103 protein-coding genes, 9 tRNA genes and 1 riboswitch (2 of these 113 running past the window's edge) are annotated in these 115343 nt (G+C 52.3%); of the genes, 75 read left to right on the forward strand and 37 right to left on the reverse strand.

The genetic code is table 11. The annotated features are described in order from the left end of the window. Together ACY2RQ_RS04495 and ACY2RQ_RS04500 are read left to right on the forward strand one after the other, a co-directional pair. A protein-coding gene (locus tag ACY2RQ_RS04495) for an MBL fold metallo-hydrolase (protein WP_490111759.1) crosses the window boundary here: on the forward strand, positions 1-320 show its end. Its footprint begins 331 nt before the window's first position; the window shows 320 of its 651 coding nt (coding positions 332-651); its start codon lies beyond the left edge, outside the window; it ends in the stop codon at positions 318-320. 25 nt (positions 321-345) lie between these two features. Beyond that, positions 346-996, forward strand: a complete 651-nt coding sequence (locus ACY2RQ_RS04500) for a YiaD family glycine zipper/OmpA-like lipoprotein (RefSeq protein WP_490111760.1) — start codon at positions 346-348, stop codon at positions 994-996. A gap of 84 nt (positions 997-1080) precedes the next feature. Here ACY2RQ_RS04500 and yihG read toward each other — a convergent pair whose 3' ends face one another. The 3 genes from yihG to ACY2RQ_RS04515 all read right to left on the reverse strand — a co-directional run bounded on the left by yihG (position 1081) and on the right by ACY2RQ_RS04515 (position 5328). Continuing rightward, on the reverse strand, positions 1081-2016 hold the full coding sequence (gene yihG, locus ACY2RQ_RS04505; RefSeq protein WP_490111761.1) for a 1-acylglycerol-3-phosphate O-acyltransferase, YihG family: 936 nt from the start codon (positions 2014-2016) through the stop codon (positions 1081-1083). Positions 2017-2119: 103 nt separating this feature from the next. After that, positions 2120-4222 (reverse strand): phosphate acetyltransferase, encoded by a 2103-nt coding sequence (gene pta / locus ACY2RQ_RS04510; protein ID WP_490111762.1) that lies wholly within the window; start codon positions 4220-4222, stop codon positions 2120-2122. 38 nt (positions 4223-4260) lie between these two features. Further along, positions 4261-5328, reverse strand: coding sequence for an ion channel (locus ACY2RQ_RS04515; RefSeq protein ID WP_490111763.1), 1068 nt, complete (start codon positions 5326-5328; stop codon positions 4261-4263). Positions 5329-5611: 283 nt separating this feature from the next. On the opposite strand from ACY2RQ_RS04515, the gene ACY2RQ_RS04520 reads away from it, so the two are divergent. Both ACY2RQ_RS04520 and trhO read left to right on the forward strand, forming a co-directional pair. Next, positions 5612-6580 (forward strand): hypothetical protein, encoded by a 969-nt coding sequence (locus ACY2RQ_RS04520; protein WP_490111764.1) that lies wholly within the window; start codon positions 5612-5614, stop codon positions 6578-6580. 128 nt (positions 6581-6708) lie between these two features. After that, the gene (gene trhO / locus ACY2RQ_RS04525; RefSeq protein WP_490111765.1) at positions 6709-7725 is read left to right on the forward strand and encodes an oxygen-dependent tRNA uridine(34) hydroxylase TrhO; all 1017 of its coding nucleotides are present in this window, start codon (positions 6709-6711) and stop codon (positions 7723-7725) included. Positions 7726-7838: 113 nt separating this feature from the next. On the opposite strand, the gene ACY2RQ_RS04530 is transcribed toward trhO, so the two are convergent. Then, complete coding sequence (locus ACY2RQ_RS04530) at positions 7839-8390, reverse strand: cysteine dioxygenase family protein (RefSeq protein WP_490111766.1); 552 nt, start codon at positions 8388-8390, stop codon at positions 7839-7841. A gap of 204 nt (positions 8391-8594) precedes the next feature. On the opposite strand from ACY2RQ_RS04530, the gene ACY2RQ_RS04535 reads away from it, so the two are divergent. The 3 genes from ACY2RQ_RS04535 to thiC all read left to right on the forward strand — a co-directional run bounded on the left by ACY2RQ_RS04535 (position 8595) and on the right by thiC (position 12361). Next, positions 8595-9497, forward strand: a complete 903-nt coding sequence (locus ACY2RQ_RS04535; protein WP_490111767.1) for a hypothetical protein — start codon at positions 8595-8597, stop codon at positions 9495-9497. Between the two features lie 124 nt (positions 9498-9621). After that, complete coding sequence (locus ACY2RQ_RS04540) at positions 9622-10347, forward strand: class II aldolase/adducin family protein (protein WP_490111768.1); 726 nt, start codon at positions 9622-9624, stop codon at positions 10345-10347. Positions 10348-10454: 107 nt separating this feature from the next. Beyond that, positions 10455-10572, forward strand: a riboswitch (TPP riboswitch). A gap of 73 nt (positions 10573-10645) precedes the next feature. Continuing rightward, positions 10646-12361 (forward strand): phosphomethylpyrimidine synthase ThiC, encoded by a 1716-nt coding sequence (gene thiC / locus ACY2RQ_RS04545; RefSeq protein ID WP_490111769.1) that lies wholly within the window; start codon positions 10646-10648, stop codon positions 12359-12361. A gap of 139 nt (positions 12362-12500) precedes the next feature. On the opposite strand, the gene fdhD is transcribed toward thiC, so the two are convergent. The 6 genes from fdhD to ACY2RQ_RS04575 form a co-directional block, all read right to left on the reverse strand. Beyond that, positions 12501-13340 (reverse strand): formate dehydrogenase accessory sulfurtransferase FdhD, encoded by an 840-nt coding sequence (fdhD, locus tag ACY2RQ_RS04550; protein ID WP_490111770.1) that lies wholly within the window; start codon positions 13338-13340, stop codon positions 12501-12503. Between the two features lie 240 nt (positions 13341-13580). Continuing rightward, positions 13581-16430, reverse strand: coding sequence for an FAD-binding and (Fe-S)-binding domain-containing protein (locus ACY2RQ_RS04555; protein WP_490111771.1), 2850 nt, complete (start codon positions 16428-16430; stop codon positions 13581-13583). A 16-nt stretch (positions 16431-16446) separates the two neighbouring features. Continuing rightward, a complete protein-coding gene (locus tag ACY2RQ_RS04560) occupies positions 16447-17127 on the reverse strand; it encodes a LutC/YkgG family protein (RefSeq protein ID WP_490111772.1) in 681 nt (226 codons plus the stop codon). Further along, entirely contained in the window at positions 17127-18599 is a 1473-nt protein-coding gene (locus ACY2RQ_RS04565) for a LutB/LldF family L-lactate oxidation iron-sulfur protein (protein ID WP_490111773.1), read from the reverse strand. Before ACY2RQ_RS04565 ends, ACY2RQ_RS04560 begins: the two co-directional genes overlap by 1 nt. Beyond that, entirely contained in the window at positions 18592-19452 is an 861-nt protein-coding gene (locus ACY2RQ_RS04570) for a (Fe-S)-binding protein (protein WP_490111774.1), read from the reverse strand. Before ACY2RQ_RS04570 ends, ACY2RQ_RS04565 begins: the two co-directional genes overlap by 8 nt. A 53-nt stretch (positions 19453-19505) precedes the next feature. After that, entirely contained in the window at positions 19506-21200 is a 1695-nt protein-coding gene (locus ACY2RQ_RS04575) for an L-lactate permease (RefSeq protein WP_490111775.1), read from the reverse strand. Between the two features lie 205 nt (positions 21201-21405). Here ACY2RQ_RS04575 and ACY2RQ_RS04580 point away from each other — a divergent pair, with 205 nt between their 5' ends. Both ACY2RQ_RS04580 and recJ read left to right on the forward strand, forming a co-directional pair. Beyond that, on the forward strand, positions 21406-22152 hold the full coding sequence (locus tag ACY2RQ_RS04580) for an FCD domain-containing protein (protein ID WP_490111776.1): 747 nt from the start codon (positions 21406-21408) through the stop codon (positions 22150-22152). A gap of 54 nt (positions 22153-22206) precedes the next feature. Then, a complete protein-coding gene (gene recJ, locus ACY2RQ_RS04585) occupies positions 22207-23955 on the forward strand; it encodes a single-stranded-DNA-specific exonuclease RecJ (protein ID WP_490111777.1) in 1749 nt (582 codons plus the stop codon). A gap of 95 nt (positions 23956-24050) precedes the next feature. On the opposite strand, the gene hmpA is transcribed toward recJ, so the two are convergent. After that, the gene (gene hmpA / locus ACY2RQ_RS04590; RefSeq protein ID WP_490111778.1) at positions 24051-25253 is read right to left on the reverse strand and encodes an NO-inducible flavohemoprotein; all 1203 of its coding nucleotides are present in this window, start codon (positions 25251-25253) and stop codon (positions 24051-24053) included. A gap of 249 nt (positions 25254-25502) precedes the next feature. Here hmpA and ACY2RQ_RS04595 point away from each other — a divergent pair, with 249 nt between their 5' ends. From ACY2RQ_RS04595 to ung, 7 genes are all read left to right on the forward strand, one after another. Next, the gene (locus ACY2RQ_RS04595) at positions 25503-26675 is read left to right on the forward strand and encodes a tetratricopeptide repeat protein (RefSeq protein ID WP_490111779.1); all 1173 of its coding nucleotides are present in this window, start codon (positions 25503-25505) and stop codon (positions 26673-26675) included. Positions 26676-26818: 143 nt separating this feature from the next. Beyond that, positions 26819-28033 carry a hypothetical protein gene (locus ACY2RQ_RS04600; protein WP_490111780.1) on the forward strand — a complete coding sequence of 405 codons (1215 nt, stop codon included), beginning with the start codon at positions 26819-26821 and terminating at the stop codon, positions 28031-28033. 219 nt (positions 28034-28252) lie between these two features. Further along, positions 28253-29348 (forward strand): peptide chain release factor 2 gene (prfB, locus tag ACY2RQ_RS04605; protein ID WP_490111781.1). Its coding sequence is split into 2 segments (ribosomal slippage): positions 28253-28324 and positions 28326-29348, totalling 1095 coding nucleotides; the frame shifts between segments, so codons are not numbered across the junction. 133 nt (positions 29349-29481) lie between these two features. Further along, a complete protein-coding gene (gene lysS / locus ACY2RQ_RS04610; protein WP_490111782.1) occupies positions 29482-31032 on the forward strand; it encodes a lysine--tRNA ligase in 1551 nt (516 codons plus the stop codon). A gap of 113 nt (positions 31033-31145) precedes the next feature. Next, entirely contained in the window at positions 31146-31880 is a 735-nt protein-coding gene (locus ACY2RQ_RS04615) for a TetR/AcrR family transcriptional regulator (RefSeq protein WP_490111783.1), read from the forward strand. 95 nt (positions 31881-31975) lie between these two features. After that, positions 31976-32293, forward strand: a complete 318-nt coding sequence (locus ACY2RQ_RS04620) for a PA3694 family proteiin (RefSeq protein WP_490111784.1) — start codon at positions 31976-31978, stop codon at positions 32291-32293. A gap of 52 nt (positions 32294-32345) precedes the next feature. Continuing rightward, positions 32346-33062 carry a uracil-DNA glycosylase gene (ung, locus tag ACY2RQ_RS04625; RefSeq protein ID WP_490111785.1) on the forward strand — a complete coding sequence of 239 codons (717 nt, stop codon included), beginning with the start codon at positions 32346-32348 and terminating at the stop codon, positions 33060-33062. A gap of 34 nt (positions 33063-33096) precedes the next feature. On the opposite strand, the gene ACY2RQ_RS04630 is transcribed toward ung, so the two are convergent. Genes ACY2RQ_RS04630 through ACY2RQ_RS04640 form a run of 3 tightly spaced genes read right to left on the reverse strand, consistent with a single transcriptional unit; the run spans position 33097 to position 34922 of the window. Next, positions 33097-33441: a hypothetical protein gene (locus ACY2RQ_RS04630; protein WP_490111786.1), complete on the reverse strand. Its 345-nt coding sequence runs from the start codon at positions 33439-33441 to the stop codon at positions 33097-33099. Next, the gene (locus tag ACY2RQ_RS04635) at positions 33441-34508 is read right to left on the reverse strand and encodes a DUF1521 domain-containing protein (protein ID WP_490111787.1); all 1068 of its coding nucleotides are present in this window, start codon (positions 34506-34508) and stop codon (positions 33441-33443) included. The genes ACY2RQ_RS04630 and ACY2RQ_RS04635 overlap by 1 nt, the downstream gene beginning before the upstream one ends. 15 nt (positions 34509-34523) lie before the next feature. After that, positions 34524-34922, reverse strand: a complete 399-nt coding sequence (locus ACY2RQ_RS04640; protein WP_490111788.1) for a hypothetical protein — start codon at positions 34920-34922, stop codon at positions 34524-34526. A gap of 136 nt (positions 34923-35058) precedes the next feature. Here ACY2RQ_RS04640 and ACY2RQ_RS04645 point away from each other — a divergent pair, with 136 nt between their 5' ends. Then, positions 35059-36195: an enoyl-CoA hydratase/isomerase family protein gene (locus ACY2RQ_RS04645; protein ID WP_490111789.1), complete on the forward strand. Its 1137-nt coding sequence runs from the start codon at positions 35059-35061 to the stop codon at positions 36193-36195. 150 nt (positions 36196-36345) lie between these two features. Next, positions 36346-41379, forward strand: a complete 5034-nt coding sequence (locus ACY2RQ_RS04650) for an ATP-binding protein (RefSeq protein ID WP_490111790.1) — start codon at positions 36346-36348, stop codon at positions 41377-41379. A 50-nt stretch (positions 41380-41429) separates the two neighbouring features. Here the strand turns inward: ACY2RQ_RS04650 and ygfZ are convergent, their stop codons facing one another. Next, positions 41430-42491 (reverse strand): CAF17-like 4Fe-4S cluster assembly/insertion protein YgfZ, encoded by a 1062-nt coding sequence (gene ygfZ, locus ACY2RQ_RS04655; RefSeq protein WP_490111791.1) that lies wholly within the window; start codon positions 42489-42491, stop codon positions 41430-41432. A gap of 155 nt (positions 42492-42646) precedes the next feature. Between ygfZ and ACY2RQ_RS04660 the strand changes: the two genes are divergently transcribed. From ACY2RQ_RS04660 to ACY2RQ_RS04675, 4 genes are all read left to right on the forward strand, one after another. Next, positions 42647-43213 (forward strand): DUF4124 domain-containing protein, encoded by a 567-nt coding sequence (locus ACY2RQ_RS04660; RefSeq protein WP_490111792.1) that lies wholly within the window; start codon positions 42647-42649, stop codon positions 43211-43213. Between the two features lie 103 nt (positions 43214-43316). After that, positions 43317-43631, forward strand: a complete 315-nt coding sequence (locus tag ACY2RQ_RS04665) for an FAD assembly factor SdhE (RefSeq protein ID WP_490111793.1) — start codon at positions 43317-43319, stop codon at positions 43629-43631. Beyond that, on the forward strand, positions 43603-44037 hold the full coding sequence (locus tag ACY2RQ_RS04670) for a protein YgfX (protein ID WP_490111794.1): 435 nt from the start codon (positions 43603-43605) through the stop codon (positions 44035-44037). The genes ACY2RQ_RS04665 and ACY2RQ_RS04670 overlap by 29 nt, the downstream gene beginning before the upstream one ends. A 112-nt stretch (positions 44038-44149) precedes the next feature. Continuing rightward, complete coding sequence (locus tag ACY2RQ_RS04675) at positions 44150-45049, forward strand: hypothetical protein (protein ID WP_490111795.1); 900 nt, start codon at positions 44150-44152, stop codon at positions 45047-45049. Here the strand turns inward: ACY2RQ_RS04675 and nadB are convergent. Beyond that, on the reverse strand, positions 45003-46631 hold the full coding sequence (nadB, locus tag ACY2RQ_RS04680; RefSeq protein WP_490111796.1) for an L-aspartate oxidase: 1629 nt from the start codon (positions 46629-46631) through the stop codon (positions 45003-45005). The two genes, ACY2RQ_RS04675 and nadB, sit on opposite strands and share 47 nt — an antisense overlap. A 316-nt stretch (positions 46632-46947) precedes the next feature. Here nadB and rpoE point away from each other — a divergent pair, with 316 nt between their 5' ends. From rpoE to acpS, 13 genes are all read left to right on the forward strand, one after another. After that, the gene (gene rpoE / locus ACY2RQ_RS04685) at positions 46948-47535 is read left to right on the forward strand and encodes an RNA polymerase sigma factor RpoE (protein WP_490111797.1); all 588 of its coding nucleotides are present in this window, start codon (positions 46948-46950) and stop codon (positions 47533-47535) included. Between the two features lie 70 nt (positions 47536-47605). Further along, positions 47606-48307 (forward strand): sigma-E factor negative regulatory protein, encoded by a 702-nt coding sequence (locus ACY2RQ_RS04690; protein ID WP_490111798.1) that lies wholly within the window; start codon positions 47606-47608, stop codon positions 48305-48307. A gap of 42 nt (positions 48308-48349) precedes the next feature. After that, complete coding sequence (locus ACY2RQ_RS04695) at positions 48350-49381, forward strand: MucB/RseB C-terminal domain-containing protein (RefSeq protein WP_490111799.1); 1032 nt, start codon at positions 48350-48352, stop codon at positions 49379-49381. Positions 49382-49470: 89 nt separating this feature from the next. Further along, positions 49471-49929: a SoxR reducing system RseC family protein gene (locus ACY2RQ_RS04700; RefSeq protein ID WP_490111800.1), complete on the forward strand. Its 459-nt coding sequence runs from the start codon at positions 49471-49473 to the stop codon at positions 49927-49929. 55 nt (positions 49930-49984) lie between these two features. Then, complete coding sequence (locus ACY2RQ_RS04705; protein WP_490111801.1) at positions 49985-51451, forward strand: DegQ family serine endoprotease; 1467 nt, start codon at positions 49985-49987, stop codon at positions 51449-51451. Positions 51452-51696: 245 nt separating this feature from the next. Beyond that, positions 51697-53496, forward strand: coding sequence for a translation elongation factor 4 (lepA, locus tag ACY2RQ_RS04710; RefSeq protein WP_490111802.1), 1800 nt, complete (start codon positions 51697-51699; stop codon positions 53494-53496). 62 nt (positions 53497-53558) lie between these two features. Continuing rightward, the gene (gene lepB, locus ACY2RQ_RS04715) at positions 53559-54398 is read left to right on the forward strand and encodes a signal peptidase I (protein ID WP_490111803.1); all 840 of its coding nucleotides are present in this window, start codon (positions 53559-53561) and stop codon (positions 54396-54398) included. Positions 54399-54473: 75 nt separating this feature from the next. Further along, positions 54474-54848 carry a DUF4845 domain-containing protein gene (locus tag ACY2RQ_RS04720; RefSeq protein WP_490111804.1) on the forward strand — a complete coding sequence of 125 codons (375 nt, stop codon included), beginning with the start codon at positions 54474-54476 and terminating at the stop codon, positions 54846-54848. Further along, positions 54845-55531 carry a ribonuclease III gene (rnc, locus tag ACY2RQ_RS04725; protein WP_490111805.1) on the forward strand — a complete coding sequence of 229 codons (687 nt, stop codon included), beginning with the start codon at positions 54845-54847 and terminating at the stop codon, positions 55529-55531. The genes ACY2RQ_RS04720 and rnc overlap by 4 nt, the downstream gene beginning before the upstream one ends. Beyond that, positions 55528-56439: a GTPase Era gene (gene era, locus ACY2RQ_RS04730; protein ID WP_490111806.1), complete on the forward strand. Its 912-nt coding sequence runs from the start codon at positions 55528-55530 to the stop codon at positions 56437-56439. The genes rnc and era overlap by 4 nt, the downstream gene beginning before the upstream one ends. A gap of 45 nt (positions 56440-56484) precedes the next feature. Next, positions 56485-57291: a DNA repair protein RecO gene (gene recO / locus ACY2RQ_RS04735; RefSeq protein ID WP_490111807.1), complete on the forward strand. Its 807-nt coding sequence runs from the start codon at positions 56485-56487 to the stop codon at positions 57289-57291. Then, on the forward strand, positions 57288-58046 hold the full coding sequence (gene pdxJ, locus ACY2RQ_RS04740) for a pyridoxine 5'-phosphate synthase (RefSeq protein WP_490111808.1): 759 nt from the start codon (positions 57288-57290) through the stop codon (positions 58044-58046). The genes recO and pdxJ overlap by 4 nt, the downstream gene beginning before the upstream one ends. Further along, positions 58043-58429 (forward strand): holo-ACP synthase, encoded by a 387-nt coding sequence (gene acpS, locus ACY2RQ_RS04745; protein ID WP_490111809.1) that lies wholly within the window; start codon positions 58043-58045, stop codon positions 58427-58429. Before pdxJ ends, acpS begins: the two co-directional genes overlap by 4 nt. Before the next feature lie 62 nt (positions 58430-58491). Here the strand turns inward: acpS and rdgC are convergent, their stop codons facing one another. Next, positions 58492-59466, reverse strand: a complete 975-nt coding sequence (gene rdgC, locus ACY2RQ_RS04750; protein ID WP_490111810.1) for a recombination-associated protein RdgC — start codon at positions 59464-59466, stop codon at positions 58492-58494. 201 nt (positions 59467-59667) lie between these two features. On the opposite strand from rdgC, the gene ACY2RQ_RS04755 reads away from it, so the two are divergent. The 7 genes from ACY2RQ_RS04755 (at position 59668) to ACY2RQ_RS04785 (ending at position 60636) form a co-directional block, all read left to right on the forward strand. Continuing rightward, positions 59668-59743 (forward strand) — tRNA-Val (locus tag ACY2RQ_RS04755). A gap of 49 nt (positions 59744-59792) precedes the next feature. Next, positions 59793-59869, forward strand: a tRNA-Asp gene (locus tag ACY2RQ_RS04760). 121 nt (positions 59870-59990) lie between these two features. Continuing rightward, positions 59991-60066, forward strand: a tRNA-Val gene (locus tag ACY2RQ_RS04765). Between the two features lie 49 nt (positions 60067-60115). Continuing rightward, positions 60116-60192 (forward strand) — tRNA-Asp (locus tag ACY2RQ_RS04770). Between the two features lie 85 nt (positions 60193-60277). Further along, positions 60278-60354: transfer RNA gene (locus ACY2RQ_RS04775), tRNA-Asp, on the forward strand. 80 nt (positions 60355-60434) lie between these two features. Beyond that, positions 60435-60510: transfer RNA gene (locus tag ACY2RQ_RS04780), tRNA-Val, on the forward strand. Positions 60511-60559: 49 nt separating this feature from the next. Next, positions 60560-60636: transfer RNA gene (locus tag ACY2RQ_RS04785), tRNA-Asp, on the forward strand. 383 nt (positions 60637-61019) lie between these two features. Here ACY2RQ_RS04785 and cysZ read toward each other — a convergent pair. Beyond that, positions 61020-61778, reverse strand: a complete 759-nt coding sequence (gene cysZ, locus ACY2RQ_RS04790; protein WP_490111811.1) for a sulfate transporter CysZ — start codon at positions 61776-61778, stop codon at positions 61020-61022. Positions 61779-61932: 154 nt separating this feature from the next. Here cysZ and trxB point away from each other — a divergent pair, with 154 nt between their 5' ends. Next, complete coding sequence (trxB, locus tag ACY2RQ_RS04795; RefSeq protein ID WP_490111812.1) at positions 61933-62886, forward strand: thioredoxin-disulfide reductase; 954 nt, start codon at positions 61933-61935, stop codon at positions 62884-62886. 94 nt (positions 62887-62980) lie between these two features. On the opposite strand, the gene ACY2RQ_RS04800 is transcribed toward trxB, so the two are convergent. Next, on the reverse strand, positions 62981-65101 hold the full coding sequence (locus ACY2RQ_RS04800) for a carboxy terminal-processing peptidase (protein WP_490111813.1): 2121 nt from the start codon (positions 65099-65101) through the stop codon (positions 62981-62983). Between ACY2RQ_RS04800 and ACY2RQ_RS04805 the strand changes: the two genes are divergently transcribed. Then, complete coding sequence (locus ACY2RQ_RS04805) at positions 65089-65232, forward strand: hypothetical protein (protein WP_490111814.1); 144 nt, start codon at positions 65089-65091, stop codon at positions 65230-65232. The genes ACY2RQ_RS04800 and ACY2RQ_RS04805 overlap by 13 nt on opposite strands. A 281-nt stretch (positions 65233-65513) precedes the next feature. Here ACY2RQ_RS04805 and ACY2RQ_RS04810 read toward each other — a convergent pair whose 3' ends face one another. Then, positions 65514-66818 (reverse strand): M18 family aminopeptidase, encoded by a 1305-nt coding sequence (locus ACY2RQ_RS04810; protein ID WP_490111815.1) that lies wholly within the window; start codon positions 66816-66818, stop codon positions 65514-65516. A 311-nt stretch (positions 66819-67129) separates the two neighbouring features. On the opposite strand from ACY2RQ_RS04810, the gene ACY2RQ_RS04815 reads away from it, so the two are divergent. Both ACY2RQ_RS04815 and ACY2RQ_RS04820 read left to right on the forward strand, forming a co-directional pair. Further along, positions 67130-68971, forward strand: coding sequence for a hypothetical protein (locus ACY2RQ_RS04815; protein ID WP_490111816.1), 1842 nt, complete (start codon positions 67130-67132; stop codon positions 68969-68971). A 99-nt stretch (positions 68972-69070) separates the two neighbouring features. Further along, a complete protein-coding gene (locus ACY2RQ_RS04820; RefSeq protein WP_490111817.1) occupies positions 69071-69481 on the forward strand; it encodes a pyridoxamine 5'-phosphate oxidase family protein in 411 nt (136 codons plus the stop codon). Positions 69482-69532: 51 nt separating this feature from the next. Here the strand turns inward: ACY2RQ_RS04820 and rhlB are convergent, their stop codons facing one another. From rhlB to nrdA, 8 genes are all read right to left on the reverse strand, one after another. Beyond that, positions 69533-70717, reverse strand: a complete 1185-nt coding sequence (gene rhlB / locus ACY2RQ_RS04825) for an ATP-dependent RNA helicase RhlB (protein ID WP_490111867.1) — start codon at positions 70715-70717, stop codon at positions 69533-69535. A gap of 453 nt (positions 70718-71170) precedes the next feature. Then, complete coding sequence (locus ACY2RQ_RS04830) at positions 71171-71434, reverse strand: hypothetical protein (RefSeq protein ID WP_490111818.1); 264 nt, start codon at positions 71432-71434, stop codon at positions 71171-71173. A 133-nt stretch (positions 71435-71567) separates the two neighbouring features. Further along, the gene (gene pyrI, locus ACY2RQ_RS04835) at positions 71568-72029 is read right to left on the reverse strand and encodes an aspartate carbamoyltransferase regulatory subunit (RefSeq protein WP_490111819.1); all 462 of its coding nucleotides are present in this window, start codon (positions 72027-72029) and stop codon (positions 71568-71570) included. 11 nt (positions 72030-72040) lie between these two features. Beyond that, entirely contained in the window at positions 72041-72964 is a 924-nt protein-coding gene (gene pyrB, locus ACY2RQ_RS04840; protein WP_490111820.1) for an aspartate carbamoyltransferase, read from the reverse strand. 7 nt (positions 72965-72971) lie between these two features. Then, entirely contained in the window at positions 72972-73334 is a 363-nt protein-coding gene (locus ACY2RQ_RS04845; protein ID WP_490111821.1) for a hypothetical protein, read from the reverse strand. Positions 73335-73372: 38 nt separating this feature from the next. Beyond that, positions 73373-73663 (reverse strand): class I ribonucleotide reductase maintenance protein YfaE, encoded by a 291-nt coding sequence (gene yfaE / locus ACY2RQ_RS04850; protein ID WP_490111822.1) that lies wholly within the window; start codon positions 73661-73663, stop codon positions 73373-73375. Between the two features lie 176 nt (positions 73664-73839). Next, on the reverse strand, positions 73840-74970 hold the full coding sequence (gene nrdB, locus ACY2RQ_RS04855) for a class Ia ribonucleoside-diphosphate reductase subunit beta (RefSeq protein ID WP_490111823.1): 1131 nt from the start codon (positions 74968-74970) through the stop codon (positions 73840-73842). Positions 74971-75063: 93 nt separating this feature from the next. After that, entirely contained in the window at positions 75064-77340 is a 2277-nt protein-coding gene (gene nrdA, locus ACY2RQ_RS04860; protein ID WP_490111824.1) for a class 1a ribonucleoside-diphosphate reductase subunit alpha, read from the reverse strand. Between the two features lie 742 nt (positions 77341-78082). Here nrdA and ACY2RQ_RS04865 point away from each other — a divergent pair. Both ACY2RQ_RS04865 and ACY2RQ_RS04870 read left to right on the forward strand, forming a co-directional pair. Next, positions 78083-78814 carry a winged helix-turn-helix domain-containing protein gene (locus ACY2RQ_RS04865; RefSeq protein ID WP_490111825.1) on the forward strand — a complete coding sequence of 244 codons (732 nt, stop codon included), beginning with the start codon at positions 78083-78085 and terminating at the stop codon, positions 78812-78814. Positions 78815-78860: 46 nt separating this feature from the next. Beyond that, on the forward strand, positions 78861-80456 hold the full coding sequence (locus ACY2RQ_RS04870) for an ATP-binding protein (protein WP_490111826.1): 1596 nt from the start codon (positions 78861-78863) through the stop codon (positions 80454-80456). Here ACY2RQ_RS04870 and glpD read toward each other — a convergent pair. After that, a complete protein-coding gene (gene glpD / locus ACY2RQ_RS04875; protein ID WP_490111827.1) occupies positions 80453-81943 on the reverse strand; it encodes a glycerol-3-phosphate dehydrogenase in 1491 nt (496 codons plus the stop codon). The two genes, ACY2RQ_RS04870 and glpD, sit on opposite strands and share 4 nt — an antisense overlap. Before the next feature lie 217 nt (positions 81944-82160). Here glpD and ACY2RQ_RS04880 point away from each other — a divergent pair, with 217 nt between their 5' ends. Further along, complete coding sequence (locus tag ACY2RQ_RS04880; RefSeq protein ID WP_490111828.1) at positions 82161-82988, forward strand: M48 family metallopeptidase; 828 nt, start codon at positions 82161-82163, stop codon at positions 82986-82988. A 60-nt stretch (positions 82989-83048) separates the two neighbouring features. Here the strand turns inward: ACY2RQ_RS04880 and ACY2RQ_RS04885 are convergent, their stop codons facing one another. The 3 genes from ACY2RQ_RS04885 to ACY2RQ_RS04895 form a co-directional block, all read right to left on the reverse strand. Next, positions 83049-84083 (reverse strand): ABC transporter ATP-binding protein, encoded by a 1035-nt coding sequence (locus ACY2RQ_RS04885; protein ID WP_490111829.1) that lies wholly within the window; start codon positions 84081-84083, stop codon positions 83049-83051. 17 nt (positions 84084-84100) lie between these two features. Next, the gene (locus ACY2RQ_RS04890; RefSeq protein ID WP_490111830.1) at positions 84101-85276 is read right to left on the reverse strand and encodes an aspartate aminotransferase family protein; all 1176 of its coding nucleotides are present in this window, start codon (positions 85274-85276) and stop codon (positions 84101-84103) included. A 133-nt stretch (positions 85277-85409) separates the two neighbouring features. Continuing rightward, positions 85410-88598 (reverse strand): hypothetical protein, encoded by a 3189-nt coding sequence (locus tag ACY2RQ_RS04895; RefSeq protein WP_490111831.1) that lies wholly within the window; start codon positions 88596-88598, stop codon positions 85410-85412. A 230-nt stretch (positions 88599-88828) separates the two neighbouring features. Here ACY2RQ_RS04895 and grxD point away from each other — a divergent pair, with 230 nt between their 5' ends. The 4 genes from grxD (at position 88829) to ACY2RQ_RS04915 (ending at position 90898) form a co-directional block, all read left to right on the forward strand. Further along, positions 88829-89167, forward strand: a complete 339-nt coding sequence (gene grxD / locus ACY2RQ_RS04900) for a Grx4 family monothiol glutaredoxin (RefSeq protein ID WP_490111832.1) — start codon at positions 88829-88831, stop codon at positions 89165-89167. A gap of 288 nt (positions 89168-89455) precedes the next feature. Beyond that, positions 89456-90058, forward strand: coding sequence for a peroxiredoxin (locus ACY2RQ_RS04905; RefSeq protein WP_490111833.1), 603 nt, complete (start codon positions 89456-89458; stop codon positions 90056-90058). A 166-nt stretch (positions 90059-90224) separates the two neighbouring features. Beyond that, positions 90225-90671 (forward strand): HIT family protein, encoded by a 447-nt coding sequence (locus ACY2RQ_RS04910; RefSeq protein WP_490111834.1) that lies wholly within the window; start codon positions 90225-90227, stop codon positions 90669-90671. A 23-nt stretch (positions 90672-90694) separates the two neighbouring features. After that, entirely contained in the window at positions 90695-90898 is a 204-nt protein-coding gene (locus tag ACY2RQ_RS04915) for a SlyX family protein (RefSeq protein ID WP_490111835.1), read from the forward strand. A 112-nt stretch (positions 90899-91010) separates the two neighbouring features. Here the strand turns inward: ACY2RQ_RS04915 and ACY2RQ_RS04920 are convergent, their stop codons facing one another. After that, the gene (locus tag ACY2RQ_RS04920; protein ID WP_490111868.1) at positions 91011-91439 is read right to left on the reverse strand and encodes a cold-shock protein; all 429 of its coding nucleotides are present in this window, start codon (positions 91437-91439) and stop codon (positions 91011-91013) included. A 906-nt stretch (positions 91440-92345) separates the two neighbouring features. Here ACY2RQ_RS04920 and ACY2RQ_RS04925 point away from each other — a divergent pair. Further along, entirely contained in the window at positions 92346-92675 is a 330-nt protein-coding gene (locus tag ACY2RQ_RS04925) for an HU family DNA-binding protein (protein ID WP_490111836.1), read from the forward strand. A 220-nt stretch (positions 92676-92895) separates the two neighbouring features. Here ACY2RQ_RS04925 and ACY2RQ_RS04930 read toward each other — a convergent pair whose 3' ends face one another. Then, entirely contained in the window at positions 92896-94200 is a 1305-nt protein-coding gene (locus ACY2RQ_RS04930) for an OprD family outer membrane porin (RefSeq protein ID WP_490111837.1), read from the reverse strand. Between the two features lie 315 nt (positions 94201-94515). Continuing rightward, entirely contained in the window at positions 94516-95889 is a 1374-nt protein-coding gene (locus tag ACY2RQ_RS04935; RefSeq protein WP_490111838.1) for an OprD family outer membrane porin, read from the reverse strand. A 148-nt stretch (positions 95890-96037) separates the two neighbouring features. Between ACY2RQ_RS04935 and ACY2RQ_RS04940 the strand changes: the two genes are divergently transcribed. The 17 genes from ACY2RQ_RS04940 to nadA all read left to right on the forward strand — a co-directional run bounded on the left by ACY2RQ_RS04940 (position 96038) and on the right by nadA (position 110836). Continuing rightward, positions 96038-96181 carry an FmdB family zinc ribbon protein gene (locus ACY2RQ_RS04940; RefSeq protein WP_490111839.1) on the forward strand — a complete coding sequence of 48 codons (144 nt, stop codon included), beginning with the start codon at positions 96038-96040 and terminating at the stop codon, positions 96179-96181. Positions 96182-96309: 128 nt separating this feature from the next. Beyond that, positions 96310-98094, forward strand: a complete 1785-nt coding sequence (gene aspS / locus ACY2RQ_RS04945) for an aspartate--tRNA ligase (RefSeq protein WP_490111840.1) — start codon at positions 96310-96312, stop codon at positions 98092-98094. A 163-nt stretch (positions 98095-98257) separates the two neighbouring features. After that, positions 98258-99004: a YebC/PmpR family DNA-binding transcriptional regulator gene (locus ACY2RQ_RS04950; protein ID WP_490111841.1), complete on the forward strand. Its 747-nt coding sequence runs from the start codon at positions 98258-98260 to the stop codon at positions 99002-99004. Positions 99005-99200: 196 nt separating this feature from the next. Further along, positions 99201-100985 carry a hypothetical protein gene (locus tag ACY2RQ_RS04955; protein ID WP_490111842.1) on the forward strand — a complete coding sequence of 595 codons (1785 nt, stop codon included), beginning with the start codon at positions 99201-99203 and terminating at the stop codon, positions 100983-100985. A 228-nt stretch (positions 100986-101213) separates the two neighbouring features. After that, a complete protein-coding gene (gene ruvC / locus ACY2RQ_RS04960; RefSeq protein WP_490111843.1) occupies positions 101214-101738 on the forward strand; it encodes a crossover junction endodeoxyribonuclease RuvC in 525 nt (174 codons plus the stop codon). Positions 101739-101792: 54 nt separating this feature from the next. Continuing rightward, on the forward strand, positions 101793-102401 hold the full coding sequence (ruvA, locus tag ACY2RQ_RS04965; protein WP_490111844.1) for a Holliday junction branch migration protein RuvA: 609 nt from the start codon (positions 101793-101795) through the stop codon (positions 102399-102401). Positions 102402-102419: 18 nt separating this feature from the next. Further along, positions 102420-103430: a Holliday junction branch migration DNA helicase RuvB gene (ruvB, locus tag ACY2RQ_RS04970; RefSeq protein WP_490111845.1), complete on the forward strand. Its 1011-nt coding sequence runs from the start codon at positions 102420-102422 to the stop codon at positions 103428-103430. A 32-nt stretch (positions 103431-103462) separates the two neighbouring features. Further along, the gene (locus ACY2RQ_RS04975; protein ID WP_490111846.1) at positions 103463-103927 is read left to right on the forward strand and encodes an outer membrane lipoprotein; all 465 of its coding nucleotides are present in this window, start codon (positions 103463-103465) and stop codon (positions 103925-103927) included. Positions 103928-104022: 95 nt separating this feature from the next. Then, a complete protein-coding gene (gene ybgC / locus ACY2RQ_RS04980) occupies positions 104023-104436 on the forward strand; it encodes a tol-pal system-associated acyl-CoA thioesterase (protein ID WP_490111847.1) in 414 nt (137 codons plus the stop codon). Between the two features lie 69 nt (positions 104437-104505). Further along, complete coding sequence (tolQ, locus tag ACY2RQ_RS04985; RefSeq protein ID WP_490111848.1) at positions 104506-105225, forward strand: protein TolQ; 720 nt, start codon at positions 104506-104508, stop codon at positions 105223-105225. A 2-nt stretch (positions 105226-105227) separates the two neighbouring features. Next, on the forward strand, positions 105228-105659 hold the full coding sequence (gene tolR, locus ACY2RQ_RS04990) for a protein TolR (protein WP_490111849.1): 432 nt from the start codon (positions 105228-105230) through the stop codon (positions 105657-105659). 2 nt (positions 105660-105661) lie between these two features. After that, positions 105662-106474, forward strand: coding sequence for a TonB family protein (locus tag ACY2RQ_RS04995; protein ID WP_490111850.1), 813 nt, complete (start codon positions 105662-105664; stop codon positions 106472-106474). Then, the gene (tolB, locus tag ACY2RQ_RS05000; RefSeq protein WP_490111851.1) at positions 106471-107787 is read left to right on the forward strand and encodes a Tol-Pal system beta propeller repeat protein TolB; all 1317 of its coding nucleotides are present in this window, start codon (positions 106471-106473) and stop codon (positions 107785-107787) included. Before ACY2RQ_RS04995 ends, tolB begins: the two co-directional genes overlap by 4 nt. A 173-nt stretch (positions 107788-107960) precedes the next feature. Next, positions 107961-108521 (forward strand): peptidoglycan-associated lipoprotein Pal, encoded by a 561-nt coding sequence (pal, locus tag ACY2RQ_RS05005; protein WP_490111852.1) that lies wholly within the window; start codon positions 107961-107963, stop codon positions 108519-108521. Positions 108522-108537: 16 nt separating this feature from the next. Next, on the forward strand, positions 108538-109332 hold the full coding sequence (ybgF, locus tag ACY2RQ_RS05010) for a tol-pal system protein YbgF (RefSeq protein WP_490111853.1): 795 nt from the start codon (positions 108538-108540) through the stop codon (positions 109330-109332). 105 nt (positions 109333-109437) lie between these two features. After that, a tRNA-Lys gene (locus tag ACY2RQ_RS05015) sits at positions 109438-109513 on the forward strand. A gap of 273 nt (positions 109514-109786) precedes the next feature. After that, on the forward strand, positions 109787-110836 hold the full coding sequence (gene nadA, locus ACY2RQ_RS05020) for a quinolinate synthase NadA (protein WP_490111854.1): 1050 nt from the start codon (positions 109787-109789) through the stop codon (positions 110834-110836). A 79-nt stretch (positions 110837-110915) separates the two neighbouring features. Here nadA and ACY2RQ_RS05025 read toward each other — a convergent pair whose 3' ends face one another. Next, complete coding sequence (locus ACY2RQ_RS05025) at positions 110916-112355, reverse strand: M48 family metalloprotease (RefSeq protein WP_490111855.1); 1440 nt, start codon at positions 112353-112355, stop codon at positions 110916-110918. A 200-nt stretch (positions 112356-112555) separates the two neighbouring features. On the opposite strand from ACY2RQ_RS05025, the gene ACY2RQ_RS05030 reads away from it, so the two are divergent. Together ACY2RQ_RS05030 and ACY2RQ_RS05035 are read left to right on the forward strand one after the other, a co-directional pair. Next, complete coding sequence (locus ACY2RQ_RS05030) at positions 112556-112798, forward strand: sulfurtransferase TusA family protein (protein ID WP_490111856.1); 243 nt, start codon at positions 112556-112558, stop codon at positions 112796-112798. Continuing rightward, complete coding sequence (locus tag ACY2RQ_RS05035) at positions 112791-113873, forward strand: AI-2E family transporter (RefSeq protein ID WP_490111857.1); 1083 nt, start codon at positions 112791-112793, stop codon at positions 113871-113873. The genes ACY2RQ_RS05030 and ACY2RQ_RS05035 overlap by 8 nt, the downstream gene beginning before the upstream one ends. 102 nt (positions 113874-113975) lie before the next feature. Here the strand turns inward: ACY2RQ_RS05035 and ACY2RQ_RS05040 are convergent, their stop codons facing one another. Continuing rightward, complete coding sequence (locus ACY2RQ_RS05040; RefSeq protein WP_490111858.1) at positions 113976-114488, reverse strand: peroxiredoxin; 513 nt, start codon at positions 114486-114488, stop codon at positions 113976-113978. 322 nt (positions 114489-114810) lie between these two features. Between ACY2RQ_RS05040 and ACY2RQ_RS05045 the strand changes: the two genes are divergently transcribed. Both ACY2RQ_RS05045 and ACY2RQ_RS05050 read left to right on the forward strand, forming a co-directional pair. Then, positions 114811-114898 (forward strand) — tRNA-Ser (locus ACY2RQ_RS05045). Between the two features lie 406 nt (positions 114899-115304). Next, positions 115305-115343: the beginning of an HI0074 family nucleotidyltransferase substrate-binding subunit gene (locus ACY2RQ_RS05050; protein WP_490111859.1), read on the forward strand. Its footprint extends 657 nt past the window's final position; the window shows 39 of its 696 coding nt (coding positions 1-39); its start codon is at positions 115305-115307; its stop codon lies beyond the right edge, outside the window.

The following is a 115343-nucleotide window of genomic DNA, read 5'->3' on the forward strand; positions in this document are numbered from 1 at the left end:
CTATCCCTGATCCTGATTTCTGGCTGAAAGACGATGAAGCCCTGCCTTGCTGTAACGGTGTGGCTATGCATACGCCGGGCCATACGCCGGGCTCCATGAGTTTCTGGTTTGAAGACCTGAAACTGCTGCTGGCGGGGGATACCCTGTTCCGTGGTTCCATTGGGCGTACGGATTTTCTCGGTGGTGATTTCAAGGCTATTGAAAAGTCTATTCGCACCCGTCTCTACACTCTGGACGAAGAGACACAGGTGGTGACTGGTCATGGGCCGGATACAAGTATTGGCGCGGAAATCCGCGGGAATATGGTCATCAGGGGCTGATATTTTTCAGCTGGAGTTGTGTTGAATGTTAAAGAAACTGATTGCAATTGGTTTATCGGGGGTTGTGCTGGCGGGATGTCAGACAACTAACCCTTATACCGGTGAGCAGGAAACTGTTAAATCTGCTAAATACGGTGGTATTGGCGCTCTGGCAGGGGCGCTGGTGGGAGCGGCGGCCAATGGTAAAGAGGGTGCTTTGGCCGGTGCTGCTATTGGTGGCCTGGCGGGAGTCGGTTATGGTGCTTACACCGACAGGCAGGAAGCTGCGCTGCGGGCCAATCTGCAGGGGACTGGTGTACAGATTCAGCGCATCGGGAATGACCTGAAACTGATTATGCCGGGCAATATCACCTTCGCTTCCAATGACGCAAGTATCCGCTCTGGTTTTTATCGGGTACTTGGCTCTGTGGCTGCTGTACTCAAAGAGTATGATCGCAACCCGGTGGTTGTGGTTGGATACACGGACTCTACCGGGAATGAGCGGAAAACCAATCTGCCCCTGTCCAAAGCCCGGGCAGAGAGCGTAGCCAGTTATCTGGTAGGCCAGGGTATTCCCCGCAGCCGAATTACCGCTTATGGCGTAGGTTCAAGTGATCCGATTGCCAGTAATAAAACGCCGGAAGGGCGGGCGCAGAACCGCCGGGTGGAGATAGAGCTGAAACCACCCGCTGGTTAAAAACTTACTTCTGCGTTGCAGCTTCAGTTACGTAGCTAAACTAAGGCTACGCAACTGAAGTTGCGCCTTGAAGGATGAAAAAATTCACTCGTTAGAACATTGCGAAAGCGACTGACCAGGTACTTGTTTCTGTTCATGCAGGTTTTCGAGGAGAGTGTCTTTTTCCTGCCACAGAGTATTTACCCAGTTCTGCAGTTCTCCCCGAAATACGTCATCAGACATGTAATTTCGGTCAAGGAAGTGTTCGGGAATAGTCAACTGCTCAAGCTGAACGTCAGCTGCCGGGCAGCGTCCGCAGAGGAATTCCCAGAAGTCAGGTGCCTTGCCCTGATAGCTGATGGTGATATTCAGCAGTGTGTCCATTTGGCTGCCCATTGATCCCAGTACAAAGCCTGTACCGCCGGCCCTTGGTTTCAGCAAATGTTTGAAGGGTGACTTCTGATGGGCATGCTTCTTTTTAGTAAAGCGGGTACCTTCCATAAAATTATAGATGGATACGGGGGTTTCCTGGAACTTCTCGCAGGCTTTACGGGTGGTTCTCAGGTCTTCCCCTTTTTTCTCAGGGTACTTTTCCAGAAACTGGCGGCTGTAGCGTTTCATAAACGGAAAATCCAGGGCCCACCAGCATAATCCCAAAACCGGCACCCAGATCAGCTGTTGTTTCAGGAAAAACTTCAGTTGAGGCACCTTGCCGTTCAGCAGCACCTGAACCAGGACAATATCGGCCCAGGTCTGGTGGTTGCTGGTGACCAGATAGGAATTATCAAGGCTCAGGTTTTCAAAGCCCGAGTGCTTCAGTGTCATCGGGCTGCACAGGGCCATAATCCCGGCATTCACACAAATCCAGAAAGAGACAATGCCATTCAGAACCTTTCCGCAGAACAGGCGTAAGGCTTTGACAGGTGCAAGGACTTTTATCAGGGCGAAAAGAAACAGAAATACAGCGTGGAAGAGAGTATTAAGAATCAGTAAAAGGCTGGCCAGTATTCCCCGTAGAACAGGTGGCAGAAAACTTAGCATATATTCCCCCGTAAGGATGACTCAGGCTCCGCCATAATTGTCCGGTTGCCATATATGATCTTCTTGTTGCGGAAAATCCTTAATATGGCAACCGGTATTGTTTTTACTGGGTCGCCTGGATTCCCGTTAAAGCGATGGTATACACGATATCGTCAACCAATGCACCCCGGGACAGGTCATTGACCGGTTTATTCAGGCCCTGGAGCATCGGGCCAACACTCACCACATTGGCGCTACGCTGTACCGCCTTGTAGGTGGTGTTACCTGTGTTGAGGTCCGGGAACACGAAAACTGTGGCCTGACCGGCAACAGGGCTGTCCGGTGCCTTGCTGGCAGCTACGGAAGCTATAGCGGCGGCATCGTACTGCAGAGGGCCGTCTATCAGGATGTCCGGTACCAGCTCCTTGGCGATACGGGTCGCTTCCCGAACCTTCTCCACATCGGTGCCTTGGCCGGACTGACCGGTACTGTAGCTGATCATGGCGACACGGGGCTCAATACCGAAAGCCTGGGCAGAACGGGCGCTCTGTACGGCGATACCGGCCAGTTCTTCTGCTGTGGGGTCGGGGTTAACGGCACAGTCACCGTATACCACAACCTGGTCAGGCAGCAGCATAAAGAATACGGACGACACAAGTCCACCGGCGGCGGGGTTGGTTTTCACCAGCTGGAAAGCGGGGCGAATAGTATTAGCTGTCGTGTGTACGGCACCGGAAACCAGACCGTCCACATCACCTTCTGCCAGCATCATGGTGCCAAGTACAACTGAGTCTTCCAGTTGGGCTTCCGCCATGGGAATGTTCAGGCCCTTGTGCTGGCGCAGTTCTACCATGGGAGCCACATATTTATCACGGATGGTGTCCGGATCAATAATGCTCAGCCCTTCCGGCAGTTCCAGGTCCAGACCCTGGGCAATCTCCTGTACACGTTCGGGCTTGGCCAGCAGTACGCAGTTGGCGATGCCCTTGTTCTGGCAGATGATGGCGGCTTGTACGGTACGGGGTTCATTACCTTCCGGCAGAACAATGCGTTTGGCCGCAGCCTGGGCACGGCGCATCAGGTTGTGGCGGAAGGCCGGAGGCGTCAGAAACTGCTTATGGGTGGTGCCGCAGAGCTGTTGCAGGGTGTCACTGTCGATATGTTCAGCAACGGTATCCATAACCTTCTGCATACGTTCAACGTCGTCTGGAGGCACTTCCGGATTCATACGATCCAGACGGGTAGCCGTTTCATAGGAGTTGGTATTGACCAGCATCACCGGCAGCTCAGAGGCTGTGATAGCAGGCTGGCACAGTCGCATAATGCCTTCGGGGGGCTCTTCACCGCTGGTCAGCAGCAGGCCCGCCAGGGGAACACCGTTGCTGGCGGCCATACAGGCGGCCATAACAATATCGTCCCGGTCACCGGGGGCAATCACCAGAGTACCGGCCACCAGCTGCTGGGTGATATGGGATGAAGAACGGGCACAGAGGGTGCGCTTGATCACACGACGGTTGTTGATCATGCCTTTATTCAGGATGCGGGCATCAAGGAAGTCGCAGACATCACGGGTTCTGGGGGCGGCAAGCTCCTGGTTCCAGGGAATATGGCCGATAGGCTGGAAGCTCTTGGCCGGCATACGGGGCAGGGCATTGAAAGTTGCAGGTTCTTCACCAAAACGCTCGGTCATTTTTTCCGGCATCTTGTTAAGAATATAACCCAGTACATTGGGGTTTCTTACGCCGCCATGGTTGTCGGCGCTGATACGCAGCTGGTCGGACAGTTCCCGGGGAGTGCCTTCATCGGCACGGGCCACGATAATCACTTTGGCGCTCAGGGTTCTGGCTACATCACCATTAAAATGGGTGGCCCAGGGGGTGTTGCGGGTGGGGGTCAGGCCCTCAACAACCATGACATCGGTGTCGTCTCCGGCGGCTTCATTGAGCAGGCCAATAATTTCTTCCAGCAGATCATTCCGACGGTTCTGGCCCAGCATATCTTCCACATGCTCAAAGCTCAGGGGCTTGGGAGGATTCTGGTGCAGGGTCTGGCGGGCGAACAGGGTGGAAGTGGACTGCACCTGTCCGGAGGCGTTGACTTTCTGCTGGCTGACTGGCTTACAGAAGCGGACATTCAGCCCGACTTTTTCCAGGGCGCGAACCAGACCCAGGGCGACAGATGTCAGACCTGCGCCATAGCTGGTGGGAGTGATATAAAAAACGTGCATGACCCCGATACCCCGTGGTTACTGATATAAGCTGATTTCTAAATGCCACTATTTTGCAACGAATGCCAGTTGATTTCGTCAGCCAGCAGGCGGTGTTGGGACATAAAATAGACAAGTTGTCCTGCTCGAACATGAAGATGTCCCGGTGGGTTCAGGGTCAGGTCATTGCCATGAATGCTGTCTGCGAGGCCCAACACAAGAGCATCGTGATTCTTCTTCATATAGGTAATCAGGGCGCTGAATTCACAGCCGGTAAAGCTGTCGGGAACCTGCAGGCTGAACTGGGTGGGGCCGGCCAGGGTATCCAGCAACTGGTTCTGTACCCGGGAGGAACCCGGGTCCTGGGCTGAGCGCACCAACATTTCTGTGGTGTTGCTGACATGACACTCCACCTGAGGGGCATGGGCCCGCAGCAGCTTCGCCATGTCCTGATCTTCAAAATGGCAGACTACATGGGCATTGGTGCCGCAGACGATCAGGCTCAGGGCGGTAGTCAGGGTATTGTCGTCGCTGTGACCGGAAATAATAATACGATCGGCGTGAGCTATGCCTGCTCTGTGCCAGGCATCTTCAGAAGCAAGAACATCGGTCTGGACGAAATGAATCCGTTTCGGGTCCGGGTTCTCCATCTCTTTAGTGGAGACAAGAACAACGTCCCGTTTCTGCCGTTTCAGATCCCCGAAGATCAGGTCAATCATGCGGCTGGTGCTGTCTCCATGCCAGCCCATAATCACCAGATGATTGTGTAACTGGCCACTGAAGTCCAGCTGTCCTTTCATGTTTTGCCTCCAGGCATTAAGCAGAACTGTGGTTATTTTACCGATCACTGCCGCAAACAGGATGATACCGCCGGGAATCACAAACAGGCTGACAATCATCTGCCCGGGCAGGTCTACCGGAGATAAATCCCCGTAGCCGACGGTGGACGCAGTGACGATATAGAAATAATAAAAGACATCCGGTGCTGTGAGGGCTGTTTCACCAAACAGGTACAGCAGTGTCCAGGATGCAAGAAAGTGCAGGAACAACATTAAAGCCAGCAGAGCCCAGCTCAGGCGCAGCATCTGCAGGTTTATCTTGAGGATCATCCTGACGACAGGATTCATATATTGGCCTCCCGCCATATGTTGCTGTATCTGGCACGGTAACAGCCGTTATTTATGATGGTCAACTGATAGAGGGCAACAGTTCAAGCCCTGGTTTATCCGCCCCGGGTAAGGTTGTTGAAGGTTATATCCGGCGATCAGGGCCTGTATCTCTTCTGAACCGGGTGAGGAATACATTGTGATTCTGCGGGGTGTCGGCCCAGGGGGCCTGAGCAGGGAACTTTTCCGGCAATCTGCGGACTAATAGAGAAGTTCTTCGCAGATTACAGGGAAGTCCTCCGTTATGGCCGCACCATTATCATCAGCCACCCATTCCCCCACTTCTCCGCCGGGTTCCGGTTATCATTCTGACTCCGCGGCTGGGGAAGTTTTTCGGCGTACTGTATCAAAGAGGGGGGATCAGAAAAGGATGCCTGCTTCCGCTGTTGACCCTGGTCGGCCCACCCCCGGAAACACTCAACCCGGTCATGTGAAATCCCTTGAAGACCAGCTTGAGAAGGTAGTGAACGAGCGCTGGGCCAGTGATCTGGCGGATATGGCTCTGGAGGCTCTAAAGAATCCGTCGGTAGCGACCAGGTACAGTTTCCGTATCGTCGTTTGTGAAGAGGGGAGTGATAAGGAAATCTCTATTGCGCCTCCTGAAGCAGGGCTGGGTGTTGAGCGTTTAAAGAAATACCAGGCTATAGCTGCCCAGGCTATTGGGGAAATGAAAAAGGAAGTGCAGGGTACGGGCAGGAATTACCAGCAGGAGATCGTGAATCTTCTAAATGTGATAGCCGATAAGCGTGGCGCTGCAGACCAGGCTGCCGGGGATGCGCTGTACAAAAAAGTTATGAGTAAGCCCCGCCTGTTCAACTGGGCTGGTAATGCTATAGAGGTTCGTATGGTCGGGGTGGACAGACAGGCAGCTCAGAATCTGGCACCCTCTCTCTCAGAAGATAGCCATACGCCAGTGCCTCCAACTCGCAGACCCCTGTTTTCTACGCCTCCTTCAAAGGCTCCTGAAAGAAAGGTTCCTGAAAGAAAAACCTTTGAAAGAAAAGCTCTTGAAGAAAGTGACAAAGAGCTTTCTGACAAAGAGGAGAGTGAAGATGAGAATGAAGAAGCCCCCAGGGCGTCTGTGCACACCTCTCCACCAATGCCTCCTGCTCCAGAGGCACCTGCACCTGTGACTCCCCCTCAACCCCATGGAGAGAAACAAGCAGAGAAAGAAGAAAGCGATGATGATACGGGCTTTGGTCTGTTCGACTGACGGCGGTTTTTTCCCCACTCTTTTTCAGAAGCCCCCTCGGAACCGGGGGCCATTATCTGCTAAAATCCCCGCGTATTATAAAACCCGCGCCGGATTTACGTTCCGGTCAGCCGCTAAGGATAATAACAGTGTTATCTGCAAAACAGCCTTTTTCTCCCCAGGCGGATGTAGTTGTCTGCGCTCTCTATAAATTTGTTTCCCTTGAAAATTACCAGGATATCCAGGCTCCGCTGCTGAACGTTATGGCGGACAATCATGTGCGTGGAACTCTGCTACTGGCCAGTGAAGGCATAAACGGAACTGTCGCAGGTTCCCGCAAAAGTATTGATGCCCTGCTAGCCTGGCTGGAACAGGATAAAAGGCTTGCGCCCCTGGAAACCAAAGAATCTTACGTCAATAGTCTTCCTTTTAAACGCACCCGGGTAAAGCTGAAGAAGGAGATTGTCACCATGGGGGTTGAAGGTATAGACCCGAGAAAGACCGTTGGCACCTATATCGCCCCCCAGGAGTGGAACGAGCTGATCAGTGATCCGGATGTGCTGCTTGTAGATACCCGTAATAACTATGAAATACAGGTAGGCACTTTTAAAGGTGCGGAAAACCCGGAAACAGAAACGTTCCGCGAATTTCCCGCCTATGTAAAAGAAAATCTTGATAATAAAACCCATAAAAAAGTCGCCATGTTCTGCACTGGGGGAATTCGTTGCGAGAAATCTACCGCTTATATGAAGGAACAGGGTTTTGAGGAGGTCTACCATCTGAAGGGTGGTATCCTGAAATATCTTGAAGAAGTGCCGGAAGAAGACTCCCTGTGGCAGGGGGAGTGCTTTGTCTTTGATGATAGGGTAACTGTGAACCACCAGTTACAAAAAGGCAGCTACGACCAGTGCAACGCCTGTCGTCTGCCTGTTACGGAAGAAGACAAGGTCAGCGAGAAATATCAGCAGGGTGTCAGCTGCCCCCAATGCTATGGCCGGTTAACCGACAAACAGAGATATCGCTTCTCTGAACGGGAGCGGCAAATGCAGCTGGCTCGTTCCCGTGGTGAACATCATCTGGGTGGTGATGTGGCTCAAACCATTGAAAAAAGGCGGGAACTGAAAACTGAACGGCGGAAACAGCAACAAAACAAAAACAATTCATAAGATAACAGGACAGCCTCATCCAGAGAGCTGTCCCATCTTCCCTTCTCAATATGAATATATTGATAAATCCCCGGCTTTTGTTTCTGTAAAAATTTTAGCGCCCTTCATTGGATTCAATAATAAGGCTGCGCCCAACCCTTCTCGACTAGAAATCGGGAACGGTTGGTATGTAGAAGGTTCATCCCATATACATGAAATGACAGTGTAGTGCGGTCTGTATGGTTGACGACTGAGTGAATGCCTTCGGAAGGAATTGCCAGAACATCTCCCGGACCAAGGGTGATAACGCGGTCTTTTTCCAGTTTCACCGGACCTTCAGTAACCAGTTCACCCAAAGGCTTCCATAAGGTATTGGTTTCATTGCCATCCACACCAACCATAATCGCCCAGGTGTTGTGGTTATGGACAGGAGAGGCATAACCAGGCAGCCAGGCAACTGCGGCTACATAAAGAGTGTTGTCCTCTTCCATGTGGAGAGTATTAGGGGCAAATCCGTCTTCAGGAGAGGTGCTGTAAAACTCGTTGGTCAGCCAGTCACGGTTCATAGCGACTTTTCTGGCCAGTGGTGAGAGCTGGGCCAGCAAGGTGCCTTCATCGGAAATTTCACGGGTCAGTCGGCGCAGGTCGTCGATAAAGGCTGGCAGATTGTACTCGCTCTCACTCATGGGGCTTGCTCCTGGGATTTGGATTTAGATTAGCCGGTTTACTCCATCTGTCAGCTCAGCTTCGGATGCCCTGTCTTCAGGGCTTAACCCCGTGTACAGCAACCTTAACAAAATAAAGAAAGCCGGAAACAGAGGGGGCTAATCGCTGTCTTAGGGGCTGTTGAGGTTTCATGTCCAGCGGTAATGGCTGGGAGGATAGTTATTATGTTGCCAGCGAACTGCCAGCCTTTCACACCACCGGTGTTACGTCGGAGTGGGCTACGCCGCGAGCGGCGCAGCTCTCTGTCTTCTGTTCCCGCACTGGATGGGAGAACCGTAAGCCCCGGACAGCTCCATGGTGGCGATGTCCTCTTTCGGCACAGCAGCCCTGATCCCATCAGCAAAGCTATCAAGTGGGGGCAGCTGCTTCACTTACGCAGTGTTGAAGTGGCTGAAACCGTCAGTCAGGCCCATGATATCAGCCATGCGGCTCTGGCCCTGGGAACCGATGATGTGATGGAGTTCGATGAAGGGGGAGCAAAGAAAAAACATCTTCTGTTTGGAAAAGGCTACGGCTGTGTACGTGGTCCTATGTCCCTGCCTAGCCGTAAAGCTGGCCAGTATGAGGTGTATGAGTGTATCTACCCCGAACTGCGCAGCGTTATGGTGGAGAAAGCGTCGGAGATATGGTCCATCGTCCATTGCTGTAGACACCTTGTCGCAAGTTATGGTGTTGAAAAGGTGATCCGCTCGGGCATCTTGCTCGAACGCGGGGAGAAGATGCTGGCGCTGGAAGATTTTGAAAAAACCATCAGTGGTCGTCTGCAAAAGGCGGCGAACAGGGCAACTGGAGACAATACGGATAATGTCAGTGGGGCGAGGGGGAGCACGCCGCTGGAAATTAAGTTTTTCTGTTCCGAGTTTGTGACCTTTGTGATCCTGTGGTCAACCCTGACCATTGGCGATGATAAGGCCCGTGAATTCGTTCGCCGCCATCAGGAGGATACTGATTCGATCACCCTTGGCACTGACCATGCGCAAATCTCACCGGCCGAACTGTTTGTAAGGATACAGACAGTTGGTAAACCCTTCTTTCGTTACAAGGGGCGTCTGGTGACCTCCTCCTGATATCCGTATAAGTGTCTGCCTGATGTCGGATAATCCAGGGACTTCTGCAACTGCCTGAAGGCAGTTTTCTTCTAAACTCTACTGCGTAATCTCTACTGCATAATAGAGTACAGAGGTACGCATCATGACAGAACAGCAAATGCGAACAGAGCTGGCCGCCTGTTACCGGCTTGTAGCTTATTATGGCTGGGATGATCTTATTTATACCCATATTTCTGCACGTATTCCGGGAACCGATGACCAGTTTCTGATCAACCCCTACGGCATGATGTTTGATGAAGTGACGGCATCAAGTCTGGTACGTATAGACATCACCGGAAAAAAAATGGACGACAATCATCACCTCGTAAACCCTGCCGGGTTTACCATTCACAGTGCGGTTCATGAGATTCGTAAAGACAGCCATTGTATAATGCACCTGCATACCAATGCCGGGGTGGCCATATCGGCCCAGAAAGAAGGGCTGCTACCCATTTCCCAGCAGTCAGCCTTTGTTATCAATTCACTCAGTTACCATGATTACGAAGGGGTTGCCCTGAATCCAGATGAAAAAAAACGGTTACAGAGTGACCTCGGGAATAACAACTGCATGATTCTTCGCAATCATGGCCTGCTGGTATGTGGAGAGACAGTGGGTGAAGCCTTCCAGCGTATGTACCTTCTGCAGCGTTCCTGTGAGATTCAGCTTATGGCTCAGACAGGAGGAGGCCCGGTTATTACAATAGCGGATAAGATTCTGGATGCTATTAACGGGCAGTCCAAGTCTTTGGCCGGTGGTCTTGGCAAGGAGTTTGGCTGGCCAGCGCTGTTGCGTCTGGTAGAGAAAATAGCGCCTGACTATAAAAATTAGGCAGCGTTGACAATTCAGCATGCAACCTGAGATGCCCGCTGCAGTACATTTCTGGGTATTGATGTTGAGTGCCTTGCTGAAAGGGAGGGCGGGTCATTATACTTGCCCTTTACTTGTCGGAGTGCTGTGAACACAGGTGTGTTCCGGCTGAGATTCCATGGTTATGGAAAATCCGTTGAACCTGTTCGGGCTAATACCTGCGAAGGGAACAAGGATAGGCCCGGGGCTATGTTGCCCCCTGCCTCTCAAATGATCTTCGGCAAGCCAGACTAAATAACCGATAAACAGGACCTGTTCCGTGGCTTGCGATTCCAAACACCTTATTAAGGATGCCTGTCGTCCGTTTCCATCCTCCGAGAAAATTTACGTGAGTGGCAGCCGGTCGGATATCCGTGTAGGCATGCGGGAAATCTCCCTGACTCACAGCCATGAACGCTTCGGGGGCCAGCCCAATGAGCCAGTGAGGGTTTACGATACTTCCGGCCTCTACACCCAGCCCGGTTACAGCCATGATCTGAAAGTGGGCCTTGCTCCCCTGCGAAAAGCCTGGATTGAAGAACGGGAAGATACCGGGCTGCTGGAAGGCCGTTCCTCTGGTTTTGCCCGTTCCCGGGAGAGTGATCTGCGCCTGGAAGGGATTCGTTTTGATAACCTGAAGACACCCCGGAGGGCGCTGGAAGGGAAGAATGTGTCCCAGCTTCACTACGCCCGCAAAGGCATTGTGACCCCGGAGATGGAATATATCGCCATCCGGGAGAGCATGGGCCGTAAAGACCATGGACTGAGTGCCATTACCCCGGAATTTGTACGCAAAGAAGTGGCGGAAGGCCGGGCGATTATTCCCGCCAATATTAACCACCCTGAATCGGAACCGATGATTATCGGTCGCAACTTTCTGGTAAAGATCAACGCCAATATCGGTAACTCGCCGGTGACGTCTTCTATTGAAGAAGAGGTGGAAAAGCTGCTGTGGTCCACCCGCTGGGGTGGGGATACGGTTATGGATTTGTCCACCGGCAAGAATATCCACGAAACCCGGGAGTGGATTATCCGCAATTCTCCCGTACCTATCGGTACCGTGCCTATGTATCAGGCCTTGGAGAAGGTAAAAGGCAAGGTGAAAGAACTGAGCTGGGATGTGGTGCGGGATACCCTGATTGAACAGGCGGAGCAGGGCGTGGATTATTTCACCATCCATGCCGGAACCCTCCGTGCCCACGCGGCCAAAACTGCCAATCGGGTAACAGGCATTGTGTCCCGTGGTGGCGGTATTATGGCCCAGTGGTGTGAGCTCCATAATGCCGAGAATTTCCTCTATACCCATTTCCGGGAAATCTGTGAACTGTGTCAGGCTTACGACGTGAGTCTTTCACTGGGTGATGGTCTGCGCCCCGGCTCTATTGCCGATGCCAATGATGAAGCCCAGTTCGGCGAGTTGGAGACTTTGGGGGAACTGACCAAAATCGCCTGGGAATACGATGTTCAGGTGATGATTGAAGGCCCCGGCCATATTCCCATGCACCTTATTAAAGAAAATATGGATAAGCAGCTGGAGCACTGCCATGAAGCGCCGTTTTATACCCTTGGGCCTTTAACGACAGATGTCGCCCCTGGTTATGACCATATCACTTCCGGTATCGGCGCGGCGATGATCGGCTGGTATGGCTGCGCCATGCTCTGCTATGTGACTCCGAAAGAACATCTGGGCCTGCCTAACCGTGATGATGTGAAAGAAGGACTGATTACCTACAAAATTGCTGCCCATGCAGCGGATGTGGCCAAAGGGCATCCTGGCGCGACTATCCGTGATAATGCCCTTTCCAAAGCCCGTTATGAGTTCCGCTGGAAAGACCAGTTTAATCTGGCCCTGGATCCGGAAACCGCCAAAGCCTACCACGATGAAACCCTGCCCCAGGACGGTGCCAAGGAAGCGGAGTTCTGTTCCATGTGCGGCCCTGACTTCTGCCCTATGCGTATGACCCGTGAAGTACGGGAACTGGAATCCGGTGAATAAAATCTGGAGTTAAGTTTTCCAGTCTGTTTATTCCTGTTTTGGCAGAACAAGGAACAGGTATCCAGTTACCTGGTTACCTGGACTTGGCTCTGTTCTTTGGGGAGCAGGAATAAACGTCTCGGCTGCAGAATATGCCGGACTATTTTGTTGAATCCGGCAGAAACCGTTGTTCCCCAGTATACACTGTCGCCCGGCCCGAACGGCAGAATCCGGCCAGTGAAAGGTTATACTGTTTCGCCAGATCAACGGCCATTGTGGTTGCCGCAGAAACCGCCATCAGAATCTCGATGCCCACAGTCGCGGCTTTCTGCACCATTTCAAAACTGGCCCTGCTGGTGACCATAGCCGCGCCATCCGTCCATTTGTTGCGGCTGCGCAGGCCAATCAGTTTATCCAGGGCCACATGGCGGCCAACATCTTCCCGAATCCCCAGAATATTGCCTTTTGAATCCAGCCAGAGGGCCGCATGGGTGGCACCGGTCAGCGTGCCCATATTCTGGTTCTGGCGCAGCAGCCCGTTAAGGACCGGATCCAGGGCCGGGAGGGGAAACCGTTGCTCCTGGATAAGGGGCTTAACCGGCCTGACCACCTGATCCAGCTGCTCAGTGCCACAGATACCGCAGCCTGTGCGCCCGGCCAGAGTGCGCCGATGCTGCTGGAGTTCGCTGGCTCTGCGGCTGCTCAGTTCCATCTGGATTTCCAGGCCATTGCCGGCGTCAACGATATCCATGCCGTAGAGTTCATCCGATGACTGAATAATCCCTTCCGCCAGGGAGAAGCCGGTGGCGAAATCTTCCAGATCCTGCGGGCTGCACATCATAACAGTGTGAGATATACCGTTGTATACCAGGGCCACGGGCACTTCCCTGGCAAGGACATCTTCCGACCACTGCCGGGGTGAATCTGAACGGACTTTCCAGACGGCCCTGGTCTGGGTTGCGGAATGTGTATCCGTATAGGAACTGGTGTCGGAGTCCATACGACAGAGGCAGCCTTTCTCGGTGATTGGGAGGCACAGGGTTCAGTCTATTGCACTGTTTGGCTATTGTACTGTTTGGCGGCAGGTTCCTGAACAGTGGGGAAATGGTTATTTTCATTAACTGGATGCCGACCGGGTAGTCAGTGGAGGGGAATGTCCTCTTCCCGCTTCCGGTCAAATCCGGAAATCCCCTAAAATTGTCCGTCTAACAAGGGAAAGTGTCGCAACCCCCGACTAATATTAATCGCCAGGCTCCTGGTTAGTGCATCGATCCAGCAGATAGGCGACTGAGTGGTAGGCAACACCGCTATGGTGGCTGAGTCCGATTTCGCAGGTTCTGTTGCTTGAAACCCCTTCCCTGCAGTTATCTGGAATCTGTTTCTTCAGCGGTGACAGGGCGCTGGCGTTGAGTTCCGGAACATTGAAGCCTTTGTCTCCGGCAAAGCCACAGCAGGTGATGTCCTCAGGAATGACCATCTCCCTGGTACAGCGACTGACAATGGTTTTCAATTGCTCACTGCTACCCAGTTTCTGCAGGCTGCAGGGAATATGTACCATCACTGGCTCTTCCTGGGGAGTAATGGTCAGCTGATCCAGCAGGTAGTCATGAATAAACTCCACCAGGTCAAATACCATCGGGCTGTCCTGGTCGTCTTCCCGTTGCTGCCAGCTACAGCTGCTGGTGTCAGAGATGATCGGCCATCGGCCCTGTTCACTGGTTTCCCAGAGCTGGTCGCGTAACTGATCGGCTTTCTGTTCGGCTGTCTGCGGTATGCCTTTTGACTTAAAAGGCTGGCCACAGCAGAGTGCGGAAAGGTTCTTGGGCAGGATAACCCGGTAACCGGCCTTGGCCAGTAGTCGCATCACCACATCGAACAAGGGTTCCTGCTCAAAATCCAGACGGGCGGGAGCCATATTACGGCTGGTACAACTGGGAAAATAGACCACCGCCTGATCACCATCAACTTCTGGAAGAGGGGGGCTTTTCAGGGCGAACTGGCCAGCGGCTTTGGGCATGCCGGAATTCCATAGGGGAATCCGGTTTCCAGAAAGTTTTCTTACGCTATTTGTGACTGCGGCCATGGCATCTGTACCCAGCAGGGCGTGAGCGGTATCAGCGACCTTCAGTGAGCTTCTGAGAGCTATGGCAGTACCAGCGAAATGTCTGCCAATAAATGCCGCCTGTGGCTGATGGCTCCTGTTGTTTTGTGCCCGCAGCTTTAAAGTCAGGTTGCCGGTGTTAATACCGACAGGGCAGTGCAGGGAACAGAGTCCGCAGGCTGCACAGGTATCTATACCCTGCCAGGTGTAGGCGCTTTCCAGCTCTTCCAGCCTCTGTTTCTGTTCAGGGCTGGCAGCTTCTCTTCGTAACCGGCTGATCTCCCGCCAGAGCACAATGCGCTTGCGTGGTGTAAGGGTCAGCTCTCGAGAGGGGCAGGCCGGTTCGCAGAAACCACACTCAATGCATTTGTCTACCAGTTCATCGGCGGCGGGCATGGGTTTGAGATTCTTGATATGAGCCTGTTGGTCGTTGTTAAGAATCACCCCGGGATTAAGGATACATGCCGGGTCCAGCAGAGTTTTGATGCACTTCATCAGCCGGTAGGCGTCTTTTCCCCACTCCAACTCAACATAGGGGGCCATATTGCGGCCGGTTCCATGCTCGGCTTTGAGGGAACCTTGATACTCTACGGCTACCAAATGGGAAACATCGTCCATAAAACCCTGGTAGCGCTCTACTTCCTCAGGGCTTTCAAACCCTTGTGTAAAGACAAAGTGCAGATTGCCTTCCAGGGCGTGGCCAAAAATAATGGCTTCGCTGTATTCGTACTTATCAAACAGCTGCTGGAGTTTTTCCACTCCCTCTGCCAGCTGTTCGATGGGAAAGGCCACATCTTCAATAATCACTGTGGTGCCAGTCTGGCGAACTGCTCCCACGGCTGGGAACAGGCCTTTGCGAATCGCCCACAGGGCAGCGTATTCCGATTCGACTTTAGTAAACGGCACCTGTTCAAGAACAGGGAATCCGGCCAAGGGATTGCTGATGTCGTTTATCTTCTGTTCCAGCGCAGCATGGTCTTCCGCCCGGGTTTCAATCAGCAGGGCACAGGCTGTCTGGCTCAGGTTACTGTTAATAAAGGCCGGCAGGCCGGGCTGACCCTCAACGGAAGCCAAAGCCCTGCGATCCATCAGCTCAACCGCAGCAACTGGACAGGATTTGAGGGCGGTGGTTGCCCGGCAACAGCTGTCGATATCTGGAAATACCACCAGGGCCGAAGCCTTGTGAGCATGGTCCGGTACCGTGTTATAGGTAACCGAGGAGATAAAGCCCAGAGTGCCTTCTGAGCCGACCAACAGGTGAGCCAGAATATCAATCGGGTCGGTAAAATCCACCAGGGCATTAATGCTCAGGCCGGTGGTGTTCTTGAGTCGGTATTTGTGGCGAATCTTGTCGTGCAGCTCGGGGTTGTCCTTAACCTCACAGGCCAAAGTCTCCAGCTCGGCCAGTAATGACCTGTGGGACTGCCGAAAGCTGGCAACACTGTCCGGGTCACCGGTATCCAGCAATGTGCCATCGGCAAGTATCAGGCGAATGCTGGCCAGGGTGTGATAGCTGTTCTGGGATACACCGCAACACATGCCGCTGGCATTGTTGGCGGCAATGCCACCAATCCGACAGGTGTTAATAGATGCCGGATCGGGGCCAATCCTGCGGCCATAGGGCTTCAGAAAATTATTAGCCTGTGCGCCGATCACTCCGGGCTGCAGGGTGATCTTATGGCCATTCTCGTGAATTGTATGTTCACCCCAGCCGCTGGCGGCAATCACCAGCACGGAGTCGGTAACAGCCTGACCTGAGAGGCTGGTGCCTGCGGCGCGAAAGGTCAGAGGTATCTGTCGCTGGTCTGCCAGTTGAATAATCTGTTGAACTTCCGCTTCCGCTTCAGCCAAGACAACCAGTTGTGGTATCAGCCGGTAAAAGGAGGCATCGGTACCAAATGCCAGCAGGCGGGCAGGATCGGTCAGCAGACGCTGCTTTGGCAGTATCTGCGTCAGGGTGTCATAGAGAGCGAATACATCTTTATTCATGGCAGCAATTTAATTGTTATTCGGTATCATTGACCAGCAGAACGATCAGTTCCCTTGGGCCGTGGGCCCCGTAAGCAAGAATACGGGCAATATCGGCGGTTTTTGAGGGGCCGGAAATCAACAGCGCATTGGTTGGCATGCCGTTGGCCCAGCCTTCGGTCTCCAGTACTTCTGCCAGAGTGTTATGAATCTGGCTGGTTCTCAGCAGGACGAAGTGCACTGGTGGAACCAGGGACATAGCTCTGGGTTCCTTAGGGTTGGGCCAGAGCACCAGGCTGCCGGTCTCGGCGATGGCACCACGGCAACCGGTGAAAGCGGCAGGAACATCAAACAGCCAGTCGCTGTCGTTTTTATCTGCAGCGTTCTGGACGTCTGGAACAGTCACCAGATCCAGCTGACCTGGATTGTTTTGCAGGGTCTGTCCAGCTTCAGTTTCTGCCGGAATCAGCAGGCGTTCAATACCTTTCTCCTGAAGTATCTGGTTCAGGACGACAGGCCATTGTTGCCCAGTGGTTTTGTGAATCTCGGTCTTTACTGCGGACATGGCTGCGATAAAGTGCTCGATACGCTGTTCCGGCGGCAGCGAGAAGGGCGGTATCTGGCCGGTATCCTCTTCCCTGGTCAGGGGCTGGGTCTGGGTCTGGCCAAGGCCAGTCCGCAGGCGATCCAGAATATTGTTACGGCTGTTTGGGTTCATTACTTGTCCCCCGTCTGTTTCTGTTGCTCACGGCGATGGGAGGCGATCATGCTGCGCAGGCTTTTTGAGGCCGGCTTGGGTGTGGTGCGGTAGTCGGTCCAGCCTTTCATTTTCGATGGTGTCAGCCCGCGCATCAGGGTGGCGGACAGGGCAAAGGTCCGGTACAGGGATGGTGACTTGTACAGCTGGCTCCAGCCCAGCCAGGCGGTTTTCTCTTTCAGGGTGAACTTGCTGCCGTGGCCCTTGATAACCGCTTTTTCGCCTTTCTTAAGCTTACGGACCCCTTCATAGCGCAAACGACGCAGAATATCCGGTATGGGAATACGCACCGGGCAGACGTCGCCACAGGCGCCACACAGGGTGGAGGCACTGGGCAGGTCTTTGGTGGTTTCCATTCCCAAAAGGTGTGGAGAAAGAATAGCGCCAATGGGGCCTGGGTAGGTGGTGCCGTAAGCATGACCCCCCAGTCGTGTATACACCGGGCAGTGGTTCATGCAGGCAGCACAGCGGATACACTGAAGGGTCTGGCGCAGCTCTTCATCGGCAAAAGGAATGGTACGACCGTTATCCAGCAGAACCAGATGCACCTCTTCCGGACCATCTTCTCCATCCTTGCGGGGGGAAGAGATCATATTCACATAGGTGGTGATCGGCTGACCGGTGGCAGAGTTGGTTAGCAGCTGTAGCAGGGCGGGCAGGTCATTGAGGTTCTCAATCACTTTCTCAATGCCTGTGACCGCAATATGGACTTTTGGCACTGTGGTAGCCATACGACCATTGCCTTCGTTTTCCACCAGCACCAGAGTACCGGTCTCGGCCACCATAAAGTTCACGCCGGTCAGACCAATATCGGCATTGCGGAACTGTTTGCGCAGATCTTTTCGGGCTGCCTGAATCAGGGCATCGACATCTTCAGTGTATTCACAGTTTTTCAGAGAGTTGGCAAACAGTTCAGCAATCTCTTCCCTGGACTTGTGAATGGCCGGCATAACGATATGGGAAGGTTTATCGCCCGCCAGCTGCAGAATGAATTCACCCATATCGGATTCGACTGCGGAGATGCCTTCCTGCTCAAGAAAGTGGTTGAGCTCGGTCTCTTCGCTGACCATGGACTTGCCCTTGATCATTGTGCGGGCATTGTGGCTCTGGGCAATCTCAAGAACAGTCTGGTTGGCCTGTTCCGGGGTCTCTGCCCAGTGCACATGAATACCGTTTTGCTGGAGTCTGGCTTCCAGCTGTTCCAGCAGGTCGGGCAATTTACTAAGTGCTCGACGACGAATACTGGCACCCTTGTCCCGCAGCAACTGGAGCTGGTCATCATTGGTGAAGCGGCTGCTGCGCTTGTCCATCAGGAAGTTCATGGCTTCCCGGAAATTACTGCGCAGCTGGGGATTGTTCAGGTCCCGATGGACCCGCTGATCAAAATTGAGATTATCAGACGGGTGTTGATGCAGGGGAATACGATCAGACATGACTGTCCTCCGTACTGGCAGGGGTGGTGCGCTCCCAGAGGTAACTGGCCAGGTGAGTGCCTCGCAGTGGTTGTTTCTGGTATTCAAGGGCTCCGTTGATATTCATCAGGCAGCCAAAGTCGGCGCTGATCAGACGGGTACTGTTGGTGGCAGTGATATTGGCGACCTTGTCGTTCACCATGGCACCGGAGATTTCTGGATAGCGCACGCAGAAGGAGCCACCAAAGCCGCAGCACTCGGCTTCATGGTCATGGACCACCCGGGTGACATGCTGAAGGCCGTCGACCAGCACCCAGCCGGTTTTATGGGTGCCCATTTCACGGCGGGCAGTGCAGGAGGTGTGAACCGTGACAGTCTCTGGCTCGCCAAGGTCTTCTGGATGATAGTTAAGGATGTGAACCAGAAATTCGGTGAATTCAAACACCCTTTCAGCAAACTGTTGTGCCTGTTGTTCTTCCGGCTGGCCCGCAAACAGTTTGGGGTAATGGTGGTGCATCATGCCGCCGCAGGAGCCGGACAGAATCACAATGGGCCAGTCTTCGGGCATGGCCTGCATCTGCAGTCTGGCAACATTGCGGGCTTCATCATCGTAGCCTGAGGTGTAGGCGGGCTGGCCGCAGCAGGTCTGCTGTTCGGCAAACTCGACCTGAATGCCTTCGCGTTCCAGCAGTTTCAGGGCATCCAGTCCGGCCTGGGGCTGTAACAGATCAAGAAGGCAGGTGCCGTACAGATAAACCCGTTCGGGTTTGGCAGGGTAGGGTCTGTTATTGCGGTCACCGACGGAGCTGCGATGAGTGGGGCTTTGCTCTTGTGGGGTGCCACCCATGGCATCGTAAAAAAGTTCATCAGACATAGGCTCTTACCTTGCCACACCGGGCTGCAAAGACAGCCCGGTGAAGTCTCTGTTCAACCCATCAGTGGGTCAGTAATACCAAACATGGTCAGGGCAATCGTTCCCAGAATGCCGGTAGCAAGTACGTAGTACAGTGTCGGAATAATGGTCATCCTCAGGGTCGCGCCTTCACGTCCCAGCAGACCAACCGTTGCCGATGCGGCCACCACATTATGGATAGCAATCATGTTACCAGCAGCTGCGCCCACCGCCTGCATGGCGACCATAAGGGCGGTGGAGAGTCCCAGGGCTTCCGCGACACCGAACTGGAACTGGGACAGCATCATGTTACTGACGGTGTTGGAGCCAGCGATAAAGGCCCCCAGTGCTCCGACAGCCGGAGCGAACAGGGTGTAGAGTTCCCCGAAGCTGCTGGCCACAAACCGGGCCATGGAAACCGGCATGCTGGCAAAACCGGAGTCGTTAACGCCGGAGTTGATCAGGATACGCACCATGGGGATGGTAAACATCAACACAAAGCCAGCACCCAGCAGGGTACGGGAAGATTCCTTCAGAGCCGTCGACATACTGCGCAGAGGGATACGGTGCAGGAAGATGGTCGCCAGAACCACCAGCACCATAATGCCGCCAGGCAGGTAGAGAGGCTGAATACCGGCGCTGATACCTACTTCCCCGAGGATGTTGCTGAGATTCAGGGAGATAACCTTGGAGATCTCCTTGGCAAACGGCAGGGTTCTGGTCATCACCAGCAGTACAGCGACCAGTATATAGGGGCTCCACGCCCGCACCAGGGACATGCCTTTCTGGTTGGACAGGGTATCCAGTTTGATTTCCAGCTTGCCAACCCACTCGCTGGGCCATTGCTCAGGGGGAGCGAAGGTCCAGGTCTCTTTCGGCAGCAGGAAGCCTTTCCGGGCCGCCAGGGTGACGATGGTCAGGCTGGTCAGGCCGCCCAGCAGGGAGGGGAACTCGGGTCCAAGGAAGACGCCGGTCAGGGCGTAGGGAATGGTGAAGGCCAGTCCGGCAAAGATCGCGAAAGGCGCGACCGCCAGGCCCTCTTTCCAGGAGCGGTTACGACCAAAAAAGCGCGTCATCATCATCACCATGAACAGCGGAATCGCGATACCCACAATCGCATGGATGATGGCGACTTCACTGGTGACCAGCTGCAGGAAGGTATTCCAGCTGGAGCCGTTGGTGGCCAGTTGCTCTGCGAGAGCGTCGGAATCCAGCCCTTTGGTCACACCGATGATGATAGGAGTGCCGACCGCACCGAAAGAAACCGGTGTGCTCTGGATCATCATTCCTGCCATCACCGCCGCCATGGCCGGGAAGCCGATAGCAACCAGCAGTGGGGCAACAATTGCCGCCGGAGTACCAAAACCGGAGGCGCCTTCGATAAAGGAACCAAACAGCCAGGCAATAATGATGGCCTGGATGCGCTGGTCTGGAGTAATCCCGGTAAAGCCCGCCTTGATGGCGGTGATTGCTCCGGAGTGTTTAAGCGTGTTGAGCAGCAGTATGGCTCCGAAGATGATCCATAAAACTGCGATGGTGATAACTAACCCCTGTAATGACGAAGCGAGAATACGATTAAAAGATACTTCCCATGCAAAAAACGCAATACCGGCTGTGAGCAGGAACACGGCAGGCATGGCGGTGCGGGCAGGAAGGCGAATGCCAACCAGAAGGATGGCCGTGACCAGTATGGGAGTGAAGGCCAGCAGGGCCTGAAGACCTGGACTCATTAGAAAACCCCCGAATCTTTTTATTTTCAGTTAATAATCAATATGGTATAAAAAATTGGTAAGACCAATTTTCGGCAAGAGTAAACATCCGAACCGATACATGTCAATGATTTTTGTTTGCTTGTGTTTGATGATGTTTATGGGTTGCATGTCGGCTGGTGGGGCGCTTCAATAAGCCCGGTTGCTATTGAGTGGAGACACATCGTTGGAACACCGGACCCTGTCTGAAAAGATCACTTCGGAACTGGAAGCCCTGATTATTGAGGGGGTATACAAACCCGGAGATCGCCTGCCGCCGGAACGTCAGCTGGCTTTGCAGATGAATGTCTCCCGGCCGTCATTGCGTGGTGGGCTTAAGGTGCTCACAGCCAAGGGTATTATTCGCTCTCGTCAGGGTGGTGGACACTATGTGACGGATATTCTTACCCGCTCTCAGGTTGATCCATTACTGGAAATGCTGGGCAAGCACCCTAATGCCCAGGGGGATGTGCTGGAATTTCGCGTATTGCTGGAGGGTGCCTGCGCCTATTACGCAGCGGAACGTGCCACGGATATTGATCGCGCCAGGCTTCAGAGTATTTTTGCGGATCTGGAAGAAGGTGTACGCTCCGGTAACCGGGAGCAGGAGAGCAAAGCAGATTTGGCCCTGCATGTGGCTATTGCTGAAGCCGCCCACAACCTGGTGCTGCTTTATGCCATGAACACCATGCTGAGCCTGTTCCGACAGAGTATCAGCAGCAATATCTCTGGGTTGCCCAGCAGCCATGAGGTGGGTGAAAAACTGCTACAGCAACACCGGCAAATTATTGAGGCGATCCTGCAGAGGCAACCGGACAGGGCCCGGGCAGCTGCGGAAAGCCACATTATCTCCGTGCGGGATTCCCTGATGGCATTAGAGGAAGCTCACGGACAAGAAGAAACCCTTCTGGAGCTGTCCCGGGTATCAGTCTGACGGCCCAACCATGTAAGATGGTGAAATTAAAGTCCCGGAATTATTAAACAGCTTATGGCGATTACCATCATTCGCCGGGAGGTCGCGGTGAATGCGCCTGCTGCCGACCTGCCAGACACTCTTCCATCCGTCCTTCGTCGTATTTATCAGGCCCGTGGCATCCATCGTGGACAACAGCTTGAACGCACCCTGAAGTTCCTTGAAAGCGGCCAGAGTATGAAAGGCCTGGCGCAGGCGGCATCTTTGCTGGCCAATGCTATCGAACAGCGCAAGAGAATTCTGATTGTCGGCGACTTTGATGCTGATGGTGCTACCAGCTCTGCGCTCGGTGTGCTGGCACTGCGGGCCATGGGCACCGCCTTTGTGGATTTCCTGGTACCTAACCGTTTTGAGTATGGCTACGGCCTGTCACCGGATATCGTGAAGGTTGCCCAAGAGCGTCAGCCGGATGTACTGGTGACGGTGGATAATGGTATCTCCAGTCTTGATGGCGTGCGGGCGGCAAAGGAAGCCGGTATGACCGTAATCGTCACCGACCATCACCTGGCGGGTGATACGCTTCCCGAAGCTGATGCCATTGTGAATCCTAACCAGCCGGGGTGTGAATTTCCCTGGAAAAATACCGCCGGAGTCGGGGTTATCTTTTACTTATTATGCCGTTTGCGCACAGAACTCGATCAGAGAGGATGGTTTGAGTCTGCGCAGTGTCCCGTAGGCAGTAAACCGAATATGGCCGGATTCCTGGATCTCGTGGCTTTAGGTACTGTTGCGGATGTGGTTGGACTGGGTAGTAATAACCGTATTCTGGTGCATCAGGGCATTGGTCGTATTCGTGCTGGTCGTGCCCGGCCGGGAATTCTGGCTTTAGCTGAAGTCGCACGTCGTGATCCCGCCCGGCTGGTGGCTTCTGATCTGGGCTTTGCCCTTGCGCCCCGTTTGAATGCCGCGGGACGTCTGGACGATATGTCCCTCGGTATTGAACTGCTGATTACCGATGATCCGGCCCATGCCCGTCATCTGGCCAGTGAGCTGGATGGTCTCAATCGTGAGCGCCGGGAAATTGAAGACAGTATGAGAAATGAGGCCATGCGTGATCTGGCCAGGCTGGAGCTGGACGATAAGAAAGATCTGCCCTGGGGCGTTTGCCTGTATCAGGATGACTGGCACCAGGGGGTGATCGGTATTCTGGCTTCACGGGTAAAGGAACAACTGCATCGGCCGGTGATTGCCTTTGCCCCTGGGAATGAAGGTGAGATCAAGGGGTCTGCCCGTTCTATTCCCGGTTTTCATATCCGGGATGCACTGGAGGCTGTGTCTACTAAGCACCCTGGGTTGATTATCAAGTTTGGTGGCCATGCCATGGCGGCTGGCCTCTCCCTGAAAGAAGAGGACTATCAACAGTTTTCTGAAGCCTTTGACCAAGAGGCCCGGCGGTTGCTCACTATTGACCAGCTGGAAGCGGCATTGCTCAGTGATGGCGCTTTGAATTCTTCGGAATTAAATCTGCAAACAGCGGAACTGCTGCGGGAAGCCGGTCCCTGGGGGCAGAACTTTCCGGAACCCCTGTTTGATGGTGTGTTTACACTGCAGGATCAGCGTATTGTCGGCGCAAAACATCTGAAAATGGTTGTGGTGTCTGAGGATAGTAATGAATGGATTGACGGCATCTGTTTTAACGTGGATACCGCACTCTGGCCAAACCCTTCGGCCAGTAAAGTACGCTTGGTTTACCGGCTGGATGTTAATGAGTTCCGCGGACGGCGTAGTGTACAGCTAATGGTGGAACATATTGAAGCTGTTTGAGAATGTAACGCCAGCAGTTTTTGTCCTTCAGATTCAAAGTCCTTCAGATTCAAAGCCCCTCAGGTTCAAACTTTGTTGGCTGGCGTTACGGTCGTTTATATCTCTTTATGGGGGCCAAATACTTCAAAGTGAATATGACCGTCCTCAATACCCCAGTCTTTTAGCGCTTCCTTGACCATGGTCATGTAACCCAGGGGACCACAGAAGTAATAGTGGGCTCCTGGCAGTTCAATCTGCCTGCGGATCGTTTTTAAATCTGTTCGAGTGGCAAAGTCATAACCTGTGCATTTTTCGGTGGGCTGGTCATAAAACAGAATCTGTTCAACATTTTCATGTTTGTCAGCCAGTGCTTTTACATGTTCCTTGAATCCGTGAACCCTGCTGTTCAGTGCGCCGTGAACGTAGACAATTTGGCGTTCAGGACCGGATTGAGTCAGGGTATTAAGCATGCTGAGCATCGGTGTCTGGCCAACGCCACCGCTTAACAGCACAACAGGTGTGCCGGCTTTGGTGTCCAGAAAAAAGTCCCCGGTGGGAGGACTGAGTTCGACAGTATCACCTGTGTGAATTTCGTCGTGCAGGTAATTGGAAATCAAACCTTTGGTGTCTCCGGTACCTTCACGTTTCACTGAGATTCGGTAACCTTTCCCATTAGGCGCATCTGAGAGACTGTATTGGCGAATGCAGCGATTCTCTGAATTTTCCGGCTGCAGATAGATGCCTATGTACTGGCCGGGAATAAAATCAGCAACAGGCTCACCGTCTTCCGGTTCCAGATAGAAGGAAGTGATCAGATCACTCTCTTTGGTTTTGGCTGTCACCTTGAATGTACGGGTGCCTCTCCAGCCACCCGGGGTAGATGCATTGCTCTGGTATATACCTTCTTCCGCTTCAATAAAGATATTGGCGAGAAGCTGATAGGCCTCTGCCCAGGCATTCAAAATGTCATCGGTGGCAGCATCACCAAGGACATGGGCAACAGCGCCCAGCAGGTTCTCACCCACAATCGGATAGTGTTCCGGCAGTATGTTAAAGCTGGCGTGTTTGTGGGCAATACGCTGTACAACAGCGGTCAGGACTTCAAGGTTATCAATATTGGCAGCATAACCGTAAACGGCCGCGGCCAGGGCGGTTTGCTGGCGTCCTGTTTTCTGATTAGTGGCGTTAAATATATTCAGCAGTTCGGGGTGTTGGCTGAACATGGTCTGGTAAAAGTGCCGGGTGATTGTTTCACCATGTTCAGCCAGAACCGGTGCCGTGGATTTTACAATACGAACTGTCTGCTCACTCAGGGACATCGTGCAGCGTTTCCATTTTTGTGCTTATGAGGGGGATTTTTTAAACATTCATTTTTTATGAATGTTATCAATCCTATCCGTATCTTTCCAGAGTGTCTACAGCCTTACAAATAAGAAGTTGAGCGTGAGTTTGAAGTTCCCGGAGTCCATAGTACGTGCAGGGTTGGAAGAGCCTGTGCTGCATCAGTAAACGTTAACAGACTCAGGCTTTGTCTATTCTGTCTGCTTCATTTTGAGAGGCAGATTTCAGTGACAGTGAATAATTACGTGTTTTTGCGTTTGTGTTTCCTCCTCGTATTATGGTTTATGCTGCTGGGACGTTCCCTGGCAATGTTGCCAGATTTGCCTGATGATTATCGGGTTCCGGAAGTGGACGAGGCAAAAATGCGTCAACACTGGGCTTCGCTGGGAGGGCTGTTTGGCGCTCCTTTTCCTGATCAGTGCTATGCCGAAGACTTGCTGGGTAAACTGCGGAGCTTGAAAGGCCAGCTTGAGCAAAATATTCGTGATTGCGATACGTTTCGGAAATTTAAAATTGATACGGATGAGACCCAGGAACTTAGCGCGATTCTTTCTCAGACCCTGATCAAAGGGCATCTTGAATTCTATAACGGACATTTTGAAAATGCCCGTCAGCTGGGGAAAGCAGCGGGCTATGCAGGAGTTCCCCTTGTTGTGCGGGCTCTGATGATTTCCGGTTTTCTACCCCTTGCGGCCACTGAAGAAGACCCCTCAGGTGAGAAGCGACGTAAAGCGTGGACAAAAGAGGCGGCAGAACTCATATCTGAGGAAGAATTTTATCAGCTGAAACCGATACCGGATCTGGTTAAGTGGATGGTCTGTGCGCGCATCAGAGACCTGGATATTCAGAAGAACTCTCTTGGAATAGTGGATATTGCTTCGACTTTTACCAGAGTGTATGAGCTTTGCGAGCATTGCTGCAGGGAGAGTGCAACAGATTTAATGCCTGACGGAGATCCTGTATACAGAATTATGAAGGCAGGGATGCAGATCGGTTATTTATCGGCATTCCGAAGAAGAGCCGGTGATAAGACTCACTTCGGCTGGTTTCTGGGGAAAATGAAAGGAGTGGTAAAAAGTGTCGGGGATATGACGAAGTTGACGTATAACTTCAGAGAAGAAGAGATCATGGAAACTGTGGATAAGCTGAAGCCCTGCTTTGAACCCATGCCTCTTTCTCTGTACTTTGTTTATGGTGACGCTTTGCGCAAAGCAGGAAAGTTCGAGGAAGCCAGAAAGTCTTTCAAAGAAGTTGTTGAAGCTAGCCCCGTGTCGGCAGAAGAAATGGTGTATTACCAAACGGCCAATGCTCGGATCAGGCTCTACCATAAGGGTGATAGTAAGGCTTTTGCTGGGCGCGAGAAATTGATTCCCTATGTCTGGACGCGTGCCGGTAAATAATGAACCGGGAATTTCTCCAATTGCCGCAGGATAGTTATCTGGTGGAAGCGCCGGATTGTTTATATGACGACTTACTATTTTGAACCAGCGTAATATCTGGCTTTGTCTATGATGTCTGTTCCTTTTCCGAGGCGGGTTCAGATATGTCTGGTCATAGAGTTTTCTTTGGGTGGTTTTTCTTTCTGGTGCTTTGGGGGGTAACCCTTCCGGGGCGAGCCGCGGACACTTTGCCAGACATGCCTGCAGGCTTTCAGGTAGATGAAGTAACTGTGGAAACAATGCAGCAAAACTGGAAGGTCCTGGGTGGGTTATTTGATGCCCCCTTTCCTGATGAGGCATATGCCCAAGAGTTGCTGGATAAACTACAGGGTTTCAAAGCCCGGTTTGAGTCAAATACGCGAACTTATCGAACCTTCCAGAAGTTTGGGATTGACACCCAGATCAGAGAAAAAAGGAAGCTCAGCGCGATTCTCTCCGACACCCTGATCAAGGGACACCTCGAACTTTATAACGGACATTTTGAAAATGCCCGTCTGCTGGGAAAAGCTGCTGAATATGCAGGGATTCCCATTGCTGTTCGGGCGCTGTCTATTTCCGGTTTTTTACCGCTGCCGGAGACTTCAGAAGACCCCAGTGGTGAAAAGCGGCGTAAAAAATGGGCGAAAGAAGGGGCAGAACTGATATCCGATGAGGGGTTTGAAGCGCTGCAACCGTTCCCGGATTTGGTTAAGTGGATGGTATACGCACGTATTAAAGACCTGGATATAAAAAAGAGTTCCCTGGGAGTAGTGGATGTTTCCCAGGCTTTTACCAGAGTCTATGAACTTTGTGGAAAGTGGTGCAAAAAAAGTAAAACCACAGATCACCCTCAGGGAGATCCCGCATACAGGGTTATGCTAACGGGAATGGAGGCTGGTTATCTGGAGGCATTTCATAGAGCGCCTGCTCAGACTGGTTCCAGCTCCAGTCAAGGAGGCTGGAGTTTGAGTTCATTCACAGATGCGGCAGTGAGGATGACAATGAATACGGTAAAGAGAGTGGGGGGTATAACCGGGGCGACGTACAATTTTAAAGAAGAAGATATCTTGGCAACTATTGATGAGTTGATGCCCCAATATAAAGTGATCCCTCTTTCCCTGCATTTTGCCTGCGGAGATGCCCTGCGTAAGGTTGGAAAGCATGAAAGATCCAGGCAGGCTTTTAAGAATGTTGTTAAGGCTACCCCTATGTCAGCAGAAGAAATGGTGTATGTAGAAACGGCCAATACCAGGCTCAGGCTTTATGAACGGGGGCATGGGGATGCTTTGGTCGGTCGTGTGAAACTTCTTCCCCATGTCTGGTCCGGTGCCGGTAAATAATCAATCCGTTGTGAATAACTGCTGAGGCTCCGGTGTCACCGTAGCGCATGAAGGGCTGGAGCAGGCAGTGCCACCGCTGTGACAGGGCGGTTTGTTCTGGCCTGCTCTTATGGATGGATGAAGGACTGTACGCAGAAAACAGCTATTTTGTCGCAGGTCATGTTCTGGTAGATTTACGCCCTTGATTTTTACCCGCAGCAGCTATTACTGGAATCCGAGATGGAAGTTAATCCAATCCTGAATGATATCAGGGATATGAGAGAGCGCACTGACGTTCTTAGGGGGTATCTTTGACTATGCCGGCAGAAAAGATCGGCTGGTAGAAGTTGAGCGTGAGCTCGAAGATCCCGCTGTCTGGAATGATCCGGACAATGCCCAGGCTCTGGGCCGTGAGCGTTCTCAGCTGGAAGGGATCGTAAAAACCATCGACAACATGGACCAGGGGCTGGCTGACGCCGGTGAACTACTGGATATGGCGGTGGAAGAGGGTGATGAAGACGGCGTTGAAGAAGTTGTCAGTGAACTGGCCAGCCTGAAAGAACAGCTGGAAAAACTTGAGTTCCGCCGGATGTTCTCCGGTGAGATGGACGCTAACAACGCCTACCTCGATATTCAGGCCGGTTCCGGTGGTACAGAAGCCCAGGACTGGGCCAATATGCTGCTGCGTATGTATCTGCGCTGGGGGGAGGACAAAGGCTTCAAATGCGAGATTATTGAAGCATCTGCTGGTGAAGTGGCGGGGCTGAAATCAGCCACTGTCCAGTTTACCGGTGAATACGCCTTTGGCTGGTTGAGAACCGAAACCGGGGTTCATCGCCTGGTGCGGAAGTCTCCCTTTGACTCTGGTGGTCGTCGGCATACGTCGTTTTCTTCCGTGTTTGTGTCTCCGGAGATTGATGACAATATCGAAATTGAAATCAATCCCGCCGACCTGCGTATCGACACCTACCGCTCCAGTGGTGCCGGTGGTCAGCACGTAAATACCACCGATTCGGCGGTACGGATTACCCACGTACCCACGGGTATTGTGTGCGCGTGCCAGAACCAGCGTTCCCAGCACCAGAACAAGGACAAGGCCATGCAGCAGCTGAAAGCCAAGCTGTATGAGCACGAGATGCAGAAGCGCACTGCGGAAGCCCAGGCCCTGGAAGACAGCAAGGCCGATATTGGCTGGGGCAGCCAGATTCGTTCCTATGTTCTGGATGACTCCCGTATCAAGGACTTGCGTACCGGTGTGGAAACAAGGAATACCCAGGCGGTGCTTGATGGAAATCTTGATCGTTTTATTGAAGCCAGTCTGAAACAGGGCCTCTGACCCAACGGACAGAGCACCCTGGTATGGCGACCCTGCCCAGGTCGTTTTAATATGTTGTAAACCCTCACTCTGGAGCGGGGCTGCATGCCCAAAAGGCAGCAGCCCCGTTCCGTGATTTTCAGGTTTGAGTCTAATGTCCACTGAACAGTCGAACAAAAATATAGCAGACACCACCGGCGAACAGCAGCAGGAAGAGAACAGGCTGATTGCCCAGCGTCGTGAAAAGCTCGGCGCTATTCGTGCTGAGCGTAACGCTTATCCCAACAGCTTCCGCCGGGACAGCTATGCGGCACGCCTGCAGGAAAAATACCAGGACCAGGACAAAGCCTCCCTGGAAGCCGCAGGCCACCGTGCCAGCGTAGCTGGCCGGGTTATCCGTAACCGTGGCGCGTTCATGGTGCTGCAGGATATGACTGGCCGTGTCCAGGCTTACGTCAACCGTAAGACCCTGGATGAGAAGGTGCTGGCCGAGATCAAGACCCTCGACCTGGGTGATATCATCGGTATTTCCGGTAACCTGCAGCGCTCCGGCAAGGGCGAGCTGTTTGTTGAAATCGAGAATTTTGAGCTGCTCACCAAGGCCCTGCGTCCCCTGCCGGATAAGCACAAGGGTCTGGCCGATATCGAAATGCGCTACCGTCAGCGCTATGTGGACCTGATCACCAGCGAAAAGTCCCGGGAAGTGTTCCTGATTCGCTCCAAGCTGATCGACGGTATCCGTCGTTACCTGGCTGACCGCGACTTTATGGAAGTGGAAACTCCCATGCTGCAGGTGATTCCCGGCGGTGCTTCTGCCCGTCCGTTTATCACCCACCACAACAGTCTGGATATCCAGATGTATATGCGGATTGCTCCCGAGCTGTACCTGAAGCGTCTGGTTGTGGGTGGTTTCGAACGGGTGTTTGAAATTAACCGAAACTTCCGTAACGAAGGCCTGTCCGTTCGTCACAACCCTGAATTCACCATGCTGGAGTTCTACCAGTCCTACGCAGACTACAGGGACCTGATGGACCTGACGGAAGATATGCTGCGCACCCTGGCCCGGGATATCCTCGGCACCACTACCCTGGTGAACACCGTGCGTAACAGCGATGGCGAGGTTGCTGAAACCCATGAGTACGATTTTGGCAAGCCGTTTGTACGGATGACCCTGGTTGAGGCTATTTTGCACTATAATTCCGCTCTGACTGTTGAGCAGGTCACCGATTTTGAGGCCGCCAAGCTGGTTGCCAGGGACCTCGGCATTGAGGTTAAGAGCACCTGGGGGCTGGGTAAGCTGCAGACCGAGATCTTCGAGGAAGTGGCTGAGCATCGCCTGATGCAGCCCACTTTCATTACCGAATATCCGGCTGAAGTCTCGCCCCTGGCCCGTCGTAACGACGACAACCCTCATATCACCGACCGCTTTGAATTCTTTGTGGGTGGTCGTGAGCTGGCTAACGGCTTCTCCGAGCTGAATGATCCTGAAGATCAGCATGAGCGTTTCATGCAGCAGGTTCAGGAGAAGGACGCCGGTGATGATGAGGCCATGCATTACGATGCGGACTATGTGCGGGCACTGGAATACGGCCTGCCGCCGACTGCCGGTGAAGGTATTGGTATTGATCGTCTGGCTATGCTGTTTACCGACTCACCGTCCATTCGTGATGTGATTCTGTTCCCGCATATGCGCCCTGAAGCATAAGTCGAACGGAATATTTGCAAGACCCGGGCTGGTTCCTCTGTAAAGGAGCCAGCCATTCAGGAGAACAGTCGCCAGGGACTGGGTGATTCCTCAGGTAAAATAAGGCGTTTCCGGTGGAAGTTATTATCAGCGAAACATTACATTCCGACGTTCCCAAAATCCCCCCACTGAAGTACCAGGGGCGCAAGACCAGCCGGGTCGGAAGTGAGCAGAGACGTAAAGCCATTCTTGAAGCTGCTCTTCGTATTGTTGTTCGCGAAGGTGTCCGGGGGGTCCGGCACAGGGCTGTTGCCAGAGAAGCGGATGTTCCCCTGTCCGCAACAACCTACTATTTCAAAGATATTTCAGACCTTATTACCGACACTTTCACTCTTTTTGTAGAAATGGGCGCGAAGAAGTACCGTTCTTTTTTGCCCCCCGGCTATAGTGAGCATTCCAGCGCTGGCCCTGCTTTCTCCGGCGAGCCTGACCTCCTTGCTGATAATCCTGATCAGATTATGGGTATGCTGCTGGATTATCTTCGGGATCAGTTGCTGAATCATCGAGAGCACCTGTTGGCGGAACAGGCGTTTCGTCTGGAGTGTCTGCGTAATGAGCAGTTGAAAAATATTGTCAGCAAACATGCAGAGCTGCTGCTGACAGACCTGGTCACCCTGTTTACCAGAGCAGGTTCGGTAAAGCCGGAACAGGACGCGGAAATTATGATGTCCATTCTGGGAACAGCTGAGTATGAAGGTCTTTTATTACCCCCCGGGCAGTTTAATGAATCACAGATGCGCGGGATTCTTATGCGCAGCCTGCAACATATTCTTCAGGCGGTTTCCAGAGAACAACTGACGCCGTTCTGATTCCCCGATAAAATGGTCCCGCGCTCTTTTGGAAGGATCTTTCGGAGGTTTTTTAAGAGAGCCTTTTAAGGTTTTTGAGTGAGCAGCGGGGTCTTATGAAATTTAACCAGCCAGCCCGGTTAATCCTTGTCGCACTGGTTTGCATAACCGGTACAGTCACAGCCCTGAGTCATTATGGGTATCTGCGTTATTCCTCTGAGCAGGATGCGCTTTATGTTGCTGAATTCTCCCTGATCGCTAACAGTGAGGGGCAATCCCAGGTGGTGTCTTCAAAGCCGTCAGGGTTTACTGCTTATTGTGAGCAGGGGTATCTCGTTTTTGCCGGTGTCAGCCACAGGAATTCTGGTTCTGTAACCGGTCTTCTGGTTGATAACAAGCATCGCCCGGTTCGATGTTCATCTTTCTCGGAATAAGTTAACTTTCTGGGAGTCATTGTTTTCATATCCATGTTTCGGGAGTGGTGTTATGCCGGAGATAAGATTGGCGGAGAGCTGGAAGAGACGTATCGGTGATGAGTTTGCCAGGGACTATATGCAGCGGCTCAGGGCTTTTCTTGTCAGTGAAAAACAGGCCGGCAAAACCATTTATCCCGAGGGGGCGGAATATTTCCGGGCTATGGATCTGACACCTTTTAAAGAGGTAAAGGTGGTGATTCTTGGCCAGGATCCTTATCACGGCCCGGGTCAGGCCCATGGTTTAAGTTTTTCTGTTCGCCCCGGTATCCAGATTCCTCCTTCCCTGGTGAATATTTATAAGGAGCTGGAAAGTGATCTTGGTATTCCTCCCGTTCACCATGGGTTTCTGGAGCAGTGGACTCGGGAAGGTGTGCTGTTGCTGAACAGTGTTCTGTCTGTACAACACAAACAGGCCGCTTCCCATCAGGGACGGGGTTGGGAAGAATTTACTGATCGGATTATTCGGGAGCTGAATGATCATCGGGATCATATCGTGTTTATCCTGTGGGGCGGCTATGCGCAGCGTAAGGGCAGTTTTATTGATACCAACCGCCATTTTGTGATTAAGTCTCCTCACCCTTCGCCTTTATCTGCTTACCGGGGGTTCTTTGGCAGCCGTCCTTTTTCCCAGGCTAATGCCTACCTGGAACAACACGGCTATCAACCGGTGAACTGGCAGCTTGATGAAGTTGTTGCAGAGGCAGGGTTCCAGCCAGAGGTGATGTGAGAGGCTTGGAATAAGTTAGAAGGATTGTGTTAATTCAGATGCGCAGCTTTTTGTTCATGGCTTTGGTCAGATTGCTGCGCTTCCTATCTTTGCTTTTATCGCCTTCAGCAGTGCTTTTCAGGTTCTCTTCCTGGGTCTTGTCGCTCAGAAAACTGTCCAATTCTTTTCTGGCCTTTTGCATCTTGTCCCCGGATTCGGGGATATGTTCCAGAAACTCTTTGCAGGCTCCGGCTTTCAACCCCATTAGTTTGCGAGCTTTTTCCAGCCGCTCAAGGCTTTTATCGCCATCTTTGATCAGTTTGTCACTGTCAGCCAGAATATCGCGCAAGTCGGTATCGCTGGTCGGGGATGAAGACTGTCTGCCGTGGTCGGTGCTCATCAGATATTCCGTATAATTTCCTTGGCCTGGGAGTACTGCTGCTTCATCACCTGGGAGGCCAGGGAGTTGGTCTGCTCGTATTTGCCGGTCATGGACTGCAGCTGCACCATATCCAGCTGGGACATGCTGGTCAGGGTTTCCTTGGTGCTTTTGATCTGTGTAGTCAGGTTGCCGATTTCTTCCGGTGTGAGCATGCCAGCGCCACTGGCGTCGTGGATGGTAATACCCAGCTCAGACAGCAGGTTGCGCTCTTCCTGGGTCAATACGCTGTTGAGCATACTGTCGTTTGTGGCTTTCATGGCTTCTTCGTGATTCAGAGCCTGCTTGCCTTCGGTAACATTTTTAAATTCACCCTCGATTTCACTGCCTTCGAAGAGCCAGTCATCAACCTGATCGCCCATTTTGAAGATAAAACCGTCGTTGGTATCGGCATCCACCTTGGCACCATCCAGTTTTGGCTGACCAATCTGGGGGTCGTTATCTGCGATACCGGTCACGCTGATGGACTGGTTACCCTTGGTGATAACCAGTTCATTGGAGTAGATACCCGGATTACCATCATTCTTCCCCTTGCATTTGCAGGTGATTTTGGTGCCATCATCAAGGGTAAACGTTGCATCCTTCTGGAAATCCCAGTGTTTGCCGCCTCCTCTGTCCCCCTCTGTAACGTGGGGGTCGCCCCAGATATCGGTTTTATTGCCATTGGCGTCGACAATACTCCACTTCTCATCACTACCGTGAATCTGGATTTTGTAACCGTTATCCAGGGCGATCTCTTTTGGCGTGGCATCGTGGTTAACCGCCCAGGTGTTTTTGTCTACCGCAGTTGTAGTGCTTTTATGGTTGATCAGCTTGGACTGAATCTGGTTCAGGCTCCTCATCTGCTCGTTCTTTTTATGAACAAGGCCGATCTGGTCCCGGATCTGTTTGTCGAGAATCTCTGAACGCTCCAGCATCACCAGCATATTCAGGTCGGCGATGCTGAGGTTTTTGTCTTTTGTATCGACCCCTTTAAGACTTTGCGCCGAATTGACGCCGCTTACACCGGGTCCGTTAATCTGGGACATATTCCTGCCTCCTGATCAGATAAATCCGCCGCGTTTTTTCTTCTTTCTGGCCGGTGCCTGCACATCGGGCTGTACGCCTGCCTGCCGGAGAGTAGCCTGCTGGTTCTTGCGTCGGGTTTTGCGTTCCAGCTTGAGTTCCTGTTTCTTGCTCATCACGGTGGCTTTTACGTCATTTTTGACTTCAGCCTTCCACTCTTTCATTTCCGCCATGACCTGCTGGATATCTTCTTTTGAGCCAAGCCTCATGCCGATTGCCTTTTTCAGCAGGCCAGGCTCAAACTCAAGATCCTGCTTGGTCTGGCTGAAAGCTGCGAGTTCTTTCCTGGATTGAGCTATGGTCGCGTCGAGACGATCACAAAGAAGCTCTGAGCAAGACTTGGTTTTCTGTTGACTGATTTCTACTGAGACGGGCATATTCGCCGCTCCGGGTTTAAAGCTCTCAAGGGGTTATCGTGTTCGGGGCAGTGCTCTTTAACCGGAGAGTTTGAAAGGGGCCTGTCTGGCTGGCCTAATGACATTGCAGTGACTTCAGAATGGAGAGGATTGGTTTATGACAGAAAACTGTCAGGTAACATTTCAGGAATATTCCTGCGGCACGGGAGGCCGTATCGGCCGGGCCACCCTGAATGCTGAGCCTTCATTAAATGCGCTGACCCTGGATATGATCGACCTGCTCTACCAGCAGCTGCGGCTGTGGGCTGAGGATTCTTCTATTGTCGTGGTGATTCTGGATGGTGCCGGAAAAAGGGCCTTCTGTGCCGGGGGAGATATTCGAAAGCTTCGGGACTCTATTCTTGATAGCCGTGATGGCGAGAATATCCATGGGGAAAGCTTTTTTACCCGGGAGTACCGCCTCGATTACCTGATTCATGTGTTCCCGAAACCAATTCTTTGCTGGGGCAGCGGTATTGTTATGGGGGGCGGAATCGGTCTGATGGCCGGTGCTTCCCACCGTATCGTGACACCTTCTTCAAAACTGGCCATGCCGGAAATTTCTATTGGCCTGTTCCCCGATGTGGGGGGCAGCTGGATTCTTGGGCGAATGCCTGGCCGGACAGGCTTGTTCCTGGGGCTGACCGGCACCCGTATTAATGCCGGCGATGCACTGTTTACAGGACTTGCGGATTATATGCTGGATGATGGCATGCTGGAGTCTGTGATTGCAGCAATGCAGGCTCGGCCGTGGGGTGAGGTTTCCAGAAGGAAGGGCCAACTCAGCCAGCTCTTGTCTGAAATAGAAGAGCAGAGAGAGTCTAGTATTCCTGAATCTCCTCTGGAGCAGAATTTTGCGGATATTCAGGCCGTTACAGAGCAAGGAACCCCTGAGCGCATTCTTGAAGAGCTGAAGGCCCGGCAAGGGCGCTGGTGGCAGAAAGCAGCAGAAATCCTGGAACATGGCTGCCCGACTTCTGCCTGGCTGGTGGCTGAGCAGTTGCGGCGGTCACAGGGGATGTCCCTGGCAGACGTATTCAGAATGGAACTGAATATGGTTGTTCAGGTGCTTAAGGACGGAAATTTTGTCGAAGGCGTACGGACGTTACTGATTGAACCGGACACCTCTCCCGTATGGTCTCCTTCTTCCCTGCAGAAGGTTAATGCGCAAACCGTATTGAAATATTTCCTGTCCCGCTGGCCTGAAGATCAGCATCCCTTAACTGACCTGGAGCAAGAGTCAGTATTTTGTTGATTTCTACATATATATGAATAGGGGTCTGTTCCGATAAACTCTGACTCATATTAACAAGTCAGATTATTTTTATAGATGACAAGTCGTTTCAGGTGGGGTTTCGATCAGGCTTCTTCTCTTTTGTGCCTGATGTTTCTGTTCAGTTCTTTTTTGAGCCTTTCTCTTTTCGCTCAAGAGCCTGTTGCTCAGAAAAATATTGCTCAGGAGGTCATTACTCAAGATTCATCGCCCCTGCGTCTGGCCCATGGGCCCGGTGGTGTAGATCTGTACAAGATGGAAAAAGAACCATTGTACGGGCTTCGCCAGATACTGCTGAGGGAGTGGCAGAGTCTTCAGGGGGATTATCAGAAACAGCCGGTTGTGCTGGGCAGGCTCTCCATTGGTGCCCAGGTATCAGAGCAGCGCCCGGACTTGAAAGAGAATCTCGATATTCTCAGGACATCACTGACAGATAAGACCCTGAATGGCCAGCTTCAGAGTTGGGTGGGGCAGATGCCCCCCATTCCGGAAAGCAAAGTGAGTATTAATGTCGCGCTGGATCGTGACATGGCACCCTTTTCATTTGTGGGTTCCCTTGGGCAGCCCAGCGGTATGCTGGTAGATGTATGGACGCTTTGGTCGGAAAAAACAGGGATTCCCATTAAATTCAGGATGGGTTCTATCGCAGAGAATCTTCTGGCCCTGAAGAAGGGGGAAGTTGATGTTCATGGAGCCTTACCGGAGCGCAGCGGCAGTTATTCCTCAGGGCTGGACTTTCTTGATCCGGTTTATATGCAGGCCTCCACCCTGTTTTATCGTAAGGATATTGGCCCGGTCTCCGGACGGAGGGGGCTGTCCCGCCAGCGCATAGGTGTTGTTGAAGAATCGAGCCAGGCCGCGTATTTGCGCCAATGGCTGCCTGACGCGATTGTTGTTCCTTTTCACTCGGTTCAGGAGATGATTAATGCCCTTATGGACGGCTCTATTCGTGCGTTTATCGGTGAAGAGGTTTCCGTTGATTATCTGCTGAAACAATCGGGGCTTATTCAGCAAATTGCCAGTCGGGATAACAGCCTGTTAAAGGAAGAGCTTGCTCCAGCGACCCTTTTTGGCCGGCAGCAGTTAACCGAAATCCTGAGAAATGGCTTCAGTGCCATGACCCCGGAAGAGTTGATGGAGATTGAGCAACGCTGGATCAAGGATGTCGATAAACGTCATTACCAGGCGCCCGACAAAACCCTCCAGCTGACACCCGAGGAAAAACGCTGGTTAAAAGATAATCCGGTGATTCGGGTCGTAATGGAGTCCGGGCTGCCGCCGGTGACCTTTGCCAATGATGATGGTCATCTGGATGGCATTGCCATGGACTATCTCAGGCTGATTGAAAGACGACTGGGTATTCATTTCTCCTATGAGTTCAGTGATAACTGGGAAGACAGCAAGCGTCGTCTGCTTTACAAGGATGCGGATATGGCGTCTTCCCTGAATATTTCTGAGCTGAGATACCAGGAATCCCTTGATTACACCAATTCTGCCATTGAGATACCCGCTGTGATTATCTCCCGCCAGTCGGAGCAGAGGGTGCAGCGATGGATGAGTACCAGAAAGCGCAGTGTCGCTATATTGCCGGACTTTTATCTGCAGGAGTATTTCCAGACCCGATACCCGAATATCGTACTGGTGAAAGTCAAAGACCCTGTTGATGCCCTGCAGCAGGTCTCCCTGGGAATGGTGGATGGTTTTGTGGTGAACCTGGCTTCTGCCAGCTACCTGATTGATAAGCTGAAAATTACCAACTTAAGGGTGATGGACGAGACGGGTTACAAATACCGTTTGAAGTTTGTTACCTCCCAAAACAAGACGCTTCTGTCCCGGCTGTTAAACAAAGCCCTGCAGAGTGTTTCGCACAGGGAACGGCAGGATATCCAGGACCGCTGGATTCATATTAATTTCTCTCCGGTGGGTCTGCAGCCTGGTGTTATGATCGGTTTGCTGTTGGTACTGATGGCTCTGGTGTTTATTGTATATTGGAACCGTCGCCTGGCCAGGGAGGTGGAAGAACGCCAGAAGGTTGAAGCTGTCCTGCGCTTCAGGGCGGAGAATGACCGTATTCTCAGTGCCGTAACCCGGCAATTTATGGATTGCCCCCTGGATGAAGCTGTCAGGGAAACCCTGCAGATGATTACGGTATTCCAGAACGCCTTATGTAGCTGGGTTGTATTCTTTAGTGACCATGGCCGTATGACAGTGCCCTGGCCCGGTGGTGAACAGGGTGTTGATTTCTCGACCGATGAACTGCTTGCGATTACCCGTTCAGACTATCAGGGTTTGATGAATCTTCCCTTGGCGGGGGACGTCTGTCAGGTGCGTTTGTCCCAGATTGAGAATGGCCGTTCACCGGATTTTGTCAAAGCACTGTGTAACATTGGGGGACAATCAGTCATCCACGTTCCCATGCTGCAGGCGGGAAAGGTTATTGGCTGTCTTGCCCAGGTCTGCAGTCATGATCAGGTCTGGGGTGTTGATGATGTCATGCTGATGCGCAGGGCTGGTGAACTGGTGGCCATCAGTTATTCACGCGCGCAGGCAAAAGATGCCCTGAGGGTCAGTGAGGAGCGTTACCAGTTGGCTATGGAAGTGACCACCGATGGCCTTTGGGACTGGAATATCAAGGATGAACAGATCTACTTCAGCCCTGGTTATATGAGGGTGCTGGGATACCAGGCAGGCGATGTGCAGGGTAGTGAGCGGGCCTGGAAAAGAATGCTGCATCCCCATGATAAAATCTCAACGCCGGAATTTATTAAGCGAGCGTTGTTAAGTGATAAACCGTTCGATCATATTTTCCGGCTACGCCACAAAAATGGTGGCTATGTGGTGGTCAACCTCAAGGGTAAGGTGATCAGTCGGGATCACCGGGGGCAGGCCGTCAGGACGGTAGGCACCATCATAGATATTACCGAGCAACGGGAGTGGGAGCGGGAGCTGTCCATGGCCCGTTTCTCTCTGGATAGCTGTGGTGACCAGATTCACTGGCTGCGTAAAGATGGTACTCATAAATATGTGAATGAATCCGCTGCCATGAGTCTGGGTTATACCCGGGATGAGCTGATGGCCCTGACGGTGTCGGATATCAACCCGGACCTGGATAAGAAAAGCTGGAACCTGCTTTGGCAGCAGTTGCGGCGCATGGGCATCTGCACTTATGAGACCCTGAGGATGGCTAAGGATGGTCGTACATTCCCGGTGGAGATTACCGCCAGTTATATGGAACATGAAGGAGAGGGGTTTCTGTTTTCATCCTGTCGGAATATTGCTGAACGCAAACACCAGGAAGAAGCCCTGCGTCGTGCCAAGGAAGAGGCGGATAAGGCTAGCCAGGCCAAGAGTGAATTCCTTGCGAATATGAGCCATGAAATCCGCACTCCCATGAATGCCATTATCGGGATGAGCCAGCTGGTTCTGGAAACCGGGCTGACCTCGACCCAGAAAGATTATATATCCAAAGTCTGTAACGCTGCAGATACCCTGTTGGGGATTATCAACGATATTCTTGATTTCTCGAAGGTTGAAGCCGGAAAAATGGAGCTGGAAGCTGTGCCGTTTAAAGCTTCTGACCTGCTGAACAACCTGTACAGTATGGTTGCCATCCAGGCCCGGAAAAAAGGCATAGGGCTGCATATTGATATGTCTGAAGATATGCCGGAGTGTCTGTCCGGGGATTCCCTGCGGCTTGGGCAGGTGTTGCTTAACCTGGTGCATAATGCGATCAAGTTTACCCACTCCGGCGAGGTTCGGGTCAATATCAGGCCAGTTGCTGCTGAAAAGAAAACTGCTGAAAAGGAAATTGTCGAGGAAAACACTGCCCGGGTGATGTTTGAGGTGCGGGATACCGGCATAGGCATTGGGCAGGAGAAACTGCCTATGTTGTTTGAATCGTTTTCCCAGGTGGACAGCTCAACAACCCGGCGCTTTGGCGGAACAGGCCTTGGGTTGGCGATCTGCAAAAGGCTGATAGAGCTGATGGACGGCGATATCAAAGTGTCTTCTGAGGAAGGCAAGGGCAGCTGTTTCGCTTTTGAAGTTCCCCTTGGTATCTCCAGTGTCGGAGAGTGTGAACAGGTTGATGAGCAACTGTCGCCAATTATTCTGGAGCAGGGAGCAAATCGCATTCTTCTGGTGGAAGATAATGAAGTGAACCAGCAGGTCGCCATCGCCTTGCTGGAGAAAATGGGGGCGAATGTCTCCGTAGAAGATAATGGTCGTTTAGGTGTTGAGCGTATAAAAGAAGAAGAATTTGATCTGGTGTTTATGGATATCCAGATGCCGGAAATGGATGGTTACAATGCCGCACGGGCCATTCGCCAGCTTCCGGACAGGCTGGATCTGCCTGTGATTGCGATGACGGCCCATGCCATGGCGGAAGATCGTAATCTTTGTCTGGCGGCAGGTATGAATGACCATATTTCCAAGCCTTTATCTGTTAAAAGCCTGAGCACCGTTCTGGCCCGTTATCTGCCAGTGCAGAAGGTTGCTCCAGAAACCGAAATACTGTCTGATGTTGCCAGTATTTCCGTAGAATCTCTGCCGGGCATTAATATGCAGCAGGGGCTTGCCCGGGTGCTTGGTAACCAGGCGCTCTATAGAAGACTGTTATTAAGTTTCCTCCATGAAAAGCGCGACTGCCTGGAACTGCTAACAAGTCATGCGAAGCGGAAAGACTATGGGGAACTGCGGTTTGCTGCCCATAGTCTGAAAGGCGTTGTGGGAACCCTTGGGGCAGAACAGCTGCAAACAGCGGCGGGTTTTCTGGAGCAGATGGCTGAAAAAGAAGAGGGCCGGGAGGTTGAACGGGCTATTGAACAGTTTTCTATTGAGTTCCGCCAGGTGATGTCCAGCCTGAAGCTGCTGGAAAAGAGCGATCATATTTTACCTCAGGTGCCAGAGAATGAAGTTTTCCCGGAAAATAATATTGCGGTCTTGATGGAGAAGCTTGAAAGTCAGTTGCAGGAAGGGGATGCGGAGGCATTGACCACATGTTCCTTACTGATGAAAACCTTATTCGGGCAGAAACAGATGCAGAGGCTGGAGGCGGCCGTTAACGGGTTTGATTACTCATCTGCGCAAATAGAGTTAAAGCAGTTGCAGGTGGTATTAAAAACGACTTTGCCTCAAGAAGAGTACGCTGAAAAGGAAAAACGCTGATCAAAGAAAACAGGTTGCTCCGGTTGAATCGGAGCAACAGGTATATGGGGCTATTCCACAGAGTAGGGTAGGGGTTTGACGATAAGCTCCTGGCCAGTGGCAAGGGTCAGACCGGTTTCCAGGTCGTTATTACGGACCACTGCCAGCAACTCTGTTCTTTCGGTCTCGGGATTGAACAGGGCGGTAACAACTTCACCACTCTTGCTGCTGGTGTTGTCATTGTTGCCGTTATTGGAAATTACAGTGCCAACGGCAGGTATGCTTTGACCCTTTATTTCAAAGCGATACAACCGGCTTTTCAGCTTGCCCAGATACTTCATACGGGCTACGATTTCCTGGCCTGTATAACACCCTTTGGTAAATGACACCCCATCAACAGCCTGCCAGTTCAGGTGCTGGGGAATATAGGTTTCCCGGGTCTGTTCCTGAACCCAGGCAATACCAGACTGGATATCCTCCAGTTGCCAGTGTTGTGTTGGAACAATGCGGGCCTTTTCTGCCAGCGCTTGCCATACAATCTGCGCGGTTTCCGGTTGCAGCCAGCATTCAAAACGATTGTCGAAGACTGGAATCACAATCCCGTTCTTCCAGGAGATATAAGCCGCCGCTTCGGGAGCGGCCTGGCCAGTCACAGCGGCAACGAGTTCTGAAGCATTTTTTCCGCTCAACCCCAAGCGTACCCAGCTATCACTGGAATCACTGATGGTCACAGTGCGGAAGAACATCGCGTATTTGCTGAGATGGGTTTGCAAAACCTCTGCCTGGCAGGCGGGCATGGACAGAACCAGGTCATCCTGGCAGGCCACGACCCGAAAGTTAGCCAGCATACGGCCTTTGGGGGTGCAGCAGGCGCCGGGGTTGTGCTGGCCTGGCTCCAGTTTTTCAACATCGCAGGTCAACTGACCTTGAAGAAACTTCCTGTTTTCTTTGCCGGTAAACGTTAGCAGTCGTTCATGGCCGAGAAGGGTCAGGCTGGCATTGGCCGTCTTATCGTCGGCAGATGCGGTAATAGTACCATCAGTGATGGTGAGGTTCTGGCTGGTAAGCCAGGAAAGCCACTCGGAATTGGTCATTTGAAGCGTTGGATGTCCCTGGTGAGCGATGGTGCCCATGATAGAGGATTCTGGGGTTGGCTTCCCAGTATTACTGTGCGCTTTATGCCATCTTCTGGTCTGTGGTCGTGAATCATTAATAAGGCTTGCTCTCCGGCAGGCATAGCTTCAGACTTATCCACTGATAACCAGAACAACAGATAAATCAGGATGTTATGTCGCAAGGAAGACGCTGGGCTAATCGCTTTGCATTTACTGCATTTATGGGTGCCGTATTGTCTATTCCATTTATTCTTCCCGGGCCTGATGGGAAACGTATCGCGATATGGGATGGATTACTGCCTGAAGTGTCCGACTTCAGAGCCCGTGTTTCTGAGATGACCTCTAAGTTCGGTCTTTTGGTTGAATCAGTAGAGGCGCAGGCAGATAAAATGCAAAGGGATATCGTCGGACAAGAGGCTACAGTTATCTCTGTATTTCGCTGGCAGGACGCTAAAGGCAATTGGCACTTCTCTGACACAGCTCCATCTTCAGACAGCACGGATTTCGCTGTGGTTAAGCTGGATTCCAGTAAAATCCGGTCACTTTCCCCTTTGCCAGATAGACAGCCTGAAATACAGAATGACGTTACAGGGAAGACAGAACCCAATGAAACCACAGGATTTCAGCACCCTTATGAGTTGCCTGGCAATTATGCGGACATGGTTGAGAAAGCAAAAATTGCCAGAGATCAGATGAACCAGCGATTGCAGCAGCAACAGGAAATTTTGAAAAGTTTATAATCAGCCTAAGCATTTTCTTGAATCAGGGTATCTGTGTCAGGGGCTGCCCCTGACAGAGCCGTAAAATTGCTTATAATGGCCCCTCAAGACAAAGGGACTCGCAGTGAGTACAGAAAAAAACACTCAAGACCTGGCGCAATCCACAGAGCGAAGCGCAGCACAGGAAGAGCTAAACCGTTTGTTCTGGCATAGCCGCAGAGGCATGCTGGAGCTGGATATACTTCTGGTGCCGTTTTCCCGGGAAATCTATTCCACATTAACTGATGAAGAGAAAGCTATCTATAATGAGCTTCTGGCCTGCGAGGATACAGACTTGTTTGTCTGGTTTATGGAAAAAGAAACACCAGAAGATCCCCGTATCGCAGCCATGGTCAAAATGGTAATTGAACGTGTCCGGGAACTGCCACCCGTCCATTGATCTTGCCCTGGGCCAGTCGGTTATAGGGTTCCGGCTGGCTCTCCTTGTCCATCTTCTTGCCGCTGTGTTGCCTTTTTTGTCCGCTGGGCGATTCTGGTGTGTGTTATTCTGGCCTGTTATCGGCTTCTCTTTTATCATGCTGGCTCGTCGTGATTATTGGCGAAGTTCGTCGTCCTCCATTTTTGGGGTGAGGGTTTTCAAGGATGAGTGGCACCTGCAGGATTTTTCAGGACAGTGGTTGCCTGTTGACCTGTCTGGTGAGCAATTGGTTACCCCCTTCCTGACAGTTCTCTCATTCCGAAATAAAGAAAGCCAGCGTTGGCGAGTAGTAATTTTCCGGGATGCTACAGACCCGGAATCTTTTCGCCGTCTTCGGATTTATCTGTTACTGAAAACGCCCCGTTAGTGATTCTGGCACCTCCGTTAGCCATTCTTTCATTCAGGTTTTCCTGGGCAACAGCCCATACTTCTGATGGGTCAAAATAACAGAATATGGATATAACAGGTGCTCGAAAGCTATGGAAATGCAGCCACAGGGATTACAACAACAGGGATTACAACACCCATTATTGGAGAACACTTCTGCAGCAGGCAGGGCTGAGCCTGTCGAAGGTGCGAAAGTTCGGTTTGGTTGTCGTGAATTGAAGCTTGCACCTCTGAACAAGCTGATGACGCTTCTGAATATCCCCCATGAGAATACCCTGACAAGTATGAAAGATGCAGCGGCGCAACATTGGCGCAGGAAAATGGGATGTGAGCGTTGGCAGATGCAGGAACTGGAGTTGAATCAGGAGCAAAGAGCAGAGGCTTTACGGCTTCTTGATGAGATTGGCGTTATATCAGAAATCAGTCCATGCCAAAAACATTACCGTCATGCCCTGGTGCTGGGAGCAAGGCTTCCCGTAATAGAAAAACGTTTTTTGTATTTGGGAGAGCTTTGGAGGCAGGGTTACCGGTTTGACAATCTGGTATTTCTGCTGGGAAGAAGAGAGCTGACAGAAAGTGTGGATAATTCTGAGCAGTATATTGGAAGAATACAGGCGTTGGGGCAGGTTTGTACGTTGAATAATGAAGCTGATGGCGGCAGGATTGTTTACCGGGTATCAAAGATTCCCGAGGAAATAAGAAATATTCCCGTAGAGTTTATTGATACCGATGATGTGATGGAAAATGGAGTCATGCGTAGAGCCAACACCGCTGATACGGCTGAAGCATGGGAAAAGACATTCCCGGTGCCGGGAGATGCCTTGATTATCAGCAATCAACCTTACGGTCCGTACCAGTACGAGGCGGTTCGTCAGGTTCTTACATCCCGTAAGGTAGAATTGGGGGCACGGGGCATTAGTGAAGCCCCTTCGATTATCAACTGCCTTAATTCCGTTGACTCGATTCTCCGTAAAATCCCTGCCAGTGAGTAACCGGGTCAAGTACGGTATCACAGGTGGCCGGGAGTTTGTTCGGGTAATCCAGGGTGTAATGAAGCCCCCGGGATTCCCGTCGGGACAGTGCGCTATGAATAATCAGCTCCGCCACTTGGGCCAGATTGCGCAGCTCAATAAAGTCATTACTAATCTGGTGATTGCTGTAGAACTCCTGAATCTCACGCTGCAAAAGGGAGATACGGTTTCTGGCCCGCTGCAGTCGTTTGGTGGTGCGGACAATGCCCACGTAATCCCACATAAACCGGCGTAATTCATCCCAGTTATGGCTGATCACTACATCCTCGTCGGAATCTGTTACCTGGCTGGCATCCCAGTGGGGCAGTTCTATATCCGGACCATTTTCATGAAGATGGGTTTCAATATGTTCAGCGGCTGAGCGGGCATAGACCAGGCACTCCAGCAGGGAGTTGCTGGCCAGGCGATTGGCACCATGTAAACCTGTGTAACTGGTTTCGCCAATGGCATAGAGCCCGTCTACATCGGTGCGCCCTTCATGGTTCACCAGAATGCCGCCACAGGTGTAGTGGGCGGCGGGCACTACGGGAATGGGTTCTTTGGTGATATCAATACCCAGCTCTTTACAGCGTTTGTAAATGCCGGGGAAGTGATCCCGAATAAATTCGGTGGGTTTGTGGCTTATATCCAGGAATACGCAGTCGGTGCCCAGACGTTTCATCTCATGGTCAATGGCACGAGCCACAATATCCCGGGGGGCCAGTTCGGCGCGGCTGTCGAACCTGTCCATAAACCGGGAACCGTCTGGCAGCAGCAGGCGGCCACCTTCTCCCCGTACAGCTTCAGAGATCAGGAATGATCGGGCATCGGGATGATAAAGGCAGGTGGGGTGGAACTGGTTGAACTCCATATTGGCCACCCGGCAGCCCGCCCGCCAGCCCATGGCGATACCATCGCCGGAGGAACTGTCTTCATTGCTGGTATAAAGGTAGGCTTTGCTGGCACCGCCGGTGGCCAGTACCACGGAGCCTGCGCGAATAACGTTGACGCAATCCTGGCCAATATCCAGGACATATGCTCCCAGGCAACAGTTATCAGGCAGGCCCAGTTTGGTGGTAGTGATCAGATCTACAGCCAGATGGTTGTCCAGAAGGTCGATTCCCGGATGGGCCATTGCCTTTGCCAGCAGGGTGCTGCCAATGGCAATGCCGGTGGTGTCGGCGGCATGGATAATCCGGCGCTGGCTGTGGCCTCCTTCCCGGGTCAGGTGGAAATCGTTATTCTGGCTGTTGCGGGTAAAAGGCACACCCTGTTCGATCATCCAGTGTATAGCGGCAGGACCATTATTAATGGTAAAACGGACAGCGGACTCTTGGCATAAACCGGCACCGGCATTCAACGTGTCACTGACATGCTGGTCTTCCGAGTCATCACTGGTCAGGACAGCGGCAACCCCGCCCTGGGCTTTCCAGGTGGCACCGGCATCAAGTGAACGTTTACTGAGTACTGCTACGCTGGCTTTGTCGGCAAGATGCAGAGCGAGGGTCAGGCCCGCAGCCCCGCTGCCGATGACCAGTAAATCGTATTGAAATTCTCTTTGCATGGGTTAGTTCGCTGTCTTTGCTAGAGTGAATCTTAAGGCAGAGATCGGTGCCTTTAAAATGCTCTGATCAAAGAAATGCCGTTGATTTGTGGGAATACACAAAGTTTTTACGGATTGGGAAGTTTAATGTGAACCGGATCGCGATAAGATGTTCTTATACCTGAAAATATGCGTTCCGGGGCAGGATCTCCACTCTTTTAAAAAAATGTACAGAAATATGGAACTTTTTGTTAGCCCTGCTGTCTTAGTAGTCAGATCGGGGCAAATGCTTTTTGGCCTAGGCTTTGTGACTGGCCAAAAACGTTGAGGGCAGCATATGGCAAATGCACCTGAAACCGATCAGCAGCTGGTTGACCGGGTTCGCAAGGGGGATAAGCGTGCATTCGACCTTCTTGTTATCAAGTATCAACATAAGATTCTCGGTCTGGTGGGAAGTTATGTCCATGATTTTCAGGAAGTGCAGGACGTAACCCAGGAAGCATTTATCAAGGCGTATCGGGCCATGGGGCAGTTTCGTGGTGACAGTGCCTTTTACACCTGGCTTTATCGGATTGCCATCAACACAGCGAAGAACCATCTGGTATCCAAGGGGCGCAGACCACCGGATACGGATGTGGATGTATATGACGCAGAATCTTACGACAGTTCGTTCACCCTGAAGGATCTCGAAACACCTGAGAACAACCTTCAGAAGAATCAGATCGAAGACACTATATTCAGGGTGATCAAAACCCTGCCGGATGAACTGAGAACGGCAGTGACCCTGAGAGAATTTGATGGCCTGAGTTATGAAGAAATAGCCCAGGTCATGAATTGCCCGGTGGGAACTGTGCGTTCGCGTATCTTCCGGGCCAGGGAAGCGATTGACAGGGTGATCAAGCCTTTACTTAACAGGACGGGTTGACCCGGAACATATTGAATGCCCGTTGGGTTGGGGGGATGAGTGAAACTGACAACTACCTTTGAGGTGTCCTATGAGTGATACCAGTAAAAAGACCCAGGAGCATTTGCGCGAATCCCTTTCCGCGCTGATGGATGGCGAAGCCAACGAATTTGAGATACACCGTGTGCTGGATCAGCTCGGTCAAGATCAGGAACTGCGGGAAGCTGCCCTTGGCTACCAGCGAATAGGTGAAACTATCCGCAATGAGAGCAATGCCTTTTCAGGCATAGATCTGTCTTCTTCTATCAGTGCTGCTATAGCCGATGAACCTGCCCCCGAGGTGGACGCCGCGTCTAAGCGGGCCGCTAACAGCAGTAGCTGGTTTGCCAACTTCGGCCGTCTGGCCATTGCCGCTTCCGTAGCCTTTGCTACGGTTGTCGGGGTCCAGGGCTGGAATATTGCCAACCGCAGTGATGCAGGCGTTGGCAATCAAGTTGCCCAGGCCACAGTGCCGGCCAGTCATATATCGACAGTAAACCCTTCCAATATGCTCCCGTCTGCCGATATGTTTGGAGCTCGTGGGGTTCAGGCCGGGTTTGGCACCAGTCAATCAGGGCTGACACCGGAACAGATGAGCCAGGCCAGGGGTTATGCCCAGCAGGTTGCCCAGAAGCGTTTCCGTGCCTATATGCTGGAGCATGCCGAACAGGCAAGCACCTATGGCGGAGAGGGGGTGATGCCTTTTGTCAGGGTCGCAAGTTTCGGAATTCCTTCACAGGTAAACGCTGAATAAATCATACATTGGCGCTTGCCGGTTTTGTATACAGAGAGACGTATGAGGAAAGGAAAACTCAGGGTTGGTCAAGCGCCCGGAACAGTGAGACGTTTTCTGACAGGAGTCGTTCTGGGGTTAGGGCTTTCATGGCTTTCTCCGACACTTCTTGCCGATCCGGTTGAGACGCCTGCCGATTGGCTTACGCGGATGGTCGCTGCTCCTGCCCATTCAACCTATCATGGCTTTTTTGTCTACGAAAACAGTTCCGGGCTTACCGCTCTCCGTGTTTACCATAAACCGATTGACGGGCAGGTGAGGGAACGCCTGGTTTACCAGGATGGCCCCTATCGGGAAATTATTCGCAAGGGTGACCAGGTGACCGTTATCCGTCCGGATGGTTATGTCAGCCGTTTCCAGCCGGAAGGCGTTGAGAAGCTGATTGAACGCCTCGCTGCTTATCAGGATAAATTACGCAACTCCTACCGTTTATTGTTTGGTGGCAGCGACCGTGTTGCCGACCGGAATGTGCTGCGCATTGAAGTGCAGCCAAGAGATAATCACCGCTACGGGTTCTCTTTGTGGCTGGATCGAGACAGCGCACTGTTACTGCGTTCAGAAATGATTGGTGAGAAAGGCGCGATCCTGGAGCGCTTCCAGTATGTGGCCGTAGCTGTTGGTGGAGAACTGCCCAACAGCAATCTTGAACCTTCCAGGGATGTCACTTGGAACCCCAGGCAAACAGAGAAGGCAAGTCCTGTTGATACAGGTGCTCTTGGCTGGGAAGCTGGTTGGGTTCCTTCAGGGTTTGTTGTCAGCGGACACAACCGTGTCCCCAGCCCTGTTTCCAACAAGGCTGTTGACAGTGTGATATATAGTGACGGGCTGAGCAGTTTCTCAATATTTGTGGAAGAGGATGATTCAGCGGTTTTAGGACCGGCTTCTGAACAGATCGGGGCAACCTCTGCTGTTTCCCGGGTCTTTCGTAAAGGCGAAGCCTATTATAATGTGACGGTTGTTGGTGAATTGCCCTTGGGAACAGCAGAACGTATAGCTGTTTCTGTGAAGCCGGTACAGAAGTCGTCAGGGCCGTAAACCGTCAGGATAAAAAATGGCGCATTGTTCCCAAGGAGTGCGATCCATGGGAGCAGAAACCTTCATTTTTCTATAGATAAAAGAACATCATGATTGAAGAACGTGGCCGGGTGGTCAAAGTCGACTCGGCGTTCGTGTGGGTGGAAACCATGCGTAAAAGCACCTGTGGCAGCTGTGAGGTTCGCCAGGGGTGTGGTCACAGCCTGCTTGAGCGACTTCGCTCAGCTCACAGTCACGCCTATATACGCGCGTCCAGCAGTTACTCTCTCAGTGAGGGGGATGAGGTAACGATCGCGCTTCCTGAGAGTGCCGTGGTTTCGGCCTCTTTTCTTGTTTATTTTTTACCCTTACTGGCTTTGATGACCGGAGCTGTAGCCGGTTCTCTGCTTGGTCTGGGTGAGCCACTGGTGATATGTTTCAGCCTGTTCGGGCTGTTGTCCGGGTTTGGACTTGTACGCTGGCGGATCTGCGGTTCCCGCGTTGAAGGGCATTATGAGCCCATTGTCCTGCGCAGACATATACCGCTTTCCTATTCGGTGGACTCCTGAAACAGGGGGCACCGGTTTATAGTTGATGGGTTGTTAAGTACTGGAAATGATATTTATGAACCTACCTTTATCCCACTTTCCTGTGAATGCAGTGAAAACGTCACTGGCCAGCGCCATGGTAGCGCTCTGTCTTTTATTTGCGCTGACAACGGTGAGAACACTGCAGGCGGATAGCTTGCCGGATTTCTCCAGGCTGGCGGAAGAAGCTTCGCCGGCTGTGGTCAATATCAGTACCCTTTCCAGACCAAAGCGCCAGCGGGGACAGCCTTACGGTCCCTATGGGGATGAATTGCCGGAATTGCTGCGTCGGTATTTCGGTTTCCAGATTCCTGAAGAGCAGGGGGGGACAGGCCCTTCACCGCAGATTGATCAGCCACGTCCCCAGTCCCTGGGTTCCGGCTTTATTATTTCCAAAGACGGTTATGTACTGACTAATAACCATGTTGTGGATGGCGCAGATGAAATTATTGTCCGTCTGAACGACCGCAGTGAGTACAAGGCCAAGCTGATTGGCTCGGATAAGCGCTCCGATCTCGCATTGTTGAAAGTAGACGGTAAAAATCTGCCCACAGTAAAGATTGGTGATTCCGACACTCTGAAGCCCGGTCAGTGGGTCTTTGCCATCGGTTCCCCTTTCGGATTTGATTACTCGGTCACTAAAGGAATTATCAGCGCTCTCAATCGTAGCCTGCCCACTGAGAGCTATGTGCCGTTTATCCAGACTGATGTACCCATCAATCCAGGTAACTCCGGTGGGCCGCTGCTGAATATGCAGGGGCAGGTGATTGGTATTAATTCCCAGATTTATACCCGTTCCGGCGGTTTCATGGGGCTGTCTTTCGCCATTCCTATTGATGATGCCATGGATGTGGCTGACCAGTTGAAGGCTAACGGTCATGTCAGCCGTGGCTGGCTGGGTGTGATTATCCAGGATGTGGATCGTAACCTGGCAGAGTCTTTTGGTCTTAAGCGTCCCCATGGTGCCCTGTTGAGCCAGGTATTGCCGGATGGTCCCGCCGACAAGGCTGGCCTGCAGGCGGGGGATATTATCACCCGCTTCAATGGCCGTGAAATCAAGTTCTCCAGTGACCTGCCTATCGCTGTTGGCCGTGCGCCCATTGGTAAGGATGTGGAAGTTGAGATTGTACGACGGGGTAAAGCCAAGACTGTGGATGTGGCTGTTGGTGAGCTGCCTGAGGAACAGGGTGGTAAACCAAACGATGGTATCCGCAGCGATAACCGACTGGGTATCTCTGTCACGGATCTGGACGACAGTTCCCGTGCACGTCTGGGGCTGGATAGCGCCGTGAAAGGAGTGGTCGTGGCTGAGGTTGGAAATGGTGTCGGCCGAGCCTATGGCCTGCGCAGTGGTGATGTCATCACTCATATCAACCATGAGGAGGTAACATCGCCCAAGGCTTACCAGAAGGTCATCAGCAAGCTTCCGGTTGATAAAACCATCTCCATGCGCATTATCCGTCGGGGCATGCCTGGCTTTATCACATTCCGCCTGTCCGAATAGTATTTCATGGGAGTGGTCGGACGACCACTCCCATGAATGGTTGTTCGGGTGAATAGCGGCAATCCGGCAGATACTGTAAACTTCGGAACTTTATAACCGAACAGAGAACCAACCCGCAGTCAGAGACTGCGGGTTGGTTTGTTTAAAGCAGATAAACCGGAGATAGTGCCTGGTGAATGGCGGCTCTGTGCAAGGCTCCCGGCAGCCCTGGTAAAGGCACTGTTCAAAGCGCTGAGTGACTGACGGTGAGCAACCTGAAAAATATTCGTAACTTTTCCATTATTGCCCATATCGACCATGGTAAATCCACGTTGGCTGATCGGTTCATCCAGACCTGTGAAGGCCTGAGCGACCGGGAGATGCAGGCCCAGGTTCTTGATTCCATGGATCTCGAACGGGAACGTGGCATTACCATCAAGGCCCAGAGTGTAACGCTCCAGTACAAGGCAAAAGATGGTGAAACCTACCTGCTGAACTTTATCGATACACCGGGGCACGTTGACTTCTCCTACGAAGTTTCCCGTTCCCTGGCGGCCTGTGAAGGTGCGTTGCTGGTGGTAGATGCGGCTCAGGGTGTGGAAGCCCAGTCAGTCGCCAACTGTTATACGGCCATTGAGCAGGGGCTGGAAGTGATGCCCGTGCTTAACAAAATGGATTTGCCCCAGGCTGAGCCTGAACGTGTGGCTCAGGAGATCGAAGAAATTATCGGTATCGACGCCATAGAAGCCGTGCGCTGCTCCGCGAAAAGCGGCCTGGGTGTTGAGGATGTGCTGGAAGAATTGATTTCTTTCATTCCCGCACCGGAAGGTGACCGTGACGGTGACCTGCAGGCGCTGATTATCGATTCCTGGTTCGACAACTATCTCGGCATTGTCTCCCTGGTGCGGGTTATGAACGGCACCCTGCGCAAGGGTGACAAAATGTTTGTCAAGTCCACCAAAGAGGTTCATCAGGTGGACGACATTGGTATTTTTACTCCCAAGCGGGAATCCACCGGCATTCTACAGGCTGGCGAGGTTGGCTACGTTGTTGCCGGCATCAAGGACATCCACGGTGCTCCCGTGGGTGATACCCTGACTTTAGCCAAGACAAGAGAGGTTGAAGCCCTGCCTGGTTTTCAGACTGTTAAACCCCAGGTTTACGCCGGTCTGTTCCCGGTCAGTTCAGATGACTTTGAAAATTTCCGGGATGCCCTGGAAAAGCTCAGCCTGAACGATGCTTCACTGTTCTATGAACCGGAATCCAGTGACGCACTGGGGTTTGGTTTCCGTTGTGGCTTCCTGGGTATGCTCCATATGGAAATTATCCAGGAGCGTCTGGAACGGGAATATGATCTGGACCTGATCACCACTGCCCCCACGGTTATTTACCAGGTGCTGATGAAAAATGGTGAATTGGTAGAGGTTGATAACCCGTCAAAACTGCCAGACCCTGCGGGTATCGACGAAATCCGCGAACCTATTGTGCAGGCCAATATCCTGGTGCCCCAGGAGTACCTGGGTAACGTGATCAGCCTATGTGTGGATAAACGCGGTATCCAGAAAGATATGCAGTTTACCGGCAGCCAGGTGTCCCTGACTTACGACCTGCCTATGAGTGAAGTGGTGATGGACTTCTTTGACCGTCTGAAGTCGGTCAGTCGCGGATTTGCCTCGTTGGACTATAGTTTTGATCGCTTCGAGACTGCGAACATGGTCAGAATGGATATTCTGATTAACGGTGAGAAAGTGGACGCTCTGGCCCTGATTCTGCATAAGGATAATTCCCATGGCCGTGGTCGTGACCTGACCGCGAAAATGAAGGAAATTATCCCCCGGCAGATGTTTGATGTGGCCATTCAGGCCGCGCTGGGTGGGCAGGTTGTGGCCCGAACCACTGTTAAGGCCCTGCGCAAGAATGTAACTGCCAAGTGTTATGGCGGTGACGTTTCCCGTAAGCGTAAGCTGCTGGAGAAACAGAAAGCGGGTAAGAAGCGTATGAAACAGGTAGGACGGGTGGAAATACCCCAGGATGCGTTCCTGGCCGTTCTGAAAGTGGATAAATAAACACAGCCGTCACCGGCAGCCAGCATGATGCGGGTTGCTCTGACAGAAGGGCATTAAAAAGCATGATGGACTTGAATTTTCCTCTGATTCTCGTAATCGCAGTCTTTGCCACCGGGTTGCTGGCATTGCTGGACCGACTGGTGCTGGCTCCCCGCCGGAAAGCGGCGGTTGACCGCTACCAGAAGAGTGTGGATGTTCCGGACGCAGCGACCCTGGAAGATCTGGAGCGGGAATCTGTAGTGGTGGAAACCTCCAAATCTATTTTCCCGGTACTGCTGCTGGTTCTGGTATTGCGTTCATTTTTTTATGAGCCGTTCCAGATTCCTTCCGGCTCCATGCTGCCGACGCTGGAGGTAGGCGACTTTATTCTGGTAAACAAATACACCTATGGTTTGCGCCTGCCGGTGGCTGGTACCAAGGTTCTGGCCGTGAATGATCCCCAGCCGGGGGACGTAATGGTGTTCAAGGAGCCGGGTAATACCAGCATTAACTTTATCAAACGGGTGATTGGTGTGCCGGGGGATGTTATCCGCTATGCCAACAAGACCCTGACTATAAACGGCAAGAAAATTCCCGAAAGCTTTGTGGGTGAACGGATGGATGATTTTGATCCGCGCATCGGCATTCGTCCGATCTACCGCATCTATGATGAAACCATCAACGGTGTGACCCATGAGATTCGCAAGGATCTGATGATTCCCAACCGCCGTGCGGAAGGTGAATGGGTTGTTCCGGAAGGTCATTATTTCGTTATGGGAGATAACCGGGACCGCAGTAACGACAGTCGCTTTATTGGCTTTATTCCCGATGATAATGTTGTTGGTAAAGCGGTATACATCTGGATGCACTGGCCAAGCTGGAAAGATATTCCGAACTTCCGTAATAATGGCCCTGTGGAGTAAGCTACTTCAGTCTGACCTGTCTCGGTGGGCGTTATCCGCGCCTGCTGATTCAAAAATAATAACAAGGAGATTGTCGTGACGCTAAGAGGAAAGCAGAGAGGGGCATCTGCGCTGCAGATGCTGTGCTATACACTGGCAGGCCTGTTTGCCGTTACAGTGTTATTCAAAGTGGCACCGGTTTATATGGATAACTTTTCCATTCGTTCGGTCCTTAACTCCCTTGATGAACGGCCGACAATCCGCTCCGCTGGCGCAGACCAGATTAAGAACTGGGTTAGCAAAGGCTTTCAGGTTAACGGTATTCGGGATGTGTCCACGGATACAATCAAGGTACGTCAGGAAGGAGCTTTCCTGGTGGCCGATGTAAACTATGAACGACGTGTAGACCTGTTTGGTAACATAGACGTCGTACTTACTTTCGAGAACAGCTGGAAAATTAAACAGCAGTGAAATCTTCGCTAGACAAGCTGGAACGCAAGCTGGGGTATAACTTTAAAGACTCTGAGCTTGCTGTTCTGGCACTCACGCATCGCAGTTATGGTGGCCGCAATAATGAACGACTGGAGTTCCTCGGGGATTCTATCGTTAACTTTCTTATGGCCGAGGAATTGTATCAGCGCTTTCCAGAGGCCCGTGAAGGGCAGTTGAGCCGACTGCGCGCACGTATGGTCCGGGGGCAGACCCTGGCGGAACTGGCCCGGGAATTTGGCTTGGGTGACTTTCTGCTGCTGGGCTCAGGTGAGCTCAAGAGTGGCGGCTTTCGTCGTGAATCTATTCTTGCGGATGTAGTCGAAGCGCTTCTCGGCGCGATTTACCTGGATTCCGGTATGGAAGCCTGCCGTGAGCGGATCAAGGTCTGGTATGCCTCCCGGCTGTCAACCCTGTCGGTGACTGACCAGCACAACAAAGATCCCAAAACCCGTTTGCAGGAGCATCTTCAATCCCTGCAACAGAGTCTGCCTGAATATGAATTGCTCAGTATTGAAGGTAAAGCCCATGCCCAGACATTCCGGGTTCGCTGCCATGTGCAGGGGCAGGAAGGAACAGAAGGCTCCGGCAGCAGCCGGCGTGTTGCTGAACAGCAGTCAGCCCGTAAGGCTCTTGTGGTCCTGGGTGTAGAGGTAGAAGAATGATCGAACAGGCGGTATCCCAGGGGCGGTGCGGCTATGTCGCTATTGTTGGTCGTCCCAACGTTGGTAAATCCACGCTGCTCAACAGAATTTTAGGGCAGAAGCTGAGCATTACCTCCCGAAAGCCCCAGACTACCCGTCACCAGATTCACGGCATTAAAACCGAAGGTGATATCCAGGCCATTTACGTGGATACTCCGGGTATGCACTTGGGGGCTGAGAAAGCCATTAACCGTTATATGAACCGGGCCGCGTCTTCTTCTCTGGCAGATGTGGACGTTGTCGTCTTTATGGTGGATCGTCTGCGCTGGACCGAAGAAGATGAAATGGTGCTGCAGAAGATCAAGACCTGCCGTGCTCCGGTGATTCTTGCGGTCAACAAGGTTGACCGTCTTGACGAAAAAGGAGCCCTGATTCCCTGGCTGGATGACCTGGCCCGTAAGATGGACTTCGCCCACATCGTGCCTATGGCCGCCAAGAATGGTCATAACGTTGATCGTCTGGAGCGCCTGGTTCACGGTTTCCTGCCGGAAAGTGTGCACTTCTTTGGTGATGACCAGATCACTGACCGCAGTTCCCGTTTCCTGGCCGCTGAGCTGGTGCGAGAAAAGGTTATGCGCCAGCTGGGTGATGAACTGCCTTACCAGATCACCGTTGAGATTGAAGAGTTCAAGGATATTGAAGGTGTTCTTCATATTGGTGCTCTGCTGTTGGTGGAACGTCCCGGACAGAAGAAAATCGTCATTGGCGACAAAGGTTCACGACTGAAAACCATTGGTCGCGACGCCCGTCTGGATATGGAAAAGCTGTTTGACAGCAAAGTTATGTTGAACCTTTGGGTGAAAGTGCGCAGCGGCTGGTCCGACGATGAGCGTGCCCTGGCCAGTCTGGGCTATAACGACCTGGCTTGATAACTTGTGAACACGGCTGCTGAGGTTGAAACTGAGGAAATATCTTTGCTGACCCGTACAGTTAACCTCGAACCGGTATGGGTGCTTCACACCCGTCCGTACCGGGAAAGCAGCCTGATCGCAGATCTGCTCACCGCCCACCATGGCAAGGTCTCCGTTGTAGTAAATGGGGCGCGGGGAACAGCAACCAAAAAAGGGCGACAAAGGAGGGGTTCCCTTCTTCAGCCTTTTACGGAATTGCTGGTGGGCTGGACGGGTAAGACTGAGCTGAAAACCCTGAACTCCCTGGAGCAGAAACGCATAGTGCCCCTGGGTGGTGAACGTCTGTTTAGTGGTCTCTATGCCAATGAGTTGTTGCAGCGCCTGTTGCAGCCCTGGCAACCGGTGGATAAGGTTCCTGAGCTTTACCTGTGGCTGCTGGAACACCTCGCCGGCGATGCTCCCCTTGAGCCGCTGTTGCGGCTGTTTGAGAAACAATTGCTTGAATGTCTGGGTTATGGCCTTCCCCTTGGTTTTGAGGCAGAAACAGGCCAGCCCATGGAACCGGACAGCCATTATCGCTATGACCCTGAGAATGGCTTCTGGCCTCTGGCTTTTGAAAGTAAGGCTTTTGAGAGCAGGGCTCTTAAGAGTAACGTTTTTGAGAGTAAGCCCCCTGGCAGTCCAGGCCCCTACGGGCAAGCTGTGAATCTTTTTTCCGGAAGTGTGCTGCTGGCTTTTGCAGAGAACGCGGTTCCGGACGAAGGCCTGCCGGAACTGAAGCGCCTGATGCGTATAGCGATGATGCCTCTGTTGAGAGGAAAGCCATTGCGCAGCAGGGAGTTGTTCAAAGGAAAAGTGAATCAGACATGATGCCCATCAATCGCATTCTTCTCGGCGTAAATATCGATCATATCGCCACCCTGCGTCAGGCCCGGGGTACCACCTACCCGGATCCGGTGAAGGCCGCCCTGGACGCGGAACAAGCTGGCGCGGATGGTATTACCCTGCACCTGCGGGAAGACCGTCGTCATATTCAGGACCATGATGTCTACCGTTTGAAAGACCTGCTCCAGACTCGTATGAACCTGGAGCTGGCAGTGACTGACGAAATGCTCGCCATTGCTGAAGATGTGTGCCCGACCCATGTATGCCTGGTACCTGAAAAGCGAGAAGAGCTGACCACGGAAGGTGGTCTGGATGTGAATGGTCAGGAAGGCCGTATTCGAGAAGCCTGTGAGCGTATGGCCTCTGCCGGAATAGCCGTTTCCCTGTTTATTGACGCTGATGAAGTCCAGATTCAGGCTGCCAACCGTTGTGGCGCTCCTGTGATTGAGCTTCATACCGGAGTCTATGCTGAAACGGAGAGCGATGAGCAGATGGAAGATGAGCTGCAGCGTCTATACGACGGTGTTGAGCTTGGTAATGAACTTGGCCTGATCGTAAATGCCGGTCATGGCCTGAATTACCAGAATGTTGAACCTATCGCGTCTATTCCCGGTATCTGTGAGTTGAACATTGGCCATGCCATTATGGCCCGGGCTATGTTTACCGGTCTGCCGGAAGCGATCCGTGACATGCGGACGCTGATTATGGATGCGGCCCGCTACCAGCAGATTGAATTTTGATTGTCGGTATAGGAACAGATATCACTGCCATTCCCAGGCTTAAAAAAGTCTGGGAGCGCAGTGGTGAGCGTTTTGCCCGACGTATTCTCACGGACCGGGAATTCGCTGTGTTTCAGGGGCGAAACTGCTCTGTCGCCTATCTTGCCTCTCGATTCGCGGCCAAGGAGGCTGCTTCCAAAGCCCTGGGAACGGGTATAGGCAAGGTGTCTTTCCAGGATATAGAAGTGCTGAACCAGGATTCAGGAGCCCCTGAGTTGGCGTTTTCCGGTGCGGCACTGGTGCTGCAGAAAGAAAAAGGCATTTCCCGGCTCCATATCAGTTTGTCCGATGAGGAGGAATACGCCCAGGCGTTTGTTGTCCTGGAAACCAGGACGCATGTTTAATTGCCAACGCTGCCCTGAATCTTCTGATTTCGCCGCTGGGCTTCCAGGAGGCGGACAGGCCCTTAGAAAGGCGCTTCTTCCTCTTCTTCATTGGAAATCACCATTTTGGTCTTCCAGGTACTTTGCTCTGATTCTTCTTCTCCGCCCATAGTCTCAATCAGCTCTTTTAGAAACTCAGCCAGAGTACCGGCCATAAGAGTAAAGTCCGCGTCAAAGCGGCTGGCGTCGTCTTCGGCATTCAGGGCTTCGGACTGTTCCTGAAGGGTATCTGTATACTTGATACGACGAATCAGGAAATCATCTCCCACAACGCAGCTCAGGGCTTCGTTCCAGTGCAGGGAAAGGCGGCTGACCTGCATTCCGGTTGCCAGGTGGTTGATCATCTCTTCCGCCAGCAGATCCTGGCCTTTGCAGCGGACCACGCCACCCTCTTCCCCGATATCCTTTAATTCGCACTCATCTCCAAGGGTCATAGAGCCGGGCAGAGGGCTGGCATTCTGTTCCAGCCACAGGGTCATGGTGCTGGCCGGGGACTGTTTTAATGCAGGTGGGACAACAGGCAGGCTGCCCAGGCAGTTTCTCAGGGTGGTGGTGAGCTCTTCCGCTTTGCGGAAGCTGCCAGCGTCCACAATCAGCCAGTTGTTGCGCAGGTCTATATAGCCACGGGTGACATTGGATTTGGTAAAGGCTCTGGGTAGAAGGTCGAGGGTAACTTCATCCTTTATCTGATCCTTCTCCTTACGAAATACCTGGCGGCCCTGGTCGGCTTCTATCTGGCTGACTTTTTCGTTAACGGCGTCACGGATAACGCTGGCAGGAAGAATCTTCTCCTCTTTACGGGCGCAGAAAGTAAAAAAACTACCGCTGACGTGCACAAGGGTTTCGCCGCCGGGTACAGGAGGAACCCAGCCATAGGTGGAGAGCTCGGTTTTGCCGCAGGGGCGGAAAGCCTGTTGGCCAAGACTCTCTTCCAGCTGTTCGGTGGTAATATTGATATCCTGGGTAAACTGGTAAATCACAAGATTTTTAAACCACATAATAAAGGCAAGGCTCCTGAAAAGTGTGCGCAGTCATCTTTCCCAGTCTATACGACGTTCTTTGTGTTGTTCCACCTTATATAAGTTTCGGAAATAACAGGGATATTTCTATTGCACGAGGCACATTAAGCTGCTTATAATGCGCGCCGTCGTCACGACAGCCGCTTCATGCCAATGTTTTGGGGCGAATAGTAAGAAACAGGGTGATTAGCTCAGCTGGGAGAGCATCTGCCTTACAAGCAGAGGGTCGGCGGTTCGATCCCGTCATCACCCACCATATTCGGATGTTACCTTGCCTGATGAGGTTCTTGTCCAGAGAATAATGCGGACCGGTAGTTCAGTTGGTTAGAATGCCGGCCTGTCACGCCGGAGGTCGCGGGTTCGAGTCCCGTCCGGTCCGCCATATTTAATGACGTTGAAGTGATGATAACCAGTATTTTGGTCTGGTAAAGCGCGGTTTTTTTTGTATAATGCGCTTCCCTGTAGGTAGAAGATTTATCTTTTGTTTTGGGTTGTTTTTTTTTGGGTGATTAGCTCAGCTGGGAGAGCATCTGCCTTACAAGCAGAGGGTCGGCGGTTCGATCCCGTCATCACCCACCATATTCGGATGTTACCTTGCCTGATGAGGTTCTTGTCCAAAGAATAATGCGGACCGGTAGTTCAGTTGGTTAGAATGCCGGCCTGTCACGCCGGAGGTCGCGGGTTCGAGTCCCGTCCGGTCCGCCATTTTATATCGAAAAAGAAAAAATCAGTATGACAGGCGCTGATTTGACTGTTTGAAGTGTTTTGAAGTGTTTTGAAGGTTTTGTGTGGACCGGTAGTTCAGTTGGTTAGAATGCCGGCCTGTCACGCCGGAGGTCGCGGGTTCGAGTCCCGTCCGGTCCGCCATTTCTTCAAAGGTTATATTTCCTTTCAAAAACAGCTTTGAGCAGCTTTTAAAAAGTAGCAGCTCTGAGTGGCTTAAAAATGGGTGATTAGCTCAGCTGGGAGAGCATCTGCCTTACAAGCAGAGGGTCGGCGGTTCGATCCCGTCATCACCCACCATATTTGGATGTTACCTTGCCTGATGAGGTTCCTGTCCAAAGAATAATGCGGACCGGTAGTTCAGTTGGTTAGAATGCCGGCCTGTCACGCCGGAGGTCGCGGGTTCGAGTCCCGTCCGGTCCGCCATTATTATTCCAAAACATGAAAAGCCCTGCAGCAATACTGGCGCACCATCATGTCTATTCAATTTTTTGAGATCATCCTGGGAAAATCCAGTTTTCGTGTTGTTAGCTATGATGAACATGGTAAACAGGTCGATCGAAAAAATTCACCCGTCCCAAAATTCTCAGCTTTTTGAATCAGCATAATAAAATGCACTGTGGCCTTTGAAGTCTTACATCAAAACCAACAAGAAAGGCTTCATTGATTCAGACCCTGTAGCTGAGGCCGCCACACGCCCTTCTTGATAAGAACCTTGATACATGATCCGAATTGTGGCCATGAAAAAGTTCCCTATGGTGAACATGCCAGTACATCAGGTGGCGCTTCGGGCGCACCTGATGTAAATGTTACGAGGGTATGTCGGATGAAAGCCCCTGGCGTCGTTCAACCCATAAACAGGAGCCGCCTATCACAGCGGCGGGCATCACCAGAAGATTGACCAGGGGGATCAGGGTAAACAGAGAGACGGTACCGCCAAAGGCCATGGTTTGCAGGGCTGGCCGGGCCAGGACCTCACGCATGGGGCGGAACTTTACCTCTTCGTTATCCGCTGCGTAGTCGCAGTATTGAATGCCCATCATCCATGCGGAGAACAGAATCCACAAGAAGGGGGCGATTACCTGCACACCTGGGATAACGGTCAATATTATGAGTCCCAGAGCTCTGGGGAGGTAATACAAAAGTTTCTGTAATTCTCGGACAATAGTTCTTGGTACTAGGGCAGCCAGGGATTTCCAGCCGCCATCGGGCATGCAGCCAGGGTCAAGCTCACGTTGTATCTTTTCCGCCAGAAAGCCGTTAAACGGCGCAGCGATGATATTGGCAACAATGGTGAAAGTAAAAAACATTATTAATAAGACAGCGATGGCAAACAGTGGCCAGAGAATAACCGTTAGGAAACTGAGAACGTCCGGCAGCCAGCTCAGTAGATAATCGACTAGATTAGAGAACTGCTGCGTAGCCAGCCAGATCAACAGGGAGAAGACAATACTATTAATCAGCAGCGGCACGATGATAAAAGAGCGAATGCCAGGTTCCGGTAAGCGTTTCAGACCGTTCAGAAAGTAGTGCAAACCCCGGCTGGTGGACTGTATATGCTGTTTCATTGTGTATGATTGATCGTCTAAATAGAGACGATAGTTATTCTCGACTGGTGAGTGAAGGAGTTGCTGGTTATTATGTCGAACAATTTTCAGTCGTAACAGCCCGAATGCATATGATCGGACAGTCGGTCGTAAAGGGATTGAGGGAAAATAAAAAATGAGTGAAACCAGACACATTCGCCTGCTGATCCTCGGATCCGGCCCGGCCGGTTATACCGCCGCTGTTTATGCAGCCCGTGCCAATCTGGAACCTGTGCTGATTACCGGTATGCAGATGGGCGGCCAGCTGACCACTACCACCGACGTGGATAACTGGCCCGGAGATGTGGAAGGTTTGCAGGGACCTGATCTGATGATGCGTATGCAGAAGCATGCTGAGCGCTTTAATACTGAAATCATCTTTGATCATATTAATAAGGCTGACCTGCAGCAGCGCCCGTTCCGTCTTGAAGGCGACAGTGGTGTTTATACCTGTGACGCCCTGATTATCTGCACCGGTGCCAGCGCTCGTTATCTGGGACTGGACAGCGAAGAAGCGTTCAAAGGTAAGGGGGTTTCTGCCTGCGCCACCTGTGACGGATTCTTTTACCGCAAAAAGCCTGTAGCCGTTGTGGGCGGTGGTAATACCGCTGTGGAAGAGGCTTTGTACCTTTCTAATATTGCTGAGAGCGTAACATTGGTACACCGTCGTGAAGAGTTCCGGGCAGAGAAAATCCTGCAGAAGAAATTGTACGACAAAGTTGAGAATGGCAATATTAAGCTGGAGCTGAATGCAACGCTGGACGAGGTTCTTGGTGATGATGCCGGTGTCACCGGTATGCGTATCAAGAGTTCTGAAGATGGCTCAACCAAAGACTTGTCTGTTGATGGTGTGTTTATCGCCATTGGCCACACCCCGAACACAGAGCTGTTTGCTGGCCAGCTGGATATGAAGGATGGTTATCTAAAGGTTCAGAACGGTTCTGAAGGCAATGCCACCCAGACATCTATTCCCGGTATATTCGCCGCCGGTGATGTGATGGATCATATCTATCGTCAGGCAATTACTTCCGCCGGTACCGGTTGTATGGCTGCCCTGGATGCTGAGAAGTATCTGGATTCGCAGTTTTAAATACTTTTTGCTTTATAAAAAAACCTTCTGTCAGTTGAACTGGCAGAAGGTTTTTTGTGGCTTTATGAAAAGTCCAGGTCACTCTCGTGGCTGTTTACTTTCCTGTGACGAGAGGGGAAGTTTTATTCTGAATCATATCGCTAAGGATATGACCGGTTTCCACTAGAAGGGCGTCTTCTTCGGGCTTTTTATCTTTCTCGTTTTTGGCGAGTTTTTCTGTCTGTTCCGCTTCCAGCTCATCAAGGTTTTTGTAGGGTTTTTCACCCTTGGCTTTGCGCAGGGTATTTTCAATAGCCAGACGCTGTTGCCGCATCTGGTCGATTTCTGCCTTGCGCTTTTTCTCGTTCAACTGTACGACAGTGCGATCTTCATGCTGCTTCTGGTATTTACGCAGCTCTTCCAGATAGAGGAAATCCGGGTTCTTGGCAGTACGCTGTTCATGGCGTTTCCGCAGACCGGGAATAATAGGTGTCAAAGGCTTCAGCGCGGTGTAGGTCACCGGCTTGATCTCTGTGTAAGGCAGGGCATGGGGCAGTGAACTCTCGCCAATTTCCTTGGGGTCAAACAGGGAAGGATAACTAATATCCGGAATTACTCCCCGGTTCTGGGTGCTTTGACCGGATACCCGGTAGAATTTCGCTACCGTCAGCTTCAGCTGGCCATGGTTAAGGGGCTGGATAGTCTGCACCGTGCCTTTACCAAAACTCTGGCCGCCAATAATCAGGGCTCTCTGATAATCCTGCATGGCACCGGCAAAAATTTCAGAGGCCGATGCGCTGAGACGGTTGATCAGAACAACCATCGGGCCACTGTAAACCTCTTTCGGATCAGGGTCCTGCTGGGCTTCGGTACGGCCACGGCTGTCTTTCACAACAACAGTAGGACCTTTGGAGATAAACAGGCCGGTCAGCTGGTTGGCTTCCTGGAGTGAGCCGCCGCCATTGTTGCGGAGGTCAATCACCAGGCCATCAATCTTCTCTTTTTGCAGCTCCTTGATCAGCTTGCGAACATCACGGGTGGTGCTTTTGTAATTCGGGTCGCCAGCCTGGGCTGCCTTGAAGTCGATATAGAAAGCGGGAATCTCAATTACGCCGATGCGCTTTTTATCCTTGCCTTCGCCAATATTCATAATGCTTTTCTGGGCGGACTGCTCTTCCAGCTTTACCTTATCCCGGCTGATGGGGTAGATACGGGGTTTACCGTCGGTGACTCCGGAAGGAATCACTTCCAGACGCACCAGGGTGCCCTTGGTGCCGCGGATCAGTTTGACCACTTCATCCAGGCGCATGCCGACAACATCTTCCATTTTGCCGTCTTTGTTCTGGGCCACGCCAATGATCTTGTCACCGGGTTTCAGTTGTCCGGCTTTGTCGGCAGGACCGGCGGGAACAACACTGATAACTTTGGTGTACTCGTCTTCCGATTGGAGGACCGCGCCAATGCCCTCCAGGGAGAGACTCATATTAATGTCAAAGTTCTCGGCTCGCTGAGGGGAAAAGTACTGGGTGTGGGGATCATACAGCTGGGTATAAGAGTTGAGGTACAGCTGGAAGGCGTCCTCGCTGCGGGTCTGGTGCAGACGGCGTAGCTGGTTGGTGAAACGCTTTTTCAGAAGGTCACTGATTTCGGGCAGCTTTTTATCGTTCAGCTTCATGGACAGCACGCTGTCCTTCAGCTGTTTGCGCCAGAGTTCATGCTGTTCAGCAGTATTGGCCAGCCAGGGGGCTTTTTCCCGATCCAGCTCCAGGGTTTCATCTTTTTTAAAGTCGATTTTGTCGAGACCGGCATCAATGGTTTTGAGCATATAGCGGATACGCTCTTCGCTGCGTTGGCGATAGCGGTTAAAGATTTCAAAGGCCGGGCGCAGGTTGCCGCCTCTCAGGGCGTCGTCGAGGGTGTCGGTGTATTTGCTGAATTCTTTGATGTCTGACGCTAAGAAGAAACTGCGGTTACGATCAAGGGTATCCAGGTAGCTCTGGAAAATCCTGTCGGAGCTGGAGGCGTCCAGACTGAGTTTCTCGTAAGAGTTGTTTTTCAGCAGCTGAACCACATTCACGCTGGCAATAGCCTGGTTCAGGGTAGGTTTAAGATCGGATACTGGCTGGTTAAGGTCTTCGACGGCCAGGCTGACGGAGGTCAGAAAGCAGAGGCTGAGTGTCAGCAGGTATCGGTAAATAAATTGGGAGCTGAAACGCATCGGGGATGTTACTCTCATTATCGGTGTCCATTATCGTTATCGCCATCACCCCGGCGGGGGACGATTACATCCTTGTTTTAATGGGCAGCACATTATTCGTATGGCGCTTCCTGCACTATAGCATTATCCCGAATGACTTTGTCGGCTGATTTTCATCGGTTTGTATCAGTCTGGCCGGCTTTGTCCGCGCTGGTTTTCGCTGAGGATAAAGCCACTTTCCCGATCAGAATCCTGTTCGAGTAATGTTTTTGTGTCGTGTATTGGCAGGGGATGGGCAGTGCCAGGAGTTAAATCGGCAATTAACTGGCTGGTTTCCCGCTCTTATCACCCGAAATGACAGGGCTTGATTCATTATTGTACGCATTCTGTCGTGAGGAGTTGCAACCGGCGCGTAACCGCCGGCTGCAGAAATATGACAGGCCGATAGTTATCAGGGAAGAAGATCAGTCTTCCGGAAATAACGGGTCAGTACTCTGGCAAGGTTTATGGCATCATCCCGGCCTGCCAGTTCGCGGACAGAGTGCATACCGAAGGTAGGCAGACCAACATCAACGGTGCGTACACCCAGTTCCGTGGCTGTCAGGGGGCCGATTGTGCTGCCACAGCCCATATCGGTACGGGCTACAAAAGCCTGCACAGGAATGTTCTCCTGCTGACACAGCATACGGATCATGGCGCTGGTTTCACTGGAGGTGGCGTAACGCTGATTGGCGTTGATCTTGATCACCGGACCATTGTTCAGCAGAGGGCCGTGGTTGCCGTCGTGACGGTCGGAATAATTGGGATGAATGCCGTGGGCATTGTCTGCGGAGATCATTACCGAGTTCATCATGGCCCGGGTCAGTTCTTCAGAAGTTTCACAGATACGCTCCAGAGTCTGGCGCAGAAACGGGCCGCAGGCACCGGTGGTGCTGGCACTGCCTACTTCTTCGTGATCATTGCAGATCAGCAGAGCGGGCTGGTCATTGTCTCCGGCGTGTACGAGAGCCTGCAGGCCGGTATAACAGCTGAGAAGGTTGTCCAGGCGGGCGGAGGCAATAAATTCTTCATCCAGGCCAATCATGGCGGGTGGCTGGGTATCGTAGAAGAACATTTCATAGTCGAGCACTTCGTCAGGGTTGACACCGTGCTTCTGCAGTTCCCGGGTCAGCAGCTGGCGGAAATCCGGCTTGTCGTCACTATGGTGCAGTCGGCATAGCACCGGCGGAATATCTTTTTGAGGGTTTACGCTGCGATTCTTGTTGGCTTCCCGGTCCAGGTGAATAGCGAGACTGGGAATAGTGGCAATGGCGCGTTTAAAGTCCACCAGGGTGTTGTGCATTTTGCCGCTGGCATCCTGCCAGGTGACTCGCCCGGCAAGGGAGAGGTCACGGTCAAACCATGGGTTGAGCAGGGCGCCGCCGTACACTTCTACACCCAGCTGGAAGTAATCCTTCTGTTTAAGTTCCGGGTTGGGTTTGACCTTCAGACAGGGGCTGTCGGTGTGGGCACCGGCCATGCGGAAACCCTGTTCAGCAAAGTGAGTGTTACCCGTGGTAAAAGCGATAATGGCTGAGTCATTACGGGTAACATAGTACTTGTGTCCTGCTTCCAGTGCCCAGCTGTCCCTTTCATCCAGGGCTTCAAAGCCGGCGCTTTCCAGGCAGCGGGCCATTTCCGCTGTGGCGTGGAAAGGGGTAGGGGAGGCCTGCAGAAAACTGAGCAGGTCCTGGTTAAATCCGGTTGTATCCATCATGAACAGAGTCTTTGCTGAAATGGTGTGACAATCACTTGTTCATATTACCACTTCCGCTGGTCATGATGCTGTAAAGATGATTTTTATGAAGTGAAGTTCATGGCATCTCGCTTATTGATGTTGTTTAAGCCTGAGGTTCGGCCAGGTTCAGGGCATGCCAGAGCAAGGCCCAGAGAGATTTATCTGTTACCCGGAAGTACAACATGAGTGCCAATTTTTTCAGACAGGCTATATTTGCCGGGCGATGAAGGTAGCCAAGGATTGGGCGGGAGTAGAAATAAGACAGAAACAGAATCAGGAATCATACGTTTGTGAACGGTCGGTTATTATTACTGGGGCTGATAGCCTGGCTCTCCTGGATCCCGGTGCATGGGGTGGCGGATACCGTGCCGGGAATTCTGTCGGGGGAGGTGGGTGCCTTTGCTGCGGCCCGGGAGCGGGTATCTCGCTGGTATGCGGTAAATGACAGCGGCACCTATGTGGTTTCCGGTCATCGGGTCTTTCTGCTGGAAAATACCCAGATGCCCGCCGAGCTGGTCGGGCGTATCACCGATCTTCTGGTAGGCGCGGGCTGGAAAGCCGGTTACCTGCTGCTCCATGAACTGTTACATACCACTCTTTATCCGTACCTTTCCCCACCTCTGCAGCGGATACTTGGGGGCGTTTCCCAGGGTTGGCTGGCGTTAACCCTGTACCGTTCCCTGGCCCAGACTGTTTCTCCTTTGCTGAAACTGGCAGAAAATTATCGGCAGGCCTGGCAAGGCCACAGGCTGAAAGGTTTTGTCCCTATTCCCGTAAATGACGCGGAACTCTCTTTCAAGATTTTTGTTCAGGCCTATTTTCCCGAGCAGTCTTCGGAGCCGGTGGCTGTTGAGATTGATCGCGTTCCCTCTATGCCTTTTTTACCTTCCCTGGTTCGGCAGCATTCTCATCTGAATCCCTGGAATCGGCTGGTGGATGAGATGCAGGCGATGGATATTCAGAAAATCCGCCTGTCAGGCAACGCGGAAGGTAATCTGGAACTGCGTTACCGGGATGGCAGTAATCAGTGGCGGGAGCAGGTGATAACCGCCACCCTGGACAGTGAGTACCAGCCCATTCCCTGGCTGATGGATATGATTCGTCAGAAAACGCCCCGGGAAGATATTCGTCTTTATGCCAGCCTGTTGTCCCAGAGCGTTCTGGATCTGGTTGGCCGTATGCTGGCCTGTCGCAAACTCTACCCTGAAGTGCCCGGCGACAATCCGGCTGTCTGCCAGGGGGGAAAGCTGACCGCTGTTGATAATGGTCTGCTTTACCAGCCGGATGAACCCGTGGTGCCGGTGCTGGTATGGGATGAGCGAAATTATGACAAAGGACGGGTGTTGCCCCTGAGTGGCTGTAACTTCCAGAACCACCCATTGTGCTGGGAGAACTATCTGGTACTGGGGGACAGTTCCAGGAGTTACCCCTGGCCATCCATGACACTTTATTCCCGCTTCTCCAATTACCGGGAACGCATTAACTGGGTGCTGCTGGAACAGGAACCCCAGATATGGGCCACCGGCAGTTTTTACCAGATACGGGTGCCGGAGTTGTTGACCAGGGCGGCCCTGGGTATTTTCTCCACTGTTGGCCAGGTAGCGGTGAACCGGGCGGTGGTCTCCCTGCACCACAGCTGGTGGAAGAACGGTATATTCAGGGAGAAGAAAGCTCTGCCCCAGGCTGTGCCTGCCCAGAATGAACTGGATCACCATGAACATGGTGACTGTTCGGCCTGCGGCATGGGTAAGTGCCAGTTTTCCCACTGTATCTGTGGCGGTTGTTACGAGCCTGAGTCCATGGTGAATCTGGGATGCTCCGCTGATGGCGCTGCCCCCCACCTGGTGTGTAACGACTGCCTGTACGAGCTTCTGAAGAGAGGAAAACAGAAGCCCTGTTCCGCCTGTGACCAGTACCACTGGCAGCGGATTAATATTGATTACTACATGCTTGACCCGGAAGAAGCTCAGAAGGAGAACCCGTCTATACCGACCTGTCCGACCTGTCGTAAGCCTATTGATTACCGCAATGGCAACATCCGCAAATTCCTGGGGGATGGTTGTGGCACCCTGGGAGGCTGGCTGAAGTGGTTATTCCGCGATGACCTGCCGGATAAACCGACACAACGGTAAAAAGAGCGGTTGTCAGAAGTATTCCTTCTACCCTGAACAGGTATCATGAAATGTGGTGCTTGTTTCTGTATGGGTTTTGGATGGACGGCAGGTTTTTGAATGACTACCAGACTTTCTCCCGGTGAACTCCTGGAAAATAATTCCTATTGTGTATTGTCGACGGCCACAGAGGATGGCGCACCCTGGTCCACGCCTTTATTTTATGCCTATGACCCACAGTGGCGGCTGTACTGGATATCGGGGGAGCGCAGCTACCATTCCAGTCTTCTGAGCAGGAACAGTCAGGCGAGTGTTGTCGTTTGTGAGCCTCCGGCTGTCGCGGGCGAGGCTGCGGCCCTGTACCTGGAAAGAACCGGGTTGGGTGTTTCCGGAAAGAGAGAAGATTATGAAGGGGACAGCCCCTGTCGTATGTACAGGCTTACGCCGAAACAGGCGTTCACCCTGTGTGATGCTGAGTGGGAAGATCATTTGCTGATGGACAAGCGGATTGAGATTGAGATTCCGGGCTGACCAATAAAACGGGCAGTTGCAACTGCCCGTATCTGTATTTCTTGAAACGGTTTAGAACAGCTCGTCCGGTGGTGCTGTGCAGGAGAGGCGTTCTCCCAACAGTTCTTCCAGAGTGGGAATCAGGAAACCGTCGTCTTCGCAGGCAAAGCTGATGGAGGTGCCGGTGGTACCGGCCCGGCCAGTTCTTCCGATACGATGGACATAATCTTCCGGGTCTTCCGGCAGGTTGTAGTTCACAACATGGGATATACCATCAATATGGATACCCCGTCCGGCGACATCGGTTGCGACCAAAATCTGCAGGCGCCCTTCCCGGAAGTCTTCCAGGGTTTTGATTCGCTTTTTCTGTGGCACATCCCCGGATAGCATGTCGGCTTTCAGGCGATCTTTGCGCAGCTTTTCTGTCAGGCGACGGGTCTGGTCCCGGCGGTTGGTGAACACTATGACCCGTTCCAGCTTCTGACGGGTAATAAGATTGTAGAGAATCTTGTATTTTTCATTGGTGCTGACGGTCCACACCTGCTGATCAACAGTATCTGTGGCCACGCTGTCCGGTTCTATTTCAACCTTGAGCGGGTGCCAGGTCCACTGTTCCCCCAGGCGCAGAACATCGTCACTGAAGGTGGCGGAGAATAGCAATGTCTGTCGGTCCCCGGGGCGGGGGGTTGAACGGACAATCCGGCGTACCTGGGGAATAAAGCCCATATCCAGCATCCGGTCGGCTTCATCGATCACCAGAGTTTCTGTCAGATCAAGGTAAAGATCCCGGCGCTCGCAGTAGTCCAGCAGACGACCGGGGGTGGCCACCAGGATGTCCACATAATTCTTTTGCAGTTGCAGGCGCTGTTTTTCGTAATCCATACCTCCCACAACCATCACCGCGTGCAGATCGGTGTATTTGATCAGGGTTTCGGCATCTTTATGGATCTGCATAGCCAGCTCACGGGTAGGAGCAATGACAACAACCCGGGGTTCTCCCAGGAAGCGTTCATCCGGTGGTGGAGTTTCCATCAGTTGCTTGATAGCGGCAATGAGGAAGGCGGCGGTTTTGCCGGTGCCGGTCTGGGCCTTGCCGATAGCGTCGCGGCCCTGGAGAGTAGCTTCCAGCACTTCAGCCTGGATGGGAGTGCAGTATTTAAAGTCCAGGTCGGCGATGGCGTGCATCAGCGGATCAGGCAGGTTGAAATCGTGGAAGCGGGATTTGCCTGGCTCTTCCGGTACCTGAAACTGGCTGATATCCCAGTTGGCTGCCGGCGCTTTTTTCTGGTGAGGCTGGTGGTGCCGGCGTTGCTGGTTGCGCTGAGGGCGTTTGCCCTTGACGCTCTGTGGGGAGCCTTTACCTTCTCCCTGCTTGTTTGGTTGATTGCCGGGAGCCTGGTTCTGACCAGCGGACAGTTCGTTTTTCCTGCGCCCTGTGGGCCGGCCTTTTTTGCCTGAACGGCTGAATATATTCAGAAAACCACTCAAAGTCTGGTTGTTTCCGTCGCTGTAGAGATGTGGCAGCCCCTGGATATTCCAGGCATCAGCGATATAAAGCCTGTGGGCTGGCAATTAAAGTCTTCTGATGCATTATCGGAAACCCGGAAGATAAGGGCAACTGTTGTTGGAAAGGCGGGTGTTGTCAGGGCTGTGGATATTACGGTCATAACAAGGGTGTCAGCGGGCTTCAAAAGGTCGAAGCCCGTATGATCAGATGGAGTCACCGGTGCTCTGGTTATTGCGGGTGTTCATGGCCGCGTAACTGGAATGGAAACGGCGGATCACCCGGCCCATAGTGGACAGCTCCCGCATACGATCCCGCCGCGTACGGCGTTTCCCCAGGCGACGCCGTGTATAGGGTGTGACAACAACAAACATAGGCCCGAAGAAAGTTTTTTCTTCCTCGAAATGCGCCATGGCTGTATTAAGGTTAAACCCTGCTGGCGGCATGGCGGGGATGCGTATATTGCTCATACTGCCTCCTGTCCGTTGTGACGCTGCTGTTAGTCTGATAAAACGGGATTTCTCAGTGAGTTAGAGTGGGGAAAGGGGCAGAAGTTCCCGGGAGAGAGGCTCCCGGGAAGGGGATGATTTTGAGGTCGGTGGATTAGATATCGGCCACAATATCCTTGCTGAAACTCTTTTCGCAGTATTTGCACTTCATCTGGACATCATCATGGCGTTCTTTCAAGGTGAAGGAGTTCTGTACCGGCTCGTTATGGGTAATGCAGTTGGAATTGGGGCACTCGAATGCACCTTCCAGGCGCTCCGGGACGCTCATCTTGAATTTGCCCCGGACTGTGTAGTCCTCAATAACATTGATAGTGGCCTGGGGGGCGAACAGACCCAGTTCGCTGGCTTCTGTTTCGTTAAACAGGCGGTTTTCCACCTTGATAATATCTTTCAGGCCGAACTCTTTGCTGGGCAGGTTAAAGCCCACGGTGATACGCAGGTCTGAACCCAGTAGCTGCAGCTGACGCAGGATCTTTACGCCCTGGCCGGCGGGGATGTGGTCGATCACGGTACCGGTGTTGATCGCCTCAACCTGAAGTTTCTTCTTCTCAACCATTGTCAGCCTCCTTAAATGCTTTCGTTCAGAACCAGTGCCAGCAATGCTTCCCGGGCGTAAACGCCGTTTTCCGCCTGCTGGAAGTAATAGGCGTGGGGGGTCTTGTCCACATCAACGGTGATTTCGTCCACCCGGGGCAGGGGGTGCAGTACCCGGAGGTTGGGCCTGGCTTCTTTCAGGTGGTCTGCGGTCAGGATGTAGCGAGAAGCGATATGTTTGTACTCTGTTTCGTCAAAGCGCTCTTTCTGGACCCTGGTCATGTAAATGATGTCGGCTTCCATGGTCATTTCGGTAAAATCGTCGGCCTGCTTGAACTTGATGCCGGCCTCTTCAAATTCTGCCAGCAGGTAGTCCGGCATAGACAGGGCCTCCGGGGCCAGGAAGGTAAATTCTGTACCGAAGTTACACAGGGCCTGGGCCAGGGAATGGACAGTACGGCCGTATTTCAGGTCACCGCAGAAGGCAACTTTAAGACCATCAAGAGAGCCTTGGGATTCATAGATGCTGAACAGATCCAGCAGGGTCTGGGTCGGGTGCTGGTTGGAGCCGTCGCCGCCATTTATTACCGGCACGGTGGAGAACTCGGAGGCAAGACGGGCCGCGCCTTCCTGGGGGTGGCGCATAACCAATGCATCGGTGTAAGAGGAGATGACCTGCACTGAGTCTGCCAGAGTTTCGCCTTTTTTCGCCAGGGAAGTGTTGCCACCATCGGCAAAACCGATAAACGTGCCGCCCAGGCGTTGTACGGCGGTTTCAAACGAGAGGCGGGTGCGAGTGGATGCCTCAAAAAAACAACTGGCTACCACTTTGCCTTTCAGGAGATCGGGACGGGGATTACGCTTCAGGCTCTCGGCGGTGGAAACGATCAGCTCCAGTTCTTCCCGAGTGAGATCGGTGATGGAGACAATGTGCTTTTGATAAAGCGGATTAGCCATACTGGTATTACCTGTCCTTGAGGCTGATGAGCCTTGTGGGTATTAGCGTTTGGGTCAGGTGCCGGCGGGCACCGTGGCCTTTATTGCAGGCCAGGGCTTGGGCTGGCTGTTTGCGCGCAAAAAAAAACCCCTGAATAAGGGGTTTTTTAGAAAAACAAACGACATCCGGCAGGTGGAGCAGGTTACAGAAGCAGGTGATCTGTGTCTTCATGCGTTGACCTCCGAATGCTGTATGAAAATCGCTTTTGCTGTTCGCCTGAAGGTCAGGTATTGACCCTGATTCTCCAGACAAATTGCGCGGCATTATACGGCGGGTTTTTGTCTGGTCAAGCGAATTTACTCTCAGCTTATGATGGACAGCAAAAGACATCAATAGTGCCGCTGTGGGACAAAATAAAAACTGTGCTGTCAGGCTGAAGCTTTACGCTGCAGGGCCTCTAGAGGCTGGGGCAGGGCCAGGGTGACATCGGAGCGGGCCTTGCAGCAGCAGGGCAGTATATGGCCTTCCTGAACAAACGCCAGGGGCTGTTCCTGGTACTCAATATTGCCGTCAATCAGTTTGACCTGGCAACTGCCGCAGTAGCCTTGGCGGCACTGGTATTCCATGGCGATATCCTGCCCTTCCAGGGCCTCCAGCAGAGTTTCCCCCGGCCGGGGTAGAAAGCTGTATCCATCCTGGATTTTTACGATATGTGCCATAGGGGTTCCTGTTGAATACAAACTGTACCGGTCCCGCGCCAGAGTGAGTGATGGTATTTCCGCTCCAGTGATATGTCCCTATATCAAGTCGCTAACAGGCCATCCTGGCCTTTGAAATACCATCACTCACTCGGGCTTAATCCGTTATGGTGCCAACATCTACTGCTTTTCTATTTCTACAGTGAGAAATCGTTAAAGTCATCCGTATCGACATCACTGTCCACCTGGCCTACCAGATAGGAGCTGACTTCCACTTCCTGGGGGGCTACCTGAACATGGTCACTGTTCAGCCAGCTGTTCATCCAGGGCAGGGGGTTCTGCTTGATGGTGAACGGGGAATCAAAACCCACCGCGGTCATACGCTGTCTGGTGATATATTCCACATATTGTCCGAGAATTTCCTTATTCAGGCCGATCATGGAGCCGTCCCGGAACAGGTAGGCGGCCCACTCTTTTTCCTGCTCGGCGGCATCCAGGAAAATCTGGCGGGCTTCGTCGTGCAGTTCGGCAGCGATTTCGGCCATCTCCTGGTCGTCTTTGCCATTCGCCATAAGTTGCAGGATGTGCTGGGTGCCGGTGAGGTGAAGGGCTTCATCCCGGGCAATCAGTTTGATGATCTTGGCATTGCCTTCCATGGTGGCACGTTCGGCAAATGCGAAGCTACAGGCAAAGCTGACATAGAAGCGGATAGCTTCCAGTACGTTGACCGAGACCATGGTCAGATAGAGTTTCTTTTTCAGTTCCCGAAGAGATACGGTGACTGTCTCGCCGTTTATCGTATGTTCCCCTTCACCGAGGATGTTGTATCGCTCTATGCCTTCGATCAGGGAGTCATAGTGATGGGTGATGGCTGTGGCACGGCTGACAATGGCTTCGTTGGTGACGATATCATCAAACACTTCCGCAGGTTCGGTTACCACGTTGCGCATGATATGGGTATAGGAGCGGGAGTGAATGGTCTCGCTGAAGGACCAGGTTTCAATCCAGGTTTCCAGCTCAGGCAGGGAGACTACCGGCAGCAGCGCCATATTGGGTGATCGCCCCTGTACTGAGTCCAGTAATGTCTGGTATTTCAGGTTACTGAGAAAGATATGCTTCTCATGTTCGGGCAGGCTGGCAAAGTCACTGCGGTCGTTGGATAGATCGACTTCTTCAGGGCGCCAGAAAAACGACAGTTGTTTTTCAATGAGTTGTTCAAAGATGGCGTATTTCTGCACATCGTAACGGGCCACGTTGACGTTTTGCCCGAAAAACATGGGCTCGAGGGTGGCGTCAAAGTTGTTCTGGTTGAAAGTTGTGTAGGCCATGGGTCTCTTTATGACAGTTCAAAGCGAATGTTGTTCAGCAGTGCTATTGAAAAACAGCTTCGGGTGCGGCCGGGGCCGCAGACCTGACCGCAGTCAGATCTTGCAGGCACCACCGGCGCAGTCATCATCTTCCTGTTCTACATGCTCTGCATCGCTCGCACCATCCCGGGTGTTGTGATAGTAGAGCGTTTTTACCCCCAGCTTGTAAGCTGTCAGCAGGTCTTTGAGAATATTCTTCACCGGCACTTTGCCGCCTTCAAACCGGGAGGGATCGTAGTTGGTGTTGGCGGAGGCGGTCTGGTCGATAAATTTCTGCATAATGGCGACTAACTGAAGGTAACCGGTATTGTCGGGAATATCCCAGAGCAACTCGTAGTGAAAACGAAGGTTTTCATACTCCGGCACCACTTGCTTGAGAATTCCATCCTTGCTCGCCTTTACACTGATATACCCCCGTGGTGGTTCAATACCATTGGTGGCGTTGGAAATTTGCGAAGAGGTTTCCGACGGCATCAGAGCGGTCAGGGTGGAGTTGCGCAACCCATGGGTTTTGATCTCTTCCCGCAGGTTTTTCCAGTTTAATTGCAGAGGCGTATTGCAGATGTCGTCCAGTTCCTTCTTGTAGGTGTCGATGGGCAGAAGGCCCTGGCTGTACAGGGTTTCGTTGAACTTCGGGCAGGCTCCCTGTTCCCGGGCCAGCCTGTTGGAAGCTTTCAGCAGGTAGTACTGGATAGCTTCAAAGGTCTTGTGGGTCAGGGCGTTACCGGAACCGTCGGAGTAACGGGCACCGTTCTTGGCCAGGTAATAGGCGTAGTTGATCACACCCACACCCAGGGGGCGGCGGCCCATGGTAGCGGTACGGGCCGCTGGCACCGGGTAGTCCTGGTAATCCAGCAGACTGTCCAGGGCGCGGACGATCAGGTCTGAGAGTTCTTCCAGCTCATCCAGGCTGTCGATAGCACCAAGGTTAAAGGCAGCCAGGGTACACAGGGCGATTTCTGCCTCTTCATCATGGATTGCCTGCAGGGGCTTGGTGGGCAGGGCGATTTCCAGGCACAGGTTGCTCTGACGAATGGGAGCCACTTTGGCATCAAAGGGTGTGTGGGTATTGCAGTGGTCAACATTCTGCAGATAAATCCGGCCCGTGCTGGCCCTCTCCTGGGCAAACAGAGTGAACAGTTCCACAGCCTTCAGGGTTTTTTTGCGTACGCTGTCGTCTTTTTCATATTGGACGTACAGTTCTTCAAACTTGTTCTGGTCTTCAAAAAAAGCATCGTATAGGCCGGGAACATCGCTGGGGGAGAACAGGGTAATGTTGCCGCCTTCTATAAGACGCTGGTACATCAGTTTGTTCATCTGAACGCCGTAGTCTATATGACGTACCCTGTTTTCCTCGACCCCGCGGTTGTTCTTGAGTACCAGCAGGTTTTCCACTTCGTAGTGCCAAAGGGGGTAGAACAGTGTGGCCGCACCGCCACGTACACCGCCCTGGGAGCAGGATTTTACCGCGGTCTGGAAGTACTTGTAGAACGGAATACAGCCGGTATGGAAGGCTTCTCCGCCACGAATGGGGCTACCCACGGCCCGCAGGCGGCCGGCGTTAATACCGATACCGGCCCGCTGGCTGACATACTTGACGATAGCGCTGGCGGTGGCATTAATGGAATCCAGTGAGTCATCACACTCAATCAGTACACAGGAGCTGAACTGGCGTGTGGGTGTACGTACGCCGGACATAATCGGCGTGGGCAGTGATAACCGAAAGTTGGACACGGCATCGTAAAAACGACGGATGTAATCCAGACGGGTGTCTTTGCTGTAACCGGAGAACAGGCTGGCACCGATCAGTACGTACAGGAACTGGGGACTTTCAAAATACTCACCGGTGACCCGGTTCTGCACCAGATACTTGCCTTCCAGCTGTTTGACTGCCGCGTAGCTGAAATTCATGTCCCGGCTGTGGTCAATAAAACTGTCAATGGTTTCCAGTTCTTCCCGGGAGTAATCAGTCAGCAGGGCAGCATCGTATTTCTTGTTTTCTACCAGGTTGACGATATGCTCGTACAGAACCGGTGGCTCAAACTGGCCGTAGGCTTTTTTGCGCAGGTGAAAAATGGCCAGGCGGGCCGCCAGATACTGGTAGTCCGGCGCTTCCCGGGAGATCAGGTCCGCTGCGGACTTGATCAGGGTTTCATGGATTTCCGTGGTGGGAATGCCGTTGTAAAACTGGATGTGGGCGCGAAGCTCAACCTGGGAAACGGAGACGTTATCAAGGCCGTCAGCTGCCCAGGTGATTACCTTGTGGATTTTCTCAAGGTCGATGGCTTCCTGCTGTCCGTCCCTTTTCGTGACCCGAAGATGTTCGTTCATGCCCTGCGGTTACCTGTATGCACTATATATGGTGGTGGTAGCTGCCGGAGATGGCAGTGTTGTTTCATTTTTAATCGTTATAAACAGCAGCAACATTCATTCCGGTATTGTATTTGTCCCGATTTCAGGCACAAAAAGACTGTTGCCAGTGTCTGACAAGCAGCACGACAGGACAGGGTTCTTCTGTGTCTTTGTGATGGGACAACCGGTTATCTGTGCATCCCGACCAGGGCTGGATGCCTGATCGAAACGTATTTCCCTGCCTGATAGCCGGTAAACTGGGTCCGGAAGTGTTTCTTTCGGAAACACTAAATGTTGTGTTGTACTTCTCTCTCTACACACAAGATAATGCGGTGCTGGCCCCATTGCAAGTCAACCGCTGACGTCTATAGGAGGAGAATAGCTGGTGAAAAAACATCATGTGAGTGTTTACTTTGTTCTCGCCTGCCAGCCCTGCGAGTTCCTTTGGAGGAAGGAGGCTGGTTGAAGTGGCAGTTACTCCTCTTATAGAATTTTGTAATGAGGATGGATTTATTTATAGAAACTGTATTTTGTATTTGCCGGTGGCTCAGGCACTATATATCGCGGTGCCGGTCGCAAGGCATCAGGCGGGGATGACGGGGAAAATAATCCGGAATTATTTTCCCCGACCGGAGTCAAAGGGACGTTAGTTACAGGCTGCAACGACTGTGTGAAAGTCTGTGCGAATATCCTTGACAAAGGTAGAATCCGGTTACACATCATGATGCAAGCAGAAGCCCTATCCGTGGAACAGACAGACTCCGGCCATATTCTTATCGTTGAAGATGACAAGCGCCTGGCCAGCCTTACCCGAGAGTATCTTGAGAACAATGGTCTTACCGTGAGCGTGGAGCAGGACGGTGGTAAAGCTGTTGACCGCATACTGGAAGAGAATCCCGATCTGGTGGTGCTGGATTTAATGCTGCCCGGTGAGGATGGTGTCTCCATCTGCCGTCGGGTACGCACGGATTTCCATAATCCCATTTTGATGCTGACCGCCCGTACCGATGACCTGGACGAAGTTCTGGGCCTGGAAATGGGCGCTGATGATTATGTCGCCAAGCCAGTGCGCCCCCGTGTGCTGCTAGCCCGTATCCGGGCCCTTTTGCGCCGTAGCGCACCGCTGTCGGAAGAGAGCGGTGACAAAGGCCGCCTGGAATTCGGCAGCCTGGTGGTAGATGCTGCCATGCGGGAAGCCTGGCTGGAGGGTACCAATATTGAACTGACCAGCGCAGAGTTCGATCTGCTCTGGCTGCTGTGTTCTAATGCCGGGCGAGTTCTCAGCCGCGAAGAGATTTTCGAGAAGCTGAGGGGTATTGAATATGACGGTCAGGATCGTTCCATTGATGTCCGGGTGTCCCGTATCCGTCCCAAGATTGGTGATGATCCCATGCATCCCCGCATGATTAAAACGGTGCGCTCCAAAGGTTATCTGTTCGTGCGTCCGGTGTAACACCGGGCATTAATGCTGCGGCTGAAGGCCGGCGAGAGAGGCATTTTTGAGCAGTATCTTTCTGCGTATTTATGGGGGACTGCTGTTTACCCTGGTGTTGGTCGCTGTGCTGTGCGGGCTTGCGCTGACCATTATCAACGGGGTACGGCTGCAGGATTTCCGGGAATCCACCGCCCGGGGTACGTTTCGGGTGATGGCTCTGCGCCTTGAAGCGTTACCCGATAACCAGTGGGCCACGTATATCCAGCAGTGGGAAAACCAGTTGGGTATCAGCCTGAGTGTGGTGCCGGAAACCAGTGGCGGGCTTGGCCGGCAGACCCTGGAACAGCTGGCCTCCGGTCGAGTACTGGTGCGGGATGGTGACAGCAACCGTTTTGAAATCTTTTCGGCCATTAACCCGCACAATCTGCTGCGGGGCAGCATTGATGATTTAAATGAGCAACTGGCTACGGGAACTGGTTCCCTGGTGCGTGACTGGCTGCAGACCGTCAATCCGGCCCGGCGTCAGCTGGTACTGGAAGACAGGGGACGGGAGCTGTTTGGTTACCCTGTTACCCTGCTGTCCGGTGTTCCAGCTCAATTTTCCCAACGTCAGCATGAACTGCTCAAAAGCGGTCAGTCCCTGGTGAAGTTCAACCAGACCGGCCGGAATCTCACCCTTTACAGCCGTTTGCCGGATACCGGACAGGTGCTTCGCCTGGGGCCGGTAGCTATGCTGGATCCTTACCCTTTCCGGTTACTGGCCACTATCGGTTTGTTTGTTCTTGCCTCCATCAGTATTGCCATTTATGTGCTGGTGCGGGGGCTGGAGCGGCGGCTCAGTAAGCTGGAACGTGCGGCCAAGCGTCTGGCCCGTGGTGACCTGGATGCCCGGGTAAAAGTCCATGGTGGGGATTCGGTGGGCCAGCTGGCCGCTGCGTTTAATAATATGGCCAGCCATATTCAGCGTCTGCTCAGTATACAGAAAGAGATGATTCGCGGTGTTTCCCATGAATTGCGCACACCTGTGGCCCGTATTCGGTTTGGCCTGGAAATGGTAGAAGATGCGGGAAGCAGTGAAGAACGCAGCGGTTATATCTCCGGTATTGATGGTGACATTGAAGAGCTGGATCACCTGATTGATGAGATTCTGACCTACGCTCGCCTTGAAGAAGGTGTGCCGGATATTCGCTTCCAGCGTCTGGATGTGGATGCCATTGTAGCCCGGGTTGTGGAGGAGCATGGCCGGCAAAAAAGCAATGTGCTGGTAGAGCATGTTCCCTGCAGTCTTCTGGAAGCCCGTCGTCGTATAGATGTGGAAGAGCGTTATATCCACCGGGCTATTCAGAACCTGGTGAGTAATGCCTGTCGTTATGCCAATACCAAAGTGCAGGTGCGTTTCGGTATCGGTCACGACAATTGCCGTGTGGATGTGGAAGACGACGGTCCCGGTATACCTGAAGATCAGCGTGAGCGGGTATTTACTGCATTTGCCCGATTGGACGACAGCCGCACACGATCTTCAGGGGGGTATGGTCTGGGTTTGTCCATTGTTCGGCGTATTATGCACTGGCACAATGGAAAGGCTCAGGCTGGAAAGAGTGAAACCCTTGGAGGGGCCCGATTCAGCCTTATCTGGCCCCGTCGCCAGCGGGGACGCTAAGAGCTGTGATGGGTCTTCAGGTAGAGAGTCAGCCTATGGTTAGCCTCATCTGACTGGTCCAGACCTGTTTTTGTTCGTCGCCAGAGAATATCTTCCGGAGTTCTGGCCCACTCCTGTTCCACCAGATAATCCACTTCGGCGGCGTACAGGCCGTTGTCGAAGTGCTCTCCCATATCCTGCAGAGAAGAATGCTCCTTTAGAAACTGGAAGCACTGATCCCCGTAACAATGAGCATAACGGGTGGCCAGATCCCAGGGTATCCAGGGGTGGTCTTCTGTCAGTTGTCTAGCCAGGGTTTCCGGTGAAGAGATATGCCCGCCGGGCAAAGGTGTCAGTCCTGTCCATGGGGATTTCATATTCGGGAACCAGTATTGCAGGTGGGCCAGTGCGGACTCTGCCAGCTTGCGGTAGGTTGTCAGTTTGCCACCGAACACATTGAGCAGGGGAAATGTTTCTTTATGCTCGGATACTGTCAATGTGTAATCCCGGGTAATGGCGGACGGGTTGCTGGACTCGTCATTACACAGGGGGCGGACGCCGGCAAACTGGTAAACAATATCATTGAGACTGGTCCGCTGATTAAAGTGTCGGTTGGTGATATCCAGCAGATAATCCACTTCAGTAGAGCTTGGCGTTACCACAGCCGGGTCCCCATGGTATTCCACATCAGTAGTGCCAATCATGGACCAGCGTTCCTGCCAGGGAATTACAAAGACAATGCGTTTATCCGTATTCTGCAGAATGTAAGCTTCTTCTCCGGTATAAAGGGCGGGTACCACAATATGGCTGCCCTTGATCATACGTATGCCGTAATCTGGCCGACTCTGCAGGCGTTTTTCGATAAAGTTGGCCACCCAGGGACCTGAAGCATTGACCAGAGCTTTAGCGGTGATTTGTCGACTGGTGTGGGTGTTCTGGTCGCAGAGGGTAATATTCCAGCCTTCTGCCTTCCGGTGAGCTGATTCGCAGCGGGTGCGGGGCAGAATCTCCGCTCCCAGTTCCCGGGCTGAGAGGGCATTGGCGATCACCAGTCGTGCGTCATCGGTCCAGCAGTCGGAGTATTCAAAAGCTTTGGTAAAAATTGGCTGCAGGGGTGAGTTCCCGTTCAGCCGCAGACTTTTGCTGGCAGGCAGGGTTTCCCGATGGGCCAAGGCATCATAAAGAAACAGTCCTGCCCGAATCATCCAGGCTGGGCGTAGATGGGGGGCATGAGGCAGACGAAAGCGCAGGGGTTTGACCAGGTGCGGGGCAATAGAGAGCAGTACTTCCCGCTCTTTCAGGGCTTCCCGTACCAGGCGGAATTCATAGTGCTCCAGGTAGCGCAGGCCGCCGTGAATCAGTTTGCTGCTGGCGGAGGAGGTGGCTGACGCCAGGTCAGACTGTTCGCACAGAAGTATCTTCAGCCCCCGGCCGGCGGCGTCCCGGGCAATGCCGGTACCATTGATACCGCCCCCGATAATAACAAGATCGTAATTCTGTGACTGCATGCCTACCTGGTTGCACTTCTGGCTGTTCTGGAATAAAAGTACCGCTAATGTGTGGATATGATTGTAGCAACGGTGTTGCAAAATGATGATGTTGCTGTTTTTTGACCATATTTTTACCATTCTGTTCCAAATGCGGGGGTGTGAACAGCCTCTGATGTTCTGACACACTTATAAAAACGTTTTCAAAAATAATTCAGGAATATCTGTGGGAGTGGTTATGGGCAGGCGAAGCCGGCGTTGGCTGGCAAGTGTTTTTTTTATTCTGGTTCTTGCCGGGTGCCAGACAGTGAATACAACCCGTGGCGGCAATGTGGGCGTTGCCCGGGAGCAGTGGATGTTTGCCCTGCTGCCGGAGCAGCAGGTGGATGAAATGTCCCGGCAGTCCTACCAGCAGATTCAGGAGAAAGCCCGCAAGCAGAAACGGCTTCTTACCCAGGGAGATACTCTTAAGCGTTTGCAGACCGTGGCCAATCGGCTGACGGCGCAGGTGGGAGTTTTTCGCCGGGATGCCAGCAATTGGCCCTGGCAGGTGGTTTTGATTGAAGACAAGGCCCTGAATGCCAGCTGCCTGCCCGGTGGACGCATTGTATTTTACACAGGAATAGTGGATCGCTTGCAGCTGACCGATGATGAAATTGCCGCGGTTATGGGTCATGAGATTGCCCACGCATTACGGGAGCATGGCCGGGAGGCTATGTCGGAGGCGTATATGATGCAGCTCGGGAGCAGCTTGGCCGGTTCTGTACTGGGAGCCAGCAGGCAGACCATGGATCTGGCCAATACCGTTGTGCACTATGCCATGACCCTGCCTAACAGCCGGGAAAAGGAAGCCGAAGCGGATATTATCGGCCTGGAGCTGATGGCCCGGGCGGGTTACAACCCCGATGCGGCGATTACCCTTTGGGAGAAAATGTCAGTCCAGGGTGGAAAACGTCCGGCAGAATTTATGAGTACCCACCCGGCCACCAGTACCCGTATCAGTGGACTGAGACATTATTTGCCCAAGGTGCAGCCGTTATACCGACAGGCCCGGAAACACAGTTAAACCTCTACCTGATTTTCTATGGCCGGTCTATGGCCGGCTCTTTTGCCATTCCTGGCTCTGCTAATAATCGGGGAAAACGCGGACGGGCTGGGCAGTGGCCTGGATGCCCACCAGAGTGTCAACCTGTGGCGTGAGGGCTGTGTCAGGCACTTCCATCAAAACCTCTTCGAGAGAGGAAAGCTGGAGGCGCAGCAGGGTGCGCTGTCCTCGAAAATATGTCTGTATAACCTTGCCCTGGACAGGGGATGAAGGGTTATGGGTCACCTGGTCAGGCCGCACCAGAACTATCTGTTCGGACATTGTCTGTGGACTTGCGGGAGAGAATATCCCGGCGGCTGTCTCCAGTAGCCCCTGCTGATCTGTTCTGGCTTTCAGCAGGCATCCTTCCCCAATAAATTGTGCGACAAATGGGGTAGCAGGATTACGGTAAAGTTCCCTGGGTTCCGACCACTGGGCAAGTTTGCCCTGGTTCATCAAGCCAATGGTGTCAGCAAAAGCAAAGGCTTCATCTTGGTCGTGAGTTACCAGAAGGGCACTGATTCCGGCCTGCTGCAATAGTTCCCGTACTTCATGGTTCAGGCTCTGGCGCAGGCTGGTGTCCAGGTTGGAAAAGGGTTCATCCAGCAGAAGCAGTCGGGGTTCCGGGGCCAGAGCCCGGGCCAGGGCTACACGCTGTTGCTGTCCCCCGGACAGCTCCTGGGGCATACGTTCTGCCAGTGTCGTCAGTCCGGTCAGGTCCAGCATATCTGCGACCCGTTTCCTGTTTTTGGTACGAAGGCCAAAGGCAATGTTGTCCGCCACGCTCAGGTGGGGAAACAAGGCATAATCCTGAAACACCATGCCCAGCTGGCGGCGTTCCGGAGGCAGGCTGTCTCCGGGCTGGGACAGCTGGGTGCCGGCCAGAGCAATGGTGCCCTGGGCCAGGGATTCAAAACCGGCAATAGCCCGCAAAATTGTGGTTTTTCCACAACCGCTGGGGCCAAGCAGGCAGATGTGTTCTCCGGAGTGAATCTGAAAAGAGACGTCTTCAACAACAGTCTCATCGCCGTAGGCGCAGGAGATATGACGGACGTCAAGAAGTGGCGGATTTCCCATAGGACTCAGTTTTAAAATCAGCTTTGGTTCAGGAAATCGCGCACCAGAGGTACCAAACGCCTGGCAACATCGGCCGCTTCTTCCCGAGTGATAATGAGGGGTGGTAATAGTCGGATGGTATTGCCAGCGGTCACATTAATCAATAGACCGGCGTCCAGGGCCTGCTGTACCAGCTCTCCACAGGGGCGGTTCAGCTCCACAGCGAGAAGCAGCCCTGTGCCACGAATGCTGATGACACCAGTAAGGTCTTTCAGACCTTCGTTAAACAGGTCCAGCAGGTATTGCCCGGTGGCGACTGTGTTGTCCAGCAGCTTGTCCTGTTCAATGGTGTCCAGAACCGCAAGAGCTGTGGCACAGCACAGGGGGTTCCCGCCAAAGGTTGTACCGTGGGAGCCGGGTACCAGCGCAGAAGCCGCTTCACCCCGGGCCAGGCAGGCACCGATAGGTACACCGTTCCCCAGTCCCTTGGCGGTAGTGACTACATCCGGATGTATATCTTCCCCCTGAAAGGCGTACCAGTGGCCGGTACGCCCCACGCCTGTCTGGATTTCATCCAGCATCAGCAGCCAGTTATTGGTGTCGCAGATTTCTCTCAGGGCTTTCAGGTAGCCATGATCGGGTATACGGATGCCGCCTTCCCCCTGAACCGGCTCGACCAGTACGGCGACAATATCACTATTGCCTGAAAGGTTTTTGACTGCATCAGTGTCGTTAAACGGCACCCGATGAAAACCTTCCACAAGAGGGCCAAAGCCGATTTTAGCTGCAGCATTAGCGGTTGCAGTCAGGGTGGCGAGGGTGCGGCCATGGAAAGACCCTTCCATCACGATTATGCCTGGATTGGTGATATTGCGCTGGTGGGCCACCCGGCGGGCAATTTTGATGGCACACTCATTGGCTTCCGCGCCTGAATTGCAGAAAAAAGCTTTTTCCATGCCTGTAAGGCTGGTCAGTCGTTCCGACAGGCGGGTCTGGGTATCAATGTTATACACATTGGAGGTATGAAGAAGTTTCCTGCTCTGTTCGGTGATGGCCCGGGTGATATTCGGGTGTGCATGTCCGAGACCGCAGACCGCGATACCTGACAGGGCATCCAGATAACGTCGTCCGCGGCTGTCTTCCAGCCATACGCCTTTTCCATGGGAGAAAGAAACGGGCAAACGGTTATAGGTCGTCATCAGGTTATCGCTCATTATCCTGCTCTGATCTTTGTTGTATGGATAGCGGGTGTTGTACGGTTGTTGTTAAGGCCGCACACAAGGCATATTAGCGATGGTAACCAATACTTGGCAACAGGGAAGGGGGCCACAGACCGGTTCGGATTATTTATCCGCGGGTCTGGGCCTGTATCAGGGCTTCTGTACGGGATTTTGGCCAGCTCCAGATATCAAGAACATTCAGTTCTTCTCCCAAGGTGAAAGTGGATATCTCACCATTACACCTGATCCGGTAAAAGGCGTTACCGGGAAGCCTGGTTTCGATCAGGCCGGGGCTGACATCTTTGCTACTGACACTGGTCCAGCGGCGGTTATTCCAGTACTGCACCTGGCATGTGGCACTTGTGAGCAGAGCTTTGTCAGAGTTGGTAAAGATATCGCTCAGAGTCAGGTGAACGGGGTGGTGGCGTTCCTTTGCCGGGTTGAGCGCGATTACGGAACCGTCAGCCATAATCATGGCCAACCACTTATCCATGGTATTGTCGACACACCAGCCATCAACGGCTTTATGGGCATAGCCAATGATAGCGGGTACGCCGTAAAGAGCCGGTTCTTCGCCGCTGAAATCGATTGCGCGCCACCGTGAACCGTTAAGAGTCGCACAGGTATAGACACCGTAACGCTGCTGTTCCATGGGGTAGGGAATGATTGGCCGATACTGGTTGGTGACATCAATCACGGGAGCCTGACCATGAATTTCCCGGTAGCGTTTGTGGGCAGGCGTTGTGTTTTTGGTTTCCAGGAAGCTGTAACGCATAACCTTGACTGGAATCTGTTCCAGCTGGTTCTGGCTGTGGGCCATAAGCAACAGCCCCTGGTCGTTCAGCTCGGCCATCCATTCCTGGCCACTGACAGGGTCGAAGTCGAGACTGGCGGGCAGGCCGTCACGACGCAGACGGACAGCTTGCTGCCAGGCTTCATCCGAGGTGATGTGTTCAGCGTTTATGCGCAGGCGAATCTCTTCTTTCAATCGCTTCGGATGACCGGATACCGGAGCCAGAATGTTGTGCAGGAATACATCAGGAATATGGCGGGCGTTGCACAGGTGGCGGCCACACCAGTGGTCAGATGCATTCCTCACCCATTGGGCCAGGGTGTGGGCACCCCAGAAAGGCAGCAGATCATCCGGCGTGCCCCGTACAAGTTGTTCAAGGGCTTCAAGGTGGAATGGTGGCGCAGTGTTCCCAAGATTTTTGGAGGCTTTGCGAATAAGAATCTCCCGGGGGCCGGGCAGTTTGGTCCAGTTCAGGTAAATATCCGCGAGATTTTTCAGCAGAATGGCTGATACCGCTAATTGAACTGGCATCTGCCAGGCATGGGATTTAAGCCAGTTAAAGGCCTGCTCGGCCGGATGTACGTCCTGGTAGAGTGCAGCGCCACCTTCGATATTGACGTTGCTGGCACCGGATGTGACGGCCGCAATATCTCCGCTACCGCCGTAACTGGGGTCTCCACTTCTGCCAGCACCTCCTCCGCCACCACCTTCGGGTGCGGGTCTTGTCTGCCTGGCCCGTCTTCCAATATTCCGGGCCGCCGCTTCCTGTTCTTTCTGCTTTAGCAGTTCAGCCATGGAGGCAAAGTGCTTGTTATCTTGGTTCTTTATTTTTACACCCAGGGGTTGACCACTGGTGATAGCCCGCTCTGCTAAGGGAGACGTTGCGGGAGCTATCTCTTTGATCAGCTCCCGGTCCTTTTCCTGCTGTATTGCCACCTCTTTATTGACCTGGGCCGTGATTTGTTTGGGTTGTGCATCAGAAGCAGCTGTGACTTTTAAGCTGGCCGGGTACCTGGTTTCCTGTTCAGGGGTGACATCTATACCCCGTGAGGGAATAAATCGGGTTGTCTCGCTGACGGAATTGATGGGACGGGCAAAATCATTCACCGGTATGGACAGCCTGATATTGCTGGTTTGCATGGTTTCATTGGCAGCAATATCTAATGGCCTGCTCAGCATTTTTTCTATGTTTCTGGGGGAGTCGGGGGAATCTTTCAGTAGTTGTTTTTTTAACAACTGGCGCAGGGATGCGGTTTTCAGACTGTGGGTATAGACGCGGGTTGCCAGCTTGCACTTTGAGCCGGTGCTTTCAGTTACATGCTCCAATACATGAAGACTGCTGCTTTTGTACAGAAGCGGGGATGTTGACAGCATCATCAGTTGTTGAATACTGAAGGCTATGCCTTCCTCAAGTTCTTTTTTGAGATTGTACTTTTCAGGCAGGGGGAGCCCTGCAAGCCGGTGATAGACCTTTCCCTGTGATTCTGTTTCCAGTTCAAGAACCAGATCAAGGGTGTGTGTCTGTTGTTCTGGTACGGATGTCAGAAAGTCTTTCAGTGTGGAGGGGGGATGCTGGGAGGTAATATCCGGTTGCGTGGGGTGTTGTTCCTCTGCCATATCAGCCTTATTGAGCTGGCGAGGTGGCCATGTGGCAGAAAAGGCCAGGGTATTCTGTTTGGATACAAAGCTTGAGTGGTTCACAATCCCATTAACAGGGATAAGCAACCGGGAGAGCTGGTAGCTGTAACCATTGCTGGCACCGGTGACCAGAGCGAGTTTGTCTCTTTGTTGTTCCGGGAGCTTGAGAATGGGTTGGATAACTTCTTGGGGAATATGGAAAACATTTGCTTTTCTTAGTATTTTGCCTGTCAGCTTGACCACCGTTGGATTCTTTTCTGTCATGTCAATCAATCCCAGGAACTCCCGGTTTTTGGGTGGCGTCAGGGATAGGGATGACAGGAGCAGGTAGGGTGTTTGGGGGGATGTAACAACGCCAGGAAGTTCTTCCAGGGGCGTACCAACGGGGGCAAGAAACTGCATAACTTTATTTTTGCTGTCGGTTAGCGCATAAAGCCAGGAAGAGCCATGAGGACATTGGGATTCTATTTCTTTCAGGATGTTGCGGGGTACGGGGAGCCTGGAATTCCGAGTCTGGTAGCCAAACTCTTTTTGCCCAACCTGTATGCTACCGATGACCGGCACAATTATACCGGTAACTGGATCCAGCACCGCCAGTTTGCGGAACAGCTTTTCCTGAGAGGGGCTGGGTATTTCATCGGTGTAATGAAGTTGTTTCTGCCACTGTTTGAGAAACCCTGCGGCACGATAATGGTCGGAGTATTGCTCCCGGTAATTTTCTTGAACGTTGGCCCCTTGGTGGCTGGATGGCCAGCTGGACTCCACTGTGTCTTCGGCTAAAGCGCCTGTAAGATTCAGGCAGGCAAAGACCGCCAGCCAGAGACGGAAGGCAAAGGGGCATACACGTGCAATAAGGTTTTGGCGTTGTTGTTTGTAAATACTCATGCTCTACCGACTGGTCCCCCCGACAGAGTCTGCTTATAAGATCCTGAGAAATGCGGTTGAGTGTAGAAGGAAAAACTCACTTTGGTACTTTAAAGTGGCTATATCCCTGTGGTCATCAGGATTTCTGTCATCGGTCCGGTCATGTATACTCGGCCGGGTTAAGCGGTATTCAGCCGTAATTCAGCCCCGGAGCAGCTCCGGGGCAAGATAATCCGGGATGAGGTGGAGTGATGTCTGAAGAAGTTATGGAACAAATCAAGCAGCAGATAGAGAATAATCCAATCCTGTTGTTTATGAAGGGGTCTCCCCGGATGCCTCAGTGCGGGTTCTCTTCCCGTGCTGTCCAGGTTCTGGCGGCCTGCGGCGAGAAATTTGCCTATGTGGATATTCTGGCCCATCCCGACATCCGTGCAAACCTGCCCAAGTACGCTAACTGGCCCACTTTTCCTCAGCTCTGGATTAATGGTGAGCTGGTGGGCGGCAGTGATATTCTGGCTGACCTGTATGAACAGGGTGAGCTGCAGAAGATGGTGAAAGCCGCCAGTGCCAGTGGTGAGGTTGAAGCCTGATTTTCTTATTATGTACCAGAAAAAGGCCGGTTTTTCCGGTCTTTTTTATATCTCTGTAACAAGGAAACCTCTGTTTGTTTTTCAGGGTTCGCAGGGAGTGTGGACAGTATGGGAAAATGTGAAAAATATTCAGTAAATATGCTTGCTTGCTATGGGCGTACCGATGCTGTATGTGTATCATGTTGGGGTTTTGCACCGGTTCTGTTCCCAGCGCTTTCCGGTTGAGTTTTACGAAGCGGTATTGTGGAGCGAATCTTTCTTTGTTAATCCCATAATCGGAGATAGATAATGGCTGTCCTCGTAGGCAAGCAAGCCCCTGACTTTACTGTTCCCGCCGTTCTGGCTGATGGCTCCATCGTTGATGAATTCAACCTGGCTGAGTCCATCAAGGGTAAGTATGGCTTGGTGTTCTTCTACCCCCTGGACTTCACTTTCGTATGTCCTTCGGAGCTGATCGCCCTGGACCACCGCATGGATCAGTTCAAGGAGAAGGGTGTTGAGGTTATCGGTGTTTCCATCGACTCTCACTTCACCCACAACGCATGGCGTAACACTCCCGTAGACAAGGGTGGTATTGGCCAGGTTAAGTACACTCTGGCTGCCGACATGCGTCACGACATTACCAAGGCGTACGACGTTGAATCTGAAGGCGGCGTAGCCTTTCGTGGTGCTTTCCTGATCGACAAGAACGGTGTTGTTCGCTCCCAGATCGTTAACGACCTGCCCCTGGGCCGTAACATGGACGAGTTGCTGCGTCTGGTTGATGCCCTGCAATTCCACGAAGAGCACGGTGAAGTGTGCCCTGCTGGCTGGAGCAAGGGTGATAAGGGTATGAACGCTAACCCTGAGGGTGTGGCTGCTTACCTGGCGGATAACGCTGACTCTCTGTAATAAACAGAGCTTTCGTTATTCTCAAAAAGGGTGCCGGCTGAAACGGTGCCCTTTTTTTGTGGTTGGTATTTTTGATTCTTGCCTTATGGGTTGAGTGACTATCATTGCCTCATTGTCTGTTGCGGACATACTAGTGGCCGCCATTTTGAATTAGGAATCAGCTTTGATGACCGACTTTACACTCGATCAGCGCCTGGTGAATGACTGTCTGGTACTGGGGGACTTCCCCCTCTGCCGTATGTTGTTGATGAATGACTCCCGCTATCCCTGGTTTATTCTCGTACCCAGAGTTCCCGGTGTGGAGGAGATTTACCAGTTGACTGAGGATGATCAGGGAAGGCTGCTGAAAGAGTCCTCCTATGTGGTGGAAAAGCTGAAAGATGTGTTTGTGGCCGACAAGATGAACGTGGCGGCCCTGGGAAATATTGTCCGGCAGTTGCATGTGCATATTGTCGTGCGTCGGGATGGTGATTTTGCCTGGCCCGGCCCTGTGTGGGGTAACGGATCCCCGGTGCCCTATACGGATTCTGAACTGGAAGAGGTTGCCGGACGTCTGTCCACCGTGTTTACTACCTGGCTCGCCCCGGTTGATGGCATGGGCCTTTCATCTTAATTGAAGTGAACAGGAGCAGAGGGATGAATGACGAACTGCTTGAACTGCAAACCCAGCTAAGTTACCAGGATGACAGTGTTCAACAGCTTAATGATGTTGTCACTCGTCAGCAGGGCGAGATTGATGCTCTGCGAAGAGAGGTTGATATTTTGAAGCAGCAGGTGCAGTTGCTGATAGCCAGTCATCTGGAAAGTCAGGGGGAGGAAGCCCCTCCCCCCCACTACTGATACTTGAACATTCGTGTCAAGTGTAGTGCCCTGGTTTCTCTTTCAGGGCACTGCTTGTGACTATGTTTGCCGTACCCAGACTAAATTCTGGAGGTGCATTACTGTGCAGAAATCAGCGGGGTGTGGAGACTACATCTTCGGCCTGAAGACCTTTCTCTTTCTCGGCTACCAGAAAGTCCACCCTCTGGCCTTCATTCAGCACTCGGTGGCCTTCACCGCGAATTGCACGATAGTGCACAAAAATGTCCTCGCCGGAATCCCGGGTAATAAACCCGAAACCTTTTGAGACATTAAACCATTTCACTGTGCCGCCCTCTCTGCCATCCGCGCTGTTGCTGGAATCATTGCTGGCAGTATCTCGGAAAGCGGGATTCAGGTGATGCAGGTTGCTGAGCATATGCGCGACCAGGCCAGCCAGAAGCAGCGAGACTGTTATCAGGGGGATATCAGCTGTGGCGGGGTTAACTGACAGGCGGCCAAAAACGCTGGCTGCGCTGAGTAGGCCTGCCGCAAGAATTAACAAAGCAGCGATAACCTGCAGGGGGCGGCGACTTCCGGGAAACCATGAGGTGTAACAGCCGGATAGCAGGTTGGCTGTTGCCATGACCAGAAGAATCAGCAGGTCAGGCTGGGTGGTAAAGAAGTCTGTCGCTGGTGTTACCGGGGTAACATCAGGGTAAAGCGCCGGAATCAGAGCCGGGGCTGCCAAGAACAGACCTGTCAGGATAAACCCTGTTAATAATTGAAGGTATTTTATGGTTGTGAGATGCATGTCCTGTCCGTGAGTGTCATAGCTATTGTTGGTGTTGTGTTGATGTTGTCGAAGATATAAAGGACCTCAAGGATAATTTAACTCGATTAACAGTCATCACTCAATCCCGTTTCTGCCCGGAAAATGGGTCTGGCGTTAGAAAAAACCATTTTATTCGGTAAAAACAGGCTAAAAACGCTCGCAAGAAAAAAAACACTGGTTTATATTGGTTTCGTGACTGTTAATATTCTTCCGTTGCAGGTAAAGCTCTTGAGGTAAAGCACCTGCAGGCCCCTGGCCAGAATGAAAGTAGCACAGGAAATGGTTTCCAGCCGCTTTTATTGAGAATAGCTGTATTTAAGCCCTGCTATAGGTCGGGTATTAAATGGCAGTGGCAAAACGTCTGTAAAATTTTGTGTACGCCTGATCCGGATGCTTTAAAGCGGAAGGAGGGAAGTGAGTTGGTCGACCAAATACGGTCGGACTGGTTGGATAAAGTAATAAGCGGTGCAAGTGCATAAATGAAAGGTGTCAATGGAATTGATGCTATAGGTGGCTGGGAGCAGCTGTCTGGTATGCACAAGTACTTGGTGGTTGAGAAGTCGGGAATGCGCAGATACTGATCTGACGGAAAGGCGCGCTGTTCACAAAAGAGCAGGATTCAAATTGTTAGGATGACATGCCCGGAGACAACACATGGCAGCAGCAATCAAAGATAAATATACAAAGAGCCAGATTCTTACAGAGATTGCCGAAAATACGGATTTAGCCCGCAAGGATGTCAGCAATGTGCTTGAAGAGCTTACAGTGCTGATTGAGCGACATATTAAAAAGCGTGGCTGTGGTGAATTCACCATTCCCGGTCTTCTGAAAATCGTAACCAAGAAAAAGCCTGCCCAGAAAGCCAAAAAAGGCGTGCCTAATCCGTTCCGTCCCGGTGAGCTTATGGATGTGGCGGCCAAGCCCGCTTCTATTCAGGTGCGGGTACGTCCTCTGAAAAAGCTTAAGGATTTTGCCGCAAGCTAAACAATGATTCCCGGGGTGGCTGTCTGTGTATTGAGTGCGGACGGTTCCCGGGGATAATTTTTCCCGCCTCTTCTTTCTTTTTCCTGATTTTATTTCTTTCCTCTTTTAGGTTGGGCTCTTTCCAAGGGTTTGGTTATTGTCTGATGGTGTTTGCTACAGGCAAAAAATAACCGCCCGGAGGGGCGGTTATTTTGAGCTTCAGTTGGTAATTGAAGCTTGCTTAGAATACAGCCAGATCATAAGTAACGATCACGCGGGTGTCTTTCTTAACGATGTCATTGTTTTTACCTTCTGCGTCAGCCTTGTATTTTGCGTGACGTAAGGTAACTTTCAGGCCGTCCAGCTCAGGCACAGCGTAATCAACGCGGAAGTTGTATTCGCTGGTGTCGGTGTCTTTGCCGGTTTTTACGTCAATCTTGCCGTCAACGTACAGAGCTTTGGCGCTCAGACCTTCAACCATTTCAGAGAAGTCGTAGGCAACCTTGTACATAATTGACTTTTCTTCAGGAGTATTGAAGTCGCTGATTTGAACGGAGTTGTAGCCATTAAAGTTAGTGTTGTCTTCGCCGCCTTTCCAGCCTGCGCCTGCGCTGTCCCAGCCGCTGTTGGTGCCACCACCGATATTGTTGTAGCTGATGCTGGCAGTCAGGGCGGAAACGCTGGCTTCAGCCATCAGGCCATACCATGAGAGGCTGTCTTTTTCGTTGTCACTCTTAATGTCTTTGCTTGTATAACCGGTAGCTTTGTTTTTTCCATACTGGGCACCGAGCTTCAGGTCGGTTGCATCAGTAATCGGGAAAGAATAGGAGCCGTCTACGTAGAAGACTTTGGCATAATCATTCTGCTTGGCATAGGCTGCGCCAACCTTCAATCCATCTATTTCATAGCTGGCACCAACGGTTTTAACGGCGCGCTTTTTGCCATTAACTTCGTAGTCCTCATAGCTAGACTGGTTCCGGTTGTTGCCTTTTTTGGCGTAGGCACCAAAAACAGTAACACCGGAGAAGGTGTAATCCGCATACAGACCTTCGGTGGTGCTGGGCAGTGACCGGGAATCAGATTCGTTCAGCAGAGGAGTGTCAATCAGCATGCGGCCATATTTGGCTACACCGTTGCCCATCAGGTTGAATTTGATGGCACCAAAGGTTTTGCCGTAGCTTGAGCCTTTTGAGTGAATTAAGTTTCCATTAGCATCATAAACTTTACTGGTTTGCTCTAGCAGTCCAGTGTCGCTGTTTTTGTTGCTGCCGCGACTTTCGGTCAGCTTAAGAGCATATTGAGTGCTCAGGTCAAAACCTACAATGTCGGCGAAGTAGCCGGATTCAAAATTTACACGGAAGGCCTGTACCCAGGCGCTGTCTTTTTGAGTTTTTTGTGTGCCTGTCTTGTCGCTGTCGGCTTTGTAGTAATTACGCAGTTCAATATTCAGCTTGCTGTCATCAATAAACTGCTCCGCCTGTGCGGACGTCGCAGCCATTGCGGCTACGATAGCAACGCTCAGGGCGCTTTTGGTCATCATCTTCATTGTGTTCACCAGCTCCATGGGTGTGTTGTGTTTTGCTGTTATGGCAATTGCCGCAAACAACCGGTCGCTATTCAATATTATTGAATAAGCAGCCTTATGCCTCCCCGGGCAATCGCGCATAATTTTTTTAGCCGGATTATTGTTTAATAGTTGTCTGCAAAATGCAACAAAATAGTATACGACACGTAAAGAATGTGTGATCAAACGAGGTTTCTTGTGTTATCTGTTGATTCATATGGGGATTTTCTGGAAGGAATGCCTGAATTGAGTGCTCGTGCTGCTTGATATGCACTTAATTCAGGCACTTTTTTAGTGTTAAATCAAAGGGATGGCGTAGTCCACAATTAACCGGTTCTCATTGATGGAATCACCTTTGTTGAAGCTGCGCACTGTCGCGTTTCTCCAGGTGATTGCGAGACCGGACAGGGCTCCCGCTTTAAAGTCGTAGCGCAGGTCGGTATCACGTTCCCACTCTTTGACTGTTTTGCCATCCTTGAATTCCCCCGTGATATAGCGGGCCATTACGCTGAGTCCGGGAAGCCCCCAGCTGCCAAAACTGTAATCAACTCTGCCCTGCCATGACTTCTCATTTTTTTTGTTAAAATCCAGATACTGTACAGCATTCCAGGTTAGAAGACCGTTGTCATCATGTTTGCAGTCATCCCAGCAGTAGTCGTATTTATCGCCAATAACCCCCTGAAATGAGGCGAGAATGGCAAAGTTTTCAATGGTTAACTGGGCAGCGAGGTTCCAGAGCTTGCTGTTTGTTGTGTCGCCTGCTTTGCTTCCGTATTTTTTTCCGTCACTCTTGCTTTTCTGGATATAGCCATCCAGAAGCAGGCTGGTATCCGATCCCAGATCCAGTGTATAGGAGCTGTTCAGGTAATCCTGGCGCAAATAGTCCTTGGCCTCGCCTGTGGCAATATGAACTTTTAGCCCTGCGAGCTCCAGTGAGGCTCCCAGAATGCCAATATCCCAGGTTTGACCACGGTTGTTTTGATAAGAGTGGTAGCCGGTTTCTGTTTTTGCGGAGGCTTTGTCTGAGAACAGTCCGTACAGGCCGACATTGTAAATATTGGCTTTAGCCAGAATACCCTGGGTGCTGGAAGGGGTTGTACGGGAGTCGCTGTCGTTCAGGAGAGGCGTGTCCACAAACATTCTTCCGGCTTTCATATGGCCGTTGATATCGTGGTCGCCAAAGCGGGCTTTCAGGTAACCCTGACCGAGCTTGCCATAACCTTCCTGTTTGGCCATAAGATGGCCGTGTTTATCCCTTGGTGTTTTATGGCGCAGGGCACCGGAGCCAAACTTCTCTTCATCGCCCACAAGTTTAAGGGCACCGTACCAGGAGGCATTCAGGCCAATAACATCGGCAAAATAGCCGGAGCTGAAATCCAGGCGAAAGCCCTGGGCCCAGCTTTCCACTGTTCCGGGTTCGCGAACAGGCGGCGTGCTATCGGTAAAACGCTTCTTTTTAAAATCCCGATTGAAGTAGAAGTTGCGCAGGCCGAGGTCGAGGGTGCTGTCATGTATCATCTGGCTGAACAGATTATTATCATTGCCGACAGGCGACCTGGCTGTTGCTTCCTGCTGATAAGCTTGGGCTGAAAGGGGCATTATCAGCCCGACTCCCAATCCAAGGAAAAGGGATAAAGTGGTCAGTTTTTGCGGCAATCCGGTATCTGGCATTGTTTTTCACTCCGGTGTTATTGATTCAGGTCGGCTATGAAATAGACAATGGTCGGGATTTGTGCAAATCAGTGATAACGGATTGCGGTCGGCTTGGGATATAATACCCGGTCATTTGTAATAACGGGTTTTTGCTGGCATCGAATTTATGCCTGTAGACGAGTATCTATGTCAAAGTTGTGAAGCCTCCCATGAGGCTATTCAGAAATTCAGCGATGCTCCTCTGACGGACTGCCCCGCGCGCGGTCAGCCGGAGTTGAAAAACAGATTTCTGCACCATTGTTCCGTTTGAACGGCAACCAGCGACTGATAAGCAGCTTCGGCACGGGAGTTCCGTGCCGGTAGATATGCCAGTTTTTAAAATCAGCTTTTAACTGAGCTTTTCATATAAAGCCTTTCATAAAAGAGTTAGAGGTAACCATGCGCAGCCATTATTGCGGCGACCTAGATGCGAGACTGAACGGCGAAACAGTGACGTTATGCGGCTGGGTGCATCGCCGCCGGGACCACGGTGGAGTGATTTTCCTGGACCTGCGGGACCGGGAAGGCATTGCCCAGGTGGTGATTGACCCGGATACGGCAGAAGCCTTTGCTCTGGCTGATAAAGCCCGCAGCGAATATGTTCTGAAAATCACCGGTCGTGTACGCCCTCGTCCGGAAGGCACTATCAATCCCAATATGCGTACTGGCGAAATTGAAGTGCTGGGTAAAGAGGTGGAGATCCTCAATGCTGCCCAGACACCTCCGTTCCAGCTGGACGGTTACACCGATGTGGGTGAAGATGTACGCCTGCGTTATCGTTACATGGATCTTCGTCGTCCGGAGATGCAGGAAAAGCTGATTATGCGCAGCAAGGCCACCCGCCTGGTGCGCAATTACCTGGAAGACAAAGGCTTCCTGGATATTGAAACCCCGGTCCTCACCCGCGCCACGCCGGAAGGTGCCCGGGATTACCTTGTGCCCAGTCGTGTTCATCAGGGTGCATTCTACGCGCTGCCCCAGTCCCCCCAGTTGTTCAAGCAGCTGCTGATGGTGTCTGGTTTTGACCGTTACTACCAGATTGTTAAATGCTTCCGTGATGAAGACCTGCGGGCCGAGCGTCAGCCTGAATTTACCCAGATCGATATTGAAACTTCGTTTATGAGCGAAGAGCAGGTAATGGGTACCACGGAAGATATGGTCAAAAAGATGTTCGGTGAACTGCTGAGTGTTGACCTGGGTGAGTTCCCCCATATGGCCTATGCCGAAGCTATGCGTCTGTACGGTTCCGATAAGCCGGACCTGCGTATTCCACTGGAGCTGACCGATATTGAAGACCTGGTAGCCAATGTTGATTTTAAGGTCTTCAAAGGTCCCGCCAACGATCCGAAAGGTCGTGTTGCTGCTCTGAAACTGCCCGGTGGTGCTGAGAAGCTGACCCGTAAGCAGATTGATGACTACGGCAAGTATGTTGGCAACTACGGCGCCAAAGGTCTGGCCTGGGTGAAGGTCAACGCTCTGGAAAATGGTGTTGAAGGTCTGCAGTCTCCCATCCTGAAGTTCCTGGGCGAAGACGTGGCCATGAATATTATGGACCGCCTGGAAGCCAAGAACGGGGATATCGTCTTCTTCGGTGCCGACAGCAATAACATTGTGAATGATGCCCTGGGCGCTCTGCGCTGTAAGTTGGGTGAAGACCTGAACCTTTATACCCGTGAGTGGGCTCCACTTTGGGTTGTGGACTTCCCGATGTTTGAAGAGAACAGCCAGGGTGGTCTGACCGCGCTGCATCACCCGTTCACTGCGCCTACCTGCACACCGGAAGAGCTGGCTTCCAGCCCGGAAACGGCTCTGTCCCGTGCCTACGATATGGTGATCAACGGCTATGAAGTGGGTGGTGGCTCTGTGCGTATCCACCAGGAAGATATGCAGCAGGCGGTGTTCCGCACCCTGAAAATCGAAGAAGACGAGCAGCGTGAGAAGTTCGGCTTCCTGCTGGATGCCCTCAAGTTCGGCGCGCCGCCCCATGCTGGTCTGGCCTTTGGTCTGGATCGACTGGTGATGCTGCTGTGTGGTACTGACAATATCCGTGAAGTTATCGCCTTCCCGAAAACCCAGTCCGCAGCCTGTCAGCTGACCCAGGCTCCCAGCCCTGTTGACCAACAGCAGCTGCATGAGCTGAATATCCGTATTCGCCGTGATCCGGCATCAGCCACCAGTCATTGATACGCGGCTATATTATTGGTTCACTGGCCATTGTTGCTGGCTGAGAATGCAGGCTGAGAAAACCGGAGCCTTGGGGTTCCGGTTTTTTGTTGCTTTCCTGGTCGGGTGAGCTGAGAGTAAAAACGAGATATAATCTTCGTTTTTGTATTTCTGAGGATTGCAGATGGCAGGTCACAGTAAATGGGCCAACATCAAGCACCGCAAGGCAGCGCAGGATGCTAAGCGTGGCAAAATCTTTACCAAGTTGATTCGTGAGCTGGTTGTCGCCGCCAAAATGGGCGGTGGCAATGCTGACGATAACCCGCGCCTGAGGGCCGCAGTGGATAAGGCACTGGACGCTAACATGACCCGCGATACCATCAATCGCGCGATTGCCCGTGGTGCCGGTGGTGATGATGATTCCAATATGGATGAGATCACCTACGAAGGTTACGGTCCTGGTGGTGTAGCGGTTCTGGTGGAATGTCTGACCGATAACCGCAACCGTACTGTATCTGAAGTACGTCACGCTTTCTCAAAGCATGGCGGTAACCTGGGTACTGATGGTTCCGTAGCCTACCTGTTTGAGAAGAAAGGTCAGATTTTCTTTGAGCCGGGAGCGGATGAAGACGTTGTTATGGAAGCTGCCCTGGAAGCCGGTGCCGAGGATGTAGTGAGTAATGACGACGGTTCCCTGGAAGTGCTGACAGAATGGACCGAGTTTATGGCGGTTAAGGATGCCCTGGAAGCAGCGGGCCTGACCCCGGCCGGTGGCGAAGTCACCATGATCGCCACAACCCAGGCTGAACTGGACGCGGCTGGCGCTGAGAAGATTCTCAAGCTGGTTGATCGTCTGGAAGACCTGGACGATGTTCAGAACGTTTACAGCAATGCTGATATCCCCGCTGAGATTATGGAGCAACTGGGCTGATCGTCCCTTACCCTGCCCCGTCCGGGACAGGGTTGTTTTCCCCCGTTTTTTCTTCATTTTTTTCCTGCTTGATACAGCACGGTTATTCGTTCTTTCCCCTTTGTTAGCCAGCCCTTGGTTTTTTTGTGCCTGATGCCTGTCTGAATGGATTGTTTTGTGGGGGAAATCCCGGAAATTCAGGTAGCAGGGTTGGACTATGGCTGTATCTACACAGACGACAAGAAGATATGCGGCAGGTAATCACTCCGGTTGTGTTGACCGGCCTTCCTTGTCCCTGCTGGGGAGGGGGAGGGGACGTGTTGTCGATGTAACCGCGATGAGTTACATGCAGGCAGAACCTGTGGATAAACAGGTCAGGGTACTTGGGGATGGATTGCAGTCCATAAGCCCGGATCTACGCCATCGCTTTGTTGTCCAGGGGGTTGCTCAACAGGTTTTGTCCCAGAGTAGCCCTGTTTTAGAGGATGATCTTGAAGAAAACCTGACCGAGCTGCTGGAGGGGGCAGTCTCTGCTTACAGTGAAAGTCCCGATGATCTTGAGCATCATCTTCTTCATCGGGCCGGGTTGGGTTCTTTGTTTCTGCTTGCTTCAGGCTCCAACCGTTGGCTGGGGCTGCCGGGCCTGACCCGATGGCTGGGCAGCTTCGGGGGAGCGTTTTTTGTTACCTTCTTCTCCTTTGCTATTACCAATATTCTTGGGGCTTATACGGTTAACCGTATGCAGTTCGAGGGTGTGTTCAGTAAAAAGCAGCTGGCCCTTGGGTTCCTTGCATTCCTTCCTGCCCTGATCGATGGCGTTGCCGCTTTTTCTGCCTTGTCCATGCTGGGTATTCCGGTGCCGTTTGCCATAATTTGTGCTGGCATTAATCTGTGTTCCAGTCATTTTTATTTCTGGAACTTTATGGAGCGTATTGGTGATTTTCTTGCAGGCCGTGACTTTGAACGGGAACAGTTGTGCGATCGGACTGTCTGGCTGCAGGGGCAATTGCTGAAGGAATTCCAGATTGATGATTACCGGGAGCGGAACGGCGCGCCGGACTGGAGGGCTGTAGGAAAAACGGTGGCGGAAAGACTTGTTAAGCCGGTGAAAACCAGTTGTATGGAAAAGTTGATGAAGTGGGTACCGTTCTCTTCCCGCAACGGTAAAGTGCGAAATATTATCAGGGAGTTAATAGAGGCGAGGAAGCGCAATACATTCCAGCGTTTTTCCGTAAAAGCCCTGCATGATGACGCAGTCCATCACCGCCGCCATGGCTGGCACCTGATATTCCGGCCGGTTTCTTATAGCGCTCTGTTTGTAATCAGTGCTGCTTTTACCTGGAGTGATCTGTCTGGTGTTGTTAACCGGATTATTAATCCTAATTATCCTGGAAACCTTCCCCAGATAAATATTTCCCCTGACAAGCTCTGTGGGCTTGTAAAAGGGGCTTATGCTTTTCTCCAGGTGGCGGGGCAGATTGTGGGTCTGGCGGAAACTGTCGCTACGGCGCTTCTCTCTTACGATAACGTCCTGGAGTCGGAACAGTGGCTGCGGCAAAAGGGCTGGCGGAATATTGGGCGTAAAGGCCGGCGCTGGCATCAGCTGTTTTTCTGTGTCGGGTTATTGTCTTCAGGGTGTTATGGATTAACACTGTTTGGTACCGGCAGAACTGACCTGAAAAGTGATCCCTGCCTGCAGGTCAGCGGTCTTGCCCAGACAGTGCTTCCCGGTTTTGCAGCGCTTTCAGCTTTTCTGCATACCTGGAAGTGCGGACCGGAAATTCTGGGGGTTATACATGTTGTCAGGAATTTTGGTTCCCAGGCACGGACAAAGGCAGGAAAATATTATCTGCCATGCTGGAGGCGACTGAAATCCGTGTATCATTCCAGGCCCGTAAACCTGGAAAGAACTCCCCTGTTGCGGAGGGAGAGTCAGGTTAACCTTCAAGAAAGTCTTCAGGAATTGTCAGGAGACATTGATTCCAACAGTGACCAGAAATAATACTACCGTGATAACGGTCACCAGCGCCAGGGGCGTCAGCCACTCCTTCATGGCCACGGAACCTCGTGATATGTGATGGCCATAGCTTAATTCCAACCGCTATTTTCACCTGTAGTTTTTAGTTACAGGGCTGGGTGTGTTTGTAAATTAAACCTTTCACAGGGGATAATTTACCTGTAAAAATAAACAGTATGATTTTGTTTTCTTGGTGTAAGCGATTGGACGTTTATGGCAATCATTCTTGGTATTGATCCGGGTTCCAGGGTGACTGGTTATGGTGTAATTAACCATAACGGGCAGACTGTGGAATATGTGGATTCCGGATGTATACGCACCGCGCCGGGGGAATTGCCGGGCCGCCTTAAACAGATTTACGATGGCATTGATCAGGTGATAGAAGCCTGGAGCCCGCAAATGGTGGGTATTGAGCAGGTGTTTATGGCCCGTAATCCGGATTCTGCCCTGAAGCTTGGCCAGGCCCGTGGTGCGGCTATTGTTGCGGCCATGAATCATGGGCTGCCGGTGAGCGAGTATTCCGCCCGGCAGGTGAAGCAGTCGGTGGTCGGTACCGGCTCGGCGGACAAGCATCAGGTGCAGCATATGGTAACTGCCATGCTGCGCCTGAACCGCAAACCCCAGGCCGACGCGGCCGATGCTCTGGCCATTGCCCTCTGCCATGCCCATACCCGTCAGGGCCTGATTGGTATGGCGGGAACCGGCGCCCGGCGCATAGCCCGGGGGCGGGTAAGATAATTATTTCACGCAGGCCCGATGCCTGCGGGACAGATACTTTCCTGGAAGACTTTTATGATCGGACGACTGCGCGGCACGCTTGTTGAGAAAAATCCTCCCGTCCTGATGCTGGATGTGGGAGGTGTGGGGTATGAGCTGGAAGCGCCGTTAACGACATTTCACCGGCTTCCTGAGGGCGGGCAGGAAGTGACTCTTCACACGCATTTTGTCGTACGGGATGATGCCCAGCTTTTATATGGTTTTGCGGACCGCAGTGAGCGCCACTTGTTCCGCACCCTGATTCGAGTGAATGGCGTTGGCCCCAAGCTGGCACTGGCCATTCTTTCGGGCATGGAAGCGGATATGTTTGCCCGCTGTGTCCATGAACAGGATACCTCCATGTTGACCCGCCTGCCCGGTGTGGGCAAGAAAACAGCGGAACGTTTGATCGTGGAAATGAAAGACCGGCTGGATGAGTGGCAACCGGCCCTGTCCTCACTGGAAAAAGCGGCTGTTGCTAAACCTTCAGGCGCAAGTCGTCTCGACCCTGTACAGGATGCGGTCAGTGCACTGGTGGCTCTGGGATATCGGCCCCAGGATGCCAGCAAGGCCATTTCCAGTGTGCAGGAAGATGGTATGGGCACGGATGACCTGATTCGCCAGGCCCTTAAGGCGATGATTTAAAGGAAGCAGGGAAGAGATATGTTTGAAAGTGACCGCCTGATATCGGCAGCTGAGGCTCCCCAGGAAGATCGCATAGATCGGGCCATACGTCCGGAAAAACTCCAGGATTATATTGGTCAGCCCGTTGTCCGTGAGCAGATGGAGATATTTATCCAAGCGGCCAGGCTGCGCCAGGACGCTTTGGACCATACCTTGATCTTTGGTCCGCCGGGGCTGGGCAAAACGACCCTGGCCAATATTCTTGCCAATGAGATGGGGGTGAACCTGCGTTCCACTTCTGGCCCGGTACTGGAAAAAGCCGGCGATCTGGCCGCTTTGCTCACCAACCTTGAGTCCCACGATATTCTGTTTATTGATGAGATTCACCGCTTAAGCCCGGTAGTGGAAGAGGTGCTGTATCCGGCCATGGAAGACTATCAGCTGGATATTATGATCGGTGAAGGGCCGGCGGCCCGTTCCATTAAACTCGATTTGCCACCTTTTACCCTTGTGGGGGCGACGACCCGGGCGGGTTTGCTGACTTCACCTTTGCGGGATCGTTTCGGTATTGTTCAGCGGCTGGAGTTTTACAATGTTGCTGATTTGACAACGATTGTTCAGCGTTCTGCGGGTATTCTGGGAATGAATATGGGGCAGAGCAGTGCTGGTGCCAGTGAAGTGGCCCGCCGCTCCCGGGGAACGCCCCGTATTGCCAACCGTCTGTTGCGCCGGGTGAGGGACTATGCGGACGTGCGAGCCAATGGTGAAGCCAGCGGTAAAGTGGCAGACGCGGCCCTGAATATGCTGGATGTGGATAACCAGGGCTTCGATCATATGGACCGTCGCCTGATGCTGGCCATGATCGAAAAGTTTGATGGTGGTCCGGTGGGGGTGGACAGCCTTGCGGCAGCCATTGGTGAAGAACGGGATACTATTGAAGATGTGCTGGAACCCTACCTGATTCAGCAGGGATTCCTGATGCGCACTCCCCGTGGGCGTGTAGTCACCCGGCATGCCTATGAGCACTTTGGTCTGTCCGTGAAAGAATAACTGAATAATTATCACATGACTGTAGGATTACGATGAAAAAATATGTTGTGTTTGCCGTTATGGCTATGACTGCTGGTCTGGCTGGCTGTGCTTCTGACCTGTCATCCAATGCCTATTCCCGGAGTGAAGCCAGAACGGTACAGACCATTCAGGAAGGAAAGATTATTGAGCTGGCCCCCGTCGCGATAGAGGGCAGTCAGAGTGGTATTGGAGCTATTGCGGGTGGCGCGGCAACGGGTATTGCCGCAGGTGCCAATATCGGCGGTGGTTCCGGGAGTGATATCGCGGCTATTGGTGGTGCGGTGATCGGTGGCCTGCTGGGAAATATGGCAGAAGAGCGTCTGACCCGAAAGCAGGGAGTTAACATGACTATCCGCCTGAAGAATGGCCAGCTGATTTCTGTCGTGCAGGAAGTTGACCCCAAAGAGCTGTTCCAGGTGGGTGATCGGGTACGTATATATAGTCAGTCCGGTACCAGTCGTGTGGTAAGAATGTGACCGGGGTTATACCGAACCAACGGGGTTACGTGGTATAACCCGTTCTCTTAACAGTTTTTACAGCGGTTGCTGTTGATTTGCTCCGGAGTTCAAGTATGGCTGATAAGGTGTTCAGCTGGCCGGTACGTGTCTACTACGAAGATACGGATGCGGGTGGGATTGTTTATTACGTCAATTACCTGAAGTTTATGGAGCGGGCCCGCACCGAGTATCTCCGTAGCCTGGGGTTTGACCAGCAGGCGCTGATGGACGACGGTATCCTGTTTGTTGTCCGTAATACTTCCATTGATTACCTGCGCCCGGCCAAGCTGGATGATCAGTTGGTAGTCACTGTCAGCCTGTCCCGCAGGGGTCGTGCCGGTTTCGATATGATTCAGTCCATCTGGCGTGGTGATGAAGAGCTGTGCCAGGGAAAAGTTGCCATCGCCTGTGTCAGCGCCAACAGCCTTCGTCCGGTGGGCATGCCGGTGAATGTTCGTCAAGCTATGCTGCTGTCATCCCGGGATTAACCCTGAGATTATGTGGTTGCCTGAGCAATCGCGGATTTCTCAAACACCTGTTACACAAGAGGGAACAGAGTGACAGAAGGTACATCTATGTGGGCGCTGGTATTGAATGCCGGCTGGGTAATTCAGCTGGTGCTGTTGATACTGGTGATGGCGTCTCTGCTGTCATGGGTTTTTATAGTCCAACGGGCGATTGTCCTGCGGAATGCCCGGCAGGCGGCGATCTCCTTTGAAGAGCGCTTCTGGTCCGGTATGGATCTGGGCAAGCTTTACCGTGAAGTCCATGGTAATGGTGATCCGGACGGTGGCACTGAACGCATCTTTATGGCGGGATTTCGGGAGTTTACCCGGCTGCGGGGTCAGAGCGTGGACGCCGATGCCCTGATGGATGGTGTACAGCGTTCCATGCGTGTTGCTGTAACCCGTGAGCAGGAAAAGCTGGAAGCCCATCTGCCGTTCCTGGCTACTGTCGGTTCCACTGGCCCTTATGTGGGGCTGTTCGGTACGGTTGTCGGAGTTATGAACTCCTTTCACGGACTGGCCAATGTGCAACAGACGACACTGGCCGCTGTTGCCCCGGGTATCGCCGAGGCGCTGGTGACAACAGCGGTTGGGCTGGTAGCCGCGATTCCGGCAGTTGTCGCCTATAACCGTTTTACCTCCCGGGTTGAGCAGTTGCTGACCGGTTATGAAACCTTTGCCGAAGAGTTTTCCAGCATTCTGCACCGCCAGGTGCACAGCCAATCAGCACCGGTGACACCCGGTAACAAACCCTCACACGGGGAGAGCTGATCGTGGCGCGTGCAGGTGGGCGACGCAAGCCCATGTCCGAAATCAACATGGTGCCGTTTATCGACATCATGATGGTTATGCTGGTGGCCTTTATGGTGTCGTCACCCATGTTTACTCAAGGGGTGCAGGTTAACCTGCCGAAAACCGACAGCAAACCGGTCACTATTCCCAAGGGTGAAGAGCCGTTAATCGTTTCTATCCGTCCGGATGGTTCCTACTACCTGAGCCTTGAGTCCACCGGTGACAAGTCCCTTGCCCTGAATGATCTGGCCGATAAGGTCGCCAGAATCAAGCAAGCCAAACCCTCCACCCTTGTGCTGGTGAAAGGTGATCAGGAGGCCAGTTACGGTGCGGTAATCAAGGCCATGGCGGCGTTGCAGAAGGCCGGTGTTGACGATGTTGGCCTGATTACCGAACCGGGGGAGCAGAACTGAGCGTGAAGAAGTTCCCCTGGCGTATAAAGGACTGGATCAGGCAGAAAACCCTTGTGCTGGGAAGTGAAGACTGGCGTTTGCCGGTTCTCTTTTCTGTTGCTCTTCATATCCTGCTGCTGGCCGGACTGTTTGTGATTATGCCTGTGGAAGATGAGCGTAAGGTGAGCCCGGCACCGAATTTTGTCAGCGCCCGCATGATGACTCTGGAACCCAAGGCCAAACCCAAACCTTCGAAAAAAACTGTTCCCAAGCGTACGATTGCGAAAAAGCCTGAACCGAAAAAGACGGTTAAGAAAATATCTGCCCCTAAATCTGTGAGCAAGCCCCCTGAAAAGAAAGTTGTTCCCCTGAAAGCCAAGCCTGAGCCGGCTCCTCAAAAGCCGAAAGTCAGTGAAGAACAAAAACACCAGGAAGAGTTGCAAAAACAACGCGAGCGAGAGAGGCTTGAGGCTGCGCAACGGGAACGTGAGAGAGAGCGTCAGGCACGTCTGGCTGCCCAGGCAAAAGCGGACCAGGTGACCATTGCAGGTTATGAGCAGATGGTGGCCAGCCTGGTGGCGGAACAGTGGTCCCGTCCGGCCAGTGCCCGCCGGGGAATGAAAGCCTCTTTCAGAATTCGCCTTACCCCTACGGGAGAGGTTATCAGTGTTGTAAAACTGTCTGGCAGCGGTAATGAGGCATTTGACCGCTCGGCTGCTCAGGCAATTGCAAAGGCTGCACCATTCAGAGAGTTGCAGGGTATGGAGAGCCGGATATTTGAAAACAATTTCCGTGAGTTCAAATTTGTCTTTAATCCCGAGGATTTACTGGAATGAAACTGGTTTCCCGATCTTCAATAACGGCATTGCTGTGGTGCTTGACGCTGATTTCCGGGCTGGCCCGGGCAGAGCTGACCATTGAAATAACCCGGGGTAACGATCAGGCCGTTCCTGTGGCCGTTGTTCCGTTTTCCTGGGATGGCAAAAATGTACTGCCGGAAGATATCGCCGGTATTATCGGCAATGACCTGCGCCTGAGCGGGCAGTTTGCTCCTGTTCCCAGCAGTCAGTTCCTGGGCTTCCCTTCCAATAAAGATGAAGTCTTTTATGGGGACTGGCAGCGGCTGGGTACCTCTTACCTTGTTATTGGCAGGGTGAGTGAGCAGCCCGGTGACCGCTATAGGGTGAACTACCAGCTGTTTGATGTGCTGGGTAAAAAATCGGTGCTTGAAGGGGAAGTGTCCGGCAGTCGTGCCCAGCTGCGTTCCATTGCTCATAACGTGAGTGATGCAGTGTATGAAAAAATTACCGGTATAAGAGGCATTTTCTCCACCCGTATCGTTTATGTGGTGGCTAACCGCCGCAGTGTTGACGATACCGATTACAAGCTGGTTTACGCAGATATGGATGGTCACCGGGCTGTGCCCATTCTACAGTCCAAAGAACCTGTGCTGGCACCTGACTGGTCACCGGACGGTAAAAAAATTGCCTATGTTTCCTTCGAAACCGGGCGTCCGGCCATTTATATTCAGGAGCTTGCCACTGGTCACCGTGAGCGCATCAGCAGCTTTCGTGGTTTGAACAGTGTACCCAAATGGTCACCGGATGGTAAAAAAATGGCGATGGTACTGTCCAAATCCGGCAACGCTGACATTTATGTGCTGGATATGAAAACCCGTGCCCTGACCCAGGTAACCCGGCACTTTGCCCTGGATAATGAACCGGACTGGATGCCAGACGGCAAGAGTCTGATATTTACCTCCAACCGGGGTGGCTCGGCCCAGCTGTACCAGGTGGAACTGGCGACAGGTGATGTACGTCGTTTGACTTTTGAAGGGCGGTTCAATGCCCGTGGTCGTGTATTCCCGGATGGCAAGAATATTGCCCTGATCCATAAGGGGGAGGGGGACACAGCTTATAATGTTGCGGTTCTTAATCTGGAAACCGGCCGGATGCGTATTCTGTCTACCTCTGAATTTGAGGATGCGCCGGATATTTCCCCCAACGGTCGTATGTTGATTTACTCTGCCCAGGGCGGAGACCAGGGTGTGCTGGGCATTATATCCGCTGACGGGCGGGTGGGCTTCCGTCTGCCCTCCCGCGAAGGTGATGTACGGGAGCCGGCCTGGTCTCCTTACCTGAGCCGATAATATGCTGGATCTGATTCGTAAAGCGTTAAGCTTACGGATTTGGTAAAAATTTCGAGAGATATTGCTATAACCCCCTGTGTTTATAGGAATAGCTCCAGGTGTTGTTCTGGTTTGCTGCAGGTAAGTCTGTTACCTTAGTGCAAAAAATTATCTTGTTGATTCAGGAGTTAACGATGACATTTGGCAATGTGGCGAAAGGTCTGGCGACAGGTCTGGCAGTATTCTGGCTGGCGGGTTGTGCCTCAAAGGGTACTGTTGAAGGTGGCGGTACTGAGAAGGTAACCGAAAAACCTGCAACCACAAAGGTTGAAACCAGGAATATTATGGATCCGGCTGTTGAGGCTGTGATCAAATCTGGCAAGATATCGGGCTCTGAAAAAGAGATAGCCAAGCTGCTGAATCATAAAACTGTTCACTTTGCCTTCGACAGCGATAAACTCCGTTCCAGCGACATCAAGGCCCTGGATGTGCAGGCCGCTTACCTGACAAGCCCTGTTGGCCGGAACAGCAAAATGATTATCGAAGGTCACACCGATGAGCGCGGTACCCGTACCTACAACCTGGCTCTGGGTGAACGTCGTGCCAAGGCTGTAAAAAACTACCTGGCTCTGAAAGGCGTATCCGCTTCCCGTATGGAAGTCGTCAGCTTTGGCTTTGAAAAGCCGGTTGACCCTGCTCACACTGAAAGCGCCTGGGCCAAGAACCGTCGTGCGGTTATCGTTCCTGTTAAATAAACAAAGGTAAGAGTGAATGGTGGCAAGGAGCGTATTACTGGGGGGATTACTTTCCGTAGTAGCGACTTGTGCAGCGGCTGAAAGCTCTCCGATTCCCGTTGTGGAATCGGGGGCTGTGTCAGTATTGGCGGCACCGGTTTCCGTAAGTACGGTTGTTCAGGCGCAGGCCCCGGTGGCTCAGCCTGATGTTCTGCTTAATCAGCTGGAAACCCTTCAGCGGGAAGTGATGGAGCTGCGCGGTCTGGCGGAAGAGCAGGCTAATACAATTGACCGTATTCAGAAAGAAAACCGGGACCGTTACCTGGATCTGGATCGACGTATCAGCCAGTTGTCTTCCCAAGTAAACTCCAGCAAGCCTGCTGCTGATGGGGGGGGACCGGTTCAGCCTGTGCCTTCTTCAGTAAGCGGCTCTGTGTCGGAAGCAGCAAAAAATGCCGGGAATGAACTGTATCAGAACACCTTTCAGTTGATTGTCCGTGACCGGAACTTCCCGGAAGCGCTTGTCGGATTGAAGAAATATCTGAAGAATTACCCGAACGGAGCTTTTGCGGATAACGCTCAGTACTGGCTGGGTGAGGTTTACCTGGTTCAGGGTGAACTGGAAAATTCCAGGGACGCATTTCTGACTTTGCTCAAAGATTTTCCGCTCAGTAACAAGCTTCCCGATGCCACCTACAAGCTTGGGCAGGTCTATGATCGCCTGGGTGACCAGGCCAGGGCCAGGGAGTATCTGAATAAAGTGATCAAAGCTTTCCCAAACAGTTCTGCCGCTCGCCTGGCGGATGTATATCTACGTGACCTGGATCTCTGAATTATAGGAAAACACTTCGGAAAATGCCGGGGTTGCACAAGACAGATAAATCTGTAAAATACGCCCCGCTTCCGGCGAGAACAGCCGAATCGCCATTTTGTTTTTGGGTCGTTAGCTCAGTTGGTAGAGCAGTTGGCTTTTAACCAATTGGTCGTAGGTTCGAATCCTACACGACCCACCAATTTTCCTTTTATTCCTTATTTTATCTGCAGTAAGAATTCTTTTATTCCTTTTGAAAGCATGGTCACCACGTGTTTTCCTTCCTGTTTATTATGGGTTTTTTCCGACTGGCCACTGATCTGAACAGCAGCTGTTATGAAATCAACCTGCTTTCCGTGCTAACATGCGCGAGCCTTTCGGTGCATCTGGATGCCGGGGGTTCCTTAATTGAGTCCCGGACGGATTTTTATGCCGGTATTAATCCGGAAGAATTGTAAGAAGACAGACTATCAGCATGACCCAAGTACAAGACCGCAGTTTTGTTCAAGAACATCTTGCCAGCCTGGGGGGGCGGCCTGAGCAGCCGATCGCAGATTCTGAAATGCTGAAAAAGCGAATTCGTGAACTGCTACGGGAAAAAAACGCGGTAATGCTGGCGCACTACTACACAGATCCCGCCCTGCAGGCCCTTGCAGAAAAGACCGGCGGCTGTGTGGCGGATTCCCTGGAGATGGCTCGCTTTGGTGCCCGTCATCCCGCGGAAACCATGGTTGTGGCCGGTGTGAAATTTATGGGGGAAACCGCCAAGATTCTCAGCCCGGAAAAGACCATCCTGATGCCGGATCTGGAAGCAACCTGTTCTCTGGATCTGGGGTGCCCGGAAGATGAATTCTCCGCGTTCTGCGACCAGCATCCGGACAGAACCGTTGTTGTTTATGCCAATACCTCTGCCGCTGTAAAAGCCCGGGCTGACTGGGTGGTTACTTCCGGCTGTGCCCTGGAGATTGTTGATGAGCTGACTGCTCAAGGGGAAAAGCTGATCTGGGCACCGGACCGTTATCTTGGAAGTTATATCCAGAAGCAGACGGGGGCGGATATGTTGCTCTGGGACAGTGCCTGTATTGTTCATGAAGAATTTAAAGCCAAGGGTGTGCTCGACCTGAAAAGGGTTTACCCGGATGCAGCCGTACTGGTTCACCCGGAGTCCCCTGACGCTGTGGTTGAAATTGCTGATGTAGTGGGTTCTACAACCCGCCTGATTCAGGCTGCGGCGGAGATGCCTAACGAGACATTTATTGTCGCCACTGATCGGGCGATTTTCTATAAGATGCAACAGCTGGCCGGGCAGGGTAAAACCCTGCTGGAAGCGCCCACTGGCGGCCAGGGTGCCACCTGCCGCAGCTGTGCCCACTGTCCGTGGATGGCGTTGAATTCTTTGCAGGGTGTGGTTGATGCCCTGGAGAATAACTCTGGTGTTATTGAAGTGGCGGAATCTGTGCGGGTTGATGCGGTTAAACCCCTGGAGCGTATGCTGAACTTTACCAGTCGGGCAGCCGCAGCCTGATAGATGTGCAGAGTAAATAGAAGAACATAAAGGGAGGCAAAATGCCTCCCTTTTTTATGGAATGGTGGTTGAGTGCTGTTTACAGTTTCATACTCTTTTTATATTCACGCACAACATTCATGCGCTCCTTCAGGGCAATTTTCTGATTAAACGGTGTTCCGGGTAACTCCATAGCATATTCGAGGTGCTGAATACTGTCGTCCAATCCACCTACCAGAAAGTAATATTCAGCCCTTGCCGTATGTACGGTAAAGATATCACCGGCAAGACCCGCCGTTTCCGACAGTGAATACCAGACATATGGATCTTCCGGACGGCGCTTGCTCTCTTCTTTTAAAAGGTTGGTTGAGGCTTTGAACTGACCATTGTTATACAGCATCTCGGCCAGATTCATGGTTATGGGGTAATTGCCCGGATTATCTTTCAGCAGGGTCTTGGTATCTTTGATAGCGCTCTTATGATCACCCAGGGCAAAGCGTACATTGTTGTTCAGTATCTGGTAATAAAGATTGTTTGGATCACTCTTTACCAGGTTGCTGCTGAGATCCTTGGCCGCTTTCGGATTCTGGAGGTTCAGTTCTGTCTGGGCCAGGGCATAACGGGTGGCATTCTTGGAGGATGTACGACCACTGTTTAATTCCTCTTTAAATCTGTGCTGGGCTTTTTCTGGTGAGCGACTCATGGAGAGAATCGCCCGGTTACGCATAATGTCGTAAGTGGTCTGATTTTTGTCCGGGAGAGTAGGGTATTGCTCCGCACGGCTGCGGGTATCAGCCACACGGTTGCGGCTCAGGGGGTGGGTGCGCAGGAATTCATACTGTGGGCCGCCGCTTTCCAGTTTGCTCATGCGTTCAAACATGCTGGCCATGGCCCGTGGGTCCATACCGGCCCGTACCATGGTGAGTATTCCCACTCGGTCGGCTTCCTGTTCATTATCCCGGGTAAACGCCAGCTGTCGGCTTTGTGCGCCGGCAATGGTGGACGACAGTGCTGCAGCACCCAGGTCGCCGGCACCGCTTGCGGCAAGAATAATACTGCCCAGTAAAGCGGCAATAGTTGGCAGTTGCTGTCGCTGGGCGGCTTCCACTCCACGGGCGTAATGGCGCTGGCTGAGGTGAGCCAGTTCGTGGGCGATAACGCTGGAGAATTCTTCTTCCGTGCGGGCATAGAGAAACAGGCCGGTGTTAATACCGACCACGCCGCCGGGAGCGGCAAAAGCGTTCAGGGCCGGGCTGTTTACAAGAATGATGGACAGCTGTCGGTTTTTTAACTGACTGGCTTCGGCCAGGCGATAAACAAGGTTCTCTACATATTCAAGCAGGATCGGGTCGGAAGAGGTATTCACCTGGCTGTTCAGCATTTTCATAAAAATGCCGCCGATCTCCTTCTCCCTTTGCATGGAGACAATACTGGAGCTGGCGTCGCCAATAGTTGGCAGATTAATCTCCCCCTGGGCCTGGAAGCTGCCTGCCAGGGTGAGGGAAAGCAGGAGAGCACGTAATGACTTTTTATCGAGCATGGGCCGTAGAGTATTGTCATCTGAATCAAGGCTGGTCTGACTATATTACCCTTGCGGACGGTGCGATACTATTGAGAACTCTGACGGATAACCATTAGGGGGGTTCGCAATTAGTTATGTTGAACGCAATAGCTAACTTTGCAAGCAATCTCTATGGGTATTCCGACACACCTGAAATAGAATTTTGAAGTAAGTGTCTTATGTTTGATGAATACCAGATCGACAGAGAGCTGGATGCCTGTGGTTTAGCCTGTCCGATGCCCTTGCTTAAGGCGAAGCAGGCGCTGAATGCCATGAATGCGGGTGAAGTTTTAAAGGTGCAGGCCACTGATCCCGGATCAATGCGGGATTTTGCCAGTTTTGCGGAACTGGCGGGGCATGAACTGCTGTACAGTGAGCATAATTCCGGAATATTCACATATATATTGAGAAAATATGGATAAAATAACGATGTTCAAGGTGCTCAGGGACTGGATGCACCGTTATTTCTCTGATGAAGAGGCTGTTGTTCTGTTGCTGCTTTTGATTGCGGCGATGGTGATTGTCCTGGTGTTTGGCTCTATGCTGGCACCTGTGTTTGCAGGTCTGATCTTCGCCTTTATTCTCCAGGGAGTGGTGAACTGGCTGGAGCAGATGAAAGTTCCCAATATGCTGGCGGTGATTATAGCGTTTGTGCTGTTTGTGGCCGCGTTTCTGGCCATTATCCTGTTGATAATGCCACTGATATGGGAACAGAGTTCTGCGCTTTTGAATGAGCTCCCACGAATGGTGCAGGAGTGGCAGGCGGTGTTGAAACACCTGCCAGAAGAGTATCCCGGTTTTGTTTCCGAAGCACAGGTCACGGCCTGGAGCGGTGCGGCAGCCGGACAGCTGACACGCCTGGGGCAGTGGCTGGTCTCTTTCTCTTTATCTAAACTGCCGAATGTAGTGGGCATGCTGATCTATCTGGTGCTGGTGCCGATTCTGGTCTTCTTTTTTTTGAAAGATCGCAAGCCTCTACTGGAATGGTTTTCAGACATGCTGCCGAATGAACGGCGCATGATTAATCAGGTTTCAGAAGAGATGAGCCGGCAGATCGCCAACTATATTCGTGGCAAGGTTATTGAAATTGTGATTGTTGGGGTCACAACCTTTGCGGGCTTTGCGTTTCTTGATTTGAACTATGCGGCTTTACTGGGACTTCTTGTGGGGTTGTCGGTGCTTATTCCTTATATTGGCGCTGCGGTGGTGACTATTCCGGTGGCGGCTATTGGACTGTTCCAGTTTGGTTTTGGGCATGACTTTTTTGTATTGATGGCCGTGTACGGGGTGATTCAAGCCCTTGATGGTAATGTGCTGGTACCGCTGCTGTTCAGTGAAGCGGTTAATCTCCATCCGATTGCCATTATTGTTGCAGTGCTGCTGTTTGGCGGTATCTGGGGATTCTGGGGCGTCTTCTTTGCCATTCCTCTGGCGACTCTGGTGAAAGCTGTGCTGACGGCCTGGCCAAGGGCTGTTCACTCAAACGAAGAAGTTTGACCTGGTTTTTCCGTTCCCTAAAAAAAACAGCTGGAGTGTTTTTCACTCCGGCTGTTTTTTAGGGCATTTTTTAGCAATGTTTTTAAAGTTTTTAAAACGTTGTTAATCCTGCTCGGTTTCTTCTTCTTTTTCCTGAGTGGCAATCTGGCCAGACAGGGCCTGGGCTGCCTGCAGGACATCTTCAACATGATTTTTGATTTTTACTTTACGCCATTCGTGCTGGAGGATGCCGTTTTTGTCGATCAGGAAGGTGCTGCGTTCGATACCAAGGAATTCCTCGTCGTCTTTCTTTTTGGTGCGGATAACATCAAACAGCTGGCATAGGGTTTCATCGGTATCGGCGATCAGCTCAAAGGGAAACTCATACTTTGCCCGGAATTTTTCGTGGGAGGCGAGGGAATCTTTGGAGACGCCGAAAATCAGGGTGTTGGCTTCAATAAAAGCTGAATGATATTCGGAAAAGGCCTGGCCTTCGCTGGTGCAACCGGGGGTGTGGTCTTTGGGGTAAAAGAACAGGACGATATTCTTGTCCTTTGATCCCGCAAGGGATACCTGGGTTGAGCTGGTTGCCTGGGCTGAGAAATCCTCAACCGGTTTGCCAATGATGGTTTTCATTATGTTCCCTTGTCATCGTTGGTGCTGTTCTCTGTCGCACGCCGTAGCCGGGTGCCCGCTGGTACTGGCCATCTCCTGAGTCCCTTGAGTTATGATCCAGCCCTGCCGGAATATGATCCGGGTTACAGGATAGCCGGTTCTGGCGGGCAGTGACAAATCAAGGCGTTGGAGGGCGAGTGTGAGGTAGGCGTTATTACTGGTAGAAAGAGGACATTCTGAGGCCCCAAAGTGTTGCTATGTCACTGATGTTATTATACATTACGCTCCGCTTCGCAGGGATACATTGACGGAGTGAAAAACTTCTCGGTAATACGAGAGATTCGGTGAGGTGTCCGAGTGGCCGAAGGAGCACGCCTGGAAAGTGTGTATACGGAAACGTATCGAGGGTTCGAATCCCTCCCTCACCGCCAAACCTGACAGCCCTGTTACCTGCTTTGGTAACAGGGCTGTTTTGCTATATATGACGATAAATTCCCCATTCCAGAGCCTTTCGTGCGAAACACAAACGTAGTTCCGCGCGAGCGTAATTGACCTTATTTTGCCTCTAAAAACACCGTTTCTGCCCTGTATTCTCTGTTTTAGCGTACAGAGCTTTTTTCCAACTACGCTTCCTAAACCGCTTATAAATCAATCAACTGCAAGCATATTTATGCAGTCTTGGTCGTATGTGTTCGCGATCAAAAGGTGGTAGGGAGATAATGGATGAACAGGTTGATTTCTCTGGATTCCTGAGCCATTTTCCGTCATTTTATAGTTACGTAAAACGATTCTTGCAAACGCAATCTTTTGCAAAATAGCCTGCTGGTGGAACCGTCCATGGAAAGAGCCTCACTTATTCGTCGTGTGCGCGGCATT

It is taken from the genome of Parendozoicomonas sp. 209JJ7-1, assembly GCF_058147085.1.

Bases quoted from the DNA above. Each gene is read 5' to 3' on its own strand.
- ACY2RQ_RS04500 (WP_490111760.1), top strand. From the start codon at position 346: ATGTTAAAGAAACTGATTGCAATTGGTTTATCGGGGGTTGTGCTGGCG.
- yihG (WP_490111761.1), bottom strand. From the start codon at position 2,016: ATGCTAAGTTTTCTGCCACCTGTTCTACGGGGAATACTGGCCAGCCTT.
- pta (WP_490111762.1), bottom strand. From the start codon at position 4,222: ATGCACGTTTTTTATATCACTCCCACCAGCTATGGCGCAGGTCTGACA.
- ACY2RQ_RS04515 (WP_490111763.1), bottom strand. From the start codon at position 5,328: ATGAATCCTGTCGTCAGGATGATCCTCAAGATAAACCTGCAGATGCTG.
- ACY2RQ_RS04520 (WP_490111764.1), top strand. From the start codon at position 5,612: ATGGCCGCACCATTATCATCAGCCACCCATTCCCCCACTTCTCCGCCG.
- ACY2RQ_RS04530 (WP_490111766.1), bottom strand. From the start codon at position 8,390: ATGAGTGAGAGCGAGTACAATCTGCCAGCCTTTATCGACGACCTGCGC.
- ACY2RQ_RS04535 (WP_490111767.1), top strand. From the start codon at position 8,595: ATGTTGCCAGCGAACTGCCAGCCTTTCACACCACCGGTGTTACGTCGG.
- ACY2RQ_RS04540 (WP_490111768.1), top strand. From the start codon at position 9,622: ATGACAGAACAGCAAATGCGAACAGAGCTGGCCGCCTGTTACCGGCTT.
- fdhD (WP_490111770.1), bottom strand. From the start codon at position 13,340: ATGGACTCCGACACCAGTTCCTATACGGATACACATTCCGCAACCCAG.
- ACY2RQ_RS04555 (WP_490111771.1), bottom strand. From the start codon at position 16,430: ATGAATAAAGATGTATTCGCTCTCTATGACACCCTGACGCAGATACTG.
- ACY2RQ_RS04560 (WP_490111772.1), bottom strand. From the start codon at position 17,127: ATGAACCCAAACAGCCGTAACAATATTCTGGATCGCCTGCGGACTGGC.
- ACY2RQ_RS04565 (WP_490111773.1), bottom strand. From the start codon at position 18,599: ATGTCTGATCGTATTCCCCTGCATCAACACCCGTCTGATAATCTCAAT.
- ACY2RQ_RS04570 (WP_490111774.1), bottom strand. From the start codon at position 19,452: ATGTCTGATGAACTTTTTTACGATGCCATGGGTGGCACCCCACAAGAG.
- ACY2RQ_RS04575 (WP_490111775.1), bottom strand. From the start codon at position 21,200: ATGAGTCCAGGTCTTCAGGCCCTGCTGGCCTTCACTCCCATACTGGTC.
- recJ (WP_490111777.1), top strand. From the start codon at position 22,207: ATGGCGATTACCATCATTCGCCGGGAGGTCGCGGTGAATGCGCCTGCT.
- hmpA (WP_490111778.1), bottom strand. From the start codon at position 25,253: ATGTCCCTGAGTGAGCAGACAGTTCGTATTGTAAAATCCACGGCACCG.
- ACY2RQ_RS04600 (WP_490111780.1), top strand. From the start codon at position 26,819: ATGTCTGGTCATAGAGTTTTCTTTGGGTGGTTTTTCTTTCTGGTGCTT.
- lysS (WP_490111782.1), top strand. From the start codon at position 29,482: ATGTCCACTGAACAGTCGAACAAAAATATAGCAGACACCACCGGCGAA.
- ACY2RQ_RS04620 (WP_490111784.1), top strand. From the start codon at position 31,976: ATGAAATTTAACCAGCCAGCCCGGTTAATCCTTGTCGCACTGGTTTGC.
- ung (WP_490111785.1), top strand. From the start codon at position 32,346: ATGCCGGAGATAAGATTGGCGGAGAGCTGGAAGAGACGTATCGGTGAT.
- ACY2RQ_RS04630 (WP_490111786.1), bottom strand. From the start codon at position 33,441: ATGAGCACCGACCACGGCAGACAGTCTTCATCCCCGACCAGCGATACC.
- ACY2RQ_RS04635 (WP_490111787.1), bottom strand. From the start codon at position 34,508: ATGTCCCAGATTAACGGACCCGGTGTAAGCGGCGTCAATTCGGCGCAA.
- ACY2RQ_RS04640 (WP_490111788.1), bottom strand. From the start codon at position 34,922: ATGCCCGTCTCAGTAGAAATCAGTCAACAGAAAACCAAGTCTTGCTCA.
- ACY2RQ_RS04645 (WP_490111789.1), top strand. From the start codon at position 35,059: ATGACAGAAAACTGTCAGGTAACATTTCAGGAATATTCCTGCGGCACG.
- ygfZ (WP_490111791.1), bottom strand. From the start codon at position 42,491: ATGGGCACCATCGCTCACCAGGGACATCCAACGCTTCAAATGACCAAT.
- ACY2RQ_RS04660 (WP_490111792.1), top strand. From the start codon at position 42,647: ATGTCGCAAGGAAGACGCTGGGCTAATCGCTTTGCATTTACTGCATTT.
- ACY2RQ_RS04675 (WP_490111795.1), top strand. From the start codon at position 44,150: ATGGAAATGCAGCCACAGGGATTACAACAACAGGGATTACAACACCCA.
- nadB (WP_490111796.1), bottom strand. From the start codon at position 46,631: ATGCAAAGAGAATTTCAATACGATTTACTGGTCATCGGCAGCGGGGCT.
- rpoE (WP_490111797.1), top strand. From the start codon at position 46,948: ATGGCAAATGCACCTGAAACCGATCAGCAGCTGGTTGACCGGGTTCGC.
- ACY2RQ_RS04690 (WP_490111798.1), top strand. From the start codon at position 47,606: ATGAGTGATACCAGTAAAAAGACCCAGGAGCATTTGCGCGAATCCCTT.
- ACY2RQ_RS04695 (WP_490111799.1), top strand. From the start codon at position 48,350: ATGAGGAAAGGAAAACTCAGGGTTGGTCAAGCGCCCGGAACAGTGAGA.
- ACY2RQ_RS04700 (WP_490111800.1), top strand. From the start codon at position 49,471: ATGATTGAAGAACGTGGCCGGGTGGTCAAAGTCGACTCGGCGTTCGTG.
- ACY2RQ_RS04705 (WP_490111801.1), top strand. From the start codon at position 49,985: ATGAACCTACCTTTATCCCACTTTCCTGTGAATGCAGTGAAAACGTCA.
- lepB (WP_490111803.1), top strand. From the start codon at position 53,559: ATGATGGACTTGAATTTTCCTCTGATTCTCGTAATCGCAGTCTTTGCC.
- era (WP_490111806.1), top strand. From the start codon at position 55,528: ATGATCGAACAGGCGGTATCCCAGGGGCGGTGCGGCTATGTCGCTATT.
- pdxJ (WP_490111808.1), top strand. From the start codon at position 57,288: ATGATGCCCATCAATCGCATTCTTCTCGGCGTAAATATCGATCATATC.
- rdgC (WP_490111810.1), bottom strand. From the start codon at position 59,466: ATGTGGTTTAAAAATCTTGTGATTTACCAGTTTACCCAGGATATCAAT.
- cysZ (WP_490111811.1), bottom strand. From the start codon at position 61,778: ATGAAACAGCATATACAGTCCACCAGCCGGGGTTTGCACTACTTTCTG.
- trxB (WP_490111812.1), top strand. From the start codon at position 61,933: ATGAGTGAAACCAGACACATTCGCCTGCTGATCCTCGGATCCGGCCCG.
- ACY2RQ_RS04805 (WP_490111814.1), top strand. From the start codon at position 65,089: ATGTTACTCTCATTATCGGTGTCCATTATCGTTATCGCCATCACCCCG.
- ACY2RQ_RS04800 (WP_490111813.1), bottom strand. From the start codon at position 65,101: ATGAGAGTAACATCCCCGATGCGTTTCAGCTCCCAATTTATTTACCGA.
- ACY2RQ_RS04810 (WP_490111815.1), bottom strand. From the start codon at position 66,818: ATGATGGATACAACCGGATTTAACCAGGACCTGCTCAGTTTTCTGCAG.
- ACY2RQ_RS04820 (WP_490111817.1), top strand. From the start codon at position 69,071: ATGACTACCAGACTTTCTCCCGGTGAACTCCTGGAAAATAATTCCTAT.
- ACY2RQ_RS04830 (WP_490111818.1), bottom strand. From the start codon at position 71,434: ATGAGCAATATACGCATCCCCGCCATGCCGCCAGCAGGGTTTAACCTT.
- pyrI (WP_490111819.1), bottom strand. From the start codon at position 72,029: ATGGTTGAGAAGAAGAAACTTCAGGTTGAGGCGATCAACACCGGTACC.
- pyrB (WP_490111820.1), bottom strand. From the start codon at position 72,964: ATGGCTAATCCGCTTTATCAAAAGCACATTGTCTCCATCACCGATCTC.
- ACY2RQ_RS04845 (WP_490111821.1), bottom strand. From the start codon at position 73,334: ATGTCTTTTGCTGTCCATCATAAGCTGAGAGTAAATTCGCTTGACCAG.
- yfaE (WP_490111822.1), bottom strand. From the start codon at position 73,663: ATGGCACATATCGTAAAAATCCAGGATGGATACAGCTTTCTACCCCGG.
- nrdB (WP_490111823.1), bottom strand. From the start codon at position 74,970: ATGGCCTACACAACTTTCAACCAGAACAACTTTGACGCCACCCTCGAG.
- nrdA (WP_490111824.1), bottom strand. From the start codon at position 77,340: ATGAACGAACATCTTCGGGTCACGAAAAGGGACGGACAGCAGGAAGCC.
- ACY2RQ_RS04865 (WP_490111825.1), top strand. From the start codon at position 78,083: ATGATGCAAGCAGAAGCCCTATCCGTGGAACAGACAGACTCCGGCCAT.
- glpD (WP_490111827.1), bottom strand. From the start codon at position 81,943: ATGCAGTCACAGAATTACGATCTTGTTATTATCGGGGGCGGTATCAAT.
- ACY2RQ_RS04880 (WP_490111828.1), top strand. From the start codon at position 82,161: ATGGGCAGGCGAAGCCGGCGTTGGCTGGCAAGTGTTTTTTTTATTCTG.
- ACY2RQ_RS04885 (WP_490111829.1), bottom strand. From the start codon at position 84,083: ATGGGAAATCCGCCACTTCTTGACGTCCGTCATATCTCCTGCGCCTAC.
- ACY2RQ_RS04890 (WP_490111830.1), bottom strand. From the start codon at position 85,276: ATGAGCGATAACCTGATGACGACCTATAACCGTTTGCCCGTTTCTTTC.
- ACY2RQ_RS04895 (WP_490111831.1), bottom strand. From the start codon at position 88,598: ATGAGTATTTACAAACAACAACGCCAAAACCTTATTGCACGTGTATGC.
- grxD (WP_490111832.1), top strand. From the start codon at position 88,829: ATGTCTGAAGAAGTTATGGAACAAATCAAGCAGCAGATAGAGAATAAT.
- ACY2RQ_RS04905 (WP_490111833.1), top strand. From the start codon at position 89,456: ATGGCTGTCCTCGTAGGCAAGCAAGCCCCTGACTTTACTGTTCCCGCC.
- ACY2RQ_RS04910 (WP_490111834.1), top strand. From the start codon at position 90,225: ATGACCGACTTTACACTCGATCAGCGCCTGGTGAATGACTGTCTGGTA.
- ACY2RQ_RS04915 (WP_490111835.1), top strand. From the start codon at position 90,695: ATGAATGACGAACTGCTTGAACTGCAAACCCAGCTAAGTTACCAGGAT.
- ACY2RQ_RS04925 (WP_490111836.1), top strand. From the start codon at position 92,346: ATGGCAGCAGCAATCAAAGATAAATATACAAAGAGCCAGATTCTTACA.
- ACY2RQ_RS04930 (WP_490111837.1), bottom strand. From the start codon at position 94,200: ATGAAGATGATGACCAAAAGCGCCCTGAGCGTTGCTATCGTAGCCGCA.
- ACY2RQ_RS04935 (WP_490111838.1), bottom strand. From the start codon at position 95,889: ATGCCAGATACCGGATTGCCGCAAAAACTGACCACTTTATCCCTTTTC.
- ACY2RQ_RS04940 (WP_490111839.1), top strand. From the start codon at position 96,038: ATGCCTGTAGACGAGTATCTATGTCAAAGTTGTGAAGCCTCCCATGAG.
- aspS (WP_490111840.1), top strand. From the start codon at position 96,310: ATGCGCAGCCATTATTGCGGCGACCTAGATGCGAGACTGAACGGCGAA.
- ACY2RQ_RS04950 (WP_490111841.1), top strand. From the start codon at position 98,258: ATGGCAGGTCACAGTAAATGGGCCAACATCAAGCACCGCAAGGCAGCG.
- ACY2RQ_RS04955 (WP_490111842.1), top strand. From the start codon at position 99,201: ATGGCTGTATCTACACAGACGACAAGAAGATATGCGGCAGGTAATCAC.
- ruvC (WP_490111843.1), top strand. From the start codon at position 101,214: ATGGCAATCATTCTTGGTATTGATCCGGGTTCCAGGGTGACTGGTTAT.
- ruvA (WP_490111844.1), top strand. From the start codon at position 101,793: ATGATCGGACGACTGCGCGGCACGCTTGTTGAGAAAAATCCTCCCGTC.
- ruvB (WP_490111845.1), top strand. From the start codon at position 102,420: ATGTTTGAAAGTGACCGCCTGATATCGGCAGCTGAGGCTCCCCAGGAA.
- ACY2RQ_RS04975 (WP_490111846.1), top strand. From the start codon at position 103,463: ATGAAAAAATATGTTGTGTTTGCCGTTATGGCTATGACTGCTGGTCTG.
- ybgC (WP_490111847.1), top strand. From the start codon at position 104,023: ATGGCTGATAAGGTGTTCAGCTGGCCGGTACGTGTCTACTACGAAGAT.
- tolB (WP_490111851.1), top strand. From the start codon at position 106,471: ATGAAACTGGTTTCCCGATCTTCAATAACGGCATTGCTGTGGTGCTTG.
- pal (WP_490111852.1), top strand. From the start codon at position 107,961: ATGACATTTGGCAATGTGGCGAAAGGTCTGGCGACAGGTCTGGCAGTA.
- ybgF (WP_490111853.1), top strand. From the start codon at position 108,538: ATGGTGGCAAGGAGCGTATTACTGGGGGGATTACTTTCCGTAGTAGCG.
- nadA (WP_490111854.1), top strand. From the start codon at position 109,787: ATGACCCAAGTACAAGACCGCAGTTTTGTTCAAGAACATCTTGCCAGC.
- ACY2RQ_RS05025 (WP_490111855.1), bottom strand. From the start codon at position 112,355: ATGCTCGATAAAAAGTCATTACGTGCTCTCCTGCTTTCCCTCACCCTG.
- ACY2RQ_RS05030 (WP_490111856.1), top strand. From the start codon at position 112,556: ATGTTTGATGAATACCAGATCGACAGAGAGCTGGATGCCTGTGGTTTA.
- ACY2RQ_RS05035 (WP_490111857.1), top strand. From the start codon at position 112,791: ATGGATAAAATAACGATGTTCAAGGTGCTCAGGGACTGGATGCACCGT.
- ACY2RQ_RS05040 (WP_490111858.1), bottom strand. From the start codon at position 114,488: ATGAAAACCATCATTGGCAAACCGGTTGAGGATTTCTCAGCCCAGGCA.